This window comes from Pseudomonas sp. TS_SC_3 (genome assembly GCF_056156225.1).
The window spans coordinates 2,188,916-2,301,543 of the sequence record NZ_CM149586.1 but is presented as its reverse complement, the minus strand read 5'-3'; the positions used below and the strand labels follow the sequence as shown (position 1 = coordinate 2,301,543).

At 59.1% G+C, this 112,628-nt stretch carries 106 protein-coding genes and 6 tRNA genes (2 of these 112 running past the window's edge); 79 read left to right on the top strand and 33 right to left on the bottom strand.

The genetic code is table 11. The annotated features are described in order from the left end of the window. From astE to AC0J6G_RS11100, 9 genes are all read left to right on the top strand, one after another. Positions 1-582 carry the 3' portion of a succinylglutamate desuccinylase gene (gene astE / locus AC0J6G_RS11140; protein WP_475247717.1) on the top strand. The gene continues 429 nt to the left of window position 1, outside the view, so only the last 582 of its 1,011 coding nucleotides appear in the window; the start codon falls outside the window, past its left edge; the stop codon is at positions 580-582. Positions 583-711: 129 nt separating this feature from the next. Then, the gene (ltaE, locus tag AC0J6G_RS11135; protein ID WP_475247715.1) at positions 712-1,719 is read left to right on the top strand and encodes a low-specificity L-threonine aldolase; all 1,008 of its coding nucleotides are present in this window, start codon (positions 712-714) and stop codon (positions 1,717-1,719) included. A 117-nt stretch (positions 1,720-1,836) separates the two neighbouring features. Next, positions 1,837-4,461, top strand: coding sequence for an alanine--tRNA ligase (gene alaS, locus AC0J6G_RS11130; RefSeq protein WP_475247713.1), 2,625 nt, complete (start codon positions 1,837-1,839; stop codon positions 4,459-4,461). Between the two features lie 106 nt (positions 4,462-4,567). Next, the gene (locus AC0J6G_RS11125; protein ID WP_475247711.1) at positions 4,568-5,806 is read left to right on the top strand and encodes an aspartate kinase; all 1,239 of its coding nucleotides are present in this window, start codon (positions 4,568-4,570) and stop codon (positions 5,804-5,806) included. 186 nt (positions 5,807-5,992) lie between these two features. Beyond that, the gene (gene csrA, locus AC0J6G_RS11120; RefSeq protein WP_025165378.1) at positions 5,993-6,178 is read left to right on the top strand and encodes a carbon storage regulator CsrA; all 186 of its coding nucleotides are present in this window, start codon (positions 5,993-5,995) and stop codon (positions 6,176-6,178) included. Positions 6,179-6,239: 61 nt separating this feature from the next. After that, positions 6,240-6,330, top strand: a tRNA-Ser gene (locus tag AC0J6G_RS11115). A 55-nt stretch (positions 6,331-6,385) separates the two neighbouring features. Beyond that, positions 6,386-6,462, top strand: a tRNA-Arg gene (locus AC0J6G_RS11110). A gap of 71 nt (positions 6,463-6,533) precedes the next feature. Beyond that, positions 6,534-6,610, top strand: a tRNA-Arg gene (locus tag AC0J6G_RS11105). Between the two features lie 72 nt (positions 6,611-6,682). Further along, positions 6,683-6,759: transfer RNA gene (locus AC0J6G_RS11100), tRNA-Arg, on the top strand. Between the two features lie 50 nt (positions 6,760-6,809). Here AC0J6G_RS11100 and AC0J6G_RS11095 read toward each other — a convergent pair. Then, positions 6,810-7,307, bottom strand: coding sequence for a DUF4124 domain-containing protein (locus AC0J6G_RS11095; protein ID WP_475247708.1), 498 nt, complete (start codon positions 7,305-7,307; stop codon positions 6,810-6,812). Between the two features lie 313 nt (positions 7,308-7,620). Between AC0J6G_RS11095 and mgtE the strand changes: the two genes are divergently transcribed. From mgtE to AC0J6G_RS11075, 4 genes are all read left to right on the top strand, one after another. Then, positions 7,621-9,063 carry a magnesium transporter gene (gene mgtE, locus AC0J6G_RS11090; protein WP_475247706.1) on the top strand — a complete coding sequence of 481 codons (1,443 nt, stop codon included), beginning with the start codon at positions 7,621-7,623 and terminating at the stop codon, positions 9,061-9,063. 248 nt (positions 9,064-9,311) lie between these two features. After that, complete coding sequence (locus AC0J6G_RS11085) at positions 9,312-9,563, top strand: OadG family protein (RefSeq protein WP_475247704.1); 252 nt, start codon at positions 9,312-9,314, stop codon at positions 9,561-9,563. Between the two features lie 25 nt (positions 9,564-9,588). Beyond that, the gene (gene oadA / locus AC0J6G_RS11080) at positions 9,589-11,361 is read left to right on the top strand and encodes a sodium-extruding oxaloacetate decarboxylase subunit alpha (RefSeq protein ID WP_475247702.1); all 1,773 of its coding nucleotides are present in this window, start codon (positions 9,589-9,591) and stop codon (positions 11,359-11,361) included. 11 nt (positions 11,362-11,372) lie between these two features. Then, entirely contained in the window at positions 11,373-12,509 is a 1,137-nt protein-coding gene (locus AC0J6G_RS11075; RefSeq protein ID WP_475247700.1) for a sodium ion-translocating decarboxylase subunit beta, read from the top strand. An 89-nt stretch (positions 12,510-12,598) separates the two neighbouring features. Here the strand turns inward: AC0J6G_RS11075 and AC0J6G_RS11070 are convergent, their stop codons facing one another. Beyond that, positions 12,599-12,910, bottom strand: coding sequence for an Arc family DNA-binding protein (locus tag AC0J6G_RS11070; RefSeq protein ID WP_475247698.1), 312 nt, complete (start codon positions 12,908-12,910; stop codon positions 12,599-12,601). 393 nt (positions 12,911-13,303) lie between these two features. Between AC0J6G_RS11070 and phnC the strand changes: the two genes are divergently transcribed. From phnC to AC0J6G_RS11000, 14 genes are all read left to right on the top strand, one after another. Beyond that, a complete protein-coding gene (gene phnC, locus AC0J6G_RS11065; RefSeq protein ID WP_475247696.1) occupies positions 13,304-14,140 on the top strand; it encodes a phosphonate ABC transporter ATP-binding protein in 837 nt (278 codons plus the stop codon). Between the two features lie 53 nt (positions 14,141-14,193). Continuing rightward, on the top strand, positions 14,194-15,198 hold the full coding sequence (gene phnD / locus AC0J6G_RS11060; RefSeq protein ID WP_475247694.1) for a phosphonate ABC transporter substrate-binding protein: 1,005 nt from the start codon (positions 14,194-14,196) through the stop codon (positions 15,196-15,198). A gap of 66 nt (positions 15,199-15,264) precedes the next feature. After that, on the top strand, positions 15,265-16,059 hold the full coding sequence (gene phnE, locus AC0J6G_RS11055) for a phosphonate ABC transporter, permease protein PhnE (protein ID WP_269381934.1): 795 nt from the start codon (positions 15,265-15,267) through the stop codon (positions 16,057-16,059). A gap of 35 nt (positions 16,060-16,094) precedes the next feature. Further along, positions 16,095-16,799, top strand: coding sequence for a phosphonate metabolism transcriptional regulator PhnF (phnF, locus tag AC0J6G_RS11050; protein ID WP_475247692.1), 705 nt, complete (start codon positions 16,095-16,097; stop codon positions 16,797-16,799). Positions 16,800-16,812: 13 nt separating this feature from the next. After that, positions 16,813-17,289 carry a phosphonate C-P lyase system protein PhnG gene (gene phnG / locus AC0J6G_RS11045; RefSeq protein ID WP_090251837.1) on the top strand — a complete coding sequence of 159 codons (477 nt, stop codon included), beginning with the start codon at positions 16,813-16,815 and terminating at the stop codon, positions 17,287-17,289. After that, positions 17,289-17,900, top strand: coding sequence for a phosphonate C-P lyase system protein PhnH (phnH, locus tag AC0J6G_RS11040; protein ID WP_475247689.1), 612 nt, complete (start codon positions 17,289-17,291; stop codon positions 17,898-17,900). The genes phnG and phnH overlap by 1 nt, the downstream gene beginning before the upstream one ends. After that, positions 17,900-18,991: a carbon-phosphorus lyase complex subunit gene (locus tag AC0J6G_RS11035; protein ID WP_475247687.1), complete on the top strand. Its 1,092-nt coding sequence runs from the start codon at positions 17,900-17,902 to the stop codon at positions 18,989-18,991. Before phnH ends, AC0J6G_RS11035 begins: the two co-directional genes overlap by 1 nt. Next, positions 18,988-19,866, top strand: a complete 879-nt coding sequence (locus AC0J6G_RS11030) for an alpha-D-ribose 1-methylphosphonate 5-phosphate C-P-lyase PhnJ (RefSeq protein WP_475247685.1) — start codon at positions 18,988-18,990, stop codon at positions 19,864-19,866. The genes AC0J6G_RS11035 and AC0J6G_RS11030 overlap by 4 nt, the downstream gene beginning before the upstream one ends. Further along, entirely contained in the window at positions 19,863-20,672 is an 810-nt protein-coding gene (gene phnK / locus AC0J6G_RS11025) for a phosphonate C-P lyase system protein PhnK (RefSeq protein ID WP_475247683.1), read from the top strand. The genes AC0J6G_RS11030 and phnK overlap by 4 nt, the downstream gene beginning before the upstream one ends. 52 nt (positions 20,673-20,724) lie before the next feature. After that, positions 20,725-21,438, top strand: a complete 714-nt coding sequence (gene phnL, locus AC0J6G_RS11020; protein WP_475247681.1) for a phosphonate C-P lyase system protein PhnL — start codon at positions 20,725-20,727, stop codon at positions 21,436-21,438. Beyond that, the gene (locus AC0J6G_RS11015) at positions 21,428-22,573 is read left to right on the top strand and encodes an alpha-D-ribose 1-methylphosphonate 5-triphosphate diphosphatase (RefSeq protein WP_475247679.1); all 1,146 of its coding nucleotides are present in this window, start codon (positions 21,428-21,430) and stop codon (positions 22,571-22,573) included. The genes phnL and AC0J6G_RS11015 overlap by 11 nt, the downstream gene beginning before the upstream one ends. After that, positions 22,573-23,157, top strand: coding sequence for a phosphonate metabolism protein/1,5-bisphosphokinase (PRPP-forming) PhnN (gene phnN / locus AC0J6G_RS11010; RefSeq protein ID WP_475247677.1), 585 nt, complete (start codon positions 22,573-22,575; stop codon positions 23,155-23,157). Before AC0J6G_RS11015 ends, phnN begins: the two co-directional genes overlap by 1 nt. Continuing rightward, the gene (gene phnP / locus AC0J6G_RS11005) at positions 23,148-23,912 is read left to right on the top strand and encodes a phosphonate metabolism protein PhnP (protein WP_475247675.1); all 765 of its coding nucleotides are present in this window, start codon (positions 23,148-23,150) and stop codon (positions 23,910-23,912) included. Before phnN ends, phnP begins: the two co-directional genes overlap by 10 nt. Continuing rightward, positions 23,909-25,132 (top strand): MFS transporter, encoded by a 1,224-nt coding sequence (locus AC0J6G_RS11000; RefSeq protein WP_475247673.1) that lies wholly within the window; start codon positions 23,909-23,911, stop codon positions 25,130-25,132. The genes phnP and AC0J6G_RS11000 overlap by 4 nt, the downstream gene beginning before the upstream one ends. An 18-nt stretch (positions 25,133-25,150) precedes the next feature. On the opposite strand, the gene AC0J6G_RS10995 is transcribed toward AC0J6G_RS11000, so the two are convergent. Beyond that, on the bottom strand, positions 25,151-25,618 hold the full coding sequence (locus tag AC0J6G_RS10995; protein WP_269381915.1) for an Lrp/AsnC family transcriptional regulator: 468 nt from the start codon (positions 25,616-25,618) through the stop codon (positions 25,151-25,153). 199 nt (positions 25,619-25,817) lie between these two features. Here AC0J6G_RS10995 and AC0J6G_RS10990 point away from each other — a divergent pair, with 199 nt between their 5' ends. Then, the gene (locus tag AC0J6G_RS10990; RefSeq protein WP_475247670.1) at positions 25,818-29,285 is read left to right on the top strand and encodes an indolepyruvate ferredoxin oxidoreductase family protein; all 3,468 of its coding nucleotides are present in this window, start codon (positions 25,818-25,820) and stop codon (positions 29,283-29,285) included. 81 nt (positions 29,286-29,366) lie between these two features. Further along, on the top strand, positions 29,367-30,419 hold the full coding sequence (locus AC0J6G_RS10985; RefSeq protein ID WP_475247668.1) for a Glu/Leu/Phe/Val dehydrogenase dimerization domain-containing protein: 1,053 nt from the start codon (positions 29,367-29,369) through the stop codon (positions 30,417-30,419). Positions 30,420-30,542: 123 nt separating this feature from the next. Here AC0J6G_RS10985 and AC0J6G_RS10980 read toward each other — a convergent pair whose 3' ends face one another. Beyond that, on the bottom strand, positions 30,543-31,040 hold the full coding sequence (locus AC0J6G_RS10980) for a GNAT family N-acetyltransferase (RefSeq protein ID WP_475253695.1): 498 nt from the start codon (positions 31,038-31,040) through the stop codon (positions 30,543-30,545). A 98-nt stretch (positions 31,041-31,138) separates the two neighbouring features. Between AC0J6G_RS10980 and AC0J6G_RS10975 the strand changes: the two genes are divergently transcribed. Together AC0J6G_RS10975 and gdhA are read left to right on the top strand one after the other, a co-directional pair. Continuing rightward, positions 31,139-31,213, top strand: a tRNA-Arg gene (locus AC0J6G_RS10975). Positions 31,214-31,553: 340 nt separating this feature from the next. Next, positions 31,554-32,891, top strand: coding sequence for an NADP-specific glutamate dehydrogenase (gene gdhA / locus AC0J6G_RS10970; protein WP_475247666.1), 1,338 nt, complete (start codon positions 31,554-31,556; stop codon positions 32,889-32,891). Positions 32,892-33,014: 123 nt separating this feature from the next. On the opposite strand, the gene uraH is transcribed toward gdhA, so the two are convergent. Together uraH and AC0J6G_RS10960 are read right to left on the bottom strand one after the other, a co-directional pair. Next, positions 33,015-33,425 carry a hydroxyisourate hydrolase gene (gene uraH / locus AC0J6G_RS10965; RefSeq protein WP_475247664.1) on the bottom strand — a complete coding sequence of 137 codons (411 nt, stop codon included), beginning with the start codon at positions 33,423-33,425 and terminating at the stop codon, positions 33,015-33,017. 14 nt (positions 33,426-33,439) lie between these two features. Continuing rightward, the gene (locus AC0J6G_RS10960; protein ID WP_475247662.1) at positions 33,440-33,940 is read right to left on the bottom strand and encodes a GlcG/HbpS family heme-binding protein; all 501 of its coding nucleotides are present in this window, start codon (positions 33,938-33,940) and stop codon (positions 33,440-33,442) included. A 147-nt stretch (positions 33,941-34,087) separates the two neighbouring features. Here AC0J6G_RS10960 and AC0J6G_RS10955 point away from each other — a divergent pair, with 147 nt between their 5' ends. After that, the gene (locus tag AC0J6G_RS10955; protein WP_475247660.1) at positions 34,088-34,759 is read left to right on the top strand and encodes a heavy metal response regulator transcription factor; all 672 of its coding nucleotides are present in this window, start codon (positions 34,088-34,090) and stop codon (positions 34,757-34,759) included. Beyond that, on the top strand, positions 34,756-36,126 hold the full coding sequence (locus tag AC0J6G_RS10950; RefSeq protein WP_475247658.1) for a heavy metal sensor histidine kinase: 1,371 nt from the start codon (positions 34,756-34,758) through the stop codon (positions 36,124-36,126). Before AC0J6G_RS10955 ends, AC0J6G_RS10950 begins: the two co-directional genes overlap by 4 nt. Before the next feature lie 731 nt (positions 36,127-36,857). Here the strand turns inward: AC0J6G_RS10950 and AC0J6G_RS10945 are convergent. The 5 genes from AC0J6G_RS10945 to AC0J6G_RS10925 all read right to left on the bottom strand — a co-directional run bounded on the left by AC0J6G_RS10945 (position 36,858) and on the right by AC0J6G_RS10925 (position 40,668). Next, positions 36,858-36,931, bottom strand: a tRNA-Gly gene (locus tag AC0J6G_RS10945). 96 nt (positions 36,932-37,027) lie between these two features. Next, positions 37,028-37,912, bottom strand: a complete 885-nt coding sequence (locus tag AC0J6G_RS10940) for an alpha/beta fold hydrolase (protein WP_475247656.1) — start codon at positions 37,910-37,912, stop codon at positions 37,028-37,030. A gap of 385 nt (positions 37,913-38,297) precedes the next feature. After that, the gene (locus tag AC0J6G_RS10935; protein WP_475247654.1) at positions 38,298-38,990 is read right to left on the bottom strand and encodes a pseudouridine synthase; all 693 of its coding nucleotides are present in this window, start codon (positions 38,988-38,990) and stop codon (positions 38,298-38,300) included. Positions 38,991-38,992: 2 nt separating this feature from the next. Continuing rightward, positions 38,993-39,199, bottom strand: a complete 207-nt coding sequence (locus AC0J6G_RS10930; RefSeq protein ID WP_475247652.1) for a cysteine-rich CWC family protein — start codon at positions 39,197-39,199, stop codon at positions 38,993-38,995. Continuing rightward, the gene (locus AC0J6G_RS10925) at positions 39,196-40,668 is read right to left on the bottom strand and encodes a sensor domain-containing diguanylate cyclase (RefSeq protein WP_475247650.1); all 1,473 of its coding nucleotides are present in this window, start codon (positions 40,666-40,668) and stop codon (positions 39,196-39,198) included. Before AC0J6G_RS10925 ends, AC0J6G_RS10930 begins: the two co-directional genes overlap by 4 nt. Positions 40,669-41,205: 537 nt before the next feature. On the opposite strand from AC0J6G_RS10925, the gene AC0J6G_RS10920 reads away from it, so the two are divergent. Further along, entirely contained in the window at positions 41,206-41,502 is a 297-nt protein-coding gene (locus AC0J6G_RS10920; RefSeq protein ID WP_475247648.1) for a hypothetical protein, read from the top strand. A gap of 203 nt (positions 41,503-41,705) precedes the next feature. On the opposite strand, the gene AC0J6G_RS10915 is transcribed toward AC0J6G_RS10920, so the two are convergent. Further along, positions 41,706-42,044 carry a tryptophan synthase subunit beta gene (locus AC0J6G_RS10915; RefSeq protein WP_475247646.1) on the bottom strand — a complete coding sequence of 113 codons (339 nt, stop codon included), beginning with the start codon at positions 42,042-42,044 and terminating at the stop codon, positions 41,706-41,708. A 252-nt stretch (positions 42,045-42,296) separates the two neighbouring features. On the opposite strand from AC0J6G_RS10915, the gene AC0J6G_RS10910 reads away from it, so the two are divergent. The 18 genes from AC0J6G_RS10910 to AC0J6G_RS10825 all read left to right on the top strand — a co-directional run bounded on the left by AC0J6G_RS10910 (position 42,297) and on the right by AC0J6G_RS10825 (position 62,011). Continuing rightward, on the top strand, positions 42,297-42,554 hold the full coding sequence (locus AC0J6G_RS10910; RefSeq protein ID WP_475247644.1) for a hypothetical protein: 258 nt from the start codon (positions 42,297-42,299) through the stop codon (positions 42,552-42,554). Between the two features lie 138 nt (positions 42,555-42,692). After that, complete coding sequence (gene rfbF / locus AC0J6G_RS10905) at positions 42,693-43,466, top strand: glucose-1-phosphate cytidylyltransferase (protein ID WP_475247642.1); 774 nt, start codon at positions 42,693-42,695, stop codon at positions 43,464-43,466. Beyond that, positions 43,457-44,533 (top strand): CDP-glucose 4,6-dehydratase, encoded by a 1,077-nt coding sequence (gene rfbG, locus AC0J6G_RS10900; RefSeq protein ID WP_475253693.1) that lies wholly within the window; start codon positions 43,457-43,459, stop codon positions 44,531-44,533. The genes rfbF and rfbG overlap by 10 nt, the downstream gene beginning before the upstream one ends. Beyond that, the gene (locus tag AC0J6G_RS10895) at positions 44,526-45,086 is read left to right on the top strand and encodes a dTDP-4-dehydrorhamnose 3,5-epimerase family protein (RefSeq protein WP_475247640.1); all 561 of its coding nucleotides are present in this window, start codon (positions 44,526-44,528) and stop codon (positions 45,084-45,086) included. The genes rfbG and AC0J6G_RS10895 overlap by 8 nt, the downstream gene beginning before the upstream one ends. Continuing rightward, the gene (locus tag AC0J6G_RS10890; protein ID WP_475247638.1) at positions 45,083-46,306 is read left to right on the top strand and encodes a methyltransferase domain-containing protein; all 1,224 of its coding nucleotides are present in this window, start codon (positions 45,083-45,085) and stop codon (positions 46,304-46,306) included. The genes AC0J6G_RS10895 and AC0J6G_RS10890 overlap by 4 nt, the downstream gene beginning before the upstream one ends. A gap of 5 nt (positions 46,307-46,311) precedes the next feature. Next, positions 46,312-47,169, top strand: a complete 858-nt coding sequence (locus AC0J6G_RS10885) for an NAD-dependent epimerase/dehydratase family protein (protein WP_475253691.1) — start codon at positions 46,312-46,314, stop codon at positions 47,167-47,169. After that, positions 47,159-48,229, top strand: coding sequence for a class I SAM-dependent methyltransferase (locus AC0J6G_RS10880; RefSeq protein ID WP_475247636.1), 1,071 nt, complete (start codon positions 47,159-47,161; stop codon positions 48,227-48,229). Before AC0J6G_RS10885 ends, AC0J6G_RS10880 begins: the two co-directional genes overlap by 11 nt. Before the next feature lie 19 nt (positions 48,230-48,248). Next, the gene (locus AC0J6G_RS10875) at positions 48,249-48,986 is read left to right on the top strand and encodes a cephalosporin hydroxylase family protein (RefSeq protein WP_475247634.1); all 738 of its coding nucleotides are present in this window, start codon (positions 48,249-48,251) and stop codon (positions 48,984-48,986) included. Positions 48,987-49,082: 96 nt separating this feature from the next. Next, positions 49,083-53,036, top strand: a complete 3,954-nt coding sequence (locus AC0J6G_RS10870; protein ID WP_475247632.1) for a TIGR00180 family glycosyltransferase — start codon at positions 49,083-49,085, stop codon at positions 53,034-53,036. Positions 53,037-53,241: 205 nt separating this feature from the next. Then, positions 53,242-54,426 (top strand): flagellin, encoded by a 1,185-nt coding sequence (locus AC0J6G_RS10865; RefSeq protein WP_475247630.1) that lies wholly within the window; start codon positions 53,242-53,244, stop codon positions 54,424-54,426. 69 nt (positions 54,427-54,495) lie between these two features. After that, positions 54,496-54,882, top strand: a complete 387-nt coding sequence (locus AC0J6G_RS10860) for a flagellar protein FlaG (protein WP_475247629.1) — start codon at positions 54,496-54,498, stop codon at positions 54,880-54,882. Positions 54,883-54,898: 16 nt separating this feature from the next. Then, the gene (gene fliD, locus AC0J6G_RS10855) at positions 54,899-56,326 is read left to right on the top strand and encodes a flagellar filament capping protein FliD (protein WP_475247627.1); all 1,428 of its coding nucleotides are present in this window, start codon (positions 54,899-54,901) and stop codon (positions 56,324-56,326) included. Between the two features lie 6 nt (positions 56,327-56,332). Beyond that, entirely contained in the window at positions 56,333-56,719 is a 387-nt protein-coding gene (gene fliS, locus AC0J6G_RS10850; RefSeq protein ID WP_475247625.1) for a flagellar export chaperone FliS, read from the top strand. Between the two features lie 72 nt (positions 56,720-56,791). Beyond that, positions 56,792-57,172 (top strand): flagellar export chaperone FliS, encoded by a 381-nt coding sequence (gene fliS, locus AC0J6G_RS10845; protein WP_475247623.1) that lies wholly within the window; start codon positions 56,792-56,794, stop codon positions 57,170-57,172. Between the two features lie 28 nt (positions 57,173-57,200). Next, a complete protein-coding gene (gene fliT, locus AC0J6G_RS10840) occupies positions 57,201-57,497 on the top strand; it encodes a flagellar protein FliT (protein WP_475247621.1) in 297 nt (98 codons plus the stop codon). Between the two features lie 233 nt (positions 57,498-57,730). Continuing rightward, positions 57,731-59,203 carry a sigma-54 dependent transcriptional regulator gene (locus AC0J6G_RS10835; protein WP_475247619.1) on the top strand — a complete coding sequence of 491 codons (1,473 nt, stop codon included), beginning with the start codon at positions 57,731-57,733 and terminating at the stop codon, positions 59,201-59,203. Positions 59,204-59,386: 183 nt separating this feature from the next. After that, entirely contained in the window at positions 59,387-60,598 is a 1,212-nt protein-coding gene (locus AC0J6G_RS10830; protein WP_475247617.1) for a sensor histidine kinase, read from the top strand. A gap of 6 nt (positions 60,599-60,604) precedes the next feature. Then, positions 60,605-62,011, top strand: coding sequence for a sigma-54-dependent transcriptional regulator (locus AC0J6G_RS10825; protein WP_475247615.1), 1,407 nt, complete (start codon positions 60,605-60,607; stop codon positions 62,009-62,011). Between the two features lie 156 nt (positions 62,012-62,167). Here the strand turns inward: AC0J6G_RS10825 and lapD are convergent, their stop codons facing one another. The 4 genes from lapD to AC0J6G_RS10805 all read right to left on the bottom strand — a co-directional run bounded on the left by lapD (position 62,168) and on the right by AC0J6G_RS10805 (position 65,908). Next, positions 62,168-64,114 (bottom strand): cyclic di-GMP receptor LapD, encoded by a 1,947-nt coding sequence (gene lapD / locus AC0J6G_RS10820; RefSeq protein WP_475247613.1) that lies wholly within the window; start codon positions 64,112-64,114, stop codon positions 62,168-62,170. 9 nt (positions 64,115-64,123) lie between these two features. Then, positions 64,124-64,816: a cysteine protease LapG gene (gene lapG / locus AC0J6G_RS10815; protein ID WP_475247611.1), complete on the bottom strand. Its 693-nt coding sequence runs from the start codon at positions 64,814-64,816 to the stop codon at positions 64,124-64,126. 96 nt (positions 64,817-64,912) lie between these two features. Continuing rightward, positions 64,913-65,311, bottom strand: a complete 399-nt coding sequence (locus tag AC0J6G_RS10810; protein ID WP_475247609.1) for a YbaN family protein — start codon at positions 65,309-65,311, stop codon at positions 64,913-64,915. A gap of 9 nt (positions 65,312-65,320) precedes the next feature. Further along, positions 65,321-65,908, bottom strand: coding sequence for a UPF0149 family protein (locus AC0J6G_RS10805; RefSeq protein WP_475247607.1), 588 nt, complete (start codon positions 65,906-65,908; stop codon positions 65,321-65,323). 166 nt (positions 65,909-66,074) lie between these two features. Between AC0J6G_RS10805 and recQ the strand changes: the two genes are divergently transcribed. From recQ to AC0J6G_RS10775, 6 genes are all read left to right on the top strand, one after another. After that, on the top strand, positions 66,075-68,201 hold the full coding sequence (gene recQ / locus AC0J6G_RS10800; protein WP_475247605.1) for a DNA helicase RecQ: 2,127 nt from the start codon (positions 66,075-66,077) through the stop codon (positions 68,199-68,201). A 133-nt stretch (positions 68,202-68,334) separates the two neighbouring features. After that, the gene (locus AC0J6G_RS10795) at positions 68,335-69,351 is read left to right on the top strand and encodes a DUF2804 domain-containing protein (protein WP_475247603.1); all 1,017 of its coding nucleotides are present in this window, start codon (positions 68,335-68,337) and stop codon (positions 69,349-69,351) included. Positions 69,352-69,428: 77 nt separating this feature from the next. Further along, the gene (locus AC0J6G_RS10790) at positions 69,429-69,863 is read left to right on the top strand and encodes a MarR family transcriptional regulator (protein ID WP_475247601.1); all 435 of its coding nucleotides are present in this window, start codon (positions 69,429-69,431) and stop codon (positions 69,861-69,863) included. Further along, complete coding sequence (locus tag AC0J6G_RS10785) at positions 69,863-71,266, top strand: DHA2 family efflux MFS transporter permease subunit (RefSeq protein ID WP_475247599.1); 1,404 nt, start codon at positions 69,863-69,865, stop codon at positions 71,264-71,266. The genes AC0J6G_RS10790 and AC0J6G_RS10785 overlap by 1 nt, the downstream gene beginning before the upstream one ends. Before the next feature lie 221 nt (positions 71,267-71,487). Next, positions 71,488-73,551, top strand: a complete 2,064-nt coding sequence (locus tag AC0J6G_RS10780; protein ID WP_475247597.1) for a motility hub landmark protein FimV — start codon at positions 71,488-71,490, stop codon at positions 73,549-73,551. Between the two features lie 113 nt (positions 73,552-73,664). After that, complete coding sequence (locus tag AC0J6G_RS10775) at positions 73,665-73,958, top strand: Rdx family protein (protein WP_475247595.1); 294 nt, start codon at positions 73,665-73,667, stop codon at positions 73,956-73,958. 21 nt (positions 73,959-73,979) lie between these two features. On the opposite strand, the gene AC0J6G_RS10770 is transcribed toward AC0J6G_RS10775, so the two are convergent. From AC0J6G_RS10770 to AC0J6G_RS10760, 3 genes are all read right to left on the bottom strand, one after another. Next, a complete protein-coding gene (locus AC0J6G_RS10770; RefSeq protein ID WP_475247593.1) occupies positions 73,980-74,831 on the bottom strand; it encodes a DMT family transporter in 852 nt (283 codons plus the stop codon). Further along, positions 74,828-75,163 (bottom strand): tRNA-binding protein, encoded by a 336-nt coding sequence (locus AC0J6G_RS10765; RefSeq protein ID WP_475247591.1) that lies wholly within the window; start codon positions 75,161-75,163, stop codon positions 74,828-74,830. The genes AC0J6G_RS10770 and AC0J6G_RS10765 overlap by 4 nt, the downstream gene beginning before the upstream one ends. 82 nt (positions 75,164-75,245) lie before the next feature. Next, positions 75,246-75,998 (bottom strand): AraC family transcriptional regulator, encoded by a 753-nt coding sequence (locus tag AC0J6G_RS10760; RefSeq protein ID WP_475247589.1) that lies wholly within the window; start codon positions 75,996-75,998, stop codon positions 75,246-75,248. Positions 75,999-76,132: 134 nt separating this feature from the next. On the opposite strand from AC0J6G_RS10760, the gene AC0J6G_RS10755 reads away from it, so the two are divergent. Together AC0J6G_RS10755 and AC0J6G_RS10750 are read left to right on the top strand one after the other, a co-directional pair. Then, positions 76,133-76,951: a UDP-2,3-diacylglucosamine diphosphatase gene (locus tag AC0J6G_RS10755; RefSeq protein WP_475247587.1), complete on the top strand. Its 819-nt coding sequence runs from the start codon at positions 76,133-76,135 to the stop codon at positions 76,949-76,951. Continuing rightward, positions 76,948-77,976, top strand: a complete 1,029-nt coding sequence (locus AC0J6G_RS10750; RefSeq protein ID WP_475247585.1) for a glycosyltransferase family 4 protein — start codon at positions 76,948-76,950, stop codon at positions 77,974-77,976. Before AC0J6G_RS10755 ends, AC0J6G_RS10750 begins: the two co-directional genes overlap by 4 nt. Here AC0J6G_RS10750 and AC0J6G_RS10745 read toward each other — a convergent pair. Further along, entirely contained in the window at positions 77,969-79,357 is a 1,389-nt protein-coding gene (locus AC0J6G_RS10745; protein WP_475247583.1) for an adenylate/guanylate cyclase domain-containing protein, read from the bottom strand. The genes AC0J6G_RS10750 and AC0J6G_RS10745 overlap by 8 nt on opposite strands. A 220-nt stretch (positions 79,358-79,577) precedes the next feature. Further along, positions 79,578-79,895: an Mpo1-like protein gene (locus AC0J6G_RS10740; protein WP_475247581.1), complete on the bottom strand. Its 318-nt coding sequence runs from the start codon at positions 79,893-79,895 to the stop codon at positions 79,578-79,580. 141 nt (positions 79,896-80,036) lie between these two features. Between AC0J6G_RS10740 and AC0J6G_RS10735 the strand changes: the two genes are divergently transcribed. Beyond that, positions 80,037-81,038 carry an AraC family transcriptional regulator gene (locus AC0J6G_RS10735; protein WP_475247579.1) on the top strand — a complete coding sequence of 334 codons (1,002 nt, stop codon included), beginning with the start codon at positions 80,037-80,039 and terminating at the stop codon, positions 81,036-81,038. A 172-nt stretch (positions 81,039-81,210) separates the two neighbouring features. Here the strand turns inward: AC0J6G_RS10735 and AC0J6G_RS10730 are convergent, their stop codons facing one another. Together AC0J6G_RS10730 and AC0J6G_RS10725 are read right to left on the bottom strand one after the other, a co-directional pair. After that, the gene (locus AC0J6G_RS10730; protein ID WP_475247578.1) at positions 81,211-82,665 is read right to left on the bottom strand and encodes a TrkH family potassium uptake protein; all 1,455 of its coding nucleotides are present in this window, start codon (positions 82,663-82,665) and stop codon (positions 81,211-81,213) included. 76 nt (positions 82,666-82,741) lie between these two features. Next, positions 82,742-84,196, bottom strand: coding sequence for a TrkH family potassium uptake protein (locus AC0J6G_RS10725; RefSeq protein WP_475247577.1), 1,455 nt, complete (start codon positions 84,194-84,196; stop codon positions 82,742-82,744). Between the two features lie 153 nt (positions 84,197-84,349). Here AC0J6G_RS10725 and AC0J6G_RS10720 point away from each other — a divergent pair, with 153 nt between their 5' ends. Together AC0J6G_RS10720 and AC0J6G_RS10715 are read left to right on the top strand one after the other, a co-directional pair. Then, positions 84,350-84,721 (top strand): YkgJ family cysteine cluster protein, encoded by a 372-nt coding sequence (locus AC0J6G_RS10720; RefSeq protein WP_475247576.1) that lies wholly within the window; start codon positions 84,350-84,352, stop codon positions 84,719-84,721. A 75-nt stretch (positions 84,722-84,796) separates the two neighbouring features. Continuing rightward, positions 84,797-85,363, top strand: a complete 567-nt coding sequence (locus tag AC0J6G_RS10715; protein ID WP_475247575.1) for a nitroreductase family protein — start codon at positions 84,797-84,799, stop codon at positions 85,361-85,363. Here AC0J6G_RS10715 and AC0J6G_RS10710 read toward each other — a convergent pair. The 5 genes from AC0J6G_RS10710 to AC0J6G_RS10690 form a co-directional block, all read right to left on the bottom strand. Next, a complete protein-coding gene (locus AC0J6G_RS10710; protein WP_475247574.1) occupies positions 85,329-86,672 on the bottom strand; it encodes a sensor histidine kinase in 1,344 nt (447 codons plus the stop codon). The two genes, AC0J6G_RS10715 and AC0J6G_RS10710, sit on opposite strands and share 35 nt — an antisense overlap. Positions 86,673-86,776: 104 nt before the next feature. Beyond that, entirely contained in the window at positions 86,777-87,193 is a 417-nt protein-coding gene (locus AC0J6G_RS10705) for an LTXXQ domain protein (protein ID WP_475247572.1), read from the bottom strand. 130 nt (positions 87,194-87,323) lie between these two features. Beyond that, positions 87,324-88,001, bottom strand: coding sequence for a response regulator transcription factor (locus AC0J6G_RS10700; RefSeq protein WP_475247570.1), 678 nt, complete (start codon positions 87,999-88,001; stop codon positions 87,324-87,326). 3 nt (positions 88,002-88,004) lie between these two features. After that, positions 88,005-88,406, bottom strand: coding sequence for an SH3 domain-containing protein (locus AC0J6G_RS10695; RefSeq protein WP_475247568.1), 402 nt, complete (start codon positions 88,404-88,406; stop codon positions 88,005-88,007). A 54-nt stretch (positions 88,407-88,460) separates the two neighbouring features. Beyond that, complete coding sequence (locus AC0J6G_RS10690; RefSeq protein WP_475247566.1) at positions 88,461-88,760, bottom strand: YciI family protein; 300 nt, start codon at positions 88,758-88,760, stop codon at positions 88,461-88,463. Between the two features lie 151 nt (positions 88,761-88,911). On the opposite strand from AC0J6G_RS10690, the gene AC0J6G_RS10685 reads away from it, so the two are divergent. From AC0J6G_RS10685 to rluB, 7 genes are all read left to right on the top strand, one after another. Next, positions 88,912-89,775: a PHP domain-containing protein gene (locus tag AC0J6G_RS10685; RefSeq protein ID WP_475247564.1), complete on the top strand. Its 864-nt coding sequence runs from the start codon at positions 88,912-88,914 to the stop codon at positions 89,773-89,775. Positions 89,776-89,788: 13 nt separating this feature from the next. After that, positions 89,789-90,418: an L-threonylcarbamoyladenylate synthase gene (locus AC0J6G_RS10680; protein WP_475247562.1), complete on the top strand. Its 630-nt coding sequence runs from the start codon at positions 89,789-89,791 to the stop codon at positions 90,416-90,418. 48 nt (positions 90,419-90,466) lie between these two features. Then, positions 90,467-91,681 (top strand): tryptophan--tRNA ligase, encoded by a 1,215-nt coding sequence (locus AC0J6G_RS10675; protein ID WP_475247560.1) that lies wholly within the window; start codon positions 90,467-90,469, stop codon positions 91,679-91,681. 147 nt (positions 91,682-91,828) lie between these two features. Further along, on the top strand, positions 91,829-92,527 hold the full coding sequence (locus AC0J6G_RS10670; protein WP_475253689.1) for a segregation and condensation protein A: 699 nt from the start codon (positions 91,829-91,831) through the stop codon (positions 92,525-92,527). A 2-nt stretch (positions 92,528-92,529) separates the two neighbouring features. Next, complete coding sequence (gene scpB, locus AC0J6G_RS10665; RefSeq protein WP_475247558.1) at positions 92,530-93,321, top strand: SMC-Scp complex subunit ScpB; 792 nt, start codon at positions 92,530-92,532, stop codon at positions 93,319-93,321. A 6-nt stretch (positions 93,322-93,327) separates the two neighbouring features. Further along, entirely contained in the window at positions 93,328-93,534 is a 207-nt protein-coding gene (locus AC0J6G_RS10660) for a DUF1289 domain-containing protein (protein WP_475247556.1), read from the top strand. A 132-nt stretch (positions 93,535-93,666) separates the two neighbouring features. Continuing rightward, positions 93,667-94,863 (top strand): 23S rRNA pseudouridine(2605) synthase RluB, encoded by a 1,197-nt coding sequence (gene rluB, locus AC0J6G_RS10655; protein WP_475247554.1) that lies wholly within the window; start codon positions 93,667-93,669, stop codon positions 94,861-94,863. 131 nt (positions 94,864-94,994) lie between these two features. On the opposite strand, the gene AC0J6G_RS10650 is transcribed toward rluB, so the two are convergent. The 5 genes from AC0J6G_RS10650 to AC0J6G_RS10630 form a co-directional block, all read right to left on the bottom strand. Then, a complete protein-coding gene (locus AC0J6G_RS10650) occupies positions 94,995-95,921 on the bottom strand; it encodes a GGDEF domain-containing protein (protein WP_475247552.1) in 927 nt (308 codons plus the stop codon). A gap of 339 nt (positions 95,922-96,260) precedes the next feature. Further along, complete coding sequence (locus AC0J6G_RS10645; protein ID WP_475247550.1) at positions 96,261-97,001, bottom strand: YciK family oxidoreductase; 741 nt, start codon at positions 96,999-97,001, stop codon at positions 96,261-96,263. A 58-nt stretch (positions 97,002-97,059) separates the two neighbouring features. Further along, a complete protein-coding gene (gene mupP, locus AC0J6G_RS10640; protein ID WP_475247548.1) occupies positions 97,060-97,731 on the bottom strand; it encodes an N-acetylmuramic acid 6-phosphate phosphatase MupP in 672 nt (223 codons plus the stop codon). Between the two features lie 4 nt (positions 97,732-97,735). Then, positions 97,736-98,434 (bottom strand): bifunctional 2-polyprenyl-6-hydroxyphenol methylase/3-demethylubiquinol 3-O-methyltransferase UbiG, encoded by a 699-nt coding sequence (gene ubiG / locus AC0J6G_RS10635; protein ID WP_475247546.1) that lies wholly within the window; start codon positions 98,432-98,434, stop codon positions 97,736-97,738. Positions 98,435-98,656: 222 nt separating this feature from the next. Then, positions 98,657-99,976 carry a TRZ/ATZ family hydrolase gene (locus tag AC0J6G_RS10630; protein WP_475247544.1) on the bottom strand — a complete coding sequence of 440 codons (1,320 nt, stop codon included), beginning with the start codon at positions 99,974-99,976 and terminating at the stop codon, positions 98,657-98,659. A 137-nt stretch (positions 99,977-100,113) separates the two neighbouring features. Between AC0J6G_RS10630 and mtnA the strand changes: the two genes are divergently transcribed. The 9 genes from mtnA to ihfB form a co-directional block, all read left to right on the top strand. Continuing rightward, positions 100,114-101,190, top strand: a complete 1,077-nt coding sequence (mtnA, locus tag AC0J6G_RS10625; protein ID WP_475247542.1) for an S-methyl-5-thioribose-1-phosphate isomerase — start codon at positions 100,114-100,116, stop codon at positions 101,188-101,190. Positions 101,191-101,433: 243 nt separating this feature from the next. After that, positions 101,434-104,202, top strand: coding sequence for a DNA gyrase subunit A (gene gyrA / locus AC0J6G_RS10620; protein ID WP_475247540.1), 2,769 nt, complete (start codon positions 101,434-101,436; stop codon positions 104,200-104,202). Positions 104,203-104,294: 92 nt separating this feature from the next. Further along, positions 104,295-105,380 carry a 3-phosphoserine/phosphohydroxythreonine transaminase gene (serC, locus tag AC0J6G_RS10615; RefSeq protein ID WP_475247538.1) on the top strand — a complete coding sequence of 362 codons (1,086 nt, stop codon included), beginning with the start codon at positions 104,295-104,297 and terminating at the stop codon, positions 105,378-105,380. Then, the gene (pheA, locus tag AC0J6G_RS10610) at positions 105,380-106,486 is read left to right on the top strand and encodes a prephenate dehydratase (protein ID WP_475247536.1); all 1,107 of its coding nucleotides are present in this window, start codon (positions 105,380-105,382) and stop codon (positions 106,484-106,486) included. The genes serC and pheA overlap by 1 nt, the downstream gene beginning before the upstream one ends. A 91-nt stretch (positions 106,487-106,577) precedes the next feature. After that, on the top strand, positions 106,578-107,684 hold the full coding sequence (gene hisC, locus AC0J6G_RS10605) for a histidinol-phosphate transaminase (protein ID WP_475247534.1): 1,107 nt from the start codon (positions 106,578-106,580) through the stop codon (positions 107,682-107,684). Then, the gene (locus AC0J6G_RS10600) at positions 107,681-109,936 is read left to right on the top strand and encodes a bifunctional prephenate dehydrogenase/3-phosphoshikimate 1-carboxyvinyltransferase (protein WP_475247532.1); all 2,256 of its coding nucleotides are present in this window, start codon (positions 107,681-107,683) and stop codon (positions 109,934-109,936) included. The genes hisC and AC0J6G_RS10600 overlap by 4 nt, the downstream gene beginning before the upstream one ends. Further along, positions 109,933-110,619 (top strand): (d)CMP kinase, encoded by a 687-nt coding sequence (gene cmk / locus AC0J6G_RS10595; RefSeq protein WP_475247530.1) that lies wholly within the window; start codon positions 109,933-109,935, stop codon positions 110,617-110,619. Before AC0J6G_RS10600 ends, cmk begins: the two co-directional genes overlap by 4 nt. A gap of 152 nt (positions 110,620-110,771) precedes the next feature. Then, entirely contained in the window at positions 110,772-112,457 is a 1,686-nt protein-coding gene (gene rpsA / locus AC0J6G_RS10590; protein WP_160015557.1) for a 30S ribosomal protein S1, read from the top strand. 154 nt (positions 112,458-112,611) lie between these two features. Next, a protein-coding gene (gene ihfB, locus AC0J6G_RS10585) for an integration host factor subunit beta (RefSeq protein WP_475247527.1) crosses the window boundary here: on the top strand, positions 112,612-112,628 show its start. It continues 268 nt past the right edge of the window; the window shows 17 of its 285 coding nt (coding positions 1-17); the start codon lies at positions 112,612-112,614; the stop codon falls past the right edge of the window.

The window sequence follows — 112,628 nt, the reverse complement described above, 5'->3', positions numbered from 1 at the left end:
AAGCGCCTGCATTACGACCTGCACACCGCCATTCGTGCTTCCAAGATTGAGCAGTTTGCCCTCTACCCGTTTCAGCAAGGTCGCCCGCGCAGCCGGCGCGAGCTGGCGCGCCTGAGCGCGGCCGGGATTGAGGCCGTGCTGCTGCATAACAAGAGTTCAGTGACCTTTAGCGCCTACACCTACACACAGTTGGCGGCAGAGGCGTTCACCCTGGAGTTAGGCAAGGCGCGGCCATTCGGGCACAACGACGGGGTCAACCTCAGTCGCCTTGAAATGCAGTTGCAGGCACTGATTGAAGGGCGTGAACCTGCGGGTGTGGCGGATGATCTGGGTGAACTGAAGTTATTTACTGTGGCGCGCGAGGTCATCAAACACAGCGATGCCTTCAAGCTGCACTTGCCCGCCGATATCGAAAACTTCAGCGAATTGCCGCTTGGCTACCTGCTGGCCGAAGACCTCAGTGACACCCGCTGGGTAGTGGATGAGCCGGGCGCGCGAATCATCTTCCCCAATCCCAACGTTCACAACGGCCTGCGCGCCGGCATCCTTATCGTTCCCGCCGAAGACGTGCAGCTGGCTTGAGCCAGTCGGGTGGATGGATAAAGCGTCAGTCACCACAGCTGTACTGCGCCTTCTCGCCCGATCTGTCCCTTGTTTGCCCAAAAGGTGCGCTTTAGCATCGGGCCTTACCTTGCCTAAGGATTGCCCGTTATGCCTGTTATCGACCTGCGCAGCGACACCGTCACCCAGCCAACCCTCGGCATGCGTAATGCCATGCAACGCGCTGAGCTGGGCGATGACGTGTATGGCGAGGATCCAACAGTCAATCAGCTAGAGCAGTACCTCGCAGCTGATCTGGGCTTCGAGGCGGCGTTATTTGTACCCACCGGCACCATGAGCAACTTGCTCGGGCTGATGGCCCATTGCGGCCGTGGTGACGAATATATCGTCGGCCAGCAGGCGCACACCTATAAATACGAAGGTGGCGGCGCGGCGGTGCTCGGCTCGATCCAGCCGCAACCGATTGACGGCGAAGCGGATGGCTCCTTGGATCTGGCTAAGGTCGAGGCAGCTATCAAGCAGGATGACTTTCACTTCGCCCGCACCCGCCTGCTGGCGCTGGAAAACACCATGCAGGGCAAGGTGCTGCCACAGGCGTACCTGCAGGCCGCGCGTGAACTGTGCACGCGCCACGGCTTGGCGCTGCATCTGGACGGCGCGCGTTTGTACAACGCAGCTGTCAAGCTGGGCGTGCCGGCGCGGGAAATCACTCAATACTTCGATTCGGTGTCGGTGTGCCTGTCCAAAGGGCTCGGTGCGCCGATTGGTTCGGTGTTGTGTGGCTCAGTCGAGTTGATCGGCAGGGCGCGGCGGCTGCGCAAAATGGTCGGCGGCGGTATGCGTCAGGCAGGCATGCTCGCCGCGGCGGGTTTATACGCCCTGCAGCATCAGGTGGCGCGGTTGGCGGATGATCACGCCAATGCCGAGCGCCTTGCCGCTGGCCTACGCACGCTGGGTTATGCGGTCGAGCCGGTGCAAACCAATATGGTCTACGTGCAGGTAGGCGGGCAGGCCCCGGCGTTACAAGCATTCTGTGCCCGGCGGGGAATCAAGCTTACCGCCGCGCCGCGTTTACGCATGGTCACGCATCTGGATATTGCCGCTGCAGGCATCGATCAGGTGATAGCCGCCTTTGCAGAATTCGCACACAGCGAATAAAACCGCGCTGTTAATAGCGCCTATCTATCAATAAAGGCACTAGCCCCTCAGCTCAGGCCCGATATAATGCGGCCCTTTGCCGGCTTTATCGTGGCCGCTGGTTTTTGGAAGATTCCTATGAAAAGCGCAGAAATCCGTGAAGCCTTCCTCAGCTTCTTTGAACAAAAGGGACACACCCGTGTCGCTTCAAGCTCCCTGATTCCGGGCAACGACCCGACCCTGCTGTTCACCAACGCAGGCATGAACCAGTTCAAGGATTGCTTCCTCGGCCTGGAAAAGCGCGCCTACACCCGCGCCGCCACCAGCCAGAAGTGCGTACGCGCCGGCGGCAAACACAACGACTTGGAAAACGTCGGTTATACCGCACGTCACCACACATTCTTCGAAATGCTGGGTAACTTCAGCTTTGGCGACTATTTCAAGCGCGATGCCATTCACTTCGCCTGGGAGTTCCTCACCGGTGAAAACTGGCTGAACCTACCCAAAGAAAAGCTCTGGGTGACCGTCTACGCCACAGACGATGAAGCCTACGATATTTGGAACAAGGAAGTCGGCGTACCGGCTGAGCGCATGATCCGTATCGGCGACAACAAAGGTGCGCCGTATGCCTCCGACAACTTCTGGACCATGGGCGACACCGGGCCGTGCGGCCCGTGCACCGAAATTTTCTTCGACCACGGCGAGCACATCTGGGGCGGCCCACCTGGCAGCCCAGAAGAAGACGGTGATCGCTACATCGAAATCTGGAACAACGTGTTTATGCAGTTCAACCGCACCGCAGACGGCGTATTGCACCCACTGCCGGCGCCAAGCGTAGACACCGGCATGGGCTTGGAGCGCGTCAGCGCCGTGCTGCAACACGTCAACTCGAATTACGAGATTGACCTGTTTCAGAGCCTGCTGAATGCAGCGGCCAAGGCCATCGGTTGCGCCAACGAAGCCCAGGCATCGCTGAAAGTGGTGGCTGACCATATTCGCTCGTGCGGCTTCCTGATCGCCGACGGTGTGACGCCGTCTAACGAAGGCCGTGGCTACGTGCTGCGCCGCATCATCCGCCGCGCCTGCCGTCACGGTAACAAGTTGGGTGCCAAGGGCAGCTTCTTCTACCAGATCGTTGCCGCGCTGGTGGCCGAGATGGGCGATGCCTTCCCTGAGCTGAAACAACAGCAGGCGCACATCGAGCGCGTGCTGAAAACTGAAGAAGAGCAGTTCGCCAAGACCCTGGAGCAGGGCCTGAAGATTCTTGAGCAGGACTTGGCTGAGCTCAAAGGCACCGTGATTCCGGGTGAAGTGATCTTCAAGCTGTACGACACCTTCGGTTTCCCGATGGACCTTACCGGCGACATCGCCCGTGAGCGCGAGCTGACCCTGGACGAAGAAGGTTTCGAGCGCGAAATGCAGGCGCAGCGTGAACGCGCGCGTTCCGCCAGCTCCTTCGGCATGGACTACAACAGCCTGGTCAAGGTCGACTGCGATACCGCGTTCCTCGGTTATCAGGGCACTAGCGGCAGCGGCAAGATCATTGCGCTGTTCCAGGCCGGTCAGGCTGTCGACAGCTTGAGTGAAGGCGAGGAGGGCGTTGTCGTTCTCGATCAGACGCCGTTCTATGCCGAATCCGGTGGTCAGGTGGGTGACTGCGGCTTCCTTGAAGGCGCCGGCGTGCGTTTCGATGTGCGTGATACCACGAAGGCTGGCGGTGCATTTCTGCACCACGGCGTTGCGGTCAAAGGCGGCTTGAGTGTCGGCACCTCGGTCAAGGCCGAAGTAGACGCCAGTGTGCGTCAGGCCACGGCGCTCAATCACTCGGCCACTCACTTGCTGCATGCGGCGCTGCGTCAGGTGCTGGGTGAGCACGTCACCCAGAAGGGCTCGCTGGTCGACAGTCAGCGCCTGCGTTTTGACTTCAGTCATTTCGAGGCGATCACGCCTGCACAACTGAAAGAGCTGGAAGCCATCGTTAACCGTGAAGTGCGCGGTAATAGCGAAGTTGAAACCCTGGAAACCGACATCGAAACCGCCAAGGCCAAAGGGGCTATGGCGCTGTTTGGTGAAAAGTACGGCGACCAGGTGCGCGTGCTGAGCATGGGCGGCGATTTCTCTGTTGAGCTGTGTGGCGGTACTCACGCCAAACGCACAGGTGATATCGGCCTGTTCAAAATCATCAGCGAAAGCGGTGTGGCGGCGGGTGTGCGCCGTATTGAAGCGGTCACCGGTGCAGCAGCCTTTGCTTACCTGAATGGCGCGGAAGAACAGCTGAAAGAGGCTGCCGCGCTGGTCAAAGGCAGCCGCGACAACCTGCTGGACAAGCTCGCCGGTGTGCTGGAGCGCAACCGTCAGCTGGAAAAAGAGCTGGAGCAGCTCAAGGCCAAGGCCGCCAGCGCGGCGGGCAATGACCTGGCGGGTTCCGCTGTCGACGTCAAAGGCATCAAAGTGCTGACGGCGCGTCTCGACGGTTTGGACGGCAAGGCGCTGTTGGCCATGGCTGATCAGCTGAAAAACAAGCTGGGCAGTGCCGTGATTCTGCTCGGCGGTGTGCAGGACGACAAGGTCGTGCTGGTTGCTGGGGTGACGCAGGATTTGACCGCCAAACTCAAAGCCGGTGAGCTGATGAAGCAAGCTGCCGCTGCCGTGGGAGGTAAAGGCGGTGGTCGCCCGGACATGGCGCAAGGTGGCGGTACCGATGCGGCGGCCTTGGATGCTGCGCTGGCGCTGGCCGTCGGTTTTGTTGAGCAAGCGCTTTAACGCAGGTTTTGATGTTCCGCCAGGGGCTGTATATGCCCTGCGTCCCCTGGCGGTAGTGATGTTGAATGTTTAATGGGTGCCCTTCACGGGCTGAGGCGGCTTTGAAATGGCTTTGATCGTACAGAAATTTGGCGGTACTTCCGTCGGCACTGTTGAGCGCATTCAGCAAGTGGCCGAGAAGGTGAAGAAATTCCGCGAAAATGGCGATGACATCGTGGTTGTGGTTTCCGCTATGAGCGGTGAGACCAATCGCCTGATCGATCTGGCCAAACAGGTCAGTGATGGTCAGCCGGTACCGCGTGAACTCGACGTGATGGTCTCAACCGGTGAGCAGGTGACCATTGCCCTGTTGGCCATGGCACTGATTAAAATCGGTGTGCCTGCGGTGTCCTACACCGGTAATCAGGTGCGCATCCTTACGGATAGCGCACACAACAAAGCGCGCATCCTGCAGATTGATGACCAGAAGCTGCGTACCGATCTGAAAGCCGGGCGCGTGGTGGTGGTGGCGGGTTTCCAAGGTGTGGATGAGCACGGCAATATCACCACCCTCGGGCGTGGCGGCTCTGACACGACTGGGGTGGCGCTGGCTGCGGCGTTAAAGGCCGATGAATGCCAGATCTATACCGATGTTGATGGCGTTTACACCACCGATCCGCGCGTTGTGCCCAAGGCTCAGCGCCTGAGCAAGATTACCTTCGAAGAAATGCTGGAAATGGCCAGTCTAGGCTCCAAGGTGCTGCAGATTCGCGCGGTGGAGTTCGCTGGTAAATACAACGTCCCGCTGCGCGTGTTGCACAGCTTCCAAGAGGGGCCGGGCACCCTTATTACTATTGATGAAGAGGAATCCATGGAACAGCCGATCATCTCTGGCATCGCTTTTAACCGCGATGAGGCCAAGCTGACTATCCGTGGCGTACCGGATATTCCGGGCGTAGCGTTCAAGATTTTAGGGCCGATCAGCGCCGCCAATGTTGAAGTGGACATGATCGTGCAGAACGTCGCGCACGATAACACCACTGACTTCACCTTCACTGTGCATCGCAATGACTACAACAATGCCATGCAGGTGCTGGAAAAGACCGCGCAGGAATTGGGCGCCCGTGAGGTGGTTGGCAATACCGATATCACCAAGGTTTCCATCGTTGGTGTGGGTATGCGCTCCCATGCAGGCGTCGCCAGCCGCATGTTTGAGGCGCTGGCCAAAGAAAATATCAACATCCAGATGATTTCCACCTCGGAAATCAAAGTCTCCGTGGTGATTGAGGAGAAATATCTGGAGTTGGCGGTGCGCGCCCTGCACACTGCTTTTGAACTGGATGCCCCGGCCCGACAGGGCGACTGAGGCATTATCCAAAAGGCGCGGTTTATCCCGCGCCTTTTGTCTTTTTGGTTGATGTGAGCAGGCGCTTTCTTTCTGCTCGCACTGGTCAATACTTGGGTCAAGGCTCCGCTTGAGATGTTCGGGGCTGCCACCATTTTACTTTGCAGACTGTTGTTGTCCTGAACTGATATCCGTAAGGAGAAAGGAATGCTGATTCTGACTCGTCGGGTCGGAGAGACCCTGATGGTGGGTGATGAAGTCACCGTCACCGTGCTGGGCGTTAAAGGTAATCAGGTGCGTATAGGCGTTAACGCGCCTAAAGAAGTCGCCGTGCACCGTGAGGAAATTTACCAGCGCATCCAGAAAGAGAAGGGTGAGGAACCAAGCCACTAATTTAATTGAAATTTTGGCTTTGCAAACGGGGAAAACATGGTTATCATGCGCCCCGTGTTGCGGAGAGGTGGCCGAGTGGCCGAAGGCGCTCCCCTGCTAAGGGAGTACATCTCAAAAGGGTGTCGGGGGTTCGAATCCCCCCTTCTCCGCCATTATTTAGTGTTGTAGATGTAGCAAGTTTGAGCATCTACAGTGCGAGCGTTACATGCACTCATAGCTCAGCTGGATAGAGTACTCGGCTACGAACCGAGCGGTCGGAGGTTCGAATCCTCCTGAGTGCACCAAATAGAAATGGCTTGCAGCAATGCAAGCCATTTTGTTTCAACCAGCGGTGATCTGGTTTAAAGCGCCACATGCACTCATAGCTCAGCTGGATAGAGTACTCGGCTACGAACCGAGCGGTCGGAGGTTCGAATCCTCCTGAGTGCACCAAATAGAGATTGTTTGCAGTGATGTAAGCCATCTTGTTTCAGCCAGCGGTGATCTGGTTAAAAAGCGCCACATGCACTCATAGCTCAGCTGGATAGAGTACTCGGCTACGAACCGAGCGGTCGGAGGTTCGAATCCTCCTGAGTGCACCAAATAAGAAGGGCCTGCAGCGATGCAGGCCCTTTTTTATTTCCTGTCATATCTAGCGTTTACGTTTACCTTTCACGCAGCCGGCTTCATCGAAGTTGACGGTGCGTCTACTGCCTTTCTTGCCCTGATACACGTAGCGCGTTTGGCCATTGAGCTCGGTCAGTGTGTCAGGCTTGCCAAGGCTGCTCTCGACATCGGCGCGGCTCATGCCGGGCTGAATCTGTTGTTTGATGATGGCGGCGCGACGTTCGCTATTGTTCAGGTGGTTGCCGCAGTCATGTTGCTTAACGCCGATTACAGTCGGTGTTCGTTCAGTGTCTTGTTTGCGCTCTCGAGAGGCTTGGCGCGGTTTGGCCAGTGGCACTGGCTTGCCGCTGCCTGGCGTGGGGTTGTTGGCCTGTTGTATGCGCTGGTTATGATCGTCAGGGCAGCCCTGGCGGGTGAAGGTGACGTGGCCGTTGGCGTCTTCACAGCGAAATACGCTGGAGGCAAGTGTGGTGGGCGGGCAAAGCAAAATAGTGCAGACGATTGCGCAGCGCAGTCCTTGCATGGTGCATCCTCCTTGATGGTCTGCCTGCAAGCCTAGCCGATGTGGTTGTCTGTGCCAGGCGTGTCTTTGTCAGTGCTAGGCACGTCGCAGTTAGCCATGTGCGAGTGCGCCTGAGGTTGGTTTGTTCGAGGTGTGGTTTTGTCGCATGCAAGGCGCTTGGGCGGTGGTATCATTTGCCGCGTCAGCCCCGCCGGGGCTTGTGGGATACCACCATGGACTTACCCAGTAGTTACTCTGAACCTCGATTGTGCAATCACGTGTTTGACTGATTGACCCTCTTTGGCGCGCGCTGCTGCTGGGGGTGGAGCGCGCTATGACTGAAGTAGAAGTAAAAAAACCGCAAGAAAGCCTGCAGGATCGCCTGGCTCAGGTGGTCGAGCTGTTGCATCGGCATAAGCTGGTCGAAGACCTGACCCACCGTCAGGAAGGCCAGCACCATGGCCGGGTGGAAAACCTGGTGCACCGGCAGAATCTCGTCGAATTACAACGCAAGCTCGATGAGCTGCACTCCGCTGACGTGGCTCACATCCTCGAAGCCTTGCCGCTGGGTGATCGTCAGACTGTATGGCAACTGGTTAAAGCCGAGCGTGACGGCGATATTCTCCTTGAAGTGTCCGATGCAGTGCGTGAAACCCTGCTCGCGGACATGGACGACCACGAGATTCTCGCGGCGGCCAAGGAAATGGATGCCGACGAGTTGGCCGACCTGGCCTCCGAGTTGCCGCGCGATGTTGTCCATGAACTCATGGAAACCCTCGATGCGCAGCAACGTGAGCGCGTACGCTCGGCGTTGTCTTACGAGGAGAATCAGGTTGGTGCACTGATGGACTTCGAGATGGTCACCATCCGCGAAGACGTCAGCCTGGAAGTGGTGTTGCGTTACCTGCGCCGCCTCAAGGAGCTGCCAGGGCACACCGACAAACTGTTTGTGGTTGATTACGACGGTGTGCTCAAGGGTGTGCTGCCGGTAAAGCGTTTGCTGGTCAATGACCCGGACAAACTGGTCAGTGAGGTCATGGCCACTGACCCGGTGAGCTTCCACCCGGATGAGGATGCCTACGACGCCGCGCAAGCGTTCGAGCGCTATGACTTGATCTCAACCCCGGTGGTGGACAAAAACGGCAAGCTGATCGGCCGTCTGACCATTGACGAAATGGTCGACCTGATTCGCGAAGAGAGTGAAAACGAAGTCCTCAATATGGCCGGTCTGCGCGAGGAAGAAGACATCTTCGCCTCGGTGTGGAAGTCCCTGCGTAACCGCTGGGCCTGGCTGGCGATAAACCTGGTCACCGCCTTTATGGCGTCGCGGGTGATCGGTTTGTTTGAGGACTCCATCGAGAAGCTGGTGGCGCTCGCGGCGCTGATGCCGATTGTTGCTGGTATTGGTGGTAACTCGGGCAACCAGACCATCACCATGATCGTGCGCGCCATGGCCCTGGATCAGGTCAGTACCGGTAATACCTCACGCCTGATTCGCAAGGAGTTGGGCGTTGGTCTGGTCAACGGCATCGTTTGGGGCGGGGTGATTGGCGTGGTGGCCTACCTGCTCTACGACAGCTGGTCGCTGGGCGTGGTGATGACGGCGGCGATGACTTTGAACTTGCTCTTGGCCGCTTTGATGGGGGTGTTGATTCCCATGACGCTGGTGCGCATGGGGCGTGATCCCGCCCTGGGTGCCAGTGTGATGATCACTGCGGTGACTGACAGCGGTGGCTTCTTTATCTTCCTGGGTTTGGCCAGTCTGTTTCTGCTCTGACAAATTCTCGGCAAGCATCCTAAATTGTCGTGCCGCTTGAAAAGCGGTTCGGCAGTCTCTTTTAAGCACTCGGTAACTGACTTGGTGAGATGACGCTTTCTTGAATGTAAGTGTCTCATTAGTCCGTATGAGGTTTGCTTCAAACGCTCGTTTCACGCTAAGGTTCGCCAGCTTTGCCCGGGACCGGCTCCTGGGCGCTCCTGTCTAATAATTAACGCAGCTCATACGTAGCTAGTAATGGAGCCAAGATGACCCCTAGTGAACTCCTGCTCGAGGGTGTCGAGCTCATGCTGTTCGGCCTGGGCACCGTATTTCTCTTTCTGATGCTATTGGTGCTGATGATCCGCGTGATGTCGTGGGTTATCGAGCGTTTTAGCGCCAAAGCCCCCATTCCTGTATCTGTGCCATCGGCAGTCAAGCCGGGCTCCAACGAGCCGAGTGCTGACGTGCTGATCGCCATCCAATCCGCTATCCACCAGCACCGCGCTCGTCGCGGCTGAGTCAGGTTCGACAGGGAGTATCTGCATGACTGCCGTAAAACAAGCGCTCGGGATTACCGATGTGGTGCTGCGCGACGCTCACCAATCCATCCTGGCCACCCGTGTGCGCCTGGAAGATATGCTGCCCATCGCGCCCAAGCTTGATCAGGTTGGTTTCTGGTCGGTGGAGTCCTGGGGTGGCGCGACCTTCGATGCGTGCATTCGCTACCTGGGCGAAGACCCATGGCACCGCATCCGCGAGCTGAAAAAAGCCATGCCAAATACCCGCCAGCAAATGCTGCTGCGCGGGCAGAACCTGTTGGGCTACCGCCATTACGCCGATGACGTGGTGGAAAAATTCGTCGAGCGCGCCGCCTTTAATGGCGTTGATGTGTTCCGCGTGTTCGACGCGATGAACGATCCGCGTAACCTGCAGACTGCGCTCAAAGCCGTCAAACAGCTTGGTAAGCATGCCCAGGGCACCATCTCATACACCACCAGCCCGGTGCATACCCTGCAAATGTGGGTCGACCTGGCCAAGCAGATTGAAGACATGGGCGCCGATTCGGTGGCTATCAAAGACATGGCGGGGATTCTTACCCCCTATACCGCCTTCGAGCTGGTCTCGCGCCTCAAGGCCAGTCTGAGTATCCCTATTCATATGCAGTGCCACGCCACGGCGGGGTTGTCATCCGTCGCCATTCTCAAGGCGGTGGAAGCCGGTATCGATAACGTCGACACCGCGATTTCCTCGTTGTCGATGACTTATGGCCATTCGCCGACTGAGTCTGTAGTGGCGATGTTCCAGGGCACTGAGCGCGATACCGGGCTTAACCTGGAGCTGCTCGAAGAAATTGCCGCCTACTTCCGTGAAGTGCGGAAGAAATACGCCAAGTTCGAGGGCAACCTCAAGGGTGTCGACTCGCGGATTCTGGTCGCCCAGGTGCCCGGCGGCATGTTGACCAATATGGAAGGCCAGCTGAAAGAGCAGGGCGCCCAGGACAAGTTTGACGAAGTGCTCGCTGAAATCCCGCGCGTGCGTGAAGACCTCGGCTTTATCCCGCTGGTGACGCCAACCTCGCAGATCGTTGGCACCCAGGCGGTAATCAACGTGCTGACTGGTGAGCGTTACAAATCAATCACCAAGGAAACCGCCGGTATCTTGAAGGGTGAGTACGGCGCAGCGCCGGCGCCGTTCAACAAAGCGCTGCAGGCGCGGGTGCTGGATGGTGCTGAAGCCATTACCTGCCGTCCTGCTGATCTGCTCGACGCCGAGATGGACAAGCTGACGGCTGAACTCAAGGGCATTGCCCAAGAGAAAGGCATCAAGCTGGCCGCTGATGAAATCGATGATGTGCTGACCTACGCCCTGTTCCCACAGATCGGGCTGAAATTTCTGCAAAACCGTGACAACCCGGCGGCCTTCGAGCCGGCACCGACGGGCAAGGAAACCCTGGCTCGTGAAGCCGGCAAGCCTGAGGTCTACACCGTTGAAGTGGGCGGCAAGTCCTACGTGGTGCAAGTCAACGAAGGCGGCGACATCGAGGGGCTCAAGGCTGTCGGCGGTGGCGCTACTTCTGTAGCAGTCGCTGCGCCAGTGGGCGCTGGCGAGCCGCAGAATGCTCCGCTGGCCGGCAATATTTTCAAGGTGCTGGTGCAGCCAGGCCATGCCGTGGAAGAGGGGCAGCTGGTGATCATCCTCGAAGCCATGAAGATGGAAACCGAGATCCGTGCGTTCAAGGCCGGCACCGTGGGTGCGGTCAACGTCAAGGTGGGCGATGCGGTGTCGGTGGGCGATAGCCTGCTGACCATCGGTTAAGGGGCGCGGTCATGGATAAGCTCCTCAAACTGTGGCAAAGCACCGGCCTCTATCATGTCGAGCCGGGTCAGCTGTTTATGATCGCGGTGTGCATCCTGCTGATCTATCTGGCGATCAAGAAGGGCTTCGAGCCGCTGCTGCTGTTGCCGATTGGGTTTGGCGGTCTGCTGGCCAACATCCCGGTGGCCAATATGGCCGAGGGGGCGGGCTTTCTGCACATGATCTACGAGGTGGGCCTGCCCACCAGTATCTTCCCGTTACTGATCTTCCTCGGCGTCGGCGCCATGACCGACTTCGGGCCGATGCTGGCCAACCCCAAAACCTTGCTCTTGGGGGCGGCGGCACAGTTCGGAATCTTCGGCACCCTGATGGGCGCGCTGGCGCTGACGGCGTTGGGTATTCCAGGGCTGGAGTTCACCCTCAAGGAAGCTGCTTCCATCGCCATCATTGGCGGTGCAGACGGCCCGACCTCGATTTTCGTGACCTCCAAGCTGGCTCCGCATCTGCTCGGCCCGATTGCGGTGGCGGCCTATGCCTATATGGCATTGGTACCCTTGATTCAGCCGCCGATCATGCGCGCCCTGACCACCAAGGAAGAGCGCGCCATTGTGATGCAGCAGCTGCGCCCTGTGGGCCAGGCCGAGAAGATCATCTTCCCGATCGTATTGTGCCTGCTGATCGGCATGCTGCTGCCGGATGCGGCGCCGCTGATTGGCATGTTCGCCCTGGGTAACTTACTGCGTGAGGCCGGTGTGGTCGAACGTCTGGCCGATACCTCGCGCAACGCGCTGATCAACATTGTCACCATCTTCCTCGGTCTGACTGTCGGTTCGAAGCTTTCGGCAGAGTCCTTCCTGCAGCTGAAAACCCTGGGCATCCTTAGCCTAGGTATGGTCGCGTTCTGCGCCGGTACGGCGGCCGGGGTGTTGATGGCCAAGTTTATGAACCTGTTCAGCAGCAACAAGATCAACCCGCTGATTGGCTCGGCCGGCGTCTCGGCGGTGCCGATGGCAGCGCGGGTGTCGAACAAGGTTGGGCTGGAAGCCAACCCGCAGAACTTCCTACTGATGCACGCCATGGGGCCGAACGTGGCTGGGGTGATTGGCTCGGCAGTGGCAGCGGGTGTGCTACTGAGCTTTGTTGGCTGATTAACACGAGCAATAAAAAACCGCCTAGGGGCGGTTTTTTATTGCTCGCAAAAACCGGTTTAGGACGGTTTCTGCATTATCTGGGCGATTTATTCGTTGGCCATTTCGACGTCGTGAGCAATCAGCGCCACAAGGGCATTCTGCTGGCGACGCGACAGCTGGCGGAAGCGTTGCAGCAGTTCACGCTCATGCAACGAAAGCTCGGGGCTGTCCACGCGCGTGTTCAGTTCATCGCCGAGCGCGCCTTCCTGGAGCATGCTTTGTTCAAGACGAGCGATGATCTCCGAGTTCATGCTGCGGTGATGGTTGCGGGCTACATCCGCGATACGCTCGCGCATACCGTCAGGCAGGCGAACAACGAATTTGTCAGCGGTACGGCTGGAATAGAGTGCTTGTTTCATAGGGCGCGTACATTAAACCGGTTAGTTTAGGAAAGCGATGCTGGCAATGGGCTATAGGATAGTCACTAGTCTGACAGCCGCCAGCCTTTGCCGTTCACTTGCAAAGCCAGTCGAGGCCTTATGAGTACTGATCGTGAGTTGATCATTATTTTGACGTCAAACTGATGTCGTATTTTGGGCGGGATGGAGGCTTTTGGCCAGTAGCGTTTGTCGGAAATGCGTCTGCTTCTACAAAAACCGAGCATAACGTCAGCGCTGTCGAAAAAACGTAAAGCAATAGTCATCTACGTGTCACGGTTCATTAATCGAGTTGACACAGGATTTGCCTACCTTGGTCTACACCAGCAAGCGGTCTCAAGCCGCGGTGTAACCGCTAATAAAAGGAGGCATTCCATGAGCGCAGTGATCCGGGTTGAGAGCCTGAACAAAACGTTCGGCCGCAAGCAGGCGCTGTTTGATCTGGCCCTGTCTGTCGAACCCGGTGAAATGGTGGCGCTGATCGGCGCTTCGGGTTCCGGTAAGTCAACCTTGCTGCGTCATGTGGCGGGCCTCGCCTGCTGCGATCGCAACGGCGGCGGCAGCATCCAAGTATTAGGCCGTGAAGTCCAGTCCGCCGGTCGCCTGAATGGCGAAGTTCGCCGTCTGCGTGCCGACATTGGCTACATCTTTCAGCAGTTCAACTTGGTTGGCCGCCTTAGCGTGCAGCAGAACGTGCTGCTCGGTTGCCTGGGGCGCATGCCGCGCTGGCGTGGCACCCTCGGCCTGTTCAATGCCGAAGAAAAGCAGCGTGCGCTGCAGGCCCTGGCTCGCGTGGGTCTGGCTGATCTGGCGCAGCAGCGAGCCTCGACCCTATCCGGCGGCCAGCAACAGCGCGTGGCGATTGCTCGTGCCTTGTGTCAGCGCGCCAAGGTGATTCTGGCCGATGAGCCGATTGCCTCGCTGGACCCCGAGTCCGCGCGCAAGGTCATGCAGATTCTTGCCGACATCAACCGCGAAGACGGCACCACCGTGGTGGTCACCTTGCATCAAGTCGACTACGCCATGCGCTATTGCCAGCGCGCCGTGGCGTTGAAAGCGGGGCGTATTCATTACGACGGCGCCGCCGCCGAGCTGCACCCCAACTTCCTTAACGATCTTTACGGCGCCGAGCTGATAGTCGAGCCGCAAGCCACCGAAAAATTGCGCCGTGCGCGCAAGGCAAAAGCCCCGCTTGCCCTGGCCAAGGCCTGAGCCCTTCCTGTTATGCCAACCCTGTATGTCCATCTGCACTAGGAGTGCTTTGCATGTTCAAACGTATCAGTCGCGTTCTCGCCGCGTCCACGCTGCTGGCCGGTTCGGTTCTGGGCGCCGCCCAGGCCACTGAGCAGGAAATCAATTTCGGCATCATCTCCACCGAGTCCTCGCAAAACCTGAAAAGCATGTGGGACCCCTTCCTGGCAGACATGAGTCAGCAGACCGGCCTGAAGATCAAAGCCTTCTTCGCCCCTGACTACGCCGGGATTATCCAAGGCATGCGTTTCGACAAGGTCGACATGGCCTGGTACGGCAACAAGGCTGCAATGGAAGCAGTGGACCGTGCCAATGGGCAGATCTTCGCCCAAACCGTCGCGGCCAACGGCACTCAGGGCTATTACAGCCTGATGGTGGCGCACAAGGACAGCCCGATCAATTCGATCGAAGACATGCTGAAAAATGCCAAGACCCTGACCTTCGCCAACGGCGACCCGAACTCCACCTCGGGCTATCTGGTACCGGGCTACTACGTGTTCGCGCAGAACAATGCCGACGCCAACAAGATCTTCAAGCGCGCGCTCAACGGCAGCCATGAAGTCAACGCCCTGTCGGTGGCCAACAAGCAGGTTGATGTCGGCACCTTCAACAGCGAAGGCATGGAGCGTCTGCAAGTGACTGCGCCGGACAAGGCCGCTCAGCTGAAAGTGATCTGGACCTCGCCGCTGATCCCGTCTGACCCGATGGTCTGGCGCAAGAACCTGGACGACGCCACCAAGAACAAGCTGCGTGAGTTCTTTATGACCTACGGCGACGAGCCGACCGAGCAGAAAGTCCTGGCCGGTCTGCAGTGGGCCAAGTTCAAGGCTTCCGATGACGATCAGCTGCTGCCGATCCGCCAGCTGGAACTGTTCAAGAAGCGCACCGAAGTGGCCAACAGCGACAAGCTCAACGTTGATGACAAGCAGGCGCAGCTCAAGGAGCTGGATGCCGAGCTGGCCAAGCTGGAAAAGCGCATGGCTGAAATCGCCAAGCAAAGCCCTGCCAGCGCTGGTTAATCGCAGTGCTCGACCCGCCGTCCACGGCGGGTCGTTTTCTTCTGCCGCTTGATTCGAGATGTTGTTATGACCACTTTGACCACCGCACCTACGCCCGACCTGATTGCCAAGCGTTCCTGGCTGCAGCTGATCGGCTGGGGGCTGTTCTTCGTTGTGTTGGCCTGGTCCTGGCAAGGCGCGGAGATGAATCCGCTGGCGCTGATCCGTGACTCCAGCAACATGGCGACCTTTGCCGCGGACTTCTTTCCGCCCGATTTCAGTAATTGGGAGCTGTACCTTAAGGAGATGATCGTCACCGTGCAGATCGCCCTGTGGGGCACGGTGCTGGCGATTGTTCTGGCTATCCCGCTGGGCATTCTCTGCTCGGAAAACATCGTGCCGTGGTGGGTCTACCAGCCGATCCGCCGGGTGATGGACGCCTGCCGTTCAATCAATGAAATGGTCTTCGCCATGCTCTTTGTGGTGGCGGTTGGCCTGGGCCCGTTCGCCGGGGTGCTGGCGCTGTTTATCGGCACCACCGGGGTGCTCGCCAAACTCTTTGCCGAAGCGGTCGAGGCCATCGATCCGGGCCCGGTTGAAGGCGTACGCGCCACTGGCGCCAGCGCGCTGCAGGAAGTCATCTACGGGGTGATTCCGCAGGTTCTGCCGCTGTGGATTTCCTACTCGCTGTACCGCTTCGAATCCAACGTGCGCTCGGCAACCGTGGTCGGCATGGTCGGCGCCGGTGGCATTGGGGTGATTCTCTGGGAAGCGATTCGCGGCTTCCAGTTCGCCCAGACCTGCGCCCTGCTGATCGTGATCATCCTGGTGGTCAGCTTGCTGGACATCATTTCGCAGCGCCTGCGCAAACAATTTATCTGACGGAGCCGGGTGCCTGCGGGCGCCCGTTTTTAAGCATGCACTTGTCTAGACAACCTGAGCCGCTGTACCGCGAACTGGCTGCCGTGCTGCGTGATGAGCTGCAGCGCATGAACCCCGGCGATTACCTGCCAGGCGAGGTGCAATTGGCCGCGCGTTTTGCCGTCAACCGCCACACCCTGCGCCGCGCAGTGGATGAGCTGGTGCTCGAAGGCCGCCTGCTGCGCCAGCAGGGCAAGGGCACGCGGGTGTTGGCCAAGCCGCTGATCTACCCGATGCAGGCTGGCAGCGCTTACAGCGCCTCGCTCTCGGCGCTTGGTCACAAGGTTGAAGCGCAGCTGCTGGAAAGCCGCCTGCGTCCGGCCGGTTGCGAGGAGCGTGAGTACCTGCAACTGCCTAGCGGTGCGCAACTGCTGGAGCTGAGCACCTTACGCCTAATTGAAGGCCAACCCGTCAGCTTGATTCGTCACGCCTTCAGCAGCGAACACGCCGAATTGCTCGCCGACTACCAGGGCGGCTCGCTTCGCCAGTACCTCAGCCAGCGCGGCCTGCCATTGACCCGCACCTTCAGCCTGATCGGCGCACGTCTGCCCAGCCGTGACGAGGCCGCGCGGCTGTTGATGCCCAAGCATGCGCCGCTGCTTAGCGTGCAAACCCTTTCCCGTGATCTGGCCGGACGGCCGGTGGAGCTGTCGTTATCGACCAGCCGCGCCGACCGCTTCCAATACCAGCTCGCCCTTTGATGGAGGCTTGTTGATGAACCGCGCACGACCGCAAAGCAACCTGCTGCACAGCGACCCGCAGATCGCCATTCGACAGCGCTGGATGGGCGTACTCGCCCGCGCCGGTGGCCAACTGGCGACCTATGAGTCGGCGTTGAAGGAAGCCGACTATCGCCTGATTCGCGCCCCGGAAATTGGCATGACCCTGGTACGCGGGCGTATGGGCGGCACCGGCAGCCCGTTCAACCTTGGCGAGATGAGCGTGACCCGCTGCGTGGTGCGCCTGGCTGATGGCCGCACCGGTTACAGCTACGTGGCCGGGCGCGACAAGCAGCATGCCGAACTGGCGGCTCTGGCCGACGCGCATTTGCAGGGCAGTGAACAGCCGCACTGGCTGAGCCGACTGATCGAGCCCCTGGCAGCTGCACAGCACGCCCAACAGGCGGCCAAGGCTGCCGAAACCGCCACCACTCAGGTGGAATTTTTCACCCTGGTCAGAGGAGAAGACTGATGAACGCGGCGAATAGCTCGCAATGGCTGCAACCGGCTTTCAACGACCCGGTGCTGGACGCGCAAACCAGCTTTCGCAGCGCCCTCAAGGCGCTGGCCGAGCCAGGCCTGATACAACCGCTTAACCGCGCCCTGGCCCTGGAAAACCTGCAACCGGCTACTTATGCCCTGTGCCTGGCGTTTCTCGATGGCGACACGCCGCTGTGGCTGGCGCCGTGTTTCGACACCCCGGCGATCCGCGCCAACTTGGCCTTTCACTGCGGCTGCCCGATTGTTGCCGAGCGCGAGTTGGCGCTGTTTGCCCTGCTCGATGAGCGCGAACTGAGCGACCTGTCGGCGTTCGACAATGGCAGCGAGCGCTACCCCGATCAGTCCTGCACCTTGCTGATCCAGCTCGACGCCCTCAGCAATGGTGACGCGCTGCGCTGGCGTGGGCCGGGCATCAAGGACGTGCGTTGTGTCGAGCTGCCGCTGCCGCCGGTGTTCTGGCAGCAGCGTCAGGCGCGCAGTGCGTTTCCCCGTGGCCTCGATGCCTTCTTCGCCGCTGGCGAGCAGGTCATCGGCCTGCCGCGCAGCACCCATGTGCTGCTCAATGCAGAGGAGGCGGCCTGATGTACGTCGCGGTCAAAGGTGGCGAACGCGCCATCGACAATGCCCACTTGCTGCTGGCAAAAAAACGCCGTGGTGATACCGCCATTCCCGAGCTGAGCGTTGCGCAAGTACGCGAGCAAATGCCGCTGGCGGTGGCGCGGGTCATGAGCGAAGGCTCGCTGTACGACCCGCAGTTGGCCGCTCTGGCGATCAAGCAGGCGGCCGGTGACCTGATGGAGGCGATCTTCCTGCTGCGCGCCTACCGCACCACGTTGCCGCGCTTCGGTGTCAGCGCCGCGCTGGACACCACGCAGATGCAGCTGACTCGGCGCATCTCGGCAACCTTTAAGGACCTGCCCGGCGGCCAATTGCTCGGCCCGACCTTCGACTACAGCCACCGTCTGCTGGATTTCGCTCTGCTGGCCGAGGGCGAGCAGCCAGGGCCGCAGGTCGATCCGCAAGCTGAGCTGTCGCCATGCCCACGGGTGCTGGATTTTCTCGCCGACGAAGGCCTGATGGCCCGCGAGGCGGATGACGGCGCCGCCGTGCCGGATATCACCCGCGAGCCGCTGGATTTTCCCGCCAGTCGCGCCCAGCGCCTGCAGGCCCTGGCCCGAGGTGATGAAGGCTTTCTGCTGGCGCTGGGCTATTCCACCCAGCGCGGCTACGGCCGCAATCACCCCTTTGCCGGGGAGATCCGCATTGGCGAGGTCGAGGTCTGGCTGGAGCCGGAAGAACTCGGCTTCGCCGTGCCGCTGGGCGATATCGAGGTGACCGAGTGCGAGATGGTTAACCAGTTCGTCGGCGGCAAGGGCATCGATGCGCAGTTCACCCGTGGCTACGGCCTGGCCTTCGGCTATGCCGAGCGCAAGGCCATGGGCATGGCCCTGGTCGACCGCTCGCTGCGCGCGGCCGAGTACGCCGAGGAAGTGGACGGCCCGGCGCAGCAGGAAGAATTCGTGCTGATGCACTGCGACAACGTCGAGGCCGCGGGCTTCGTCTCGCACCTGAAATTGCCGCACTACGTCGACTTCCAATCTGAGCTGGAGCTGATCCGCAAACTGCGCAAGCAGACCCGCGAGCAGCCATCCGCCGAGGAGCAACGCGCATGAATGCCCAAAGCCAGATCACCCGTGCCCCGGAAGCCGGGTACAACTTTGCTTATCTCGATGAGCAGACGAAAAGAATGATCCGCCGTGGCCTGCTCAAGGCCGTGGCGATTCCCGGTTATCAGGTGCCGTTCGGTGGACGCGAGATGCCGCTGCCCTATGGCTGGGGCACCGGCGGTATGCAACTGACCGCAGCGATTCTCGGTGCTGACGATGTGCTTAAGGTGATCGACCAGGGCGCGGATGACACCACCAACGCGGTGTCGATCCGCCGCTTCTTCGCCCGCACTGCCGGAATCAAAACCACCACCCGCACGCCCGAGGCGACGGTGATTCAGACCCGTCACCGGATTCCGGAAACGCCGCTCAATGGTGACCAGATCATGGTCTATCAGGTGCCGATCCCTGAGCCGCTGCGCTTTATCGAGCCCTCGGAAACCGAGACCCGCACCATGCATGCGCTGGAAGACTACGGCGTGATGCACGTGAAGCTGTACGAGGACATCGCCACCTTCGGCCATATCGCCACCAGCTACGCCTACCCGGTGACGGTGGATGAGCGCTACGTGATGGACCCCTCGCCGATCCCCAAATTCGACAACCCCAAGCTGCACATGAGCCCGGCGCTGATGCTGTTCGGCGCCGGCCGCGAGAAGCGTTTGTATGCCGTGCCGCCGTTTACTCGGGTGGTAAGCCTGGATTTTGCCGATCACCCGTTCGAGATCCAGCGTTGGGACGAATGCTGCGCCTTCTGTGGCAGCCAGGATTCCTACCTCGACGAGCTGATTGTCGACGACGCCGGGACCAAGCGCTTCGTCTGCTCTGACACCGATTACTGCATGCAACGCCGTGACCTTGAAGAGGAGGGCGAGCAATGAGTGCTGCCGAGAAAATGCACCTGCACACCGACACGGCGCAGCCGCTGTTCAGCGTGCGCGACCTGACTCGCCTGTACGGCCTGGAGAAGGGCTGCCAGGGCGTGTCGTTTGATCTGTATCCGGGCGAAGTGCTGGGCATTGTCGGCGAGTCCGGCTCGGGCAAGTCGACCCTGCTTAGCCTGCTTTCCGGGCGCTGCCCGCCGGATCGCGGTTCAGTCAGTTATCGCGATACGGCCGGCAACTGGATCGATCTATACAGCGCTAGCGAGGCACAGCGGCGCACGCTGCTGCGCACCGAGTGGGGTTTTGTTGAGCAGAACCCGCGTGACGGTCTGCGCATGGGCGTGTCTGCCGGGGCCAATATCGGCGAGCGGCTGATGGCTCAGGGCGTGCGCCATTACGGCGAGTTGCGCGCGGCCGGCATCGACTGGCTGCAACAGGTGGAGATTGACCCTCTGCGCATCGACGACCTGCCGCGCACCTTCTCCGGCGGTATGCAGCAGCGCTTGCAGATCGCCCGCAATCTGGTGTCTAGCCCACGGCTGATCTTTATGGACGAACCCACCGGCGGCCTTGATGTGTCGGTGCAGGCGCGCCTGCTCGACCTGTTGCGCGGCCTGGTGCGCGAGCTGGACCTGGCGGTGGTGATCGTCACCCACGACCTAGCGGTGGCGCGCTTGCTGGCCGACCGGCTGATGGTGATGCGCCGCTCCCATGTGGTCGAGGCCGGTCTGACCGATCAGATTCTCGATGACCCGCAGCATCCCTATTCGCAGTTGCTGGTGTCGTCTGTCCTGCAGCCCTGACGTGTGTGCAGCCCGGATTGCATGCGGGCTGCCGGTCAATATGAGGTCAATCATGAATACGCTTATCGAGGTCTCCGGCCTCAGCAAGACCTTCACCCTGCATCAGCAGCACGGCGTGGTGCTGAATGTATTAAGCGGACTGCATTTCAGCGTGCGCGCCGGCGAGTGCCTGGTGCTGCACGGCCAATCCGGCGCCGGCAAATCGACCTTGCTGCGCACCCTGTACGGCAACTACCTGGCCGCCGGCGGCAGCATTCGCGTGTTGCACAACGGCGCATGGGTTGAGCTAGTCGGTGCCGAACCGCGTCAGGTGCTGGCGGTGCGTCGGCAGACCCTGGGCTATGTCAGCCAGTTTCTGCGGGTGATTCCTCGGGTCGCCACTCTGGATGTGGTGATGGAACCGGCCCTGGCCCGTGGCTGGAGCAAGGCGGATGCTGAAGCGCGGGCGAAAGGCCTGCTCAGTCGCCTGAACATTCCGCAGGCCTTGTGGCAGTTGGCCCCCGGCACCTTCTCGGGCGGCGAGCAGCAGCGGGTGAATATCGCCCGCGGCTTTATGGTCGCCTGGCCCCTGATGCTGCTGGATGAACCCACTGCCTCCCTGGACGACGCCAACCGTCAGGTGGTGTTGGAGCTGATTGCTGAAGCCAAGGCCGACGGTAGCGCGCTGATCGGCATCTTCCACGACCGCGCCGCCCGTGAGGCGGTGGCCGATCGTTATCTGGACATGAGCGCTGCGGCGCAGCAGGAGTATGTATATGCCGGTTGAACAGATTCTTACCAACGCGCGGATCGTAACCGCCGAGCAGGAGTTTGTCGGCACCCTGGTGCTGCGCGACGGCCTGATTGCCCAGGTAGAAGAGGGCGTTAGCGGCTTGCCCCAGGCGCAGAACTTGAACGGTGATTACCTGCTGCCCGGCCTGGTCGAGCTGCACACGGATAACCTGGAAAAATACATGAGCCCACGGCCGGGGGTGGATTGGCCATCGGCCTCGGCGGTGCTGACCCACGATGCGCAGATCGCTTCGGCGGGCATCACCACGGTGTTCGATGCCCTGGCGATTGGCGACGTCAATCCGCGCGGCAAGCGTATGCAGCAACTGCCGGCGATGCTCGAAGCGATTGCTGAGGCGGCAGCGGCCGGCTATATGCGCGCCGATCACCGCCTGCACCTGCGCTGCGAGGTCTGCCACCCTGAGACCCTGGCGGTCTTTCGCGATCTGGTTGAGCACCCGCTGGTGCAGCTGGTGTCGGTGATGGACCACGCGCCGGGCCAGCGCCAGTTCGCCAAGGAAGACAAATACCGCGAGTACTACATGGGCAAGTACCACCTCAGCGAAGCGGAGATGGAGGCCTTTATCATCGAGCAGGTGGGTAACTCGCGGCAGTACAGTGACCGTCAGCGCCGCAGCATTGTTGCCGATTGCCAGGCCCGTGGTATTTCCGTGGCCAGCCATGACGACGCGACCCTGGCCCATGTGCAGGAGTCGGCGAGCTTTGGCATGTCCATCGCCGAATTTCCCACCACCCTGGAGGCGGCCAAGGCCAGCCACGAGCTGGGCCTGAAGGTACTGATGGGCGCGCCGAATATCGTGCGCGGTGGTTCGCACTCGGGCAATATCGCCGCCGCTGAACTGGCTCAGCGGGGTGTGCTGGATATCCTCTCCAGCGACTACTACCCGGCCAGCCTGTTGCAGGCCGCTTTGCTGCTGGCAGGGCAGGACAACGCGTATGATCTGCCGCGCGCCATCGCCACCGTCAGCCAAGTGCCGGCACAGGCAGCGGGGCTGCATGATCGTGGCGAAATCCGCGTCGGCCTGCGTGCCGACCTGGTGCAGGCGCAGGTGCACGCGGGCCAGGCGGTGATCCAGCAAGTCTGGCGACAAGCGAAAAGGGTGTTCTGATGAGTGGCCGGTTGATCTATCTGATGGGGCCTTCGGGCTCGGGCAAGGACAGCCTTCTGAATGCCGCGCGTGAGCGCTTGGCCGAGCAGGGTTGTGTGATCGCCCGGCGGATCATCACCCGCTCGGCGGAAGCGGTGGGCGAGGACGCCATCGGTGTGTCGCCGGCCGAGTTCGACCAGCAGGAAGCCGCCGGCGCCTTTGCTATGAGTTGGCGCGCCAACGGCCTGGCCTATGGCATCCCACGGCAGATCGATGACTGGCTGGCGGCGGGGCAGGACGTGCTGGTGAATGGTTCGCGCGGCTATCTGCCTAAGGCACGCGAACGTTATCCCGAACTGCTGGCGATTCTGCTGCAGGTGGATGAAGCAGCCCTACGCCAGCGCCTGCAGGCGCGTGGCCGGGAAAGCGCCGAGCAGATCGAGGCCCGCCTGGCGCGCAGCCGCGAACTGCAACTTCCTTCTGCCACGGTGGCGGTGGATAGCGACGAAGGCGAATCGCAATGGTTGTTGAATAACTCCGGCCCGCTCGACCAGACCGTCACCCAGTTGCTGCAACTGCTTAGCGATGCGCGCGCATGCGCCTGACCCTGCTCGGCACCGGCGATGCCCGTCAGGTGCCGGTGTACAACTGCAGCTGCGCAGCCTGCGACAGCGCACGGGTTTACCCAGCGCGGCGCCGTGGCCCCTGTTGCGCGCTGATCGAATGTGGCGCGCAGCGCTGGCTGATCGACTCGGGGCTGACCGATTTGTGCGAGCGCTTTCCGCCCCATAGCCTGAGTGGCGTTCTGCAAACCCATTACCACGCCGATCACGCTCAGGGCTTGCTGCACCTGCGCTGGGGGCAGGGGCTGATTATTCCGGTGCATGGCCCTGATGATCCAGAAGGCTTGGCCGACTTGCACAAGCACCCCGGCATTCTCGATTTCAGCCAGCCGTTTGCCGCCTTCGAGCGGCGGCAACTGGGTGAGTTAAGCGTCACGGCGCTGCCGCTTAATCACTCCAAACCGACCTTTGGTTATCTACTGCAAGGCTTAACGGCGAGTGGCGAACAGCGGCGTATCGCCTATCTGACCGACACCCTCGGTGTGCCGGACGCCAGCGCCGAGGTGCTGCGCCAGCAGCCGCTAGATCTGCTGGTGCTGGATTGCTCCACCGCGCCGCAACCCATCGCCCCGCGCAACCACAACGACCTGACCCGCGCCCTGGAAGTGGTTGAGCAGCTGCGGCTTAGAGAAACCGTGCTGACCCATATCGGCCACAGCTTTGACGCCTGGCTGTTAGATAACCCCGACGCCTTACCGGCTGGCGTAAGCCTGGCTTTTGACGGGCGGGTGTTATGAATAACACCCGCCGCATCACCCTGCTGCTGTGCGGCGCGGAAACCCTGGGCATGGCTGGCTTTGCTTTGTTTGCCGCCTTGCTGCCGGACTTTCAGGCGCTCTGGGGGCTCTCCAATACTCAAGCTGGCTGGATCGGTGGCGGGTTCTTTCTCGGCTATATGGTCGCGGTACCGATCCTTACCGGGCTGACCGACAAATACGATGCGCGGCTGATCTACCTCGCCGCGATGCTGCTGACGGCGGCGGCCAATGCCGGCTTTATCTTCGCCGATGGCTTCTGGTCGGCTCTGGCCTGGCGCGTGCTGGCGGGCGTTGGCCTGGCCGGCACTTACATGCCTGGGCTTAAGGCGCTGTCCGAACGTATCGAAGGGCCGGCGCAGTCGCGCGCGGTGGCGTTCTATACGGCGAGCTTCGGCTTGGGCACTGCGCTGTCGTTTATCCTCGCCGGCGAGCTGGCCAAGTTCGGCGGCTGGCAGTTGCCGACTCTGCTCAGCGGTGTTTGCGCCTTGCTGGCCTGGGCCATGGTCTATTGGGGCTTGCAGCCCAAGGCGGTGCTGCAGCATGCGCCGCGCAAATTGCTGGACCTGGCGCCGCTGAAAAACCGCGCGGTTGCCGCCTACTGCTTGGCTTATGCGGTGCATAACCTTGAGCTGTTCGCCATGCGCGCCTGGGTGGTGGCTTTTGTGGTGTTCTCCGGGCAATTGCAGGGCAGCGATCCCTGGCTGTCCGGCACCTGGGTGGCGATGCTGGTGACCCTGATTGGCATGCCGGCGAGCATCTTCGGCAACGAGCTGGCGCTGCGTTTCGGTCGGCAGCGTTGGCTGATCGCGGTGATGCTCAGCTCGACGGTGCTGGCGCTGTTTATCGGCCTGAGTGCGGCCTTGCCGTTCTGGCTGATGCTGGTGCTGGTGTTGCTCTACAGCATCACTGTCACCGCCGACTCGTCATCCTTGACGGCTGGTCTGATCGCCGTAGCCCCAGCCAGCCACCGCGGCACGGCCATGGCACTGTATTCCTGCACCGGCTTTAGTGGCGCCTTTCTCGGGCCGCTGCTGTTTGGCATCAGCCTGGATGTGCTGGGCGACAAGAGCCTGCTCGGCTGGTGGGCGGCCTTTACCCTGATGGGCCTGCTATTGCTGCTCGGCCCGCTGGCATTGTGGTGGGCGGGCAAAGCGCAGTCGGAACGCACCCTGCGGCAGCCGCGTGCGGAGGCGGCATAGGCAAGGCGATCTCACGCCTTAATCCAGCGGCAACTCGGTGGTGCGTTTGACCTCGCTCATGGCGATATGCGAGTGCGCTTCGTGCACATGCGGGCGTTGCAGCAGGTGGTCGCGCAGAAAACGTTCGTAGCTGGCGATGTCCTTGGCCACCACCTTGAGCAGGTAATCCGAGCCGCCGGCCATGGTGAAACACTCCAGTACCTCGGGGTAACCGACCACGGCGCGCTCGAATTCTTCCAGGTTGCTGCGCCCGTGCGCCGACAGCTTGATATCGACAAATACGGTGATGCTGAAGCCCAGCTGCTTGTGGCTGAGCAGGGCCACCTTGCGCTCGATAATGCCGTCTTCCTGCATGCGATGAATCCGCCGCCAGCAGGGTGATTGTGACAACTCCACCTTCTCGGCGATCTCGGCGGCGGAGAGGTCGGCGTTGTGTTGCAGCAGGCGGAGAATCTTGCGGTCGATGGGGCTGAGTTTTTCTTGCATGACGGTTCCGCATTTTTTGTTTTTGTTGGATTAATCATGCGCAGTATCTGCAAAAGAGCCAGCAAATAGGAAAAATTTCTCAGCACTGCTCGGTCATATTTTTAGCCAGTCGTTGCGCGCGGCGATCCCGCACGCAACAGAACAGGGTGGCACCCACCGTTGCCGCCCAGCTCGCCAAAATAATAAAAGGAGCGCCCCAATGTCTCTGGCCGAGATCCGCCTGGATGACAAGTACCGCCTTGCGACCGGTCACCTCTACCTGACCGGCACCCAGGCGCTGACCCGTCTGCCCATGCTGCAAAAACAGCGTGATGCCGCCCATGGCCTGAATACCGCGTGCTTTATCTCCGGCTACCGGGGCTCGCCGTTGGGCAACCTCGACAAGAGCCTGTGGGACGCCAAGCAGTACCTCAAAGAGAATCACATCCACTTCCAGCCGGGCGTCAACGAAGAGTTGGCCGCCACCTCGGTGTGGGGCAGCCAGCAGACCAGCCTGTTCCCCGGCGCGCGCTACGACGGTGTATTTGCCATGTGGTACGGCAAGGGCCCGGGTGTGGACCGCTGCGGTGATGTGTTCAAGCACGGCAACTCGGCCGGCGTTTCCGAGCATGGCGGCGTGCTGCTGCTGGCCGGCGACGACCATGGCTGCAAGTCTTCGAGCATCGCCAACCAGAGCGAGCATGCGTTTATCGCCGCTTCGATCCCGGTACTCAACCCGGCCAACGTTCAGGAAATTCTCGATTACGGCATCATCGGCTGGGAGCTTTCGCGCTACAGCGGTTGCTGGGTGGCGTTGAAAACCATCGCCGAGAACGTCGACTCTTCCGCCGTGGTGGATGTTGATCCGCTGCGCATGCAGGTGAAGATTCCCGAGGACTTCCAGCTGCCGGAAGACGGCGTGTATATCCGCTGGCCGGACCCACCCCTGGCTCAGGAAGCGCGCCTTAACACCTACAAGATCTACGCCGCCCGCGCCTTTGCGCTGGCCAACAACCTCAACCAGATCAAGCTTGATTCGCTCAACCCGCGCCTGGGGATTATCACCACCGGCAAGTCTTACCTCGACGTGCGCCAGGCTCTGGATGACCTCGGCCTGGATGAAGCGCTGTGCGCCCAGGTGGGCCTGCGCGTGCTCAAGGTCGGCATGAGCTGGCCGCTGGAACCGGTGTCGGTGCATGAATTCGCCGAGGGCCTGGACGAGATTCTGGTGGTCGAGGAAAAACGCAGCATTATCGAAGACCAGCTCACCGGCCAGCTGTACAACTGGCCCGTTGGCAAGCGCCCTGTAGTGGTGGGTGAGTTCGACGAAGCCGGCCATTCGCTGCTGCCGAACCTGTCCGAACTGACCCCGGCGATGATCGCCCGCGCCATCGCCAAACGCCTCGCGCCGATCTACAGCAGCCCGCAGATCGAAGAGCGCCTGGCGTTTCTCGCTGCCAAGGAAGCCTCGCTGGCCGCGCCCAAGCACACCACCGTGCGCACCCCGCATTTCTGCTCCGGCTGCCCGCACAACACCTCGACCAAACTGCCGGAAGGCAGCCGCGCTCAGGGCGGTATCGGTTGCCACTACATGACCCAGTGGATGGACCGTAACACCGACACCTTTACCCAGATGGGCGGCGAGGGCGCGACCTGGATCGGCCAGGCGCCGTTTACCGACACCCCGCATATCTTCCAGAACCTCGGCGACGGCACCTACTTCCATTCAGGGCAACTTGCGTTGCGGGCTGCGGTGGCCGCCGGGGTGAATATCACCTACAAGATTCTCTACAACGATGCGGTGGCCATGACTGGCGGCCAGCCAATCGACGGTGAACTGCGCGTCGATCAACTGAGCCAGCAGGTGTACGCCGAAGGGGTGAAACGCATCGCCCTGGTTACCGACGAGCCGGACAAGTACCCGACGCGCAACACCTTCGCGCCCATCGTCACCTTCCACCATCGCCGCGACCTGGATGCCGTGCAGCGTGAGCTGCGCGAGTTCCAGGGCTGCTCAGTGATCATCTATGACCAGACCTGCGCCACCGAGAAACGCCGTCGGCGTAAGCGCGGCAAGCTGGTCGATCCGCAGAAGCGTGCCTTTATCAACCCGGCAGTGTGCGAAGGCTGTGGTGATTGCAGCGTGAAATCCAACTGCCTGTCAGTGCTGCCGCTGGAAACCGAACTGGGGCGCAAGCGCGAGATCGACCAGAACTCCTGTAACAAGGATTTCAGCTGCGTCGAAGGCTTCTGCCCAAGCTTTGTCACCGTGCACGGCGGCAGCCTGCGCAAACCCACGGCCGTCGGCCTGGGCGCGCTATTTATCGCCCTGCCGGAGCCGCGCCAACCCGCGCTGGATCGCCCCTGGAATATCCTCCTGCCGGGTGTCGGCGGCAGCGGTGTAACCACCGTCGGCGCATTGCTCGGCATGGCCGCGCATATCGAAGGCAAGGGCTGCAGTGTGCTCGATCAGGCTGGCCTGGCGCAGAAGTTCGGCCCGGTGATCACCCATATCCGTGTCGCCGCCAAGCAGGACGATATCTTCGCGGTGCGTATCGCCGCCGGTGAAACCGACCTGCTGCTGGGCTGCGATCTGGTGGTGTCGGCCAGCGAAGAAGCCCTGGCCAAACTGAATGACAAGATCGCCCATGCGGTGGTCAACAGCCATGAAGCCGCCACCGCCGAATTCACCCGCAACCCCGATGCTCAGGTGCCGGGCGCAGCCATGCGCGAAGCGCTGATCGAAGCGGTGGGCGCGAGCAAAACCCATTTTGTTGATGCCAGCCGTCTGGCCACGCGCCTGCTCGGCGACAGCATCGCCACCAACCTGTTTATGCTCGGCTTCGCTTACCAGAAAGGCCTGGTGCCGGTTTCCGCCGAAGCCATCAACAAGGCCATCGAGCTTAACGGCGTGGCCGTGCAGCTCAATCAGCAGGCATTCCTCTGGGGCCGTCGTGCGGCCCATGATGCGGTCGCCGTGGAGCGTCTGGCCAAGCCAGAAGTGATCGAAGCGCCGCATTGCCAGACCCTGGAAGACATCATCGCTGACCGCGTTAGGCGCCTGACTGCCTACCAGAACGCCGCCTACGCCGAGCGCTACCGCGAGCAGGTGGCGCGGGTGCAGCAGGTCGACAAGAGCGCTGACCAGGCGCTGAGCAAGGCCGTGGCGCGTTACTACTTCAAACTGCTGGCCTACAAGGACGAGTACGAAGTGGCGCGGCTGTACAGCGATGGCAGTTTTATCCGCCAGCTGGAGGCGCAGTTCAGTGGTGATTACCGCCTGGAGTTCCACCTGGCACCGTCCTGGCTGAGCAAGCCGGATGCCAGCACCGGCGAGCCGCGCAAGCGTCAGTTCGGCGCCTGGATGCTCAAAGCGTTCGGCGTGCTGGCCAAGTTCAAGTTTCTGCGTGGCACCCCGCTGGACCTGTTCGGCTACAGCGCCGAGCGCAAGCTGGAGCTGGACCTGATCGACGACTACGAGCAGAACCTGGAATACCTGCTCAAGGAACTCAACGCCGACAACTACCGCACCGCACTGGCCCTGGCCGAGCTGCCGGAGCAGATCCGCGGCTATGGCCACGTCAAGGAACGCAGCCTGGCCAAAGTGCGCGAGCAGAGCAGCCAGCTCAAGGCGCGCATGCTGGTCAGCGAGATTCAGGCGGTGCAGTTGTTCGAGCCGGCCGCATAACAAACCCATGACGCTTATAACCTTCACCCTCTCCCTTAACCGGGAGAGGGCGACCTCTTACAACAAAAAAACGAGGCTCCTATGTCCGTGTTTTCCCATATCGATTTCGACCACCACGAACAGGTGGTCTACGGCCACGACAAGGCCAGCGGCCTGCGGGCGATTATCGCCATTCACAACAGCAACCTCGGCCCGGCCCTCGGCGGTTGCCGCATGTGGCCCTACGCCAATGACGATGAAGCGCTGCGCGATGTGTTGCGCCTGTCACGCGGCATGACCTACAAATCGGCCCTGGCCAACCTGCCGCTGGGTGGCGGCAAAGCAGTGATCATCGGCGACCCGCATACCGGCAAAAGCGCGGCGCTGTTCCAGGCCATGGGTGATTTTGTCGACAGCCTCGGCGGGCGCTATATCACCGCCGCCGACTCCGGCACCGGCGTTGCGGAAATGCAGATCATGGCCGAGCGCACGCGCCACGTATCCGGCGCCGAACTGCGTGAGGCCTTCGCCGGCGGCACGCGCAATGGCGACCCGTCACCGTCCACCGCTTACGGGGTGTTTATCGGTATCCAGACCGCAGTCAAACACCGCCTGGGCCGTGATGACCTGCACGGTCTGAAAGTCGCGATCCAAGGGGTAGGGCAGGTGGGCTTCGATCTGGCGCGTCAGCTGAAAGCCGCCGGGGCTGAGCTGTGGGTAACCGATATAGTCCCGGCCAATGTGCGTCGCGCGGTCGAGCAGCTGGGCGCAACCGCCGTCAGCCAGCAGGTGATTTTCGGCCTCGATGTCGATGTATTCGCGCCCTGCGCCATGGGCGGAATCATCAACCAGCAAACCCTGGAAGCCCTGCGCGCGCCGATTATCGCCGGGGCCGCCAACAACCAACTGGCCGATGCCAGCCTGGCGGAAACCCTGCGTCGCAACGAATGCCTGTACGCGCCGGATTACGCGATCAACGCCGGCGGCATTATCGATGTCTGCTACGAACGCACCGGCGGCAGCGCTGCACAGCTGAAGGCGCATATCGAAGGCATCGGCGCGACCCTGGAACAGATCTTCCAGCGCGCCGATGCGGCGAGCAAAACCACCGTAGAAATTGCCGATCAGCTGGCCGAAGAGCGGTTCGGCCGTTAAAAACAGCGCACTACTGGCAGTTTTTGCAAAACCCGTAGGAGCGGGCCATGCCCGCGATGCTTTCAGGTCAACATCGATTCGCGGGCATGGGACTAGGCGTCCCCCCCGCGCTCCTACAACGTCTTAATCCAGCGTCAGCGCCAGGCTGATCCCATGCGGCTTAAATCCCAGGTTGGCATAAAACGCATGGGCGGCCTCCCGGCTCTGGCTGCTGGACAGCGCCACCTTGTAACACCCCCAGGCGCGGGCGCGTTCGATGGCTTTACCCATCAGTGCCTGGCCAATCCCCAGGCCGCGCGCCTCAGTATCCACCACCACATCTTCCAGAATCGCCGAGCGTGCGAAGTTATGCGCCAGGTGCTCAATCAGGTTGACCGTGCAGGTGCCGAGCAACTTGCCGTCACGCTCGGCTACCAGCACCACCCGGCTTACCGGTAGCTCGCTCAGGCGCAAAGCCAATAGCTTGGCATCGGCACGCGGCTCATCGGGCGCGAGTTGCTGCAGCAAGGTAGCCAGGGCAGCAGCATCGTTAACGCTGACCGCACGCAGGTGAAAATCAGCAAAGGGTGAGTCCGGCAGATGAGGCGAAGCGGCGGGGCGCATGGCGATCTCCTGTGACATTTTGTTGGCAGTATGGCGCCCCGATGATGGCAGCGGCATGACAAACGCCTGCGGTCTCGCTAAGATGCCGCCCGCTGGTGGCCCGTCTTCCAGCCTTGGTTCCCATAGTTCAATGGATAGAATAAGCCCCTCCTAAGGGCTAGATACTGGTTCGAATCCAGTTGGGAACGCCATCTTTACCCGCCCCTGTTGTTAAACGTTTGCGTTGATGTTCGATGCCCTGCCATCAGGCCGCTAGCGTCGGCTCGTCAGTGGCCGCGCAGTCAGTCATTTCGCTATCCCCGTCGCGCGTGTGAAATCACTAATGCCTTAAAACTGTGCGATAGCGCGCCATAACTGAGCGGCTTATTGATGGGGTAAACGCCCTTAATAGGCGGGTCGATTTATATCAATGCACTGAAAAGATTCATTAAGGCGACATTTTGCGCTGTTTAAGTGCTTTATTGGCTGATAGAGTGCCGGCCACTTTTCAGTTGATCTGCCCTCTTTACGGGGCATTTTTGGGATATTCACATGAGCGAATCCGTAGAGCTTTTCCTCTCCCGCCTGAAGCAGCGCGACCCCCACCAGCCAGAGTTTCATCAGGCCGTGGAAGAGGTTCTGCGTTCACTTTGGCCGTTTTTAGAGGCCAACCCGCGTTATCTGCAGGCGGGCATTGTTGAACGCCTTGTTGAGCCCGAGCGGGTTGTCATGTTTCGCGTGTCCTGGGTTGATGATGCCGGGCGCGTGCAGGTCAACCGTGGCTACCGGGTACAGATGAACAGCGCCATTGGCCCTTACAAGGGTGGTCTGCGCTTCCATCCGTCGGTCAACCTTGGCGTGCTCAAGTTCCTGGCCTTTGAACAGGTGTTCAAGAATTCGCTGACCTCGCTGCCCATGGGCGGCGGCAAAGGCGGCTCGGACTTTGACCCTAAAGGCAAAAGCGACAATGAAGTGATGCGCTTCTGCCAAGCCTTTATGAGCGAGCTGTACCGCCATATTGGTGCCGATATAGACGTCCCCGCCGGTGACATCGGCGTGGGCGGCCGTGAAATCGGTTACATGTTTGGCCAGTACAAGCGCCTGGCTAACCAGTTCACCTCGGTGCTGACCGGCAAGGGCATCACCTACGGCGGCAGCTTGGTTCGCCCAGAAGCCACCGGCTACGGCTGCGTGTACTTCGCCCAGGAAATGCTCAAGCGCATTCATCGCGGCGTTGACGGTCAGCGCGTGGCGATTTCCGGCTCCGGCAACGTGGCGCAGTATGCGGCGCAGAAAGTGATGGAGCTGGGCGGCATCGTGGTGTCTCTGTCGGACTCCGAAGGCACGCTGCACACCCCTGATGGTTTGACCGAGGAGCAGTGGCAGCACCTGATGGAGCTGAAAAACGTGCGCCGCGGTCGTCTCAGCGAAATGGCTGCGCACTTTAAGCTGAACTTCTTGGCTGGCCAGCGGCCTTGGCACTTGCCGTGCGACATCGCGCTGCCATGCGCCACGCAAAACGAGCTGGATATTGATGACGCCCGTGCCTTGCTGAAAAACGGCTGCTTCTGCGTGGCCGAAGGCGCCAACATGCCGTCGACGTTGGATGCGGTGGATCTGTTTATCGAAGCCGGTATTTGCTTCGCCCCAGGCAAAGCGTCGAACGCCGGCGGTGTGGCCACCAGTGGCCTAGAGATGAGCCAGAACGCCATGCGTTTGAACTGGACGGCGGGCGAGGTGGATGAGCGTCTGCACAGCATCATGCAGAATATCCACAGTGCCTGCGTGCGTTACGGCGAAGAGAACGGCCGGATCAACTACGTCAAAGGGGCCAATATCGCCGGCTTCGTTAAAGTGGCCGATGCCATGTTGGCGCAGGGCGTGGTTTAACCCTCAGGGGTTGAAGCGTGCTAAGCCACAACAAAAAATGCCCGCGCAATGCGGGCATTTTTTATGGGCTGCCGGGTCATCGCTGCGTATAACGCCTTGATTGAGCCGGCTTGCCTGGTCGGCTTAGTTGCCGCGGTAGGTAGAGAAACCGTAAGGGCTGAGCAGCAGCGGGATGTGGTAGTGCGGCACGGTGCCGTCTACTTCAAAAATCACCGGTACTTCTGGGAAGAAGCTAGCAGTCGCGTGCTTCTTGAACCACTCGCCAGTCTTGAAGGTTACACGGTAGGTGCCTTTCTCCAGGGCTTTATCTTGTGGATACAGCGCCGTGATACGGCCTTGCTCGTTGGTTACGCCGCTGTTAAGCATGTCCCAGTTTTTACCGTCCTGCTTTTCCAGGGTCACGCTGACTTCAGGCGACGGCAGGCCATCTTGCAGGTTCAGCACATGCACGCTCAGCGGGTTACCAGCGGCCAGGGCCAGGGAGGAGAGGCCGCTCAGTACAGCGCCGGCAAACAGGGTTTTCAGCATGTTCATGGTGTAGCTCCTAATTAATGAGTGGTGGGCAAAACTTGAGCAATGGCTTTCAGGGCGCAGCCTTCATCAATCTCAGCGCCGCCGGCACCGGCTACGCCGATTGCGCCGATAACTTGATCGCCAACTTTTAACGGTACCCCACCGCCGAGCAGCAGCAGCTCGTCAAGGGTGTTGAGGTTCTTAGCTTCCGGGTTGTTACGGGCACGTTCAGACAAAACGCGTGTCGAGGTTTTGGTCGACAGCGCTGTAAACGCCTTACGCTGCGCCGCCACCGTGTTGTGCGGGCCGACATTGTCATCACGCTGCACAGCAACCAGGTTGCCGCCACGGTCGACTACCGCGGCAACACCAGTGCGGCCGTCGGCATGGCAAGCGGCCAGCGTGGCGTTGAGCAGGTCGTTGGCCAGGGCAAGGGTGACGTCCTGGCGCTGAGCGACGTTTTCGTTGGCGGCCCATGCGGCAGAAGAGCCCATGGCCAGTGCGAGTAATGACAAGGTGGCGGTGCGAAGTAACATGCCGTTCTCCAGGGTTGGGCTCAGCTGAGCGATTGGTGGCCATACTGCCTAAGCATCACCGTCAAACGGATTGCGCCTGGATTACCAATTTGTAATGGGAGCGCCGCGCATATCGGCCTAGGCTATGCGGCTGTGCTGGAGGAAAAGATGCGTATTCTGGTTGTTGAAGACGAAGTAAAAACCGCGGATTACTTGTGCAAAGGCTTGAGTGAGTCGGGCTATCACGTGGACGTTGCCCTGAACGGCCTTGATGGCTTGCACCTGGCGCAAGAGCACGAGTTCGACCTGATCATTCTTGATGTCATGTTGCCCGGCCTGGATGGCTGGCAGCTGCTGCAGATCATTCGGCGCAAGCTGCAAACGCCGGTGCTGTTTCTGACGGCGCGTGATGCGATTGAAGACCGGGTCAAAGGCCTGGAGCTGGGCGCCGATGATTACTTGGTCAAGCCTTTCTCCTACGCCGAATTACTCGCACGGGTACGCACCCTGCTACGCCGTGGGCCGCCGCGTGAGGTCGAGCAGTTTCAGGTTGCCGACCTGCACATGGACGTCTTGCGGCGCAAGGTCACCCGTAATGGCGAACGCCTGACGCTGACCAACAAAGAGTTTGCCCTGCTGCACCTGCTGCTTAGCCGCGAAGGCGAAGTGTTGTCGCGCACGCTGATTGCCTCGCATGTGTGGCAGATGAACTTCGACAGCGACACCAATGTGGTGGATGTGGCCATCCGCCGCCTGCGCGCCAAGGTCGATGACCCGTACCCGGTCAAACTGATCCATACCGTGCGCGGCATGGGCTACATGCTTGAGGCCCAGTCGTGAGGCTGTGGCCGCGCGCCCTGAGCGTGCGCCTGGCACTGATGTTCGCCTTGGTCAGTGCGCTGCTATTGGGCTCGATTGGCTTTTACCTGTACCAATCGCTGCAGCGCGAAATCGCCTGGCGTGATGACCAGGCCTTGCTGGGCCGGCTAGAGCGCATGCAAGCCTTGCTCGACGACAGCGAGAGTATCGATGCTCTGCGCAGCAGGCCGCAGCTCTATGAAAACATGTTGGGTAACCGCGATAGCCTGCTGTGGATCGTCGATGCTGCCGGGCAGCGGCTGATCGAGATCAACCCGGCCTTGCTGCCGCTGCCCGTATTGCCAGCCGCCGCGCAGGCCACCCTTGGCGATAGTCAAACCCGTGAACCGCTGCGCCTGGCTTGGCTGGATGTCACTCGTGGTGATCGCCGCCTGACGCTAATTGCCGGTAAATTGCTTAGTGAGCGCGAGCAGATGCTGGCGGCCTATCGCCTCAAGCTCTGGTTGGCATTGGCTGTGGGCGCCTTGCTGGCGTTCTGCCTCGGCTGGTTGGTCAGCCAGCGTGGCTTACGCCCGGTGCGGCAGCTGGCGATGCGCGCCGCCGCCATTGATGTGCAACACCTGTACCTTCGCCTGGATGAGTTTAAAGACGTGAGTGAGTTGCAGGCCCTGAGCCAGGCGCTCAACCAGATGCTCGCGCGCTTGGAAGACGGCTTTGCCCAGCTTTCGCGGTTTTCCGAGGACCTCGCTCACGAGATGCGCACCCCGCTGAGTAATCTTATGGGGCACGCGCAGCAAACCCTGGCGCGCAGCCGTCCGGTTGATGAATACCAAAACCTGCTGGTATCCAACCTTGAGGAATACGAACGCTTGGCGCGGATGATCGACAGCATGCTGTTTCTGGCCCGCACCGAGCAGGCTAATGCCTCGATCAATCGTCAAACGGTCGACCTGCATGAACTGGTCGAGCAGCTATGTGAGTACTTCGAAGGCACTGCTCAGGAGAGCGCCATGGCGCTGGTCAACCAGGCCAGTGGCACGTTAGTCGCCGATCCACAGTTGCTCCGCCGCGCCCTGGCGAACTTGTTGGCCAATGCCCTGCGCTACGGCATGGCGGACAGCGCTGTGACCATTAGCAGCCGTATGCGCGATGGCGCCTGTGAAATCAGCGTGCATAACCACGGCCCGGCGATTGCAGCCGAGCACCTGCCGCGCTTGTTTGAGCGCTTCTACCGCTGCGACCCCTCACGTAACGAGCCGGACGACTCCGGCGGCCTAGGTTTGGCAATTGTGCGCTCGATTATGCTGGCCCATGGCGGTCAGGTCAGCGTGGAAAGCAACGAGGCGGGTACGCGCTTTAGCTTGCTGTTTCCTCCAGCCAAGGCTTGAGCCCGAAAATAAGAAGCCCCGATAACGATGTGCTGTCGGAGCTTCTTGCTACGGGGCGGCTAAATGTCCTTGGCGCGCCTGCTCGGCCATTGCTCTACCCCTCAGTCATCACCGTTGCAATCGAGATTCCTGGCCAACGCCTTCGGCTAAGTGAACCGAGCCACGAATTTTAGGCAAAAAAAGACCAACAAGATGTTGGTCTGAACAGAAGGGATGAGCAGCACCTGATGAACGTCAGATGCAACAAGTTTGCCCCCGAAATATTGCATAAACATGACAGACCCAGGGCTGCTCAGCCATTCGTCAAACAAGTCTGCACTGCAACCAATCCGAAATATTTGTCCACTATCGTGCCGTCACCATACAGAGGGCATTACCTTGAATCGCACTACTCGCAAAGCGCTTAACACCATCGCCGATCACAATGAAGACGCAGCCATTGCGCTTATGCGTGCTGCTGAGCGCACCGGCGATGAAGTGTTGAGGCAACAAATGTTGAGGGTTATTCATCGCTTAAATCAGGATGCAACCGACCTCAGAGCCCTGCGCGATGATGCAGAACCAGGGTCGCGCAAACGCGCTTGATTACATCGCTTCTCTCCCTGTTGCTGGTCAGCTGCAGTTCGCGTTATGCCGCAACATCACTTCGACACTTTCACGACAACGCCCCAGGCCAGAAAGCAAAAAGCCCTGAAATCTTTCTAGAAATCAGGGCTTTAGGAACTGCGATTTGGAGCGGACGGTGGGAATCGAACCCACGGCTCTAGCTTGGGAAGCTAGGGTATTGCCATTATACGACGCCCGCAGCGGGTGACTTTATACCGGAACTCTTGACCGAAATGAAGCCTGCCGCGCGGTTATCTGTATCTGTGCGCGGCAGGCCTGGGTTTACGGCGCTGTTTCATACCGCGATTGCGTGGTGCTGATTGAGCTCTGGACGATAGCTGGAGCTGCTGCGCGCCGGGGCTTGCAGGAATTTCAGCAGGGCAGTTTGGCTTTGCAGCCATGCACCTTTGTGTTCCATATCAAGAAAGTGTCCGGCGTTGTTGATGGTGACGAACTGGCAGTCGCTCAGGTACTCGGCAAACACGCGTACGTCCGTCGGCGAGGTGTACTCGTCGTGTTCGCCGTTGATAAACAGCAACGGGATGTCGATGGCCGCCAGGCATTCCATCTGGCAGTGGTTATCCATGTGCACCACCTGGTTGATGTGCGCGTGCATCTGCAGGTACTCGTGACTGTCGAGGCTGCTGATATGACGCTGGTTGTAGCGTTTGAACAGCGAGGGCAGGTATTTGCCAATGGTACTGTTGACCAACTGGCCGACGCGCTCGCCGTCGATGGCCTGCAAGTGGGTCATGCCTTTTTCCAGATAATCGAGCATTGGCTCGTTGAGCAGTGGCGAGAAGGAGGTGATTACGGCCTTTTCGATACGTGCCGGGCGTTGCGCCAGGGCCAGCATGGCGGCGACGCCCCCCCAGGAAAATGACAGCAGGTAGTCGACCTGAAAGTGTTCAATCAACTCCAGCAGGATGGCGGCTTCATCTTCCTTGCTGATCGGCCGGCTGTGGTGGTTATGCGGTTTGGACTGACCAGCATAGGGCTGGTCGTAGAGAATCACATTGAATTGCGGGCGCAGGTATTTGAGGGTTTGCGCGAAAGCGGCGGTGGTGGCCAGCGAGCCGTTGATCAGGATGATGGTCTTGCGCGCGCTGGGGTTGGCGTAAAACTTCGTGTGTACCTTGAACGTCCTGTGTATATCGACGACAGCGGTGGCTGGCTTCATGTCGTTTCCTCCTGGCGCATAAATGTGACCGTGGCAAACGGCTATGCCGTTTAACCGGGCTAAGTAAGGCAGTCAGCAAAGCGCCTGGACGTGACAGCAAGATGTCAGGCTAGAGGATTTTATAAGTTATTTATTTTCAATCAGTTAGGGCTGAAACAGAGCATCCGTCCACGGCCTTTTACAAGTGTGGAGTGGTGTCTTTGACCAGGCAGGAACCCATTTCGCGCAGTGCGCAAGTAACCGATAGAACGCTTAGATGGCTCTTGTGACTAATCAGTCACGTTAAGACCTTGTGCTTGGATTTAAGCAGTCGCGTGTTGCACTAACAAGTCTTAATTTGCTTTTTCTCTTCCCATTTGTCGCGCTGAAGGTGATAGCGCATGGCTCAGCAGCTGGCGACTTCGGCTGTGCTAAGTGTGCGGTACTGGCCGGGGGCGAGCTGTGGGTCGAGTTCGATGGCGCCCATGCTCAGGCGATGCAGGCCGATGACCTTGTTTTGGAAGTGGCCAAACATGCGCTTGACCTGATGGTAACGGCCTTCGTGTAGTGTCAGCAGGGCGCTGTGGCTGCTGAGGATGATCAGTTCGGCGGGGAGGGTGGTGAGATCTTCATAGGCGAAGTACAGGCCGCCGGCGAATACCTCGATGTACTCATGCGTTATCGGTTGTTCGGTTTCGACGCGGTAGACCTTGCCCAACCGGCTGCGTGGCTCGGTGAGGCGGCGGGACCATTGGCCATCGTTGGTGATCAGCAGCAGACCGCTGGTGTTCAGGTCCAATCGGCCGGCCAGGTGCAGGTCGGTTTTGTCCGGCTCGTCGAGCAGGTCAAGCACGGTGCGATGGTCATCGTGCGCGGTGGCGCTGACCACGCCGATGGGTTTGTGCAGCATAAAGTAGCGTGCGGCTTTGCCGGCTTGCAGCAGCTCGTTATCGACCTCGATACGGCTGAACTGGCTGACTTCACGCAAGCCATCACGGATCACCGTGCCGTCCACGTGCACGCGACCGCTGGCCAGCAATTGGCGGGCGGTTTGGCGGTTGAGTTGGGGCAAATTGCTGAGAAAACGGTCGAGGCGCATAGCTAGTCGGCAGAGGGTTTAGGTAAGCCCTGAGCGCAGCGTCGGCATAAGCAGCTAAGGTTGCTCTGCTCTGGCGGCAGCTTGGCCAGTTGGTGCCCATCAACCGTTACAGTAAAACACCAGCACTGCGTCACTGGGATGTCGGCTACGGCCTGGGCGCATTGATTGGGCTGCCCGCAGCAGGGGCAGTGGGTGGTTGTCTTACTCATACACTTTCTTCACAAAGGCGGTTACGGCCGCTCTGCTTGGCGCGATACAGCGCGCGGTCGGCACGGTTAATCAGCTGGTCCAGCGATTCATCGGCGTGCAGTTGTGCCAGGCCAATGCTGGTGGTGATCTGCAAGTGTGTGCCATCGAAGGGGATGCTGCTTTGCTCGGCTTTCTTGCGGATTTTCTCACCCAGTTCGCGGGCTTTTTCGAGGCTGGTGTCCTTGAGCAGCAGGATAAATTCCTCACCGCCCCAGCGACAGATAATGTCGGACTGACGAAGGCTATTGCGCAGGTAGCTGGCAAAGTGGCGCAACACTTCATCACCAGCCATATGGCCCCGGCTGTCATTGAGTTGTTTGAAGTTATCCAGATCGAGCATCAGTGCACACAGCGGGCTGGGGTTGCGCCGGGCTTCTTGCACCGCCTGGTTGGCAAGCAGGTCAAAACCCCGGCGATTGGGCAGCCCGGTCAGCAGGTCAGTGGTGGCCAGCGCGCTGATACGGCGCTGATAACGACGTACCACTAGGCTGACCAAGGAAATAACGATGCAGGTAATCACCAGCCAGATCAGTAAACTCAGATAAAGCGATTGGCGGATGCCGGCCACCGCGCCGGTTTCGTGTTTTTCAACGAACAAGAACCAGTCTAGTTCAGGGATAAAGCGCACATTAAGGAAGTGCTCGTGGCCGTGATCCTGATACTCAAAGTCGCCGCTGTGCGGCTGTGGCAGCTGGGCCAATAATGCTTCCAGGCCGGCGATGGTATTGAGCGATTGGCCGACGCGTGCGCCCTTTGGGCCACCGCTAGCGCCGGTGAGCACCAGGCGCCCCTCGGTGTCGACAAAGTATACGCTGCGGTTGTAGCGCTGCTGGTAGGTGTCGATCAGTTTAATCACGGTGTCCACGGTCAGACCGACACCGGTTACACCGATGAACCGCTGCTGGTAGTCGAACACCTTGTAGTTGATAAATACGGTCAGGCGGTCGTCGTTGGCCATGTCGACATCGACATTGATCTCGTAGGGCTCCTGCATATCGCGTATGCGGAAATACCAGTCATCGCGTGGGTTATCTTTACTGACCTGTTTGAGCACGCCCTGTGCTTGGTAGTAGGTATGGGTTTTTGCCGAGACGAAGAAACTGGTGACCGTGGCGTAATGCTCCTGCACTTCACGCAGGTAGCGGGTGATCTGCTCCGTATCTTGCTCGCCGCCGATAGCCCAGTCGCGCATGAAGGTATCGCGGGACATCATCGAGGAAATCAGGATGGGGCGAACCAGATCCTTCTGGATTTCTGAGTAGACATTATCCGAGGTCAGTGGCAGCTCGGTGTTGATGATCCCGGAGCGGATTTGGTCGAGTGCCGTGTAATAACTGACCAGGGAGGTAGCGAAGAAACCACTGCCAAGCAGAACCAGCAGCAGTGCTATCAAAGGCCATTGTCGGCTCAGTGGGGATCGATGAGGCATGGGGGACTCTGCTGGTTAAAAACAGCTTTATTGTAGCCCTGAGCCTGCTGTGGTGCTGCTTATACATAAACAGTTAGCCGACTGGCGTCCGGTGTCACGTTTAATGGCGTTGTCGATTATTGGGCTGCCAGTTGCGTCTGTGAAGCGGTACATGGAGCTGTGTCAGTTATCCGTAGTGAGCACCTATGAACACTTGAGTCGACGTTGAAATGATTTGTCATCAAATCTGCCACCCCTCATCAGCGCACTGAAGTGCTTGCACCACTGTCTGACATGTTGGGAGTCATCCCTGGTAGCGACATTGGTCGCTGTCGTACCTGCGGTCGAAGGAGGCCGCCATGTCATATAAATCCGTACTCTTGGCGTTGTTATTAGTTTCTTTAAGCGGCTGTGCAGTTTACGGCGGCGGGAGTGGTTATGGTCATCGCGGCTATGACCGAGGGCACGCAAATACCTATTATCACGTGCAGCGTTATCCGGTTTATGTGATGCCGCATCCGCGCTACAAGGCCTACCACCATGATAGGCGGCGTTACGATGACCACCGTCACCCACCGCGTTACTACGTACCGGCGCCGCAGCCGCGCCATTACCAAACGCACAAATATCAGAAGCGCCATGATTACCCTGCGGTGCAACCGCATGCTGGCTGGGATGACCGCCGTGATCGCGACTATTCACGCGGCCACCAACAGTCACGTCAACACCGCCACGATGCGCCGCGCAGGGATGATCGGCGTGGCTGGGAGCGCCAACGAAACTGATCGCGATGTGCTTGCCTATGGCATCAGTTCGTTTGATCAATCAGGCAAACGACAAGCGTTTGTAGGGTGAAACCCTACCGCGTGCTTTTAATCGCATCGTTCTGGCGTTGGTCGTCGAGGGTGCGCAGGCTTAAGAAGAGAGGCGTTTACTGCGCGTCATGGCTATCAATGAGCGCAGTGACGGCTATTTTATGAGGTGAAGCCTTAGCGCAGAAAGTATGCCTTTGCAGCAACTGACTTACCTGCGAGCTTTTTAGCTCGACGCACTGTGGGTCAGATCAGCTTCGATTCGTCGTCATTTATCAGTCGATGCAAGCCACCCAGAGCATCCCGCGCCTTGCTACGGCCGACCAACTTGCCCTGCGCCGCTTCCGGCAGATCCGTGATACGCACCACTCCCTTGCGAATCAGCACGGTGATCAAATCTTCCAGCACCCTGATCATGTCCAGGTCGCTCTGCTTGAGCTGCAGTAGGCTGCTCTCTACGCTCTGGTTGGCATACCAAGCTTCAGCTTCCTCGCTGTCAGCCAGTAGCTCGCCATCCATGCCTTCGAAAGGTGCTGCTTCGACCTGCTGCAAATTGCCCCAAGCATCGCGCTTTATATACAACATCGACCGCTCCTTGCCTTAGTTGCCGGAATGAATAAATAACCCCGCGTCTTTATGGTAGCGGGGTTATGGTCATCAGCTATTGCTGACGCTGATCTGGCCAGTCCTTGTTTATGGAAAAAAGCAGCATCAAGTGCCAATCCATGCCGCCAGCAGCCAGCCGTAATGGCTGTCTGATAGGGCGTTGATGCAAGGCAATGAGCTGTTTGGTGGTGGCTATATGCTGGCTCTATAGGTCGTCGAGGAGCCCTGGGAATGCCATACATCATTAATGACCACCAGCAATTGTTCGACTACCCGCAGCAGCGTACAGAAGCCCCGCGCCGGCATCGGCGCCTACGTGAGCTGTTGGTCAGTCAGGGGCATATCAGTGCGGCACAGCTGCAAGGTGCGTTGAACCATCAGGAGCAGGACAGTCATACCGGGTGCCTGGGGCAGATATTGCTCAAACAAGAGTTGGTCGATCGATACAGCCTTGCCTGTGCGCTGGTTGAGCAATTGGATATTGCCTAGGTCAGTGTGGCGTGTTTATTGCTGTAACCTGCTTATGGAAGAAATAATGTCGGTTGATTGACAGATGCGCACGCTCGGAGCCAAGTGATCCTGATGAGTGTGTGGAGTAGAAAGTGCGGAACCAGGAAGGAATTAGCGATGAAAGCAGTCATTCTTGCCGGTGGTCTCGGAACTCGCATCAGCGAAGAGTCTCATCTTAGGCCCAAACCGATGATCGAAATCGGCGGTAAGCCCATCCTCTGGCACATCATGAAGCAATATTCGGTCCATGGTATCCATGATTTTGTTATCTGCCTGGGCTATAAGGGCTATGCGATCAAGGATTTCTTCGCCAACTACTTTTTGCATACCTCCGATGTCACCTTCGACATGCGCATCAACGAGATGGAGGTGCACCAGAACTACAGCGAGCCGTGGCGCGTGACCCTTGTGGATACCGGTGAAGACACTATGACCGGTGGCCGTCTAAAGAGCGCCGAGCGCTATTTGGATGCCGATGAAGAATTTTGCTTTACTTATGGCGACGGGGTTTCCGACTTGGATATTAGTGCTCTGGTGGCCTTCCATAAGACCCACGGCAAATACGCCACAGTCACTGCAGTGCAACCGCCAGGTCGTTATGGTGCGCTGGAGCGGATCGGTAATCAGGTCAGTGGTTTTATCGAGAAACCACGCGGCGATGGTGGCTGGATTAATGGTGGGTTCTTCGTTCTCTCGCCTAAGGTGTTGACTTATATCGCTAGCGCAGAAACTTCATGGGAAGCTGGCCCCCTTACTCAGTTGGCTGATGATGGCCAATTGATGGCGTTTCAACACCAAGGGTTCTGGCACCCCATGGATACCCTCCGCGACAAGAATTACTTGGAACAGTTGTGGCTAAGTGGGGAGGCCCCTTGGAAACAGTGGAACTGACTCCGACGTTCTGGCGCGGCAAGCGTGTATTGCTCACTGGGCATACAGGCTTCAAGGGTGGTTGGTTGTCACTCTGGCTACAAAGCTGGGGCGCGCAGGTCAGCGGTTTCTCCCTTGAGCCTTTCAACTCGCCCAACTTGTTCGAACTGGCGCGGGTGGATGAAGGCATCGATAGCTATATCGGTGATTTACGCGACTTGGCTACCTTGCAGCGAGTGATGAATACGGTAAAGCCGGAAATCGTCCTGCACCTGGCCGCCCAGCCGCTGGTTCGTGAGGGTTATCGGGATCCATTGGGAACCTATGCCAGTAATGTCATGGGTACGCTTCATCTGCTTGAGGCCATGCGCCAGGCGGGCGGCATAAAGGCGTGCGTGGTGGTCACCACTGACAAGGTCTACGCCAACAATGAATGGGCGTGGCCTTATCGCGAGAATGAAGCGCTCGGTGGTCATGACCCCTATAGCAGCAGCAAGGCCTGCTGTGAGCTAGTTGTGCAGTCATTCGCTTCCTCTTATTTTCCTGCTGCGCGTTATGCCGAGCACGGGTTGGCCATTGCCACCGCCCGCGCTGGCAATGTGCTGGGCGGCGGCGACTTTGCTCCCGACCGTCTGGTGCCCGATATTCTGGCGGCGTGGACGCGTGGTGAGCCGGTGACCCTGCGTTACCCGCAGGCCGTGCGCCCCTGGCAGCATGCCTTGGAGCCGCTGGCGGGTTACCTGCAGTTGTCCCAGGGCTTATACGAGCAGGGCTGTGCTTTTGCCGGGGCTTGGAATTTCGGCCCTAGCGATAGCGATATGTGTACGGTCGGCGGGGTGGTTGAGCGCCTGGCGCAGCGTTGGCCGCGAGCACCTGGTCTGCTGATCGAACCCAGCGAATTGCATGAGGCGGGCCTGTTGCGGCTGGACAGCAGTCGCGCTAGTCAACTGCTTGGTTGGACGCCACGTTGGTCGCTGGATAGCTGCCTGCAACAGACCTTGGAGTGGCATCAGGCCTGGCAGCGTGGTGAGGATATGCGCGCGCTGACCCTGGTGCAGTTAGCCGCCTACAGGGGGCCGTATGAGTGAGTTGAGCCTTCTGGAACTGCCGCTCGCGGGTCTATTCAGCCTGCAGCACAAGGTGCATGAGGATGAGCGCGGTCGTTTTGCTCGGCTGTTCTGTCAGGGCAGTCTGGCCGCATTCGGACAGTTATTACAGATTCGTCAGATCAACCATTCACGTACCGTCCAGCGTGGCAGCGTGCGTGGCCTGCATTTTCAGTATCCACCGCATGCCGAGACCAAGCTGATTACCTGCCTGCGTGGCGCAGTGTGGGATATCGCGGTGGATTTACGGTGTGGCTCCGCGACCTTTATGCACTGGCACGCTGAACGCCTGGAAGCCGGAGATGGCCGCAGTTTGTTACTGCCACCCGGCTTTGCCCATGGCTTTCAGGCGCTGAGTGACGATGCCGAGTTGCTCTACCTGCACAGCGCAGATTACAGCCACGAATATGAGGGAGGTTTGTCGCCCAGTGATGCGCGCTTGGCGATCGCTTGGCCATTGCCTGTCAGTAATCTCTCCGCACGGGACGTCGCGCATCCTCCGTTGGCCAATAATTTTCAGGGAGTAGAGTTATGAACTGCCGAGGCTGTGGTGCCGATCTGCATGTGCTTCTGATTGATCTGGGTACTGCACCGCCTTCCAATGCCTACCTGCGCGCCGATCAGCTTGATCAGGCTGAGCAATGGGTGCCGCTGCGGGTGCAGGTGTGCGAAAGCTGCTGGCTGGTACAAACCGAGGATTACCGTGCGGCCGATAGCCTCTTCGATGCCGACTATGCGTACTTCAGCTCCTACTCCAGCAGCTGGCTGGAGCACTCTCAGCGCTATGTCGCACAAATGGTCGAGCGCTTTGGCTTGAATGCACAGAGCCTGGTGGTGGAAATCGCCGCCAATGACGGTTACCTGCTGCAGTATGTGGCGCAGCGCGGTATTCCATGTCTGGGTGTCGAGCCCACAGCTAGCACCGCGCGTGCAGCTCGGGAAAAGGGTTTGCAGATTCGCGAGCTGTTTTTTGGCGAGGATACGGCTGCTGTCCTAGCTGCTGAGGGCTGGAGTGCGGATCTGATGGTAGCCAACAACGTACTGGCCCATGTGCCGGACATCAATGATTTCCTCAAGGGTTTCGCCACGCTGTTAAAACCGACTGGTGTGGTCACCTTCGAGTTCCCTCATCTGATCCAGCTGATGGCTGAGCAGCAGTTCGACACCCTGTACCACGAACATTATTCCTACCTGTCACTGACGGCTGTGCAGAGTCTGTGCGCGCACAATGGCCTGCATATCTTCGATGTAGAAGAGCTGCCGACCCATGGCGGTTCGCTGCGGGTGTTCGTGCAGCTGGCTTCGGGCGAGCGTCCTGTGGCTGCGGCGGTCGGTGCACTGCTGGCGGGCGAAGAGGCTAGCGGGGTGAGGACTATCGGCTTCTACGCCAGCCTGGCCCCGGCGGCCGAGCGCATCAAACATGAGCTGTTGCGGTTTCTACTGCAAGCCAAGGCGGAGGGCAAGCGTGTGGTCGGTTATGGTGCCGCTGCGAAAGGCAATACCTTGCTCAACTATGCAGGGGTCAAACCGGATCTGCTGACCTGGGTGGCTGATGCTAATCCGCACAAACAAGGTAGGTACCTGCCGGGCAGTCGTATTCCGGTGGTCAAGCCCGAACAGATCATGGCGGAGAAACCGGACTATGTGTTGGTGTTGCCGTGGAATCTTTTGCAGGAAGTTAGCGAGCAGCAGGCGCAGGTTCCTCAGTGGGGCGGGCGTTTCGTTATCGTTGTGCCTGAGTTGGTGATGCTGTGAAAGGCTTGAAGGTCCTGGTCAGCGGAGCGACTGGCTTTGTCGGCCGTCACCTAGTCACTGTTTTACTGACGCGTGGCTGCCAAGTACGCGCAGTGGCGCGCAATGCCGAAGTCGCTCGCAGCATGCCCTGGATTAATGCCGTGGAGTTCGTCGCAACGGATATTTACGCCGCTGAACTGGACGTCGGTGCTCTCACCGATGGCATTGATGTATTGGCCCATCTGGCCTGGCCGGGCTTGCCAAATTATCAGGCACTGTTTCACTTCGAGAACAATCTGTTTGCCGATTACGCGTTCATCAGCCGCGTGGTGCAGGCGGGAGTGCGGCAGGTGTTGGTAACAGGCACCTGTTTTGAATATGGCATGCAGAGCGGGCCTCTTAGTGAAGACACATTGCCGCTGCCCAGCTGCCCCTACGGCCTGGCGAAGAACACCTTGCGCCTGTTTCTAGAGGCGTTGCAGCACGAGCGGCCGTTCACATTGCAATGGGCTCGCCTCTTCTATCTATATGGAGTCGGGCAGAACCCCAACAGCTTGCTGGCCAGTTTGGATCGAGCCATCGAAGCGGGTGAAGAGCAGTTCAATATGTCGGCGGGTGAGCAGCTGCGCGACTATTTGGCTGTCGAAACGGCGGCCGCTTATCTCGCCGACGTGCTTCAGCGCCGCAATTTTTCCGGGGTGGTCAATTGTTCCAGTGGTCGGCCCATATCGGTCAGGGCGCTGGTCGAGCAGCGGCTGCGTGAGCGCGGCTCGTCGATCCGCCTGAATTTGGGTCATTACGCCTATCCTGCCTATGAATCGATGGCGTTCTGGGGCGTGGCTAAGCGTCTGCAGCAACTGGTGGGTGGTGACTATGGTGCGTGAGTTGTATCGGGTTTCCAATCTTCCTATTTTGCAGAATCGCACCTTCGCCGATGCTGCTACAGCTAGAGCATCGGCCTGCGCTGATATGGTTTTGGTGCAGGATGAGGTAAGTGGGCTGATCTTCAATCAGGCCTTCGATGCTGACAAATTGAATTACGATAGTGATTATCAGAACGAGCAGGCACATTCGGCCGAGTTCAAGAAGCATCTAGATGATGTAGAAAGGATCATGGCCCGGCACTTCAAGGGGCAGAGTCTGGTTGAAGTTGGCTGTGGTAAAGGCTACTTCCTAGAAATGCTGCGCGGCTTGGGTTATGCGATCACCGGTATCGACCCCGCTTACGAAGGTGACAACGCAGACGTGATACAGGCACCGTTCACCCGTGGCTTAGGTCTGGTGGCTGATGCGGTTGTGCTGCGCCATGTATTGGAGCACGTAGCGGACCCCGTTGTGTTTCTGTCCGAAATCGCGGCAGCCAATCAGGGAGGACAGATTTATATAGAGGTTCCATGTTTCGACTGGATTCTCGAGCACAGGGCTTGGTTCGATGTGTTCTATGAGCATGTGAATTACTTTCGCCTCGACGATTTACGTCGGCTGTTCGCCACGGTGCATGAGGTTGGGCATTTGTTCGGCGATCAATATCTGTACATAGTCGCCGACCTCGCCAGTTTACAGTTGGCACCGTCCAGTCCGGTGCTGCGTCTGGAGATGCCAGCGAATTTCATGGGCAGCATCGAACATGTCGTGCAGATCATTCAAGCATCCCCCGAGCAGGGTTCCGGAATATGGGGGGCGTCTTCCAAAGGGGTGATCTATTCGTTGTTCCTGCAGCGCGCGGGGGTGGCGGTCGATCAGATTGTCGATATCAACCCGGCCAAGCAGGGGCGTTATCTACCACTGAGCGGGTTGCGCGTGTCGTCCCCACAAGAGGCCCTCGATGCCTTGCCCGAAGGTGCCAATCTGTTTGTGATGAATTCCAATTACCTTGAAGAAATCAAGCGGATGACTGGTGGGCGCTATGTATATCACTCCATAGACAGTGCATCTTTCCAATAATTTTCAGTGAGACTGGATTATGACTGATAAGAACATACATCAAGCGTTCGAAGCCGAATGTCGGATAGAAGTCGCCACTCAGGGGCAGGACGAAAAACTCAAGGGGCTGGCCCGCGACTTTTTCAATGAGTCAGCCAAGCACAGGTACAGTTACCACTTCTCATGGATGGGTCGGCCGATTATTCAGCTGCCTCAGGACATGATAGCAATGCAGGAAATCATCTGGCAGGTCAAACCCGACTTGGTGATTGAGTGCGGTATTGCCCATGGCGGTTCAATCATCTATTACGCCTCGTTACTGGAACTGCAAGGCCATGGAGAAGTGCTGGGTATTGACCGTGATATCCGCCCGCACAACCGTGAAGCCATCGAAGGTCACCCGATGAGTAAACGCATCAGCATGATTGAAGGGTCCAGTATTGATTTGCCTGTGGTCGAGCAGGTTCGCGTGGCGGCCGCCGGCAAGAAGGTTCTCTTGGTGCTTGATTCCAACCACACTCATGAGCATGTACTCGAAGAGTTGCGCCTATATGCACCGCTGGTCTCGGTCGACAGCTACTGCATAGTAATGGATACCGTGGTTGAAGATATGCCGGCGTCTTTCTTTCCGGATCGTCCCTGGGGGGTCGGTAATAATCCAAAGACTGCGGTAAATGCCTACCTTAAAGAAAGCGATAGCTTTGTAATTGATTACACGGTGCATGATAAAATTATGATTACTGTTGCTCCTGGTGGTTATCTGAAAAGAGTAAAGTGATCAATTTTTATCTGGGAGTTGGAGTGGTTTGGCTTAATTCTTGGCTGGCTCCATGATCCATAATTTATTATTTTTATACTGTTTTTGGGGTGTTGCGTGAGAAATAATCTTACTCTTGTAGTATTGACTCATGAGCGCTTGGATTTTCTAGTTAGAGCGCTTTCCTACTATGATTCGTTCGGGTGTAGCGTTCTGGTGCTTGACTCTTCAAAAGAATCATCTTTCGATGTTGGAAGTGGCTATGCGAGTGTCGATTACAGGCATTTTCCGGATGTTTCATTTTTAGATAAAATCAAAAAAGGAGTGTTGCTTGTTGATACGCCTTTGATGGTTTTTCTGAGCGATGATGATTTCGTTATACTTTCAGGGTTGGAAGCTTCAGTCAGGTTCTTGATCGAATCGCCAGGCTATGTTCTGTGCTGTGGTTATAGTTTGATGTACTTGCCAGATGCTGAGCGCGTACATTATTTCTACAGAGATAAGAAAGTGCGTGAGGATTACTCGTCCCTTAACCCCCGCGAGCGCTTAGCCGCGTATATGGATGAGTATATTCCACCCTTTTATGCGGTGACGCGTACCGAGGCCGTCAAAGCGTGGTACTCCTTGATTCCCGATGGCATGGGGTATGAGTATCAGGAGGTCGGTCATGCCTGTTATATGCTCTATGCAGGCAAGGTTCGGATACTTCCGGTGCCTTATGTAATTAGAGAAAGCAATTATATAGAGTCTGACCACGGTACGGATATGTACCGCGCCCTTGTCAGCAGCGAACAAAAATTTGTCAGTATGCGCATGGATTTTATAAGATTTGCTGCTGAATTTATGGTGAGCATTGACGGTGAGACCGTTTTATCGACACGGCGATTTGTCGAAGACTGTTTGCGAATCTCAGCCAATTGCTTGGCGACTGGGCGCTCATTGACTCTGCAAGAAATTTTTTCCTCCGACTGGCCGGCTCTGGCAGAGCAGCCTGTTTGGACATTCAAGCCTACTCAGTATGTAGAGATGCCTTTTTATAATCGTGAGTTTTTTACAGCACTGGAAGGTATCGATTTCCTGATCAGAGCCACTCCGATAGGAAAGTTGCAAAAGCAGCAGTTGCTGCCGGTTCTCTCCGAAGTGAATGCTGCCTTGGCCGAGATTGATGCCAGTGCTGGGGCTGTACCTTGGCGGGAGCATCTCAGTAAACTTGATTCAATATTTCGCAAGTATCCATTTCATGCAGGTGTTGCAGCTAGGTTGAGAGATATTCTAGCTACAGAGGAGAGCGATCACCCGCAACTGAGTGTTTACGAACGCTGGGTTTCTCGTATAGAACATGCGGGTCGATTGGCCACGTGGCCAGAACCGGTTGTCACAAAGTATGTTCCGCCTTTGCAGCGAATAAGTACCAGTGCATCTGCAAATATGATGGATTGGTTGAGCACTCGTGTGCCGTCTCGTATACAGCGGGAGTATATCGATGTTCATTTGAAAAATAACCGGGGTGGTCAAGAGTTTATTATTCTACTGCGCAATCTTGATGGGGATGCTGAGAAGCTGAGGGTCACCCTTGAAAGCCTTGTGCGTGATGATGGTCTATTGATCAATATAAAAGTATTTGTTTTTGTGCCGCTGGCTAGCAAGAGTGGTTGCCGTGCCCTGAGCGATGAGCGTGTAAGCTTTCTTGAGGTTGATGAGCGTCAATTAGTAGCTGTTCTGAATGATGTGGTTTTGCAAAGCTCCGGCGATTGGCTAATGCTGGTTGAGGCCGGTGAAGAGTTTACCCGTAATGGCTTATTAATGCTTGCGCTGGAATTGTTAAGTGCCGGTGACTGTCGGGCCATATCGGGAGACGAATTGCTGCGATTGCCTGGTGGTGAGTTGGGCGGTGCATTCCGCCCGAGCTTTAATCTTGACTATTTACTTAGCTTTCCCGCTGGAGCTGCGCGCCACTGGTTGTATCGTCGGGATGTATTTAATGCGCTGGGCGGCTTCAATTCAGGGTTTATTGATGCGTTGGAGTTAGATTTGCTACTGCGCTTGATCGAACAAGGAGGCTTGAATGGCCTGGCTCATGTCAGTGAAGCATTACTGATTACTGACGCCCCGGCTCTGGAGAATATTGCGGATGAGCAAAAAGCCATTTTGTCCAGTGTGCAGCGCCGCGGTTACCCGCACGCCAGTATTAGCGCAGAGAGACCAGGCCGTTACCATGTCAAGTATGGTCATGTTGATCAGCCTTTGGTTTCGATTTTGGTTGCTACTGGGGGCAATTTGCCAAAGTTGCAGCGTTGCGTGGAAAGTCTGCTGGAAACTACGGATTACCAGCACTACGAACTATTGCTGATTGAAAACCAGCCCGACGTTGAGCCTGTACGCGAGTGGCTTGCTGCACTTGACGGACTGAGTGAAGCGCGGATTCGCGTTGTTCGGCCAACTGCCATTTTGACCTTGCCCGGATTATTCAACCATGCTTCTGTTCAGGCGCAGGGAGACTACCTACTGTTACTTGCGGCGGATACTGCAATTATCAGCAGAGTATGGCTGGATGAGCTGCTCAATCATGCTTTGCGACCTGAGGTGGGAGTAGTTGGGGGCAAACTATTATCCCCTGACGGAAAGATAGCTCAGGCAGGGTTGGTATTAGGGCTAGAGGGGCCAGTAGGTAGTCCGTTCCTGGGGGATGTCTTGGATGCCTCAGGCTATATGCAGCGACTACAAGTGGATCAGAATTACAGCGCTGTCAGTCTGGATTGTTTGATGATTTCCCGTCAATTGCTTACAGAGGTGGGCGGGCTGGATGAGGGCAATCTTTCGGAGCGTTATGCGGGGGCAGACCTTTGTCTTAAAGCTCGAGGGGTGGGCTACCTGACTGTATGGTCGCCTGAGGTGCAGTTGATGCTTGACCGGGGAGGGCCGCCAGCAGCGACTGTGCAGGAGCAGGACGCGATGTATGCCAAATGGCTGCCTCAATTAGCTAGAGACCCGGCCTATAACTCTAATTTCTCTCTGGCCCTGCCCGGTGGATTCAAGTTGGCGGATAGTCAGATTTCCTGGCGACCGCTGGACTCCTGGCGGCCTTTGCCTGTGGTATTGGCGCACCCGGCCGACCTTACCGGATGTGGCCAGTACCGAGTCATTCAGCCATTCAGCGCTTTGCGTGACGCGGGGATTGTCGATGGTGCGTTGTCTGTGGGGTTGATGCATGTGACCGATCTGGAGCGTTTCGATCCGGATGTTGTGTTGTTACAGCGCCAGATAGGCGATGATCGACTGGATGCCATGCGCCGCATGCAGGCTTTCTCGCGGGCGTTCAAAGTCTATGAGCTGGATGACTACTTGCCCAATCTGCCGATGAAGAGCGTGCACCGGCAACACATGCCCAAGGACATTCTCAAATCGTTACGTCGTGGGCTTTCATATGTGGATCGCTTCGTGGTGTCCACCGAAGGGATGGCGGAGGCATTCAAGGATTTGCATCCCGATATCCGGGTAATGAAAAACCGTCTTGATCCTCGTTGGTGGGGCAATTTGCCTAGAAGCCAGCGACGGTTGGCGAGCAAGCCTCGAGTCGGCTGGGCCGGAGGGGCGAGCCATACCGGTGACCTGGAAATGATCACTGATGTGGTCAAGGAGCTGGCTAACGAAGTGGAGTGGGTATTCTTTGGCATGTGCCCGGACAAGCTGAGGCCCTATGTCCATGAGTTTCATGGCGGTGTTCCCATTGAGCAGTACCCGGCCGCATTGGCCAGACTGAACCTAGATCTCGCCTTGGCTCCCGTTGAGCAGAACCTGTTCAACGAATGTAAGAGCAATCTGCGTTTGCTTGAATATGGAGTTTGCGGTTTTCCGGTAATCTGCAGCGATATTCGTTGCTATGAGGGTTACTTGCCGGCAACGCGAGTCAAGAACCGCTTCAAGGATTGGGTGGAGGCGATTCGCATGCACCTGTCCGATCTCGATGCAGCCGCGAGAATGGGCGATGAACTGCAGGCGGTAGTTCGGCGAGACTGGATGCTGGAGGGCGATAGCCTGGAGGCCTGGCGCAAGGCCTGGTTGCCTGACTGATGCAATTTGTATCGACTGGACTATGCCGTACGGTGGTGTGATTAAGCTTGCGCCGCGCTTGTAAAAAAAAAGATGTGCTCGCTAAAGCTTCCAGCGGTAGCGCCGATACAAGGATCGAATGCGAACTTTATGGGTGCCTGGGTAATGCCTCTCCCAAAGTCGCACACTCAGGCAAGCAAGCTAAGTCCGATGGAGGACAAACATCATGGCTTTGACAGTCAACACCAACATTGCGTCTCTTAACACTCAGCGTAATCTGACCAACTCGTCCAAAGCGCTAGATGTTTCCCTGCAGCGCCTGTCCACAGGTTCGCGGATAAACAGCGCCAAGGACGATGCCGCCGGCTTGCAAATTGCAAACCGTCTGACCAGCCAGATCAATGGTCTGAACGTCGCAGTGAAGAACTCCAATGATGGCATCTCTATGGCGCAGACCGCGGAAGGTGCTCTGCAGCAGTCCACTAATATCCTGCAACGGATGCGCGATCTGTCATTGCAATCAGCCAATGGTTCCAACAGCACCGAGGAGCGTAAAGCCCTTAATTCTGAAGTGAGCGAACTGAAAAAAGAGCTGAACCGTATTTCCAATACCACTAGCTTTGGTGGTAAAAAACTGTTGGATGGCAGTTTCGAAACTACTACCTTTCAGGTAGGTAGTGCTGCCAACGAGACCATAAGCGTTAAGATTGAGGAAATGAGCACTAAGGGCTTGCAGGGGGAAGTGTTCTCCGGCTCCATGGCATCTGCAACAGCATCTGCAACAGCATCAGGCACATTAACAGTATCAGGCAGCATCAAAAATGCTGATGGCGTAACCTCTACTTACTCGATCACCACCGATGTCAAAGGCGATGAGAGTGCTAAAGAGTTGACTGAAAAACTGGCAACGGCTATCAATGATGCAAATATTGGTGTTGGTGCCTTTATTGCCTCAGGCGGTAATATCGAACTGTTTAGTGCTCTGGGATCTGGTGCCAGCGGCAGTGCTGGGCAGTTGGTTTCCCTAAATGTAACCGGGACTGCTGCCGGAGGGTTGCCTGCCAGCGGTGCCTTGAGCGCTGTGGCGTCGGGTGACTCCACTGTCGCTAAAGTTGATATCAGCGACGTGCCTGGTTCGCAAAAAGCTGTGATTGTTATCGATCAGGCGATCCAGGCCATCGACGCACAGCGTGCCGACCTGGGTGCGGTTCAGAACCGCTTCGAAAACACCATTTCTAACCTGCAAAATATCGGTGAGAACGTATCGGCTGCCCGAGGTCGTATCCAGGATACTGACTTCGCCGCAGAAACGGCTAACCTTACTAAGAACCAGATCCTGCAACAGGCGGGTACTGCGATTCTGGCACAGGCCAACCAGTTGCCGCAGGCAGTGCTTAGCCTGCTGGGCTAAGTTAGGGGCAGCGCTAATGGGGGGATGGGGTGGCCCATCCTCCCATTACCTCATTGTGAGGAATAAAGTATGGACATTGTTTCGATACGCGATTCGTCAAGAGCAGGCTTTTCCTCTGCAGACACGGCCAGGGCCAAACCGGCCGAAGTCGCTCCGGCGGATAAAGAGTCCTCTAGCGTGCTTGCAGCAGCCAAGCAGGCCAGCGAGGGCAAGGTTGCAGAGAAACCTGCGACCCGTGCCGAACTGGAAAAGGCTATGAACAATATCCAGGAGTTTGTGCAGTCCGTGCGCCGCGACATTAACTTTTCGCTGGATGATGGTAACGGTCGTGTGGTGGTCAAGGTGACCGACGCAAACTCCGGCGACGTCATTCGTCAGATTCCCTCCGAGGAAGCACTCAAGCTCGCCGAGAACCTGTCCGAAGTTCGCAGTCTGCTGTTCCAGGCGGAAGCGTAAACTGCTGGCATGAAACTTGTTTACCACTTTGGTAACAGGAATAGGGTGTCAACCCTTTGGCGAGGCTAAGAATATGGCAGGTATTACAGGTATTGGTTCCGGCATCGACATCGATGCCATCGTCAAAGCCAGTGTTGCAGCTGAGCGGGCACCCAAGGATGCTCAGTTAAGTCGTCTGGAAAAAACCACCACCACCAGACTGACCGCGCTGGGAACTTTGCGCGGTGCCTTGAGTGAGTTTCAGACCGCACTCAAGACACTCCAGGCCCCAAGCCTGTTCGATGAGCGCAAGGCGACATCGTCCGATACTGCCCGGCTTAGCGCGACTGCATCGAACACCGCCCTGGCCGGCACCTACTCCGTCGAAGTCATGCAGTTGGCAAGCGCCAGCAAGATTGCCTCGGGCTCTGTACCCGGCGATTCTACTTCCACCTTTGCCAGTGGCGGCAAGCTAACTATTTCCCTAGGCAGTGAGGATTTCGATGTAGATGTCGCGGAAGGCGCAAGCCTTAAGGATGTGCGCGATGCGATCAATACCAAGCTCAAGGAGCAGGGTATCAGTGCCAATATTGTCACTGACCCCGCGGGCAATACCTCGCGTCTGGTGCTTTCCTCGGACAAAAGCGGCGCTGGCAACGATCTGGCTCTGGGTGCCACCGGTGCCGATCTGCAGGCGTTAGTGACGGGCATGCCCGCGGCGCTTAGCGAGGCGAAAAACGCACAATTCAAGATCGACGGCCTGACGCTGGAAAGTGCAAGCAACTCGGTGACCGAGGTTATCGAGGGCGTCTCTTTCAATCTGCTCAAAGCCGAGGAGGAGAAAAGCTTTACCCTGACAGTCGGTGAAAACACCACGGCCGTAAAAGATAGCCTCAAGAAATTCGTCGACGCTTACAACAAGTTGATTTCGACTACATCCAGCTTGACCAGTGTGGTCAAGGTCGGTGAGAGCAGTGAGTTGCTCACCGGCGGGTTGGTAGGTGATGCGACCATTCGTAACCTGCTTAGCGGGGTACGTACGGAGCTGACATCCAGTACTTCCGGCGGCCAGATAGGCTCGTTAGCTGAGCTGGGCATCACCACACAGAAAGACGGTAAGCTGACAATCGACGACAGCAAGCTCAATACCGCCCTGACGGAAAACTACGACGCTGTCGGGGCCTTAATTACCGGTGAAAATGGTCTGATGAGCCGTCTCAATGCTCGTGCCGATGGTTATAACAAGACCGGCGGCGTTCTGGAGCAGCGTATCAGCGGCTTGCAAAGAACCAGTGAAGGCATCAAGGAGCAGAAACTGGATCTGGAGGCACGTGTAGCCTCCATTCAGGCCCGTCTGTACTCCCAATACAATGCAATGGACAGCCTCGTGGGTCAGCTGAGTCGCACCAGTGACTGGTTGGCTGGTGCGTTGTCCAGCCTGCCCGGCGTAACTAGTAAGGATTAATAATTTATGGCCAAACCAATCGATACCTACAAGAAAGTCAAAACCAGCCAAGAGGTTTCTCAATACAGCGCGGTATCCCTGTTGCTGGATGGCGCAATCGAGCGCGTATTACTTGCGCGTAAGGCGCAAATTGAAGGGAATGTTGAAGTTCGCGGCTTGGCCGTTGGTGGCACCCTCACCATTCTGGGCGTTCTGCAGGCGAGCCTGGATAAGCAACTCGGTGGTGAAATCGCTGAGAATCTGGATGCGCTGTACGACTATATGACGCGTCGCCTGGCCGGTGTTGCCATTGAACCGGAGGCGAAAAACCTAGCTGAGGTCGAGTCGCTGCTACTGCAAATCAGGGATGCCTGGCTCGCCATTGGCCAGGAAGTAGAGCCTTCCGTCGGTTAAAGTCGCTAAAGTTCTCGCACGGTTCGCCGATACAAGAAGTATCCGCACTATAAAGAAAAGCGAGAGTTAACGATGAATGCGATGGCCGCCCTCAAGCAATACCAAGCTGTTAATACCCATGTTCAGGCCGTGGATGCCAGCCCCCATCGTCTGATCCAGATGCTGATGGAAGGCGGTCTTACTCGCATCGCTGAGGCTCGTGGTGCCATGGAGCGTCAGCAGACGGCTATGAAGGGCGAGTTGATCGGCAAGGCCATCGGCATTATCGGTGGCCTGCGTGCGGGGCTGAATCTCGATGAGGGTGGCGAGTTGGCTGCCAACCTGAATAGTTTGTATGAATACATGGTCAATCGCTTGCTCGAAGCCAATGTGCGGAATGATATGGTGCCGCTGGACGAAGTGGCGAGCCTGTTGCGTAATGTGAAATCCGGCTGGGATGTCATTGGCCAATAATGATGTTTCAGGTCTGAGGAGTAGGTTCATGAGTTCATCCGTCCAGCGACTGCAAGAGACCGGCCGTGCCCTGCGTACGGCACTCGCTACACAGGACTGGGCCGCCATCGGTGAACTGGATTTGCAGTGCCGTCAGGCTGTTGACGAAGCGATGGTTGAGTCCGCCAGTGACGAAGCTACCCTGCGAGCCCGCATGCAGGAGTTGCTTGACCTGTACCGTGAGTTGGTCAGCGTGTGCCAAGCTGAACAACAGCGCTTGGCGCATGAGCTGGTTCACTTGAATCAGTCGCAGCAAGGCGCCAAGGTTTACCAGTTGTTTGGCTAGCCCTTCCCCCGAGCGCGCAAAAGCGCGCTTTCGTATAACCTCCTGCTTTATTCAATTTGATGCGTATGTTCCTTGATCTGGCTTCCTGCGCCGATTCAAGAAACCTGTTACACCACGCCATAAAATTGACATTGAACAAGAAATTGACTTAACTACTGGCCAGTTGCCGGCGCTGGGGCGAGTTGTATGTGGGCGGCGGGCGCGTTTTTCACTCCAGGATCAGAAAATTAATTATGTGGCGTGAAACCAAAATTCTCCTGATTGACGATAACAGTGAACGCCGCCGTGACTTGGCGGTGATCCTGAACTTTCTCGGTGAAGAGCATCTGGCCTGTGACAGCCTAAGCTGGCGCGACACAGTTGCGCAGTTGGAATCCAGCCGTGAGGTGCTCAGCGTGCTGTTGGGTAACGTTACGGCTAAAGGCGGCGTGCTGGGCATGCTTAAGCAATTGGCGGAGTGGGATGAATTCTTGCCGACCTTGCTCATTGACGAGCCTGTAGCCGCCGATTGGCCGGAAGAGCAGCGCCGCAGTGTGCTGGCCAGCCTGGAAATGCCCCTTAGCTACAACAAGTTGCTCGACTCGCTGCATCGCGCCCAGGTGTACCGCGAGATGTATGACCAAGCCCGTGAGCGTGGTCGTCAGCGCGAGACCAATCTATTCCGTAGCCTGGTTGGTACCAGCCGGGCCATTCAGCATGTGCGGCAGATGATGCAGCAGGTGGCTGACACTGAGGCCAGCGTGCTTATTCTGGGGGAGTCGGGCACGGGTAAGGAGGTGGTCGCGCGCAACCTGCACTACCACTCAAAGCGCCGTGAAGGTCCTTTTGTGCCAGTCAACTGTGGGGCAATCCCTGCTGAGTTGCTGGAGAGCGAGTTGTTTGGTCACGAGAAGGGCGCGTTTACCGGCGCAATTACCACCCGTGCAGGCCGTTTCGAGCTGGCCAGTGGCGGCACGCTGTTTCTTGATGAAATCGGCGATATGCCGTTACCCATGCAGGTGAAGCTGCTGCGCGTATTGCAGGAACGTACCTTTGAGCGGGTGGGCAGTAACAAAACCCAGAATGCCGATGTACGGATTATTGCCGCTACCCACAAGAACCTCGAGCAAATGATTGAGGGCGGCAGTTTCCGCGAAGACCTTTACTATCGCCTCAACGTATTCCCGATTGAGATGGCGCCGCTGCGTGAGCGCATTGAAGACATTCCGTTGCTGATGAATGAGCTCATCTCACGAATGGAGTTTGAGAAGCGCGGTTCTATCCGCTTTAACTCGGCCGCCATAATGTCGCTGTGTCAGCACGACTGGGCAGGTAACGTGCGTGAGTTGGCTAACCTGGTTGAGCGTATGGCGATCATGCATCCCTATGGTGTGGTCGGGGTTGGTGAGTTGCCGAAGAAGTTTCGCCATGTTGATGATGACGACGAGAACATGCTCGCCAGCTTGCGCGATGACATCGATGAGCGCGCCACGCTCATCGCAGGCTTGCCGGGTGTGGACTCGACGGCAATGCTGCCGCCGGAAGGCTTGGACCTTAAAGACTACTTGAGCAACCTCGAGCAGGGTCTGATTCAACAGGCCTTGGATGATGCCAATGGCGTGGTGGCGCGCGCTGCAGAGCGCTTGCGTATTCGCCGAACCACCCTCGTTGAGAAGATGCGTAAGTACGGCATGAGTCGACGTGATGATGAGGGTCAGGACGACTGAGGCCTTTCGCCTGCACTCGTCAGTGACTTGGCGTTTGCTCACCCAATAAAGCCGAAGGTTTGACACAATCTTCGGCTTTATTATTTATGCCATTGATTTTAAAGACTATTTTTTACGGCACGGGTATTGCTAACTCTCTTGCAACTGACTGTCTTATGACGGCTCGCCGCGCGAGAGAAAAGCATGAACCTGAACGCCCAACGCCCTGAATCGTCCGAAGCGCCTACCGTACCAGCGGAGCAAACCAATCGCGCCGGGCTCGAGCAGACGTTTGCTTTGTTTAACCAGATGTCGACCCAGCTCAGTGCTTCTTACAGCATGTTGGAGGCACGGGTTTCCGAGCTTAAAGGCCAACTGGCGTTGGTTAGTGCTCAACGCATGCAGGAGTTGGCCGAGAAAGAGCGTCTGGCCAATCGCCTGCAGAGTCTGCTGGATCTACTGCCAGGCGGTGTGATTGTGATCGATGGCCAGGGCGTGGTGCGCGAGGCCAATCCGGTGGCGCGCAATCTGCTGGATCGACCGTTGGTGGGTATGTTGTGGCGCGAAGTCATCGCCCGTAACTTTGCCCCGCGAGAAGACGACGGCCACGAAATTTCCCTCAAAGACGGTAGGCGGCTGTCGATTGCCACGCGCTCATTGCACGCTGAGCCGGGCCAGTTGGTATTGCTAACCGACCTGACAGAAACCCGACGTTTGCAGGATCAACTGTCTCGGCACGAGCGCTTGTCTGCCCTAGGGCGCATGGTGGCCTCGCTGGCGCATCAGATCCGTACGCCGCTTTCTGCTGCATTGCTCTATGCCAGTCACCTCACTGAACACGTGCTGCCAGTTGAGCAGCAGCAACGCTTTGCCGGGCGTCTCAAGGAGCGCTTGCACGAACTTGAGCATCAGGTGCGTGACATGCTGATCTTCGCCCGTGGCGAGCTACCGTTGCCGGATCGTCTTAGCCCGTCAGCGTTATTTGACGCCCTGCGCTCCGCTGCGGAGCCGCACGTGTTGGGCATGCAGGTGCGTTGGCAGTGCGACAGCCGTATAGGCGAGTTGCTATGTAATCGCGACACCTTGGTCGGCACGCTGCTCAACCTGATCGAAAACTCGATTCAGGCCGGCGGGCGCGAGGCACATTTGAAAATTCATCTGTACTCGCGTGGCGAAACCCTGCGGTTGTGCATCAGCGACAACGGCCCAGGCATCGACAGCGCGACGTTAGCGCGGCTGGGCGAACCCTTCTTTACCACCAAGACCACCGGTACCGGGCTTGGCCTGGCTGTGGTCAAGGCCGTGGCGCGTGCTCATCAAGGTGATGTGCAGTTGCGTTCGCGGCCGGGGCGCGGCACCTGCGCGATTATTACCTTGCCGCTACTGGGTGCTGGGCACCCTTTGATTCAGGAGTAAGCACCCATGGCGAGCAAAATTCTGTTGGTTGAGGACGACCGCGCCCTGCGCGAGGCACTGGCCGACACGTTAACGCTAGGTGGGCATGATTACCGCGCGGTTGATTGCGCCGAAAAAGCGCTGCTGGCTATTGCCGAGGAATCCTTTGGCTTGGTGGTTAGCGATGTGAACATGCCCGGCATGGATGGCCACCAGTTGCTGGCGCAGATTCGCCAGCGCCAGCCGCAACTGCCGGTGCTGTTGATGACGGCGTTCGGCGCGGTGGAGCGGGCCGTGGACGCCATGCGCCAAGGAGCTGTGGATTACCTGGTTAAACCTTTTGAACCCAAAGCTCTGCTGAGCGTGGTTGATCAGCATGCCTTGGGCCGCGTTAGCCCTGCTGAGCTCGATGGGCCGGTGGCCGTAGAGCCTGCCAGTGTGCAATTGTTGGCGCTGGCCACGCGGGTGGCGCAGAGTGATTCGACAGTGCTTATCACGGGCGAATCTGGAACCGGTAAAGAGGTGTTGGCGCGTTTTCTTCATCAGCAATCACCACGTGCCAGCCGGCCGTTTATCGCGATTAACTGCGCGGCGATACCCGACAATATGCTCGAAGCCACGCTATTTGGTCATGAAAAGGGCGCGTTCACCGGGGCGATTGCCAGTGCGCCGGGTAAGTTCGAGCTGGCCGAGGGCGGCACCATCCTGCTCGATGAAATCTCCGAAATGCCTCTGGGCTTGCAGGCCAAGTTATTGCGCGTGCTACAGGAGCGTGAGGTGGAGCGAGTGGGGGCGCGTAAGCCGATAACCCTGGATATTCGCGTACTGGCGACCAGTAACCGCGATTTAGCTGCAGAGGTCGCGGCGGGGCGCTTTCGTGAAGACTTGTTTTATCGTTTGTCGGTATTCCCACTGGCCTGGCGACCGCTGCGTGAGCGTCCGGCGGACATCGTACCGCTGGCCGAGCGTTTACTCGCCAAGTACGTGAAAAAAATGAATCACGCACCGATTCGTCTTTCCCCTCAAGCGCAGGCAAGTCTGACTGGCTACAGCTGGCCGGGTAACGTGCGTGAACTGGACAACGCCATTCAGCGTGCGCTGATCCTGCAGCAGGGCGGTTTGATCCAACCGCAGGACCTGTGTCTATCTGCGCCGATTGGCGCAGAACCGATGCCTGTTATGGCGCCGCAGTTACCAGTGGTCGCCAATGGTGCCGGGATGCCGCAGGGCGGGGCGATGGCAGACGCTGGTGCGTTGGGCGATGACCTGCGCCGGCATGAGTTTCAGATGATCATCGACACCCTGCGTGCCGAGCGTGGTCGGCGTAAAGAGGCGGCTGAACGCTTAGGCATCAGCCCGCGTACCCTGCGTTACAAGCTGGCGCAGATGCGTGACGCGGGCATGGATGTGGAAGGCTATCTGTTTGCCAGTTGAGGCTGGCTGCGCCTGGCGTGTCGCCTATCCCGCTCAAGGATCGCGCGGTGCTGAGCATCTAGAGCGGCAGGGTGGATGGCGTTTTTTCATCCACCGTAAAGTCGCTGTCGGTGGATGGGTAAAGCATCATCCCTCCGACGCCTGATCGAGCCTGGATTACTTCCAGGGCTCTGGTGCACCCAAAAACCGCCCCATAGCGCCGTAAAGTCCAAGCTCTTTGAGCACGGCCAACTCGCCTTCGGTTTCCACCATCTCCGCAATCAGTGGCAAGTCGATGCTGTTGGTGGCGCGAAAGAGCGCCTCGATAAACATGCGTTTGTCGCTTTCTTGGTCGATGCTGCGGATGTAGATGCCGTCGAGCTTTAGGTAGGCCAAGCCCAAGTGGGTGAGGTTACCGATCAGGCTGAAGCGCCCACCGAAGTGTTGCAGGCCCAGACTGAAGCCGGTTTCACGGATGGCCTGGCTCAGCGCTTCCAGTTCGCCCGCGGGCGGCAAGTGGCGCTCATCCACTTCAAGGGTCAGCAGGCTTGCTTGTTGTGGATGCTGTTTGAGCACATCCAGCATGCGTTTGAGGGCTGCGCGGTCATGCAGGGTGGCGGCAGACAGGCTCAGGGCCAGTGGTGCGGCATGCTGGCTGAGGTGCGCCAGGCTATGCTCAAGCATGGCCAAGTCAAAGCGGGCGGTCCAGCCGAGGCGCTCAATCCAGGGCAGAAAACGCCCAGCGGCAATCGCGTTACCTTGTGGGTCAAGCAGGCGCGCCAGCACCTTGTGATGCAGGAGCTGGCTGTGATCCGCACATTGCATGACCGGTTGAAAATACAGCTGCAGCTTGCGCATGTTGAGCGCGTCGTCAATCCACACTCGCCAGTCATGTAAACCCTGGTTTGGTTGGGCTTGGTAGTCGTCGAGGCGCACCCAGAAGTGGCTTGGGTCATTCTGCGCTTGCGCCAGCGCCTGATCGGCGCGGCCGATCACTTGGTTGGGCTCTTCGCCCGGGCGGAAGGCGGCAATGCCCATATGGGCGACGGGCGTGCAATCGCTGGCGCCCGTCTGGCGCAGGTTTTCCAGGCCGCTGTGCAGTTCGCTGGCGAGCATGTCAGCTTCTTCACTGGCAATGCCGGGCGCAAGCAGGCTGAACTCGCCACCCCGGCTGCGTGAGGCCAGCCATTCGGAGTGGTTGTTCTGCTTGAGCAGACGTTTGAGCAACTCGCCGACCGCGACAATCAGGGCATCGGTGTGCTGGCCGCCGAGGCGTTGGTTAAGTCCGCCCAAGTCATTGATCCGTAGCAGGATCAAATAGCCTTCAGCATTTTGCTCATGAACGACCAGCTGGTTGGCCAGGCGGATGTCGAATAAACGGCGATTAGCCAGGCCCGTGATGCTGTCTTGATAGGCTTCTTCACGCAGTTTTTCGCTGCGCGCGGCTTCTTCGGCGAACAAGGTTTTCAGCTTTTCCACCATCTGGTTCATGGCGCGCACCACACGTTTGAGTTCCGGAGTGCGTGGCACGGTGGGCAGGGTGATGAATTCGCGGCGGGTAATGGCCTGAGCTTGTTGCACCATGTTATCCAGCGGGCGCAGCTGAGTGCGCAGCAGCCAGCCACCCAGCACGGCACTGACCAGGCCACAAAGCAGCAGCCATACCAAGCTGCCGATGGCGCTGTCCCACAGTTTGGCCAGGGCAAACTGTGGGTTGCTCATGACTTCAACCCGTGCTGCCTGCTCCCAGCCGCGCATGATCAGCGCATCGCCGCCTTGTGGCTGCAGGTCAACCAGTTCACTGAACCAAGCGGGCACACTTTCGACGCTGGTAGCGTCGCTACTGCGTTCGACAATCACCGCATTGTCGGTAATGCGCACGACGCGGATGCTGTTGAAATAACCGCTGTCGAAGATCGAGCTGACCATCAACTCGATCATCGCGGGATCGTCCACGTGGGGCGTCATCGACAGCCCCAGTGCGGTTGCGGCGTCTTGGGCGTGCGAGCGCAGCTGGCTGAGCTGCTGCTCGCGTGAGCTTTCCACACTGGCGATAAAACTGCCCGTAAAGGCCACCACCAGAAACAGGCAGATGGCGAGAAATAGCTGCTTGAGTAGAGACATAGGTTCCTCCTAGCCTTCGCCGACGGCGAAGCCCTCCGTGCGCATTTTTTTCAATAGGTCTTGCCAGCGCGAGAGTTTTTTCGAGTCGCTCTTCTTGCTGTTCGAGCCTGGGAGATAGAGCCCTTCGGCGTTAAAGGCATAAACCGGTAATAGGTCCCTGCGCTGCGAGGCGGGCTTTATTTGGTTGATCAGATTGTCCAATACCAGTGGCTCGGCACCGGGGCTGGCGTAGTAGGTCAGCACCATATGCGCTTGGTTGTAGTTGAGCGCTTTGACGTAGGTGATGCGCAGCTTGTCGCTGGGGATGCCGAGGCGGCGTAGGGTGAAGTACTTGGCGATTGAGTAATCCTCACAATCGCCCGCGCCCTTGACCAGCATCTCGATGGGGGTGGCCCAATAGTCGTTCTGCTTCCAGATGGTGATGTCATCGGTAAAGCGAATCTTTCGATTGAAGAAACGATTGATCTCGTTGAGCTTGTTCAGTTCGCTGCTGGTGCTGCTGGCTTTGATTTGCGCCTCCCAGGCTTCGATGCGCGACTTGGCAGGGCCCAGGCTGCCGTAACGGCTTTCGGCCTGTTGCAGGATCAGCCCAAAGTCCCAGTTGGCCAACGCGCTGGCCACGCCAATCAGCAGGATGCAGCTCGCCAGCAACGCGCGGTTGAAGGTTTTGGGCCATCCATAGGTGAGCTGACGGGCTTGCATGGACCGCGCCTCGGCCGGGAGGTTGGGGAAGTCTAGGTGGCGCACGTGCTACTTGCCGCACTGAATATACCGAATGTCGGCTGGCTTGCGCGCTTGCTAGGGTTTAACCAGGGTTTTCTGTTTGAGAATGTACAGACTGACCAGTACGGCACTGGTCAGCATAAATGCCCTGGCCCAGAACAACGGCACCACGTAGCACGACACGCCAATGCTTAGCCACATCAAGCTGATCGCATAGACCTTGCCCTTCAGTGGAATACCCTGGCCTTCAAGGTAGTCAACAATCCACGGGCCGAGCTGGCGGTGGTTGACCAGCCACAGGTAGAAGCGTTTTGAGCTGCGCATAAAGCACGCCGCTGCCAGTAGCAAAAAAGGCGTGGTGGGCAGTACCGGGAGGAAAATACCCATCACCCCCAGCGCCACGCTCAACCAGCCGATGGCCAGTAGTGCGTAGCGAATGGCAGGGTTGCGCTGTAGCTGGATGTCGCGCGCCATGGCGCGTGCTTAGTGCTGGCGAGGCTTTAGCAGCGCGGGCTTTTCTTCCGGCGCATTGCACAGCAAGAACAGCGCGGTGAGGATTTCCGGGATCTGATCAATCATGCTGTCGACCAAATCGCGGTCGTGAGCAATGTCGGCGAACTCGGGCTGCTCATCGAACAAGCCGGAGCCGACCATGATCGGTAGCAACAATTCGCTGACTTCATCTTCGGCGTCGTCGAACCAAACGGCTTCACGCAGGAACACCCCTTCCATAAAGCCAATGCACCAGCCGCGCAGATCGGAGTCGTCCGGCTCGTCGCCCAGGTCGAGTTCACAAGGGACTTCTGGTTCGTCATCACTGGCCAATTGGCGGGCGATGTGGCTTTGCAGTTGGATCAAGGTGGCTTCGATCTCTTCGCGCTCGGCGTCGCTGCGGTAATGCGGCGGCTCGGAGAACAGCGCGTCAATCCACTCGCGCTCGGGCACTTTCTCAGGGCAAATCGACAGGGCGGTCAGGTAGCCGTGGGCGGCGATGTAGTCCAGGGCCTCATCATGCAGCTCATCGGCATCGAGGAAGGCTTGCAGGCGGGAGAGTTGCTCGGCGAAGGACATCGGGGGCTACCTTGAAAGAGTAAACGAGGCTGGATTCTAGTCTAGAGCGGCCATAGCGGCCATAGCCGCAGGCCGCGGGCGGTGAAAATCAGATCAAACTCCGCCATGGCTGCGCGTGCGCATCCGGCACTTGCGTATAATGCTCGGCTTGTTTTGGAGACCTGTCATGCTCGAGCGCGCACAACGCATCCTTAAAGACGTATTCGGCTACGACAGCTTCCGTGGCCGTCAGGGTGCGATTATCGAGCGCGTGGCCAGTGGCGGCGATGCCTTGGTGCTGATGCCTACCGGCGGCGGCAAATCATTGTGCTTTCAAGTGCCGGGTCTGCTTCGTGATGGCTTGGCGGTGGTGGTATCGCCGCTGATCGCCCTGATGGATGACCAGGTCGCCACACTGGATGAGTTGGGCGTGGCCGCTGTGGCGCTGAACTCCACCTTGAGCAGCGATGAGCAGCGTGAAATTGCCGAGCGGATCAAGCGCGGCGAAATCAAAATGCTTTACCTCGCCCCCGAGCGGCTGGTGCAGCCGCGCATGCTGAGCTTTTTACAGAACCTCGACATCGCCCTGTTCGCCATTGACGAGGCGCATTGCGTGTCGCAGTGGGGGCATGATTTCCGCCCGGAATACCTGCAGCTGGGCCAGCTTGCCGAGCTGTTCCCTAACGTGCCGCGCATTGCCCTGACCGCCACGGCGGACATGCGCACCCGTGAGGAAATCGTCCAGCGTTTGCATCTGCAGGATGCTGAGCGGTTTCTATCAAGCTTCGACCGACCGAATATCTTCTACCGCATCGTGCCCAAAGAGCAGCCGCGCAAGCAGTTGTTGAACTTCCTCGCCGCGCGTAAGGGCGATGCTGGCATCGTTTATTGTCTGTCGCGTAAAAAGGTTGAGGAAGTTGCTGCCTTTCTTTCCGAGCAGGGCTTTCCGGCGTTGCCGTACCACGCTGGTTTGGCCAATGAGTTGCGCGCCCATCATCAGAAGCGCTTTCTTAATGAAGAAGGCCTGATCATGGTGGCGACCATCGCTTTCGGCATGGGCATCGACAAACCCAACGTGCGGTTTGTCGCCCACCTCGATTTGCCGAAATCCTTGGAAGCCTATTACCAGGAAACCGGTCGCGCCGGCCGTGACGGTTTGCCGGCGGATGCCTGGATGGCCTATGGCCTGCAGGATGTGATCTTCCTCAAGCAGATGCTCAACAACTCCGAAGGCGATGAGCGGCATAAACGCGTTGAGCAGCACAAGCTCGATGCCATGTTGGCGCTGTGTGAAGAAACTCGCTGCCGGCGACAGGCGTTGTTGGCTTATTTCGATGAAGAGATGCCACAACCGTGCGGACACTGCGACAACTGCATGGACGGGGTGCAAACCTGGGATGCCACCGAGCCGGCGCGTCAGGCGTTATCAGCCATTTATCGCACAGGGCAGCGCTATGGCGTGGGGCATTTGATTGATGTGTTGCTTGGCCGGGATAACGACAAAATTCGTACTGTCGGCCATCAGCACCTGGCGGTATATGGTATCGGTAAAGCGCTGGCCGAAGGCGAGTGGCGTTCGCTGTTCCGCCAGCTGGTCGCGCGCGGGTTGGCTGATGTGGACCTCGAAGGCTTCGGCGGCCTGCGTCTGGCTGACAGTTGCCGGCCGTTGCTCAAGGGCGAAGTCGGCCTGCAGCTGCGCCGCGACCTGAAACCACAACAGAGCGCCAAGGCCTCCAGCAGCGCCGCCAGCCAACTGGTGCGGGGCGAAGAGCGTGGTCAATGGGAAGCCCTGCGCACCTTGCGCCGCAAGCTGGCAGAAGAGCATGGCGTGCCGCCGTATGTGATTTTTCCGGATGCCACGTTGCTGGAAATGCTGCGCAGCAAACCCAGCACCTTGGCCGAAATGGCGCAGGTCAGTGGGGTCGGCGCACGCAAGCTGGATCGCTACGGCGACGCTTTTCTTGCCGTACTCGGCACCGACGATGACGCGCCGCGCGCAGTGGTTGACCTGCGCCATGAGTTGGTCAGCCTGGCCCGCGCCGGCATGACTCCAGTGCAGATCGCCAACCAGCTCAGCTGCAGTGAGAAAAATGTTTACGGCCTGCTGGCCGAAGCGATTAGTCGCCAGCAGCTGTCGTTGGAGCAGGCGCTGGATGTGCCCGAAGCCTTACTCAGCGAGATTCAAGACGCCTTTCTCGACGGCGAGGGTGAGTTGCCGCCCGTCGCGGCCATCAGCGCGCAGTTTGCCGGCCGCGTTGAACTGGGCATTTTGCACTGCGTGCGAGCGGCGCTGCAGGCGGAGTTTGAGGCCTAAGCGGCGTAGCCCCATAAGGCGTCGCACTCTGCTCAGTGGCCGATTTTGCCGCTGTGCGTGGCGCGCGGTGTGAATGCCTGAGCGCAGGTCCCGGTGTTAGCATCCTCAAGTATGTTCTTGAGTACATTGCCCCATGGACCGACTGATTCAGGCCAATGGCCAGCCCCACTACGGCATCTTTCCCGCCGCGCCAGGACTGGTGAATTACCGCGATTTTGACTTTCGCTCGCCCATGGGGCGCAAGCTGGGCACCCTGGCCAAATGGCGGCGCTTTCACCAATTCCAATATTTCGGCCTGATCAGTGATGAGCTGATCGGTGGCTGTGCGTTGGCTAATCTCAGTCTCTTGGGTGTGGGCTTTGTTTATCTGTTTCACCCCGCCAGCGGGCGGATGATTGAGCGCCAGTTCAAGTTGCCGCTGAGGTTCGGAACGCACTTCTCTCAGCAACCGAATGACGGCGTGTGCGAGTTGCGCAGTGGACGCAACCGATTGCGCCTAGAGAACTGCGCCATGTCGCAAGAAAAGCGCCTGCTGGTGGAGCTGGATGATGGCACGCGCATCGATGCACAGTTTTCCGAGGCCGTACCCGCGTTTCAGCCGATGTGTCTGAATACGCCCACGGCGGTCAATGGCTGGGTCTACGCACAAAAGGTTGCTGGGCTGCGCTGTACAGGGCAGGTGCGCAGCGCGCTGGGGGATTTTGACCTGACGCAGATTGCTGCATTCGCCCACCACGATTGGTCTGCCGGTTATATGCGCCCGGAGACGCACTGGAACTGGGCCTGTTTATCGGGCCAGGCAGACGGGCTGCGGGTAGGGTTAAACCTGTCCTGCGGGGTCAATGAAACCAGCTTCAGCGAGAATTGCTTCTGGCTCGATGGTGAGTTGTTCAAGGTGGATACGGTGCGTTTTGCCTTTGATCGCGATCAGCCGCTGCAGCCTTGGCTGATCAGCTCCCATGATGGTCAGGTGGAGCTGCGCTTCGAGGGCCGTGGCCTGCACAAGGAGCGGCTCAATCTGGGCGTACTGGCGAGTAACTTCAAACAGATATTCGGCCAGTTCACCGGGGTGTTGCGGCCGCTCGGCAGGCCTGAATTGCGCATCCATAACCTGTGGGGCTTTGTAGAAGATCAGTATGTAAAGTGGTGACGAGCAGGCTTGCCTCGTTAAAAGGGTTATGGTTAGCTGACTAATAATTAGTTTTTTATAGTTAAGAGTCGTTGTCCATGTCACTTACAGATCAACATCGTTTTGCCATGCAAGTTGCACAACTCTCTCGCTCCTGGCGCGCTGAACTGGACCGCCGTCTGGTTGATCTTGGGCTTTCTCAGGCCCGTTGGCTGGTGCTGCTGCATTTGGGGCGCTTTGCGGAACTACCCACCCAGCGCGAGTTAGCGCAAAGCGTCGGCGTTGAAGGGCCGACCCTGGCGCGGTTGCTCGACAGCCTGGAAGCGCAGGGGTTGGTCAGCCGTCAGGCCGTGCCAGAAGACCGTCGGGCGAAGAAAATTGCTCTCAGCCCTGAGGCTCGCCCACTGATTGAAAAAATCGAAGCCATCTCCGCGCAACTGCGCCAAGAAGTGTTCGCCGGCATCGATGAAGACGAGCTGCGTCGCTGCCAGAAGGTTCATGCCCAGGTGTTGAGTAACCTGGAAAAACGCTGATGCGTGATGACCTGCAAGCCTTGCAGCAGCGCTTCGGGCCGCGTTACCCACAGTGGCTGCTGACAGTGTTGATGGTCGGCAGCATGGCTATGGTGTTGGCCTCGACCAGCATCAACGTCGCCTTGCCGGCAATCATGGCGGACTTCGCCATCGGCCGGCCGTTGGCGCAGTGGTTGTCCACCGGCTTTCTTGCCGCCATGACGGCGGGCTTGCTGTTAGCCGCATGGGCTCAGGCGCGGTTTGGTGCCAGGCGCACGGCGCAATCCGGCCTGCTGCTGTTTATCCTCAGTTCATTGTTGGCGCTGGTTGCAGACGCGGCCTGGCAGCTGATTGCCCTGCGCATCGTGCAGGGGTTGTGCGCAGGGATTGTGCAGCCGTTGGCCATGGTGCTGATTTTTCGCGTGTTCGCCGATGGCGGCCGGGGGATGGCGCTGGGCATCTATGGCCTGGGGGTGATGCTGGCGCCGTCGCTCGGGCCGGGCATCGGTGGTTATCTGGTTGATCATTTTGGCTGGGCATCGATCTTCTGGATGCCGCTGCCCATGTGCCTGTTGGTGATGCTGGCCGGGCAATGGTTGTTGCCCAATGAGCGGCAGCAAGATGCGCCGTCATTGGATATCTGGGCCTTCACCTGGTTATGTGTGGCGATATTCGCTGCGTTGGGGGCTCTGGCTGAAGCGCAGCGCTTCAGTTGGACGCTGCCAAGGGTCTGGTTGCCGGGCTGTTTGGCGCTGGTGGCGGGGGGGGCATTTATTCTGCGTTGCCGGCGCGCCGTTAAGCCGCTGCTGCCGTTGGCGCTGTGGCGACATGCTGGATTTCGCAGTGCCAGTTGGGTCGCGTTGACGCTCGGAGTCGGCCTGTACGGCTCGACCTACCTGATCCCGTTGTACCTGCAAACCGTTGAAGGGTTCAGCGCCGGGCGTGCGGGCATGCTGCTGTTGCCTGCGGGCCTGTTGATGGGCATGGCGTCGTTTGTTGGCGGCTGGCTGAGTGACCGGCTTTCGGCGGCGGTGCTGCTAAGTGCCGGCCTGCTGATCTTTACCTTATCGTCGGCAGGGCTGGCCTGGGTTGAGCAAGGGGCCTCATTTCTAGTGTTGTGTTTTTGGGCCAGTGTCGGTCGCATCGGCCTGGGCATTCTGTTGCCGGCCTTGAGCACTGGCTCGCTGGATATCCTCAGCCCCGAAGAGCTCGCTCAAGGGGCTGGCGCCATCACCTTTGTTCGGCAGTTGGGTGGCGCCTTTGGGGTCAATCTGTTGACCTTCTTTCTGGAGTGGCGCCATGGCGCAGAAGGCGGCGATCACTGGGCTGAAATGCTCGCCTTTAAACAGAGCTTCTGGCTAGTGGCGGCGGTCTTTGCGGTCACGGTATTGGCGGCCTGGGGCGTTAAGTCGACAAGGCATTGAAGGTTAAATGGTCGTGTGACGAAGTTGTCATTTTCTTGACTGCAAGCCTATGCTTGCACCTGTGCTGGCTTTTTGCCAATCGCCATGTACCCGCCGGGTTAAGCACGGAGCGCCCTTCCCACGGCATTTTTGCCGACTTCTATACTTGCGTGGCGCACACAGCGTCTGTGATGAGTGTTAAGTGGCGAGCGTGCAGGGGCGGATTCACCGGGAGCATTTTTATGGCAAAAGTTCGTCAATTACTGATTGGTCTGGCATCGAGTTCTGCCCTGTATTCGGGGCTGGTTCCTGCACTTGGTTTGGGTGAAATAACCCTGCATTCGGCGCTTAGTCAGCCGCTGGATGCCGAAATCGAATTGTTTGATGTGGGCGACCTGAGCGACGCCGACATGCGCGTGCGCCTGGCGCCCGCTGATGTATTTAGCCGCTCTGGTGTTGAGCGGCTGTACTTCTTTAATGACCTGCGCTTCATCCCCTTACTGCGGGGCGGCAAAAGTGTGATTCGCGTGGTCTCGACTCAGGCCGTGCGTGAGCCTTATCTGAACTTCATCGTTGAGGTGGCCCGTCCTAGCGGCACGTTGTACCGCGAGTACACCGTGCTGCTCGATCCACCCAGCTCAACTGCTTATCGCCCCGAGGCTGCCCAAGCTGTAGCCGCGCCGGCTAAACCGAGCGCCCCGACTGCCGAGCCGACTCGCCCGGTCGTATTACCGGCGGCGCAACAAGGCAAGAGTTACAGCGTGGTCAGTGGCGACAGCTTGTGGACGATTGCTAAACGTCTAACGGCCGATAGCGGGCAGGCGCCTCAGGCGCTGATAAACGACATCCACGCACTCAATCCGCAGGCCTTTATCAATGGCGATATCAATCGCCTGCGTGCTGGCGCGCAATTGTTATTGCCTGACCGCATCGCCAGCGTGCCGTCGACAGCTAGCGCCCCTAGCTCCGCGTCTAATGCCACGCCTGTTAGTGCGCCGGCTGTGGCGGAAGGATTTTTGCAGATAGTCGATGACTCAGAGGCCACGCCCGAAGCTAATGCAGACGTGCCGGTTGAGGTGTTGATTGAGGAGCAGGCCCGTGTCGAGCAGGAGCTGGCCATGCAAACAGCTGAGAGCTTGCAGCTGCAGCAAAACCTGGCGCAACTGAGCCTGCAGGTACAGCAGTTGCAAGAGCAAATGAGCACCCGTGATCAGCAGATTGCCGATCTACAAGCTGAGCTGGCGGCCGGTCGTGCGAGGGCTGAGGCTACAGTGGCCCCTGCAGCGGTGGCGGTTAATCCGCCGGTAGAGGCGCAGTCAGGTAACAGTTGGTTGGCGATTCTCAGCGGCTTGCTGGTGCTGCTGCTCGCAGCGGTGGCCGGTTTGATCTGGCGCGGCAAAAAGCCGGCTGCGGCAACGCCTGCAGCGCCGGCGCGTGAGCCCGAGGCGCGCAGCGTTGTCTTGGCTGAACCTGCGGTTACCGTTGCCCGCCGTGCGCCTGATGCAGTTAGTGCCGGCCCGGTATGGCCAGCAGCGGGTGAAGATGCTCTGCAAAGCGCCAACGTTTACATTGCCTACGGGCGCTTGAGCGAGGCGGCCAGTACTTTACGTGAGGCCTGGCAAGCCCAGCCCCAGCGCAGTGATATTGGTTTTAGGCTGCTTGAAGTATTGGCTTTGTTGGGTGATGCCCAGGGCTTTAGCACCTACGAGCCGCAAGTGCGTGCAGCGGGTTTTGCCCCAGCGCGTATTGATGGGCTGAAGGCGCGGCATGCCGAGCTGTTCAATGTGCCAGCCGTTAACTCGGTTGATGAGAGCCAGCTGCTGGATGACGCCGTGCTGCAGCTCGACGAGGTTGAACTGCAGGCGTTTGAGCCAGCCGTCCCTGAGGGCCAGCTCAATCTGGATGAAATGTCTCTGGATGCCGACTGGGATCTGGTCAGCCCCTTTGCCCCCGCGGCTAAAAGCAAGCCTGAGAGCGCTGCCGCAGGTAAGCAGCATGGCTCGGATGTGTTCGAGTTGTCAGCGGGGCGTGATGCGCGCAGTCCATTTGCCGAGTCAATGTTGGTGGAGGAGGCGCATGACGATTGGGGCAATACAGAACTAAACGTAGAGTTTCTCGATGACCTCGATGATGACCTTGATCAACTGGCCGGCAGCCGCGACAACCTCACCAAGTTGAACATGGCCCTGACCTACATTGAGCAGGGGAGCCTGGACAGTGCTTGCCTGATTCTTAATGAGGTGATCAACGAAGGTGATGAGCAGCAGAAGCAACAGGCGCGTCAGCTACTGGCCCAAATCGCCTGATTGAAACACCGCAGATCAGCGCCCGCATGCCTCCGGTATGCGGGCGTTTTTGTGATGCCGAGCCAAGGTGCTGGCGCGTTATCATCGCGGTTTAATTTGCCGCGAGCCTGCCAATGCCCAACCCCAACCCCAACCCCAAAGCCGAAGTGGTCATCACCTACTGCACCCAATGCCTGTGGTTACTGCGTGCTGCCTGGTTGGCTCAGGAGTTGCTGTCGAGCTTTAGCGATGATCTGTCTAGGGTCAGCCTGGAGCCGGGCACTGGCGGTGTGTTCCGTATTACTTGCGACGGCGTGCAGCTCTGGGAGCGCAAGGCCGATGGCGGCTTTCCCGAGGCGAAGATACTCAAACAGCGGCTACGTGACCAGATCGACCCGGCCAGGGACCTGGGCCACAACGACCGCTAAGCGTTTTAAGAAGCGCTGGGATCACTTGGCCAGGCGCGCCGAAAGAAAGATCGCGCTCACAATCAGCAGGCCGCCGGCCAGCATGCGCAGCGTTGGCACCTCACTGAACAGCATCCAGGCGAAGGCAATCCCGTAAATCGGTTCGAGGGCGAAAATCACTGCTGTTGTGCGCGCCTTGAGCACCCGTAGGCTCGCTACGAACAAGCTGTGCGCCAGGCCGGTACAGAAAATTCCCAGCATCGCCATCCACAGCCAATCCTGTGCCTGCACGCTGGGCAGGGCCGGCCAGGCCAGCGGGGTAAACACCAGCAATACGGCCAGGTTTTGGTACAGCGCCGCTTGCACCGGCTCTATGCCGCGCGTGCTGGCGCGATTGAGCAACGACAACAAGGCAAACAACAAACCCGACAGCACCGCCCACAGCAGACCGGCGGTGGCTTGGCTGGCGAGGTCGAAGTCCGGTGTGACCAACACCAAGCCCAGGCACACCAGCACCACCATGGCGTACTCCAGCGGCCGGGTGCGCTCACGGAACAGCACGCCTTCGAGCAGTACAGTAAAGGCAGGGAAGCTGGCAAAACCGAGGGTGGCGATGGCCACGCCGGAAATCTGCACGGCCTCGAAAAAGCTCCACCAGTGACCGCCGAGCAGCAGGCCGCCTAAAGCCAGCAAGCTACTTTGGCGCAGGCTGAGCTGCACTAAGCGAACTTTGCTGAGCAGTGTGGCGAACATCAGCAACGCGATGACAGCGAACAGGGCGCGACCCGCCGAAATCATCTGAGGCGTGGTGTTGGCCAGCTTGCCGAAGATCCCCGACAGGCCAAACAGCAGGGCCCCAAGATGGATAGCCCAGAGTGCATTGCGCTGATTCATGCCAGGCGCGCGCCGTTGGGCAGCGGTCTCTCGAAGCCGGCCAGTACCACCTTGTTCTCGGCGTCATACACCCCGGTTACCAGTACTTCGGAGCGCACACCCGCAATGCGCTTGGCAGCAAAGTTGCACACGCAGAGCACCTGGCGACCCAGGAGTTGCGCGCCGCCGGAGTGGTCGATGAGCTGGGCGCTGGAGTATTTGATGCCCAGCTCGCCCAGATCAACCTGCAGGGCATAGGCCGGTTTCTTGGCTTTTTCGTTGAGTCCGGCGGACAGCACCGTACTTACCCGCAGCTCAACGCGCTGAACGTCTTCCCATTCGATTTGTGGCATGCCACGGCTCCTCACACTGATGCCTGCAGTCTAGGGCGCGGTCGAGCAGAAGTCTGTCGCAGGGCTTGCGGCAGTTGTCGCGTTACTCGCGGCGCAGGCGCAGGGCGCGCGCGGACAGGCCAAACTGGCGAGTGAGCGCGGCCGTAAAGGCGCTCTGTGAGCTGTAGCCAACCCGTGCCGCGATCTCACCAATTGCCAGGGTGCTGCTCTGCAAAAGCTGACGTGCCAACTGCAGGCGACGCTGGCGCACATAGTCCATGGGCGTTTGCCCGGTTTCGCTGAGAAAGCGCACGTGAAAGCGAGCCACTGACAGCCCGGCCAAGCGTGCTAAATCCGCCACCTGCAGCGGATGCGCGGCGTGCAGGTCAATATGCGTATCCAGCGCTGCCAGCGGTAGGGCAGTACCCTCATGTGCGGGTGTATCGGCACAGGCCAGGCTGACCAGCAGCAATGCGGCACCCTGCTGGGCAAGCACCGGGTCGTTGATCGGGCTGGCCGCCAACCAGTTGACCAGCTGGCTTTGCGCAAGGTTAAGGCTGAGCGCAGCAGGTTTTTCCAGCAGGCGGCGGGTGGCATCCAGGTGCCGACCCAGCTGCTGTTGCAGCCAATGCTCTGAGGGCACATCCAGCACCAAGCACTGGCTGCCGCGCCTGCTGCCACAGGCGTGTTGCGCGGCGCTGGGGACCACGGCCAAGGTCTGCCGCGTGACTTGGCTGCCATGTCCGGCAATCTCGAAATCCAGCTGCCCACTGAGGCCAAAAACCAGTTGTGCATGGTCGTGGCTGTGGGTGATCAGTTCATGGCTGTAATGACGCAGCGACAACAGCGAGGGCATGGTGAATTCCTTGTTCAGGCCGGCAAGTTTACCTGCAGTGTGTGGCGGCGGTCTGTCATTGAACTGCCACGTGCCGGTCATGGGCAATTCACCGCGGCTGCGCAGACTCGAGCAAACCCAGCCGGAGGTCGTCTATGACCAGCGCTCAGCTCGCCAAGCCCAGCCGCAAGCAACGTGTCCGTACTCTGTGGATTTCTGATGTGCACTTGGGCACGCGCGATTGTCAGGCCGAACACCTGGCGGCGTTTCTCAAACGTTATCAGACTGACAAAATTTATCTGGTCGGCGACATCATCGACGGTTGGAAGCTGCGCAGCGGGGTGTATTGGCCGCAGGCGCACAGCAACGTGATCCGCCGCCTGCTGACCATGAGCAAGCGCGGCACCGAGGTGATCTACGTCACCGGTAACCATGACGAATTTCTGCGCCGTTACTCCAGCCTGATGCTCGGCAACCTGCAGTTGGTTGACGAGGCGGAGCACATCACCGCCGATGGCCGTCGCCTGCTGGTGATTCACGGTGACCAGTTTGACGTGATCACCCGTTACCACCGCTGGTTGGCCTTCCTTGGCGACTCGGCCTATGGCTTCACCCTCATTCTGAACCGCTGGTTGAATTACTGGCGCCGCCGCTATGGCTACGGTTATTGGTCGCTGTCGGCGTACCTCAAGCACAAGGTCAAAAGCGCGGTGAGTTTCATCAGTGACTTTGAAGAGGCCATCGTTCATGAATGTGCCAAGCGCGGCTTCAATGGCGTGATCTGTGGGCATATTCACCATGCTGAAATCCGCCCGATGGGTGATGTCGAGTACATGAATTGCGGTGACTGGGTGGAGTCCTGCACGGCGTTGATTGAACACCTGGATGGCACGATTGAGCTGTATCGCCTGGCCGATGATCAGGCGCGTCAGCGGCAAACAGCGTCGCTGGCCGCCGTCGAGACTGCCCTGTGAGGATTTTGATTGTTTCTGACGCCTGGTCGCCGCAGGTCAATGGTGTGGTGACCAGCCTGCAAGCGTTGATCAGCGAGCTGCGCGGTTTGGGGCATCAGGTCAAATTGCTCTCACCCGCAGATTTTCGGGCGCTGCCGTGCCCAAGCTACCCGGAAATCCCGCTGGCGTGGAACCTGTGGCGCGTTGGTCCGGCCATCCGTGCCTTTCAGCCGGACTGCGTGCATCTGGCCACCGAAGGCCCGCTGGGTTGGGCGGCCAGACGCTGGCTGAGCAAGCGCGGCCTGGCATTTTCCAGTGCCATCCACACGCGCTTTCCCGAATACGTGCACACCCGCTGGCCCTGGGTGCCACTGCGTTGGGGCTATGTCTTTTTGCGAGTGTTTCACCGGCCGAGTCAGGCGGTGCTGGTGACCACCGAGCGCATGCGCGACGAGTTTGCCGGCTGGGGCTTTAAGCGCCTGGTGCTCTGGCGCAAGGGCGTTAATACCCAGCTGTTTCGCCCAGCCGTGACGCCGCCGAGCGTGGGTGAGCCGGTATTTTTGTATGTCGGGCGCATTGCCCCCGAAAAGAACGTTGAGGCGTTTCTCGCGCTTGATCTGCCGGGGGAGAAGCGTGTGGTCGGTGACGGCCCGCAGCGTGAAGCGTTGCAGGCGGCCTACCCGCAGGTGCGCTTTCTCGGCTACCAACATGGTCAGGCCTTGGCTGAGGCATTTCAGCGCGCCAGCGTGCTGGTATTCCCCTCGCGCACCGATACCTACGGTTTGGTGATGCTTGAAGCCCTGGCCTGCGGCACGCCGGTGGCGGCGTTCCCGGTGGCCGGCCCGCTGGATGTGCTGCAGGCGGGGGTAAGTGGGGCGTTGGATGATGACTTGCGCATGGCTTGCCTGGCGGCGTTGACGCTGGATCGTACGCAATGCGCGCAGTGGGCGGCGCGGCAATCCTGGCGCGCATCAGCGCTGGAGTTTCTCGGCCAACAGCCGCTGCTCGACGGTGAGCGCTGTATGCCGGCTCAGGTTGTTACATGATCACCTTGTCACGCAGCTTATCGGCCGCCTGACTGAGGGCCTGGATAACCTTTTCCTTGTCGAAGTTCTGGATGCCGTTGGTGTCCAGGTACATGGAAAAACCCGGCAGCTCATGCTCGACATAGCTGGAGGTAGCGCCCAGGTCGCGGCGGAAATCCACCACCTGGTAAATCTGCACCGGGCGGGTAAAGCCCTTGACGGTGATCTGGCCCTTGTCGCGGCACATGATCACATCCTTGACCAGCGAATAGGTCTCGTGGGAAATCAGAATCTCACCGGATTCAGCGGCGCTTTCCAGGCGGCTGGCGAGGTTTACGTCGCGGCCGATGATGGTGTAATCCATGCGCGTATCGGCGCCGAAGTTGCCCACCGTGCAGTAACCGGTGTTGAGCCCCATACGGATTTCCAGCGGCTTGGTAATGCCCTGGGCGCGCCACTGTTGGCGCAGCACTTTCATGTGCTTGCGCATGGCGATGGCCATGGACACGGCATTCACCGCATCCTTCTTCGCGCCTTTGCTAGCGGGGTCACCGAAGAACACCATCACACAGTCACCGACAAACTTGTCGATGGTGCCGCCGTATTTCAGGCAGATTTTCGACATCTCGTTAAGGTAGGTGTTGAGCAGGTCAGTCAGGGCCTCCGCCTCCAGCTCTTCAGACAGCTCGGTAAACCCCTTGATGTCGGAGAAAAACACCGTGAGTTTCTTGCGCTGGGTCTCCAGGCGCACGCTCTTCTTGCCGGTGAAAATCGATTCCCATACTTGCGGCGACAGGTATTTGGCCAGGTTGCGTGCCAGGCGTGCGGCTTTTTCCTGCTCGCGGCTGATATCGCTGCGCACTTGTGCCAGGCGCAGGCCCTGCTGGTGAACAAGGTAGGCGGTAATACCGATATAAAGCGTGGTAAAGGCGATGCTGGTCAGCGCAACCAGCGCGGGTGAGTGGATGTTTGGCGTAATGTCAGCCAGGGCGAAGGTAAACACGGCACTGCTAAAGGCGATTAAGAGCGCCAGCCCGAGGTAGCGCAGGCCGCCGATGACCAAGGCGCTGAAAATCATGATCAGCAGCGCCATCAAACAGGGCACCACGGAAAATCCGAGCAATGTAACGACGGCGCCACAGTGCACGGCATCCAGAAATAGCAGGCTCAGGTTGGTGCGCTGCGGGTGGTCACGCTTAAAACGCAGACTCAGGTGGTGCGCCAAATGCGGGTAGAGCAGGGCGTAGGGCACCATCCAGAGAATGTCATAACCAAAATGCTGAGTGTAGGTGCCGGCGGCAATGCTGGCGGCGACGGCGATGTAGGCCAGAACACGTGAGTAATACTCACGCAGTGGCGGTGCCGGCAATGCGGGAAGTTGCTGAGAGCTTTTCACATTCATGCGTTGGAACAATCCCTACTGCTCGTCTGGCACCTCTGCAGGGTGCCTGGCTGGCGCAGCAAGTCGGCTGCGCAAAATAACGTGGGATCATAACCAAGCCCGCCGCTACCGCCAAGCGCACACGGGCAAAGGCTGCGCCAGCCGAGTCAGCGGTTGCGCAGGGGCTGGCGCTAGAGGACTTCGCGCGATCACGGATGGCTATCGGCTACCTAACCCGGTGCTAGAACTTGATGCGCCCGGTAAAGGCATCCTTGAGCATCACCCAGTCGCCCATCAGCGAGTAAAAGGGGTAATCGAAAGTGGCGGGGCGGTTTTTCTCGAATACGAAGTGGCCGACCCAAGCAAAGCCATAACCAACCACGGGGATTGCCAGCAGCCATAGCCACTGCTGCGTCAGCACGGCATAGGCAATTATCGCCAGTACCAGCAGGCTGCCGACATAGTGCAGGCGCCGGCAGGTGGCGTTGCTGTGTTCCTGCAGGTAATAGGGGTAGAACTCGGCGAAGCTGCTGAAGCGCTTGTTGGTTTCGGTGGTCATGAGTGCCTCCTGTTATTGTTGTGCGTGCCGCGCGGGCGGCTTGACCACAGTCTAGGCCGGCTGAGGTTCAGGCTCACTGACATTCAGCGCCAGTTTAGTATCCTTGCGCCGCCCCTTAGCCCTTACTAATAAGAACAAGTGATGAGCGAACGTACCACTTCATCCAGCTGGGCTTCGGCTATTGTCGCGGCCCTTGAGCTTGGCGAGGTAGATTGCCGCAGCCTGTTTACTCAGCTGGGGCTCGACTATGCCGCCTTGAGCGACGCCGATGCGCGCTTTGCCCAGGATGACATGACCCGTCTCTGGCACCTGGCGGTTGAGGCCTCTGGCAACCCGGCAATTGGCTTGAATATGGCAAAAATCCAGCGGCCGTCAGCGTTCAATGTGGTGGGCTACGCGGTGATGAGCAGCCGCAATCTGCAGGAAGGTTTTACCCGCCTGGTGCGCTATCAGCGAATTATCGCTGAGGGGGCTGATTTGGCTTTTCATCCAACGCCTGACGGCTATGAAATGGTTCTGGCGATTCATGGCGACCGCCTGCCCTCGGCGCGTCAAAGCGCTGAAGCGTCGTTGGCGCATTCATTGGCATTTTGCCGCTGGCTGACGGGTAAGCCGTTGCGTCCACGCCTGGTCAGCTTGATGGGGCAGGCACCGGAGAATCTGCAGCCCTACCAAGAGGTATTCCAATGCCCGCTGCAGTTCCATGCAGAGCAGCATGCGCTGTTGTTCGAGCGGGCGGATTTGGATGCGCCATTACCATCGGCCAACGAGGCGCTGGCGCAACTGCATGACCGTTTTGCCGGTGAATACCTGGCACGGTTTTCCGGCTCGCGGGTGACCCATCAGGTGCGTCAGGTGTTGTGTCGGCTGCTGCCGCAGGGGGAGCCTAAACGCGAAGCGATGGCGCAGGCGCTGTTGTTGTCTGAGCGCACCTTGCAGCGGCGTTTGCAGGATGAAGGCACCCGCTATCAGCACCTACTTGACGACACGCGCCGTGAGCTGGCGGGCCAGTACCTGGGGCAGGCTAACCTGACCTTGCTGGAAATCTCTTACCTGCTGGGTTTCTCCGACCCGAGCAACTTCTTTCGCGCCTTTCGCCGTTGGTTTGATACCACGCCGGGTGAGTACCGCGCGCGTCTTTAACTATGCATTGTGGTTTTCAGAATCTGTTTACGATCTTGCGAGCTAGAGCCGTGCAAGGCGAAAACAGGTGAGGAAGCGGAGTGTACTTTTGTACATGAGCATTCCGAGACGCCGCGTCCCGGCCTGTTTTTAACGCAGCAGGGCCGACGCGCAGCAGATCGTATATAGATTCTTAGTGTCGCCAGAAGGCAGGCAGCATAAGCACCAGCACGGTGAGAATCTCCAGGCGACCCAGCAGCATGCCAAAGGTCAGCAGCCATTTGGCGGTATCCGGCAAGCTGGAGAAATTGCCGGCTGGGCCGATGATCGGGCCCATGCCAGGGCCTACACCGGAGACGGTACTCGCCGCGCCGCTGAGTGCGGTGATCCAGTCAAGGCCGCACAGCGTCAGGCCCAGCGCCAAGACGGCGATGGTGATGGTGAAGAAGAATGAGAAGGTCAGAATCGAGCGGACAATATCTTCATCCAGGTTGTGGTGGTTGTATTGCTGCTTGATCACCGCACGCGGGTGGATCAGTTGCATCAAGTTGGCCCTCAGCAGCACATAAGCCACCTGAAAGCGGAAGATCTTCAAGCCGCCAGCGGTCGAGCCCGAGCAGCCGCCGATAAACCCCAGGTAGAAGAACAGCATGCCGGCAAAGCCGCCCCACAGGGTGTAATCACCGAGGGCAAAGCCGGTGGTGGTCATGATCGAGGTGGTGTTGAACGCCACATGGCGAATGGCTTCGAGCCAGTGCAGCTCGGTGCTCAGGTAATACCAGGTGCCAAGCAGCAGCCAGGTGCTGAGCAAAATCCCCAGGAAGCCGCGTACCTGCTGGTCCCTGATTAACGCTTTGTAGTTGCCGCGCAGCGTCGAGGCAAACAGCACAAAGGGCAAACTGCCAAGGATCATCAGCACGACGATGACCCAGTGCACCGCCGGCTCGGTCCACTTGCCAACCGATTGATCGGAGGTGGAAAACCCACCGGTGGCGATGGCCGACATGGTGTGGTTGATCGCGTCGAACACGCCCATGCCGGCAAACCACAGCGACAGGCAGCCAAGCAGGCTGATGCCTACATAAGCGGCGACCATGTATTTGGCGACCATGTGCGAGCGCGGCATGATCTTTTCGGAGCGATCCGATGATTCGGTCTGGAACAGGCGCATCCCGCCGATCCGCAGCATCGGCAAAATGGCCACGGCCATGGCGATAAAGCCGATACCGCCGAGCCAGTGCAGCAGCGAACGCCAGATCAGAATCCCCGGCGACATGCTGTCCAGCCCGGTCAGCACCGTAGCGCCGGTGGCGGTGATACCGGACATGCTTTCAAACACCGCATCAGTCATGCCCAGGTGCTGGGAGAACATAAAGGGCAGGGCGGCGAACAGCCCCACCAGTATCCAACTGGACACCGTCAGCAGGTACATGTCGCGTGGGCGCAGCTGCACATCCTTGGGCCGGCCTTGGGCAATCATGGCGATGCCGGCGATAAAGGTGATCAGGCTGGACCAGAGAAAGGCGTTGAGTTCGTCGGGCCGGTCAAACAACACCAGCGTCAGCATGGGCACGGCCATGCTGAGCGCCAGGGTCAGAAGAAAGATGCCATTGATAAAAGCGATGATCCGTAAGGTTGGCCAAGCCATCTAAGCGGGTTCCGTTGCAGTAAGAGCATGAGTCTAGGTTATCGGGCTTACTCGCTTGTCGCACCGCCGATTTCACTCAGTGGCGCCAGAACGCTCGGGTAAATAGCACCAGTACCGTAAGAATTTCCAAGCGCCCCAGTAACATGCCGATGGTCAGCAGCCATTTGGCGGCGTCCGGCAGGCTGGAGAAATTACCGGCAGGGCCGATGATCGGGCCCAAACCGGGGCCCACGTTACACACCGCCGTCGCCGCGCCGGTCAACGCCGTTACCCAGTCCAGGCCAAGCAAGGTCAGGCCAAGCGCGATGATGCCAATGGTGATGGTGAAGAAAAATGAAAAGGTGATCAGTGAGCGAACAATCTCTTCATCCAGGTTGTGGTTGTTGTACTGCTGCTTGATGACTGCGCGCGGGTGCACCAGTTGCTGCAGGTTGGCCCGCAGCAGCACATAGGCCACCTGAAAGCGAAAGATCTTCAGGCCGCCCGAGGTGGAGCCGGAGCAACCGCCGACAAAGGTCAGGTAAAAGAACAGCAGCACGGCGAAACTGCCCCAGGTGGTGTAGTCACCCAGGGCAAAGCCTGTGGTGGTGACCACCGAGGTGACGTTCACCGCAACGATGCGAAACGCATCCAGCCAGTTGTTATCCGAGTGCAGCCACAGCCAGGTGCCGAACACCAACCAAGTGGCCAACAGAAAGCCGAGAAAGCCGCGTACTTGATGGTCGCTGAACAGCGCTTTACGGTTGCCGCGCAGGGTGGCGACATACAGGGTAAAGGGCAGGCCACCGCAGATCATCAGCACCACGGCCACCCAATGCACAGCCGGCTGGCTCCAGTTGGCCAGCGATGAATCCGAGGTCGAGTAGCCGCCGGTCGAGATTGAGGTCATTGCATGGTTGATCGCATCGAAAGGCGTCATACCGGCCAGCCAAAAGCCGAGAAAGCCGATCAGGGTCAAGCTCAGGTAAATAAACAGAATGTACTTGGCCGCCATGTGTGAGCGCGGCATAACCTTTTCGCCCCAGTCAGAGGATTCGGTCTGGAACAGGCGCATGCCGCCGACCCGCAGCAGCGGCAGAATCGCCACTGCCATGCCGATAAAGCCGATACCACCCAGCCACTGCAGCATCGAGCGCCAGATCAGCAGCCCCGGCGAGGCCTTATCCAGCCCAACCAGAATGGTTGAGCCTGTAGTGGTCACGCCGGACATGGTTTCGAAGAAGGCATCGGTGTAGCTGATGTGCTGAATCAGCACCATCGGCAGGGCGGCGAAGATGCACACCACCAGCCAGCTGCCTGTGGTCAGCAGGTACATGTCGCGCGGGCGCAGCTGCGCTTCTTTTGGCCGCCCCGGAATCACCATGGCAATGCCTACGGCGGCGGTTACCAGGCTGGACCAGAGAAAGGCGTCGAGGTCGTCGGTGCGTGAATACAGCAGCAGCGTCAGCATGGGGATCAGCATGCTGACAGCCAGAGTGATGAGGAAGATGCCGAGAATAAAAGCAATGATGCGCAGTGTCGGCAATGACATGAAGTCGGCTCGGGCTTAGGTGGGCAAAGGGGCGTCATTCTACGCGCGCTGCAGCCGCTGTACAGTCGCCAAATGCGTGCTTTACAAGCGCTTGGCGCTGCATAAAATAGCCGCCCGGTGCCGGCCCTTGCCGGTCTCTGAGCGCGCCAAATCATGTCTGATAGCAATCCCTGTTTAAGTTGTGGCGCCTGCTGCGCGCATTTTCGTGTGTCATTTTTCTGGGGTGAGTGCCAATCGGCGGGTGGTGTGGTGCCCGACGATCAGGTGGTGCTGATCACCCCGCATCGCGTCGCCATGCGCGGCACTGAGACTAAACCCGTGCGCTGTACGGCCTTATTGGGGGACGTTGGCCAGGGTGTGCGCTGCACTTTGTATGAGCAGCGCTCCAGTACCTGCCGTGAATTCGAAGCCTCTTGGGTCAATGGTGAGCACAATCCGCAGTGCGATGCCGCGCGTAGCGCATACGGTTTGCCGCCGTTGATGCCACCCCTGTCGCCGAGTGTTTCTCCTGACCGGGTGGCCTGAGCTCTTACTCACGGTTGTCCGCACCTGGCATGCAGGCACTAGAATGGCCGCCTGATTTAATTGCCGAGGTGGCTAATGGACGCTCTTGATGCCCTGCTAAACCGTGTTTCCGCTCCGCGCCTGACTGCGCCGGCTCCCGATGCGGCGCAGCGCGAGCTGTTGTTTCGCGCCGCTCTGCGCGCACCGGATCATGGCCAACTACGGCCCTGGCGTTTTCTCACCGTTGAGGGTGAAGCGCTTACGCAGCTGGGCGAGCTGTTTGCCAGCGCATTACCTGCTGATGCCAGCCCTGAGGCTGTAACCAAAGCCCGCGCCATGCCGCTGCGTGCACCGTTGCTGGTGCTGGTGATTGCCCGCGTGCAGGCCAGCCTGAAAGTGCCGGCGCAAGAGCAAGTGCTGGCTGCGGGCTGCGCGGCCCATGGCATTCTGCTGGCGGCCCATGCCCAGGGTATTGGTGCGGTTTGGCGCACTGGGGAGATGGCCTACAACCCGCAGGTCGCTGCAGGTTTGGGCCTGAGCGCGGAGGAGCAGGTTATTGCTTACCTCTACCTGGGCACCCCGGAGCGCGAATTGCGCGCGGTGCCGCAGGTGCAGGTGAGTGATTTCGTCAGGGCTTGGTCGGCGTCTGATTCGGCACAGTGACTGGCAGGCGCAGGGTGGCAACAAAACCGCCCTGCGCATGGTTACTCAGCTCCAGCTGGCCGCCATGCCGTTCGGCGGCGCGGCGGGCGATGGCCAGGCCAAGGCCGTGGCCGCTGCTGGTCTGGCCAGGGGCGCGGTAGAACGGTTCGCCAAGCCGCGCGAGCAGCTCAGGCGCCACGCCGGGGCCGTGGTCACGCACGCTCAGGCAGAGCTGCTCGGCATTTTTGCTGGCGGTCAATTCGATGGGCTGCCCCGCTGGATTGAAGCGCAGTGCGTTGCGCAGCAGGTTGTCCAGCGCGCGCTGCAGCATGTCCGGCCAGCCATTCAGCTGCAGGCCGCTGTCCAACTGAATCTCGATGGTTTGCTCTGGAGCGTCCAAGCGCGCGTCATCCTGCAATTTGTGCAGTAGCTCCTCCAGATTGATCGGCTGCGCTGCGCCGGGGTCGGCGTCGAGGCGGGCGAGGGCGAGAATTTCACTGATCAGCGCTTCCAGGCGGTCGCATTCCTGGCTTAGGCGTGGCCAGTATTTCTCTCGTTCTTCGGCCTCTGCCCGCTCAGTCAGCGCCAGGGCGATACGCAGGCGCGCCAGCGGTGAGCGCAGTTCGTGGGAAACATCACGCAATAGCTGACGTTGACTGCTGATCAAGCCTTGCACGCGCTCGCCCATGCGGTTGAAGTCAGCGGCCAGGACGCCCAGTTCATCACGCCGTTCGGCCAGCCGCGCCAGGCTGTTCTGTTGATACGCGGTTTGCCCCAGGTCATGCACGGCGCCGCGCAGGCGATTGAGCGGGCGGGTGATAGACAGCGTCAGCCAGAGGCTGAACAGGGTCAGCACCAGCATGGCGATACCCAGTGCGCTCAGCGGCCAGAGCAGGCTGTCGCGCTGCCAGGCGACAACTTCGGGGTTTGGGATGCGGTAGATAAACAGGTAGGTTTCGCCGCTGTGCGGGCTGGTGTAATCGATACTCAGGCGGCGCCAGGGCAGGCGCTTCTCGTTGCGGTGGCGGGCCTCAAAGGCTGCCGCGCGGGGTGGGAAGGTGCCTTTGACCAGGGCTTGGCCGCTGTCGTCAAGCACCTGCACGTCAATGCGGAATTTGCGTTTACGTTGCTCGAGCAGGCTTTGGGCGGCACTGGGGCCTTTCTTTTCGTAGCGCTCCGTCCACTTTTCGGCGAGGTCATCCATGCCAGGGTGCTGGCTGAGCAACCAGGCGTCCTGATTGAGCATGCGCCCAAGCAGCATGGACAGCCCGGCAACCAGGGCGATGGCCAGCCAGAAGCTGGCAAAGATGCGCCAGAACAATGACCGCACGGTGGCTCCTTAGTGGTAATGGCTGCAGTCGTGATGGCTGTAGCTGAAATGCTTGCGCCCATCCGGCTAAAAGCCAGATGGGCGCAAAGGCAACAGTGCCTGGGTTAGTTCGTTTTCGCCTGCTCGGCCTGCCAGGCTTTAAAGGCTTGACGCTCGGCGCGGCGCTCTTCCATTTTCTTCTGGTGCTCATCAAAGGCTTTCTGCTGCTCGGGCTTGAGCAGGGCGCGGATGGCGCTGTGCTGTTTGTCCTTGGCGGCTTTCAGTTCATCCTGCATGGCTTTTTGTTCAGCGGCCGGTAGCTTGTCCAGGTAGCGCTTGGTGATCTCATGGCGGCCTTGCATCTGCTCGCCCATCAGTTTGCGGATTTCGCGGTGTTGCTCTTTGCTCAGGTCGAGTTCTTTGAACATGCGGGAGCCATGTTCACCATGATGGCCGCCGTGGCGCGAGCCGCCTTCTGGCATGGCCATGGCGAGGGTCGGCAGGGTCAGGGCGAGCAGTACGGCGGTAAGTGTTTTGCGCATGGTGTGTTTCCTTGTCTGAAACCGGTAAACACCGGATGAGCCCAGTCTAGGGCGGTCAAGGTCAAGGGCCGTCAGGGCAAGGTAAAGCTTAGGTAAAGAGCGCGGCGCGGCTGGTTTACAGTGCTGGTTCTCAAACGCTGTAGTAGTAGCCGCGACTACGCAGGGCCAAAATGCGCTGGCGGCCGTCGGCGTGCGGGCCGAGCTTTTTGCGCAGGTTACTGACGTGCATATCCAGGCTGCGGTCATACAGGGTCAGTTTGCGGCCGAGGGCCAGCTGCGCCAGTTCCTGTTTGTCCACCGGCTCGCCTGGGTGTTGCAACAGGGCTTCGAGGATACGGCTCTCTGAGAGCGTTAGCGGGACTTCCTGCTCGCCCAGGGTCACGGTGCCGCGGGCCTGGCTGTAATGCAGGTCGCCGAGATCGAGCAGGTTGCTGGGTGTGGCGGGCAGGCTGCGGCGCAATACGGCGCGTAAGCGCGCGGTCAGCTCGCGGGGGTCGCAGGGTTTGGCCAGGTAATCGTCGGCGCCCAGTTCCAGGCCGAGAATCCGGTCCAGCGGTTCGCCACGGGCGGACAGCATCAGCACGGGCAGTTCCGGGTGGTCGCTGCGCAACTGTTTGAGCAATTCCAAGCCGCTGCCGTCAGGCAGCATGACGTCCAGCACCACAGCGTCCGGGCTATGTCTGGCGAGGGTTTGGCGTGCGCTGTTGCCGTCATGGCAGGCGCTAACCTGGAAGCCCTCCTGAGTCAGCCAGCTGGTCAGCAGTTCGCAGAGTTCGACATCGTCGTCGATTAACAGCAGATCGCTCATGGGTTAATTGAGCCACTCGCGGCGTGAGTTGCGACCCTTGCGCAGCAAGGCGCCGATAATCACGCCCAGCAGGCCTGCTCCTGCGCCTGTGGCGAACCACATTTGCTGTTCGCTGATCAGCGGCTGTGGGGCGCTGGCCTGGGCTTTTTTCAGTTGCAGCTTGAGGCGCTGATTTTCTTGGCGCATGCGCTGCAGTTGCACGGTTTCACGCTCGCTGCTGGTGTTCTGCAGCTCAGCGCTGAGGGCTGCGCGCTGTTCTTCGCTGAGTGCCAGGCGCTGTTCCAGTTCATCGATCTGTGCCTGCACCGAGGTGGCTTCTGCCAGTGGCTGCGGCGGGCGCTCTTCGGCCTGGGTGACGGCCGGTAAGCACAGGGTCAAGACTAGAAACAGCGGGCCTGAACGCATCGGAACTCCTATTTTTGTAATTGTTGTGATGGGTTATTCAGCGAAGGGGTGGCTTTAAGGCAAGACCAGCTTGAAGGGTTTTACCAGCACCGAGGCGTAAACCCCGGCTGCGCGGTAAGGGTCGGCGTCAGCCCATTGTTGGGCGGCGCCCAGCGATTCGAATTCTGCGACCACCAAGCTGCCGGAAAAGCCGGCTGGGCCCGGATCATTGCTGTCGATGGCGGGGTGCGGGCCGGCGAGGATCAGGCGGCCCTCGGTTTTCAGCTGCTCCAGGCGTGCGAGGTGAGCCGGGCGCGCATTCAGGCGGTTTTCCAGGGAGTTTTCTACATCGGTAGCAATGATTGCGTAGAGCATCTCAGTCCTTAATTACGTAATGGGCGAGGGGCGCCGCTTGCAGAGAAAAGCAGCCCGCCCAGGCAAAGTCGAGGAAATAGTGGCGCAGGCCAGCAAGAATCCACATCTGCCGGCATAATAACAAACATAAATGACTCGGAAAGCGCGCCTTATGGATGTTGATTTGCATTGCCACAGCACCGCCTCAGACGGCGCCCTTGCGCCGGCTGTGGTGGTGGCGCGGGCGTTTGAGCGCGGTGTGCGTGTGCTGGCGCTGACCGATCACGATACTCTTGATGGCCTTGATGAAGCCGGTGCTGCCGCGCAAGCGTTGGGCATGCAGCTGGTCAATGGCATTGAATTGTCCTGCCTGTGGGGCGGCGCGACGATTCATGTGCTCGGGTATGCCTTCAACCGTGATGCGCCTGCCTTATTGCAGGCCATCGCTGAGTTGCATGAGGGGCGCTGGTTGCGCGCTGCCGAAATCAGTAAGCGCCTGGATGCCAAGGGCATGCCGGGCGCGCTGGATGGCGCGCGGGCGATTCAACAGGAATTAGGTGATAGCGGTAACGCGCCAGCGCGCCCGCATTTTGCCGACTTTCTGGTGCGCGGTGGGTATGTCAAAGACCGCGCTGAAGCGTTTCGCAAGTGGTTGGGCTCGGGTAAGTTGGGCGATGTTAAACAGCATTGGCCCGAGCTGGCCCAGACTGTTGACACCCTGCGCCGCGCTGGCGCCTGGGTAAGCCTGGCGCATCCCTGGCAGTACGACTTTACTCGCAGTAAGCGGCGCAAATTGATCGCCGATTTTGTCGCGGCCGGCGGCCATTCGCTGGAGGTGGTCAACGGTATGCAGCCCGCCGATCAAGTTGGTAGTCTGGCGATTCTGGCGCGGGAGTTCGGCATGTTTGTAACTGCGGGCAGTGATTTTCATGCGCCAGGCCAGTGGTCTGAGCTGGGGGTTTACCGCCCGGTTCCCGAGGATCTACCGCCCTTGTGGGCACGGTTTCATCATGTCCAACAACCCAGCGCAACCTGATCAGGAACCCAGCGTGAGCCAATTCTTCCAGATTCATCCGGAAAACCCGCAAGCGCGCCTGGTCAAGCAGGCTGCGGAGATTATCCGCAACGGCGGGGTTGTGGTTTACCCAACCGACTCTTCCTATGCAGTCGGTTGTCATATCGGCGACAAAAGCGCGATAGAGCGCATCCGCCGCCTGCGCCAGCTGGATGACAAGCACAACTTCACCCTGGTGTGCCGCGACCTGTCGCAGCTCAGCACCTTTGCCAAGGTCGATACTGCGGCTTTCCGTCTGCTCAAAAGCCATACGCCCGGGCCTTACACCTTTATCCTCAACGCCACCCGTGAAGTGCCGCGCATGCTGCTGCATGCCAAGCGCCGCACCATTGGTCTGCGGGTGCCCAGTCATCCGATTGCCATGGCTTTGCTGGCCGAATTGGACGAGCCGCTGATGAGCGTCAGCCTGATTATGCCGGGCGAAACGCTGCCCATGAGCGACCCTTACGAGATGCGCCAAGTCCTTGAGCGTCAGGTTGATTTGATCATCGATGGCGGTTTTGGCGGCCTTGAGGCCTCCACGGTGGTCAGCCTGCTTGATGATGAACCTGAGGTGTTTCGGGTGGGCTGTGGTGATCCGTCACCTTTTACGGATGATCTTTGAGCCTGGCTCGATATAATCGGGTTCCTTCGATTATTCAGGTAATCCGTTTTGAGTCTTGTTGACGCCGAACGCCGCGTGCTGTCAGGCATGCGCCCCAGTGGGCTGTTACACCTGGGGCATTACCAGGGCGTATTAAAGAACTGGGTGAAGCTGCAGCACACCTATGAATGCTTCTTCTGCATCGTTGACCTGCACGCGCTGACCACTGAATACGACGATGTCGGTTCACTGTCTCAGCGGGTGATGGACATGGCTGTGGACTGGTTGGCGGCTGGCGTCAGCCCCAGTTCGGCGACTTTATTCATTCAATCGCAAGTTCCTGAGCACGCCGAGCTGCACCTGCTGTTGTCGATGATTTGCCCGCTCAGCTGGCTGGAGCGTGTGCCGTCCTACAAAGAACAACAGGAACAGCTGCACGGTAAAGACCTCAGCACCTTCGGCTTTCTCGGTTACCCCTTACTGCAGGCCGCAGATATTTTGCTGTACCGCGCCGGTGTGGTGCCGGTCGGCAGCGATCAGCTGGCGCATATTGAATTTGCCCGTGATGTGGCGCGGCGCTTCAACCATTTGTATGGCCGTGAGCCGGGCTTTGAGGAAAAAGCCGAGGCGGCAATCATCAAACTCGGCAAGAAGACCGCCAAGCTCTACAACAACCTGCGCAAGGCTTACCAAGAGCAGGGCGATGGCGAGGCGCTAGAAACCGCGCGTGCGCTACTCAAAGACCAACAAACCATCACCCTCGGTGATAAAGAGCGCCTCTACGGTTATCTGGAAGGCGGCGGCAAGATTCTGCTGATCGAACCGCAGGCCCTGCTGGGTGAGTCGCCCAAGTTGCTGGGGCTTGATGGCAGCAAGATGTCTAAATCCAATAACAATGCGATTTTCCTGCGTGACAGCGGCCCGGCGATTGAAGAAAAAATCCGTCGTATGCCCACCGACCCTGCGCGGGTGCACCGCGATGACCCCGGCAATCCAGCTAACTGCCCGGTGTGGTCGCTGCATCAGCTGTATTCCAACGAGCGGACCTGCGAGTGGGTGCAGCAAGGCTGCCGCAGTGCGGGTATCGGTTGCCTGGAGTGTAAGGGCCCACTGATTGAGGCGGTTCAACTCGAATTACAGCCGCTACAGGCGCGCGCCGCGGACTATCAGGACAGTCCCGACCTCGTTCGGCAAATTCTGGCCGATGGTGCTGAAAAGGCGCGTTCCGAAGCGCGGGAAACCCTCAGCGAAGTGCGTCTGGCCCTTGGCTTGAATTACCGCTGACCCCATTCGAGAACAGCCATGTCCAGCGTGTCGCCCGACGAACACCCCGATAGCCAGGCCAATGCCCAGCAAGAGCTGCCATTTGCCCTGGTCTATGGCCAGGCGGTCACCGAAATGCCGCTGGACTTGTACATCCCGCCGGATGCCCTGGAGGTGTTTCTCGAAGCCTTTGAAGGCCCGCTGGACCTGCTGCTGTATTTGATCCGCAAACAAAACATCGACGTGTTGGACATCCCGGTGGCGGAAATCACCCGCCAGTACATGGGCTACGTCGAGTTGATGCAGTCGGTGCGCCTGGAATTGGCGGCCGAGTACTTGGTAATGGCAGCCATGCTTGCCGAGATCAAGTCGCGCATGCTGCTGCCGCGTTCCAGTGAGATAGAAGCGGAGGAAGACGACCCGCGCGCCGAGTTGATCCGCCGCTTGCAGGAATACGAGCGCTATAAGGCCGCCGCTGAAGGCATTGATGGCCTAAGCCGGGTAGGACGTGACCTTACGGTGCCGCGCCTGGATGCCCCCGAAGCGCGTGCGCGCAAGCTGCTGCCCGATGTCAGCCTGGAAGAAGTGCTGCTGTCGATGGCCGAAGTGCTGCGCCGCGCCGATATGTTTGAGAGCCACCAGGTTACCCGCGAGGCGCTGTCGACTCGCGAGCGCATGAGTGAGGTGCTCGAGCGACTCAAAGGTGGTGAATTTGTGCCGTTCGTCAGCCTGTTTAGCGCCGATGAAGGCAAGTTGGGTGTGGTGGTGACTTTTATGGCCGTGCTGGAATTGATCAAGGAGTCATTGGTCGAGCTGGTGCAGAACGAGGCTTTCGGGCCCATCCATGTGCGTGCGCGGGCTGAATAAGCATGAATCTTAACGAACCGCGTGAGCTGGCCAGCCTGCTTGAAGCCTTTCTGCTGGCCTCCGGTAAGCCGCAATCACTGGAGCGTCTGTACGAACTCTTCGAAGAGGCCGAGCGGCCCGGGCCGACAGTGTTCAAGAAAGCTCTGGTACACCTGGCTAAGTCCTGCGAGGGGCGGGCTTTTGAGTTGGTTGAGGTCGCTTCCGGCTACCGTTTGCAAGTGCGTGAAAAATACGCGCCGTGGGTCGGTCGGTTGTGGGAGGAGCGCCCGCAGCGTTACTCGCGCGCCATGCTGGAAACCCTGGCGCTGATTGCCTACCGTCAGCCGATTACCCGTGGCGAGATCGAGGATGTGCGTGGTGTGGCGGTCAACAGTCACATCGTCAAAACCCTGTTGGAGCGCGAGTGGATTCGCGTGGTGGGTCACCGCGATGTACCGGGTAAACCGGCCATGTTCGCCACCACCAAGGCGTTTCTCGACCATTTCAACCTTAAAAGTCTTGACCAATTACCGCCTCTGGCAGCCCTGCGCGAGCTTGAGCCGGAGCCTGTGCTGGCCTTTGAAGATGATCTAGAGGCGCCGCAAAGCTTGCAGGCCCGTGCTGACCTGGCCCTGGCTGACGAGCCAGCGGCGGAAGCGGGCGAAGAAACCAGCTTCAGCAGCCTGCTGGCTGAGCTCGACTCGATGGAGCAGGGGCTTAAGACTGACTTCGATGATTTACCCGAACAGGATGATGAGCTTGATGATGCCGATGACGCTCACCAAATCCTGGATAAAGAGCGGCTGCCTGACTAATGCGCAGTGTGCGCCTACGAGGGGGTTAGCGCGGTGAAAGATCCCTGCATCAAACTGTGCAAGTTCGAGCGCGACGTTTGTCTTGGCTGTGGGCGCAGTAAAGCGGAGATTAAGGGCTGGAAGAAGCTCAGTAAGGCTTCCCGGCGCCTCGTTTTGGCCGAAGCAGACATGCGCTTGCTGAGTTTGGCGACCATCGGTCAGCGCAAACGCTGACCGCCGCCGATCAGGCTGCTTGCCTCAGCCCGTGCGTCCGCGCCGCGTTTCGCGTATGCTCCGCGGCCCTTCGACGAATAGGCTTCGCCTTGATCGTCCTAATCACCAGAGAAAACACCGGGAGGTGCCCAGATGAGTGAAACCGAAGAATACACCCCAGCAGGCGAAAAACTGCAGAAAGTCATGGCGCGTATGGGCCTGGCTTCACGCCGTGAAATCGAATCGTGGATCAGTGCCGGTCGCGTCAAGGTCAATGGTGCAGTCGCCAGCCTAGGCGTGCGTGTTGACCTGCACGACGCAATTGCCGTCGATGGCAAGGTGATCCGCCGCGAAGAAGCCGCCGAAAGCGTGCGCCGCGTGATTATCTATAACAAGCCCGAAGGTGAGATCTGCACCCGCGACGACCCGGAAGGCCGTCCAACCGTGTTTGACCGTCTGCCACGCCCGAAAGATGGCCGCTGGATCAACATCGGTCGTCTCGACATCAACACCACCGGTTTGCTGATGTTCACCACTGACGGTGAGCTGGCCAACCGTCTGATGCACCCGTCCTTCCAGATGGACCGCGAGTACGCCGTGCGCGTGCGGGGCGAAGTTGACGAAGAGATGATCGAACGCCTGAAAGCCGGCGTGATGCTCGAAGACGGCCCGGCCAAGTTTACAGACATTAAGGAAGCGCCCGGCGGCGAAGGCTTCAACCACTGGTACCACTGCGTGGTGATGGAAGGCCGTAACCGCGAAGTGCGTCGTTTGTGGGAATCTCAGGGGTTGGTGGTGAGCCGTCTGAAGCGCGTGCGTTTCGGTCCGGTATTTATCACCTCGGACCTGACCATGGGCCGCTGGCGCGAAATGAGCCAGCGCGAAGTGGATATCCTCAGCGAGGAAGTCGGCCTTAAGTCGGTGGCCTTGCCGGATATGAAGGAAAAAGCCCGCGACAAGATTGACCGCCTGCAGCGCAAGTCGGCCAAGCCGGTGGGTCGCGCCGCACGTCCCGAGCGGACGTTGCGTCCCGCTCACGGTGGCGGCCCGGCAGCGGGTAGCGATCAGGGGCGTTCGCGTCCGGCCCGTGGCGAAGGTGCTGAGCGTGGCGAGCGTCCTGTGCGCACCCCGCGTGCACCGCGCGATGACCAAAGCAAAGGTACACCGGTTGCTGAGCGTCCACGTGATGTCAACAACAAGCGTCCGGCCAAGCCGGGTGCACAACGCCCAGGCGTTGGTTTGACGGATCGTCCGGCGCGCAAGCCCGCCGGTGCGCCGGCCAAGCGTCGCAGCCAGCCGAGTCGCGAAGGTCAGCGCCCAGGCTTTGGTCGTGGCCCTAAGCCGGAGTAATCCATTGCGGTGGGTATAAAAAAAGGCGACCCTCGGGTCGCCTTTTTTGGTCCTGCCTTCCATGGCGGCTACCTTGTAGGTCGTCGCTGCGCGACGTTAACAATTTCGCTCGGCGATTTTTTCTGGGTGTTTTACCCGGCCATCGACAGACGATTGCGCCCGTCGCGCTTGGAGACGTACAGCGCGTTGTCGGCGCGGCGCAGCAGGCTTTCCATCGACTCACCCGGCAGCAGGCTGGCGCAACCGAGGCTCACCGACAGTTCGATGGCGCGGTTCTCGACCAGGTACTGAATCCCCAGAACCGCCATGCGCAGGCGTTCGCCAATCATCGATGCGGCTTCACGGCTGGTGCCGGAGAGCAGCACCATGAATTCTTCGCCGCCATAGCGGAACACCATATCGACATTGCGCAGGCTGTCTTTTAATGCGCTGGCGACGGCTTTGAGTGCTTCATCGCCCGTGATGTGACCGTGGTTGTCGTTAACACGTTTGAAGTGATCGATATCCACCATCAGTATCGATAAGGGCTGCAGGGTCCGTCGCGCAATGTCTATCTCGCGCTTGAGCGCCTGCTCCATGGCAATGCGGTTGCCGGTATCGGTCAGGGGGTCGCGCAAGGCTGTTTGCAACGCAGCGCGGTACAGCAGTGCGTTACGCAGCGGAAACAGCAGGCTGGCGAGCAACGATTCAAGTTGGCCAAGCTCTTCCTCGCTAAAACGCTGGTTGCGGCGGAAGGTCAGCTCGCCGAGGTACTCGCCTTCATGATTCAGGCGGTAGCCAGCCGAGTGATTGCCGCGCTCGCCTAAATCCAGGCGCAGGTCGCAGGAGGCCAGCTGATAGCTCAGTGCGCCGAGTGGAACCAGGCGCTGCACTTCGCTGAAAAACAATTCCAGGATGCGTTCTGCTTCCAGTGAGGTTTGCAGGCGCAGGCTTAATTGCTGGCGCAGTTGCGCCAGGCTGACCGGCTTCAGGGTTTTCTGAATGCGGCTGGCATAGCCAAGACGCTGCAACTTGGCAGCGTCAAAATCAATGGTGTTGGACTGGTTGTGCGGGGCCATGAAGCTCTACCTCTAGCGCTATTCGCGACGACTAGTGGGGATAGAGCGAATTTCGTGCCAATTTTATTTTTTAATAAAAAGTGCTTTATTTTCATGGGCTTGCTGGCCAGTTAAGCGGCGTAGCGGCAAGCTTTTGCCGGTTAACTGGCGGGCCTGCTGGCAATTGGCTGCCAGTCAAATCCGCTGCCGCCGGGAAACCGGCGCAACCCTTTAAGGGCTGCTGAAGGCCTTGCAAGCCAGAGGCCTGTAAGGCGCTACGTGAGTCGCAGCCAGCGGCTGGTCAAACGGTGTGGAAGCGGATTTTTAACCCCGCAGCATCGATGTGCAGCAGGCCGTGATTCACTGCGCGTCAAATGCCTGGCCGTTAACGCCCGTGCTGTCTGGCCCCATTAAGTACAGGTAAACCGGCATGATGGCCTCTGGCAGCGGGTTGTTCTGCGGGTTTTCCCCTGGGTAGGCCTGGGCGCGCATATCAGTGCGGGTGGCACCTGGGTTGACGCTGTTGGCGCGTACGCTGGCAATGCCGTCGGTCTCGTCGGCGAGCACCTGCATCAGGCCTTCAGTGGCGAATTTGGACACCGCATAGGCGCCCCAGTAGGCGCGGCCTTTGCGGCCGACGCTGCTGGAGGTGAACACCACCGAGGCATCCGCCGAAAGCTTGAGCAGCGGCAGTAGGGTGCTGGTGAGCATAAACATGGCGTTGACGTTGACCTGCATCACGCGCATGAAATTGTCGCCGGACAGCTGCTCCAGTGGCGTGCGCGGGCCGATGATCGAGGCGTTGTGCAGCAGGCCGTCGAGTTTGCCGAACTCGGCTTCGATCATTGCCGCCAGTTCGTCGTACTGATGCGGCAGAGCGGTTTCCAGGTTGAAGGGAATAACTGCGGCCTGCGGGTGGCCAGCGGCTTCGATGGCGTCATACACGCGGCTGAGGTTCTCTTCGGTTTTACCCAGCAGCAATACGGTTGCGCCGTGGGCGGCAAAAGTTTTGGCAGCGGTTGCGCCGATGCCACGGCCGGCACCGGTCACCAGAATCACGCGGCCTTTGAGTAAGTCGGGGCGAGCGGAATAGTCAAACATGGGTAAGCCTCATCTCTTTAAAAGCGGGCGGCGTCTGTGCGCGCCCGACGGGCAGTCTTCAGCAGCCGCACAGTGCCCGTTCGAGCACCGTGCGCAGCTCCGATGGATGGTCCACCACCACATCGGCGCCCCAGTTGCGTGGGTTGTCCTGTGGGTGAATATAGCCGTACGTGACGGCGGCCGTTTTGCAGCCGGCGGCGCGACCGGCTTCGATATCGCGCTCGTCATCACCAATAAACAGCGTGGCGGCAGGGGGTACACCGATTTTTTCGCAGGCCAGCAGGATCATTTCCGGATCCGGCTTGCTGCGGCTGACATGATCCGGGCAAACCAGTACCGCTGACCGTTGCGCCAGGCCGAGTTGCTGCATGATCGGCTCGGCGTAACGCACCGGCTTGTTGGTGGCTACGCCCCAGATCAGCTTGGCCTGCTCGATATCGCGGAGCAGTTCATGCATGCCGTCAAATGGCCGTGTGAGCACCGCGCAGTGGTGTTGATAGCGCTCAAGAAATTCCAGGCGCAGGGCTTCAAATTCGGCGGCCTCGGGGTCCATGGCAAAGTTGGCGGCGACCATGGCGCGCGCACCGCCGGACACCTGATCACGGATCAGCTTGTCGCTAATCGGCGGCAGACCGCGCTCACTGCGCATGGCTTGGCAGATGGCGATAAAGTCCGGCGCGCTGTCGAGCAGGGTGCCGTCCATGTCAAATAGAACTGCTCGTAAACGCATGCGCTTACTCCTCGCGCAGGGTTTGGATCATGTAGTTGACGTCGACATCGGCTTCCAGCTTGTAGCGTTTGCTTAGCGGGTTGTAGGTCAGGCCGATGATGTCCTTGACCTCAAAGCCTGCCTCGCGGCTCCAGGCGCCCAGTTCGGACGGGCGGATAAATTTCTTGAAGTCATGGGTGCCGCGCGGCAGCAGGCGCAGTAGGTATTCCGCGCCAATAATGGCGAACAGGTACGCCTTAGGATTGCGGTTGATGGTGGAGAAGAACACCTGACCGCCAGGCTTAACCATGCGGTAGCAAGCGCTGATCACCGACGCGGGGTCGGGCACGTGCTCAAGCATTTCCAAGCAGGTGACTACATCGAACTGCTCGGGCATCTCGATGGCCAGCGCTTCTGCGGTGATCTGCCGGTATTCGACGTTTACCCCCGACTCCAGCTGGTGCAGCTGAGCCACGGCTAGTGGCGCTTCACCCATGTCGATGCCGGTGACGCTTGCGCCGCGTTGCGCCATGGACTCACTGAGGATGCCGCCCCCGCAGCCGACGTCGAGTACCTTTTTACCGGCCAAGCCGACGCGTTCGTCGATCCAGTTAACGCGTAGCGGATTGATGTCATGCAGTGGCTTGAATTCGCTTTCGCGGTCCCACCAGCGGTGGGCGAGCGCTTCGAATTTGGCGATTTCGGCGTGGTCTACGTTGCTCATATTAATCCCTACGAATCAGGCTGCGACGAGAGTGGGAGCGCAAGATGCTCATGGTGCCAGTTTCGCCGGGTGGAGTGGACGCCCGTTGGACGACCAATGTATGTCAGTTTGTCGCACTGGTGGGTGTTGCTCTGTGTTGCTGGGGGGAGCTTTAGTCGCGAGGGCAAATAAGGTCCCACATTTTCGCGGCTAAAGCCCCTCCTACAAGCCCTCAGGGTGATGCTAGCGCTGGGCGATTTTCGCCCCCCAGGCGCGGGCATTGGCGATGATCCGTTGTTCGTCCAGACGCGTCAGTTGTCCGTCGTCGAGCAGGTGCTTACCGCCAACCCAGAGGTGTTCGACGCAGGCACGCCCTCCGGCATAAAGCAGCTGCGAAACCGGGTCATAGACCGGCTGCTGGGCCAGGCCGGAAAGGTTGAATGCGACGATATCCGCCGCCTTGCCCGGTTCTAGCGAGCCGATTTGCTCATCCAGGCCGAGGGCGCGGGCGCCGTTCAGCGTAGCCATGCGCAGTGCGCGGTGGGCATCCAGGGCGGTGGCTGAACCTGCAACCGCTTTAGCCAGCAAGGCAGCGGTGCGGGTTTCGCCGAGCAGGTCGAGATCGTTGTTGCTCGCCGCGCCATCGGTGCCGATGGCGACGTTGACGCCGGCCTGCCAGAGTTTTTCCACCGGGCAGAAGCCGCTGGCCAGTTTCAGGTTGGATTCCGGGCAGTGAATCACGCTGCTGTTGCTCTCCACCAGCAGGGCCAGGTCGTCATCATTAATCTGGGTCATGTGCACGGCCTGAAAGCGCGGGCCAAGCAGGCCCAGGCGCGCCAACCGGGCCATTGGTCGCTCGCCGCGCTGCTCCAGGCTTTGCTGCACTTCGAAGGCCGTTTCGTGCACATGCATATGAATGCCGGCGTCCAGCTCTTCGGACAGCATGCGGATATTTTCCAGCTTGTCGTCGCTCACCGTATAAGGTGCGTGGGGGCCAAAGGCGACGCTCAAGCGCGGGTGGTGCTTGAGGTCGTCGAACAGATTCAGGCCTTTGCGCAGGGACTCGTCAGCGTCGCGCGCGCCGGGGATGGGGAAATCCAGCACGGGAATAGTGATTTGCGCACGGATGCCGCTGCTGTGCACCAGTTGGCTGGCGGTTTCCGGGAAGAAATACATGTCGGAGAAGCAGGTGATGCCGCCTTTGAGCTGTTCGGCGATGGCCAGTTCAGTGCCGTCCTGGACAAACTGCTCGTTGACCCACTTCGCCTCGGCCGGCCAGATGTGCTGCTCCAGCCAAGTCATTAGCGGTAAGTCATCCGCCAAGCCGCGAAATAAAGTCATGGCGGCATGCCCGTGAGCATTCACCAGGCCTGGCGTGAGCAGTCGGCCTGGCAGTTCACGCACCTCTAAAGCAGCATGCTTGAGCGCCTCAGTGCGTGGCGCGATTAGCGCGATACGGCCGTCACGGATGCCCAGGCCGTGCTCTTTTAACACCACGCCAGCAGGTTCGACCGGGACCAGCCAGGTGGGCAGGAGCAATAGGTCGAGTGGGGCTTGGGGCATGGGGGCGCTTCCGACAGTCATTGAGGCGGCAAGTTTATAGGGGAAAGCCCTAAGCTTGAAGCTGCACGCGGCTGATCTGGCGCGATAGACGGGGTGCTGTGCGTATAATGGTCGGCTTTTTGCGGCGGAGGTGTGAGATGCGCGAGCAATTGCTAGCGGCAGAGAAAGTCAGGGCCATTGAGTGGCGTGACGGCGCTCTGCACCTGCTGGATCAGCGCGCGTTGCCCTTTAAGGAGACTTGGTTGCGCTATGACGCTGCGGCGGATGTGGCGCAGGCAATTCGTACGATGGTCGTGCGGGGTGCGCCCGCGATCGGCATCACCGCAGCCTATGCGATTGTTCTGGCTGCGCGTGCGCGCTTGCTGGCAGGTGAGGCGTGGCGCGTGGCCATTAGTGCGGATTTTGACCTGCTGGCCGCCTCGCGGCCGACGGCAGTCAATCTGTTCTGGGCGCTCCAGTGCATGCGTGAGCGTCTGGATCGGCTTAAGGATGACGAGGATGTGCTGGCGCAGCTTGAGCGTGTGGCCATCGGCATTCATCAGAGCGACCGCGAAGCCAACCTGACCATGGCTCAGCTGGGTGTTGACCTGATTCGTCGGCATCAGGGTCATCAGCAAAACCTGCTGACCCACTGCAACGCTGGCGTCCTGGCCACTGGCGGTTTCGGTACAGCGCTGGGCGTTATTCGCGCGGCCTTTCACGACGGCTTGCTGGAGCGGGTGTATGCCGATGAGACCCGGCCTTGGCTGCAGGGCTCACGCCTGACTGCCTGGGAGTTGGCGCAAGACGGCATTCCGGTCACGGTCAATGTCGACTCGGCGGCCGCGCACGTGATGAAAACCCGTGGCATCACCTGGGTCATCGTTGGGGCGGATCGCATCGCCGCCAATGGCGATGTGGCCAACAAAATCGGCACCTACCAGCTGGCGGTGAATGCCATGCACCATGGCGTGCGCTTTATGGTGGTCGCGCCCAGTTCGACCATTGATATGGCCACCGAGCATGGTGACGACATCGTGCTGGAAGAGCGCGACGCCGCTGAGCTGTTGGAATTAGGCGGTCAGCGCATTGCCGATGGCATTGAGGCGCTCAATCCGGTGTTCGATGTGACCCCAGCCGACCTGATTGACTTTATCGTCACCGAGAAGGGGGTCGTGGATCGCCCCGATGCGGAAAAAATCGCGCAACTGATGTGCCGTAAGCGCCTGCACTGAGTTTTCTGCGGGTGCGCGCACCTAGTCGGTCGGCAGGCGCTGGGGATAGGTGCGCTGCGGTGATTGTGGTAAGCTCCGGCGGTTTTCGAGGGTGCTCGTTATGGCCCTCTTACCTGCGCAGATACATGGCATAACTTATTGATTTGTCGTGAGTCGTTATGAGCCGCAAGGCACAGCGACAGACTCTGCCTCGTTCAGGACGAACGGCGCGGAGTTTCACCAGAAAAAGGAACAAGGCTACTCATGGGCGAACTGGCCAAAGAAATCCTCCCGGTCAATATTGAAGACGAACTCAAGCAGTCTTACCTCGACTACGCGATGAGCGTAATTGTCGGGCGCGCACTGCCGGATGCACGCGATGGCTTGAAGCCCGTGCACCGCCGTGTACTGTTTGCCATGAGTGAGTTGGGCAACGACTGGAACAAGGCATACAAGAAGTCCGCCCGTGTGGTCGGTGACGTCATCGGTAAGTACCATCCGCACGGTGATACCGCGGTGTACGACACCATCGTACGGATGGCGCAGCCATTCTCGCTGCGTTACCTGCTGGTGGACGGTCAGGGCAACTTTGGTTCGGTGGACGGCGATAACGCAGCCGCCATGCGTTACACCGAAGTGCGCATGACCAAGCTGGCCCATGAGTTGCTGGCTGACCTGCACAAAGAAACCGTGGACTGGGTGCCGAACTACGACGGCACTGAAATGATCCCGGCGGTTATGCCGACTAAAGTGCCTAACCTGCTGGTCAATGGTTCCAGCGGTATCGCCGTGGGCATGGCCACTAATATCCCGCCGCACAACCTCACGGAAGTGATCAACGGCTGCCTGGCCTTGATCGACAACGGCGAGCTGACCGTTGATGAGTTGATGCAGTACATCCCCGGTCCGGACTTCCCGACGGCGGCGATCATCAACGGTCGCGCCGGCATCATCGAGGCTTACCGCACTGGCCGTGGCCGCATCTACATGCGTGCCCGCGCCATCATTGAAGACATCGACAAGGTCGGCGGTCGCCAGCAGATCATCGTCAGCGAGCTGCCGTATCAGCTGAACAAGGCGCGCTTGATCGAGAAGATCGCCGAGCTGGTTAAAGAGAAGAAACTCGAAGGCATCACCGAGCTGCGCGATGAGTCCGACAAAGACGGCATGCGCATCGTCATCGAACTGCGCCGCGGTGAAGTGCCGGAAGTGGTGCTTAACAACCTCTACGCTCAGACCCAGATGCAGTGCGTGTTTGGTATCAACGTGGTGGCCCTGATTGATGGCCAGCCGAAGATCCTTAACCTCAAGGACATGCTCGAAGCCTTTATCCTGCACCGCCGTGAAGTGGTCACTCGCCGCACGGTGTTTGAGCTGCGCAAGGCCCGTGAGCGTGGCCATATCCTTGAAGGCCAGGCGGTTGCGCTGTCCAACATTGACCCGGTTATCGCGTTGATCAAGGCCTCGCCAACCCCGGCTGAAGCCAAGCTGGCGCTGATTGCCACGCCGTGGGAATCCAGTGCAGTGGAAACCATGGTCGAACGCGCCGGTGCTGATACCTGTCGCCCGGATGACCTCGACCCGCAGTACGGTCTGCGCGACGGTAAGTACTTCCTCTCGCCAGAGCAGGCTCAGGCCATCCTCGAGCTGCGTCTGCACCGTCTGACCGGCCTTGAGCATGAAAAGCTGCTGGCTGAATACCAGGAAATCCTCACCCAGATCGGTGAGCTGATCCGCATCCTCACCAGCTCTGTGCGCTTGATGGAAGTGATTCGTGAAGAACTCGAAGCGATCAAAGCTGAGTTCGGTGATGCGCGTCGTACCGAAATTCTCGATAACCGCCTCGACCTGAGCCTGGCCGATCTGATCACTGAAGAAGAGCGTGTGGTCACCATCTCTCACAGTGGTTATGCCAAGAGCCAGCCGCTGCATGCCTACCAGGCGCAGCGTCGCGGCGGCAAAGGTAAGTCGGCCACTGGCGTGAAGGATGAGGACTACATCGAGCATCTGCTGGTTGCCAACAGTCACGCCACGCTGTTGTTGTTCTCCAGCAAGGGCAAGGTGTACTGGCTGAAAACCTACGAAATTCCAGAAGCCTCGCGCGCTGCCCGTGGTCGTCCGCTGGTCAACCTGTTGCCGCTGGGCGAAGGCGAGCGTATTACCGCCATGCTGCAGGTCGATCTGGAAGCACTGCGTCGGCAGGCGCCAGAAGGCGACGAGCAAGACGATATCGAAGGCGTCGTGGTTGAGGCCGAAGAAGTCGAAGAACTGGCCGAAGGCGATGACGCCGACGACGACACCCCGGATGAGCCGACCGGTGCCTACATCTTTATGGCCACGGCCAAAGGCACCGTGAAGAAAACGCCGCTGGTGCAGTTCAGCCGTCCGCGCAGCTCGGGTTTGATCGCCCTCAAGCTGGACGAAGATGACACCCTGATCTCCGCCGCCGTGACTGACGGCGCCCGTGAAGTGATGATGTTCTCGGACGGCGGCAAGGTGATTCGCTTCAAAGAAAGCAAGGTGCGCACCATGGGTCGTACCGCTCGCGGTGTGCGTGGCATGCGTCTGCCGGAAGGGCAGGAGGTTATCTCCATGCTGATTCCTGAGGCCGATGCGCAGATTCTCACCGCCTCCGAGCGTGGCTACGGCAAGCGCACGGCGATGGCCGAGTTCCCACGTCGCGGCCGTGGCGGTCAGGGCGTAATTGCCATGGTCAGCAACGAGCGTAACGGCAAGCTGGTGGGCGCTGTGCAGGTGCTGGAAAGTGAGGAAATCATGCTGATTTCCGACCAAGGCACCCTGGTACGTACCCGCGTCAGCGAAATTTCCAGCCTTGGCCGTAACACCCAGGGCGTGACCTTGATCAAGCTGGCCAAGGATGAAACCTTGGTGGGGCTTGAGCGTGTGCAGGAGCCTTCGGCTGAAGATGACGACGAGCTACTGGAAGGTGAAGAGGCTGTTGACGTGATTGTCGATGAAACCCTCGAATCCGCCGACGGCGTTGCCGAAGAAGGTTCGGCTGTCGAGGAGTGATCTGTCGGGGCGAGTGCGCTCGCCCCTAACAGCGTGAGATTTGGCGGCTGCTGGCAAGCCCAGCCCGCCCACTAACTTGAGCGAGAGTGGATGTGAGCAAGCGAGCCTTTAACTTCTGCGCCGGCCCGGCCGCGCTTCCTGAGGCTGTTCTGCAGCGCGCCCAGGCGGAACTCCTCGACTGGCAGGGCAAAGGCCTGTCGGTGATGGAGATGAGCCATCGCAGCGACGAGTACACCGCCATTGCGGAAAAGGCCGAGCAGGATCTGCGTGATCTGATGGAGATTCCATCCGACTACAAGGTGCTGTTCTTACAGGGCGGTGCTAGCCAGCAGTTCGCTGAGATTCCACTCAACCTGTTGCCCGAAAACGGCGTCGCCGATTACATCGACACCGGTATTTGGTCGAAGAAAAGCATCGAAGAAGCCAGCCGCTTCGGCAATGTTAATGTCGGCGCCAGCGCTAAGGCCTATGACTACTTCGCCATTCCTGGGCAGAACGAGTGGCAGCTGTCGAAAGACGCCGCCTACCTGCACTACGCCAGCAACGAAACCATCGGTGGCCTGCAGTTCGACTGGATTCCTGAGGTGGGTGACGTGCCGTTGGTGGCGGACATGTCTTCCGACATCCTTTCGCGGCCGATCGATGTATCGAAGTTCGGCCTGATCTACGCCGGCGCGCAGAAGAACATTGGCCCCAGTGGCCTGGTCGTGACCATCGTCCGTGAAGACCTGCTCGGCCGCGCCCGTAACGTCTGCCCGACCATGCTCAATTACAAAGTCGCTGCTGATAACGGCTCGATGTACAACACCCCGGCGACCTTCTCCTGGTACTTATCCGGTTTGGTGTTCGAGTGGCTGAAAGAGCAGGGCGGGGTGGCCGCCATGGAGCGGATCAACCGCGCCAAGAAAGACCTGCTGTACAAGGCCATCGATACCAGCGATTTCTACAGCAACCCGATTGCCGTAAACGCCCGCTCCTGGATGAACGTGCCGTTCCGCCTGGCCGACGAGAAGCTGGATAAGCCGTTCCTCGCCGGCGCCGATGCGCGCGGCCTGCTCAATCTCAAAGGCCACCGTTCGGTTGGCGGCATGCGTGCCTCGATCTATAACGCCGTGGGCCTGGATGCTGTTGCAGCGTTGGTCGCTTACATGGCTGAGTTCGAGAAGGAGCACGGCTAATGACGGATTCAGTTTCCGAGCAGGAACTGCAGGCGCTGCGTCTGCGTATCGATAGCCTCGATGAAAAAATCCTTGAGCTGATCAGTGATCGCGCCAGCTGCGCCGAAGAAGTCGCGCGGGTGAAGATGAAGGCCCTGCCGGAAGGCGAGAAGCCGGTGTTTTACCGTCCGGAGCGCGAAGCCCAGGTGCTTAAACGCATCATGGAGCGCAATCAGGGGCCGCTGGGTAACGAGGAAATGGCGCGGCTGTTCCGCGAAATCATGTCCTCCTGTCTGGCCCTGGAAAATCCGCTCAAGGTCGCTTACCTCGGCCCGGAAGGCACCTTCAGCCAGGCGGCGGCGATGAAGCACTTCGGCCACGCGGTGATCAGCGTGCCTATGGCGGCTATCGATGAAGTGTTCCGTGAAGTGGCTGCCGGCGCGGTTAACTTCGGCGTGGTGCCGGTGGAGAACTCCACCGAAGGCGCGATCAACCACACCCTCGACAGCTTCCTCGAACACGACATGGTCATTTGTGGCGAAGTCGAGCTGCGCATTCACCACCACCTACTGGTCGGTGAAACCACCAAAACCGACAAGATCACCCGCATCTATTCCCACGCGCAGTCCCTGGCGCAGTGCCGCAAGTGGCTGGATGCGCATTACCCGAATGTTGAGCGCGTTGCAGTGTCAAGCAATGCTGACGCAGCCAAGCGGGTGAAAAGCGAGTGGAACAGCGCGGCGATTGCCGGTGATATGGCGGCCAGCCTGTACGGCCTGACCAAGCTGGCGGAGAAGATTGAAGACCGTCCGGACAACTCCACGCGCTTCTTGATCATCGGCAGCCAGGAAGTGCCGCCGACCGGCGACGACAAGACCTCAGTGATCATTTCCATGCGCAACAAACCGGGTGCGTTGCACGAGCTGTTGGTGCCGTTCCACAATAGTGGCATCGACCTGACCCGCATCGAAACTCGCCCGTCGCGCAGCGGCAAGTGGACCTACGTGTTCTTTATCGACTTCGTCGGCCACCATCGAGACCCGTTGGTTAAGGGCGTGCTGGAAAAGATCAATCAGGAAGCCGTGGCGCTCAAGGTGCTGGGCTCCTACCCCAAAGCGGTACTCTAAAACTGCTGCGGCATGCCTCAGGTCTCAAGCTACACGCGCATCGACGCCGGGCTGTACTTGGGGCTTGCGGCTTTAAGCGTGAGGCTTTGCTATGACTGATTTCCTCGCCCTGGCTCAGCCAGGTGTACAGCAGCTGTCGCCCTATGTGCCGGGCAAGCCGGTGGATGAGCTGGCGCGTGAGCTGGATCTGGACCCGGCCAGCATTGTCAAGCTGGCCAGCAACGAAAATCCGCTGGGTCCTAGCCCTAAAGTACTGGAAGCGATTCGTGGCGAGCTGAATGATCTGACCCGTTACCCCGATGGCAATGGCTTCGAGCTGAAAAGCCGCTTGGCTTCGCGTTGTGGCGTGGACATCAGCCAGGTCTCGCTGGGTAATGGTTCCAACGACATTCTTGATCTGGTTGCCCGTGCTTATCTAGCGCCGGGCCTGAATGCGGTGTTTAGCCAGTACGCCTTTGCCGTTTACCCGATCGCCACCCAGGCGGTTGGTGCCCAAGGCAAGGTGGTGCCGGCGCAGGATTACGGTCACGACCTTGAAGCCATGCTCGCGGCCATTGATGCCAATACCCGTGTGGTGTTTATCGCCAACCCGAATAACCCGACTGGTACCTGGTTCGGCCGTGACGCGCTGGAGCGTTTTCTCGCTCGCGTGCCCAGCAATGTGCTGGTGGTGCTGGATGAGGCTTATATCGAGTACGCCGAAGGCGATGAGCTGCCGGACGGCCTCACGTACTTGGCGCGCTATGACAACCTGCTGGTCTCGCGCACCTTCTCCAAGGCCTATGGCTTAGCGGCGTTGCGCGTTGGCTATGCGCTCAGCTCGGCACAGATCGCCGACGTGCTCAATCGCGTGCGTCAGCCATTCAACGTCAACAGTCTCGCCTTGGCGGCGGCGTGTGCCGCATTCGATGATGCCGATTACCTGGCGCAAAGCCGCCAGCTCAATGACGCTGGGATGGCGCAGCTGGAAGCTGGCCTGCGCGAGTTGGGCCTGAGCTGGATACCGTCCATGGGCAACTTTATTGCCGTGGACTTTGGCCGCGATACAGCTGCGATCAACCAGGCGCTGTTGCGTGCAGGCGTTATCGTGCGTCCGGTCGCCGGTTACGGCATGCCGAACTTCCTGCGGGTGTCGATTGGTTTGCCGGCTGAGAACGCACGCTTCCTTGAGGCCCTGGCCAAGGTGCTGGGCGCGTGAGTGAAGCCAAACCTGTTGTCACTGCGGTGCAACCTGCCTGCCCTAAGCTCGGGCGCCTGGTGGTTATCGGTCTGGGGCTCATCGGTGGCTCCTTTGCCAAAGGGGCGCGTGAGCGCGGCCTGTTTCGCGAGGTGATTGGGGTCGATCTGGACCACGAGTCGCGTCGCCTGGCGGTTGAGTTGGGGGTGGTTGATCGATGCGAATCTGACCTGGCAGTTGCGTGCCAGGGGGCTGATGTAATCCAGTTGGCGGTGCCTATTCTGGCCATGGAAAAGCTTCTGGCTGAACTGGCTAAGCTTGACCTGGCGCAAGCGGTGCTCACGGATGTCGGCAGCGCCAAAGGCAATGTGGTGCGCGCTGCGCGCCTGGCCTTTAGCGGTAAAGCGGTGCGCTTTGTGCCGGGCCACCCGATTGCCGGCTCCGAGCAGAGCGGGGTGGAGGCCGCCAATGCGCAGCTGTTCCGCCGCCATAAGGTCATCCTCACGCCCTGTGAGCAGAGTGATGACGCAGCCCTGGCGCTGGTTGACGCTCTGTGGCGCGAGCTGGGGGCGGATGTTGAGCATATGGAGGTCGAGCATCACGATCAGGTGCTGGCTGCGACCAGTCATCTGCCGCATTTGCTGGCTTTTACCCTTGTGGATTCATTGGCCAAGCGCAGTGAAAACCTGGAGATCTTTCGTTACGCCGCCGGCGGCTTTCGCGATTTCACGCGCATCGCCGGCAGTGATCCGGTGATGTGGCATGACATCTTTCTCGCTAATCGCGAGGCGGTGCTGCGCACGCTGGACGTATTTCGCGACGACCTCGACGCCCTGCGCGACGCGGTCGACGCTGGGGATGGGCATCAATTGTTGGGCGTTTTCACCCGCGCCCGCGTGGCCCGTGAGCATTTCGGCAAAATTTTGGCCCGTAGGGCTTATGTGGACGCTATGCATTCGAATGATCTGATTTTTTTGGCTAACCCTGGCGGCAAACTCTCTGGGCGTATTCGCGTGCCGGGTGACAAATCCATTTCCCATCGCTCGATCATGCTCGGTTCGCTGGCTAAAGGCACCACGCAGGTTGAGGGCTTTCTAGAGGGCGAGGATGCGCTGGCGACCATCCAGGCATTTCGCGACATGGGCGTGGTCATCGAAGGCCCGCATCATGGTCGTGTCACCGTGCACGGCGTCGGCCTGCATGGCCTGAAGGCGCCGGCTGGCCCGCTTTACATGGGTAATTCCGGCACTTCGATGCGTTTGTTGTCCGGCTTGTTGGCTGCGCAACCCTTCGACACCACCCTGACGGGCGATGCCTCACTGACCAAGCGTCCGATGAATCGTGTGGCCAGACCGCTACGTGAGATGGGCGCAGTGATTGACACCGCTCCGGAAGGTCGTCCGCCGCTGACTATTCGCGGCGGCCAGCGTTTGACTGGTATGGACTACGAGATGCCCATGGCCAGCGCTCAGGTTAAATCCTGTTTGTTGTTGGCTGGGCTTTACGCCGCTGGAACCACCTCGGTGACCGAGCCGGCGCCGACCCGTGATCATACCGAGCGCATGCTGCGCGGTTTTGGTTACCCGGTAAGCGTGGAGGGCAGCACTGCCAGCGTCACCTCGGGCCACAAACTGACCGCGACCCATATCGAGGTGCCCGCGGATATTTCCTCGGCCGCATTCTTCCTGGTGGCCGGCAGCATTGCTGAAGACTCGGAACTGGTGCTTGAGCACGTAGGTATCAACCCGACCCGTACCGGCGTTATCGACATCCTCAAACTGATGGGCGGCGACATCACCCTGGAAAATCAGCGTGAAGTCGGTGGCGAACCGGTCGCTGATATTCGCGTGCGCAGCGCCAAACTCAAGGGCATTGATATCCCCGAAGACTTGGTGCCGTTGGCCATCGACGAGTTTCCGGTGCTATTCGTGGCCGCATCGGTGGCTGAAGGCCGCACGGTGTTGCGTGGCGCCGAAGAGCTGCGGGTCAAAGAGTCGGATCGCATTCAAGTGATGGTCGATGGTTTGATTGCCCTCGGTGTCAATGCCGAGCCAACACCAGACGGCATTATTATCGAAGGCGGCAGCATCGGTGGTGGCGAAGTCTGGGCTCACGGTGATCACCGTATCGCCATGTCGTTCAGCGTGGCCTCGCTGCGTGCCACGGCGCCGATCCGCATCCACGATTGCGCCAACGTCGCCACCTCGTTTCCCAACTTCCTCGCGCTGTCGGCTCAGGTGGGTATTCGTGTAGCCGAGGAGGGCAAAGCATGATTGCCGCCCCGGTTATCACCATCGATGGGCCAAGCGGCTCCGGCAAAGGCACCATTGCCGGCCTATTGGCTAAGCAGTTGGGTTGGAATTTGCTGGATTCGGGGGCGCTGTATCGGCTGCTGGCGTTTGCAGCGGGTAACCATGGCGTTGACCTGACTAATGAAGAAGCCATGAAGCTGCTTGCCGCTCATCTGGATGTGCAGTTCATCGCGGCCGGTGATGGCCATAGTCAGCGTATTATTTTGGAAGGTGAAGAGGTTACGGATCTGATTCGTAACGAGCAGATCGGCGCCGGTGCTTCGCAGGTCGCGTCGCTGTCCGCCGTGCGTGAGGCCCTGCTGCAGCGCCAGCAAGCTTTTCAGGAAATGCCCGGTCTAGTTGCCGATGGTCGCGACATGGGTACGGTGGTATTTCCTCATGCACCCTTGAAGATTTTTCTCACCGCCAGCGCCGAGGAGCGTGCCCGTCGCCGCTACTTGCAGTTGAAGGCCAAGGGCGATGATGTTAACCTCGCGAGTCTTCTCGACGAGATTCAGGTGCGCGATGAGCGCGATACCCAGCGTGCAGTGGCCCCACTCAAGCCGGCGGCCGATGCAATCCAACTGGATTCCACTGAACTTTCGATTGAACAAGTGCTTGAACGAATTCTCAGTGAGGTTGCCAATCGCGACCTTGCTGGATGACCAGAGCCACAGCTGCTTAAGCTGACCGGCTCGCCAAGGAAGCTTACGGGAACCCAGTCATAGACCCGTGTGCCTCTTTTTATATGAACGTACCCACATTGTCTGGAGTGTGGTTTGGGCGGATTCCCTGCCCTGAATCAACAGGAATTAAAATGAGCGAAAGCTTTGCTGAACTGTTTGAAGAAAGCCTAAAAACCCTGAATCTTCAGGCTGGCTCGATCATCACCGCAATCATCGTCGATATCGATTACCAAGCGGGTTGGGTAACCGTTCACGCTGGTTTGAAGTCTGAAGGCCTCATCCCGCTAGAACAGTTCCACAACGACGCTGGCGAGCTGACCATCAAGGTCGGTGACGAAGTTCACGTTGCTCTGGACGCGGTTGAAGATGGCTTTGGTGAAACCAAGCTGTCCCGCGAAAAAGCCAAGCGTGCCGAGTGCTGGATCGTTCTGGAAGCAGCTTTCGCCGCTGAGGAAGTGGTTACGGGCGTTATCAACGGTAAGGTTAAGGGCGGCTTCACTGTCGACGTTAACGGCATCCGTGCGTTCCTGCCAGGTTCCTTGGTCGATGTCCGTCCGGTGCGTGATACCACTCACCTGGAAGGCAAAGAGCTCGAATTCAAAGTCATCAAGCTGGACCAGAAGCGCAACAACGTTGTTGTTTCTCGCCGCAGCGTGCTGGAAGCCGAGAACAGCGCTGAGCGCGAAGCTCTGCTGGAATCCCTGCAGGAAGGTCAGCAAGTCAAAGGTATCGTCAAGAACCTCACCGACTACGGCGCGTTCGTGGACCTGGGTGGCGTCGATGGTCTGCTGCACATCACCGACATGGCGTGGAAGCGCATCAAGCATCCGTCGGAAATCGTCAACGTTGGCGATGAAATCGACGTCAAGATCCTCAAGTACGATCGCGAGCGCAACCGTGTATCCCTCGGCCTCAAGCAGCTGGGCGAAGATCCATGGGTTGCCATCAAGGCGCGTTACCCGCAGGACACTCGTGTTACTGCGCGCGTAACCAACCTGACCGACTACGGCTGCTTCGCAGAGCTGGAAGAAGGCGTGGAAGGCCTGGTGCACGTATCCGAAATGGATTGGACCAACAAAAACATCCATCCTTCGAAAGTCGTTAACGTCGGCGACGAAGTGGAAGTTATGGTTCTGGATATCGACGAAGAGCGTCGTCGTATCTCCCTCGGTATCAAGCAGTGCAAAACTAACCCGTGGGAAGATTTCTCCGGTCAGTTCAACAAGGGCGACAAAATCTCCGGCACCATCAAGTCGATCACCGATTTCGGTATCTTCATTGGTCTGGATGGCGGCATCGACGGCCTCGTTCACCTGTCCGACATCTCCTGGAACGAAGTAGGCGAAGAAGCTGTACGCCGCTTCAAGAAAGGCGACGAGCTGGAAACCGTTATCCTCTCCGTTGATCCGGAGCGTGAGCGCATTTCCCTCGGCATCAAGCAACTGGAAGAAGATCCGTTCTCCGACTACGTGGCTGTTAACGATAAAGGCACCATCGTGCGCGGTATCGTTAAAGAAGTTGACGCCAAAGGCGCCATCATCACCCTGGCCGATGGCATCGAAGCCACTCTGAAAGCCTCCGAAATCAGCCGTGACCGCGTTGAAGACGCGCGCAACGTTCTGAAAGAAGGCGAAGAAGTCGAAGCCAAAATCATCAGCGTTGACCGTAAGAGCCGCGTAATCAGCTTGTCGGTCAAGTCGAAAGACGTTGAAGACGAAAAAGAAGCCATCAAAGAAATGCGCAAGCAGGAAGTAGAAACTGCTGGTCCGACCACCCTTGGTGATCTGCTCCGCGCGCAAATGGAAAAACAGAACTAAGTTCGGTTAATCCAGAGAAAAAGGGCGACTTCGGTCGCCTTTTTTTGTGCCTGAAAATCGCTAAGGCGTTGTTTTATAGGCTGTTCAAATCTGATCAGGCGTGCTAAAACCTTTCTATCTAGTGGTCTAGCTGCTTGAAAATGAAGGGAAAACCATGACCAAGTCGGAGTT

What these genes read in the sequence shown, in the direction of transcription:
- AC0J6G_RS10860 (WP_475247629.1), top strand. Translation starts at nt 54,496, where the DNA reads ATGGACATTGTTTCGATACGCGATTCGTCAAGAGCAGGCTTTTCCTCT.
- mtnA (WP_475247542.1), top strand. Translation starts at nt 100,114, where the DNA reads ATGCGCGAGCAATTGCTAGCGGCAGAGAAAGTCAGGGCCATTGAGTGG.
- AC0J6G_RS10790 (WP_475247601.1), top strand. Translation starts at nt 69,429, where the DNA reads ATGTCACTTACAGATCAACATCGTTTTGCCATGCAAGTTGCACAACTC.
- AC0J6G_RS11030 (WP_475247685.1), top strand. Translation starts at nt 18,988, where the DNA reads ATGAATGCCCAAAGCCAGATCACCCGTGCCCCGGAAGCCGGGTACAAC.
- phnP (WP_475247675.1), top strand. Translation starts at nt 23,148, where the DNA reads ATGCGCCTGACCCTGCTCGGCACCGGCGATGCCCGTCAGGTGCCGGTG.
- AC0J6G_RS10875 (WP_475247634.1), top strand. Translation starts at nt 48,249, where the DNA reads ATGACTGATAAGAACATACATCAAGCGTTCGAAGCCGAATGTCGGATA.
- hisC (WP_475247534.1), top strand. Translation starts at nt 106,578, where the DNA reads ATGACTGATTTCCTCGCCCTGGCTCAGCCAGGTGTACAGCAGCTGTCG.
- phnL (WP_475247681.1), top strand. Translation starts at nt 20,725, where the DNA reads ATGAATACGCTTATCGAGGTCTCCGGCCTCAGCAAGACCTTCACCCTG.
- AC0J6G_RS10700 (WP_475247570.1), bottom strand. Translation starts at nt 88,001, where the DNA reads ATGAGCGATCTGCTGTTAATCGACGACGATGTCGAACTCTGCGAACTG.
- AC0J6G_RS10780 (WP_475247597.1), top strand. Translation starts at nt 71,488, where the DNA reads ATGGCAAAAGTTCGTCAATTACTGATTGGTCTGGCATCGAGTTCTGCC.
- phnE (WP_269381934.1), top strand. Translation starts at nt 15,265, where the DNA reads ATGACCACTTTGACCACCGCACCTACGCCCGACCTGATTGCCAAGCGT.
- AC0J6G_RS10705 (WP_475247572.1), bottom strand. Translation starts at nt 87,193, where the DNA reads ATGCGCAAAACACTTACCGCCGTACTGCTCGCCCTGACCCTGCCGACC.
- AC0J6G_RS10980 (WP_475253695.1), bottom strand. Translation starts at nt 31,040, where the DNA reads ATGTCACAGGAGATCGCCATGCGCCCCGCCGCTTCGCCTCATCTGCCG.
- pheA (WP_475247536.1), top strand. Translation starts at nt 105,380, where the DNA reads ATGACGGATTCAGTTTCCGAGCAGGAACTGCAGGCGCTGCGTCTGCGT.
- AC0J6G_RS10770 (WP_475247593.1), bottom strand. Translation starts at nt 74,831, where the DNA reads ATGAATCAGCGCAATGCACTCTGGGCTATCCATCTTGGGGCCCTGCTG.
- AC0J6G_RS10915 (WP_475247646.1), bottom strand. Translation starts at nt 42,044, where the DNA reads ATGTTGTATATAAAGCGCGATGCTTGGGGCAATTTGCAGCAGGTCGAA.
- phnK (WP_475247683.1), top strand. Translation starts at nt 19,863, where the DNA reads ATGAGTGCTGCCGAGAAAATGCACCTGCACACCGACACGGCGCAGCCG.
- lapG (WP_475247611.1), bottom strand. Translation starts at nt 64,816, where the DNA reads ATGCAAGCCCGTCAGCTCACCTATGGATGGCCCAAAACCTTCAACCGC.
- AC0J6G_RS10930 (WP_475247652.1), bottom strand. Translation starts at nt 39,199, where the DNA reads ATGAGTAAGACAACCACCCACTGCCCCTGCTGCGGGCAGCCCAATCAA.
- AC0J6G_RS10805 (WP_475247607.1), bottom strand. Translation starts at nt 65,908, where the DNA reads ATGTCCTTCGCCGAGCAACTCTCCCGCCTGCAAGCCTTCCTCGATGCC.
- AC0J6G_RS10775 (WP_475247595.1), top strand. Translation starts at nt 73,665, where the DNA reads ATGCCCAACCCCAACCCCAACCCCAAAGCCGAAGTGGTCATCACCTAC.
- AC0J6G_RS10940 (WP_475247656.1), bottom strand. Translation starts at nt 37,912, where the DNA reads ATGAAGCCAGCCACCGCTGTCGTCGATATACACAGGACGTTCAAGGTA.
- AC0J6G_RS10795 (WP_475247603.1), top strand. Translation starts at nt 68,335, where the DNA reads ATGGACCGACTGATTCAGGCCAATGGCCAGCCCCACTACGGCATCTTT.
- AC0J6G_RS10985 (WP_475247668.1), top strand. Translation starts at nt 29,367, where the DNA reads ATGTCCGTGTTTTCCCATATCGATTTCGACCACCACGAACAGGTGGTC.
- AC0J6G_RS10720 (WP_475247576.1), top strand. Translation starts at nt 84,350, where the DNA reads ATGTCTGATAGCAATCCCTGTTTAAGTTGTGGCGCCTGCTGCGCGCAT.
- lapD (WP_475247613.1), bottom strand. Translation starts at nt 64,114, where the DNA reads ATGTCTCTACTCAAGCAGCTATTTCTCGCCATCTGCCTGTTTCTGGTG.
- uraH (WP_475247664.1), bottom strand. Translation starts at nt 33,425, where the DNA reads ATGAACATGCTGAAAACCCTGTTTGCCGGCGCTGTACTGAGCGGCCTC.
- phnF (WP_475247692.1), top strand. Translation starts at nt 16,095, where the DNA reads ATGCACTTGTCTAGACAACCTGAGCCGCTGTACCGCGAACTGGCTGCC.
- AC0J6G_RS10830 (WP_475247617.1), top strand. Translation starts at nt 59,387, where the DNA reads ATGAACCTGAACGCCCAACGCCCTGAATCGTCCGAAGCGCCTACCGTA.
- AC0J6G_RS10630 (WP_475247544.1), bottom strand. Translation starts at nt 99,976, where the DNA reads ATGCCCCAAGCCCCACTCGACCTATTGCTCCTGCCCACCTGGCTGGTC.
- AC0J6G_RS10745 (WP_475247583.1), bottom strand. Translation starts at nt 79,357, where the DNA reads ATGAATGTGAAAAGCTCTCAGCAACTTCCCGCATTGCCGGCACCGCCA.
- AC0J6G_RS10960 (WP_475247662.1), bottom strand. Translation starts at nt 33,940, where the DNA reads ATGTTACTTCGCACCGCCACCTTGTCATTACTCGCACTGGCCATGGGC.
- AC0J6G_RS10910 (WP_475247644.1), top strand. Translation starts at nt 42,297, where the DNA reads ATGCCATACATCATTAATGACCACCAGCAATTGTTCGACTACCCGCAG.
- AC0J6G_RS10990 (WP_475247670.1), top strand. Translation starts at nt 25,818, where the DNA reads ATGTCTCTGGCCGAGATCCGCCTGGATGACAAGTACCGCCTTGCGACC.
- AC0J6G_RS10865 (WP_475247630.1), top strand. Translation starts at nt 53,242, where the DNA reads ATGGCTTTGACAGTCAACACCAACATTGCGTCTCTTAACACTCAGCGT.
- AC0J6G_RS11085 (WP_475247704.1), top strand. Translation starts at nt 9,312, where the DNA reads ATGACCCCTAGTGAACTCCTGCTCGAGGGTGTCGAGCTCATGCTGTTC.
- AC0J6G_RS10740 (WP_475247581.1), bottom strand. Translation starts at nt 79,895, where the DNA reads ATGACCACCGAAACCAACAAGCGCTTCAGCAGCTTCGCCGAGTTCTAC.
- AC0J6G_RS10935 (WP_475247654.1), bottom strand. Translation starts at nt 38,990, where the DNA reads ATGCGCCTCGACCGTTTTCTCAGCAATTTGCCCCAACTCAACCGCCAA.
- AC0J6G_RS10645 (WP_475247550.1), bottom strand. Translation starts at nt 97,001, where the DNA reads ATGTTTGACTATTCCGCTCGCCCCGACTTACTCAAAGGCCGCGTGATT.
- mgtE (WP_475247706.1), top strand. Translation starts at nt 7,621, where the DNA reads ATGACTGAAGTAGAAGTAAAAAAACCGCAAGAAAGCCTGCAGGATCGC.
- scpB (WP_475247558.1), top strand. Translation starts at nt 92,530, where the DNA reads ATGAATCTTAACGAACCGCGTGAGCTGGCCAGCCTGCTTGAAGCCTTT.
- AC0J6G_RS11075 (WP_475247700.1), top strand. Translation starts at nt 11,373, where the DNA reads ATGGATAAGCTCCTCAAACTGTGGCAAAGCACCGGCCTCTATCATGTC.
- fliS (WP_475247623.1), top strand. Translation starts at nt 56,792, where the DNA reads ATGAATGCGATGGCCGCCCTCAAGCAATACCAAGCTGTTAATACCCAT.
- AC0J6G_RS10695 (WP_475247568.1), bottom strand. Translation starts at nt 88,406, where the DNA reads ATGCGTTCAGGCCCGCTGTTTCTAGTCTTGACCCTGTGCTTACCGGCC.
- ubiG (WP_475247546.1), bottom strand. Translation starts at nt 98,434, where the DNA reads ATGAGCAACGTAGACCACGCCGAAATCGCCAAATTCGAAGCGCTCGCC.
- AC0J6G_RS11000 (WP_475247673.1), top strand. Translation starts at nt 23,909, where the DNA reads ATGAATAACACCCGCCGCATCACCCTGCTGCTGTGCGGCGCGGAAACC.
- AC0J6G_RS10735 (WP_475247579.1), top strand. Translation starts at nt 80,037, where the DNA reads ATGAGCGAACGTACCACTTCATCCAGCTGGGCTTCGGCTATTGTCGCG.
- mupP (WP_475247548.1), bottom strand. Translation starts at nt 97,731, where the DNA reads ATGCGTTTACGAGCAGTTCTATTTGACATGGACGGCACCCTGCTCGAC.
- AC0J6G_RS10715 (WP_475247575.1), top strand. Translation starts at nt 84,797, where the DNA reads ATGGACGCTCTTGATGCCCTGCTAAACCGTGTTTCCGCTCCGCGCCTG.
- phnH (WP_475247689.1), top strand. Translation starts at nt 17,289, where the DNA reads ATGAACGCGGCGAATAGCTCGCAATGGCTGCAACCGGCTTTCAACGAC.
- fliS (WP_475247625.1), top strand. Translation starts at nt 56,333, where the DNA reads ATGGCCAAACCAATCGATACCTACAAGAAAGTCAAAACCAGCCAAGAG.
- phnD (WP_475247694.1), top strand. Translation starts at nt 14,194, where the DNA reads ATGTTCAAACGTATCAGTCGCGTTCTCGCCGCGTCCACGCTGCTGGCC.
- AC0J6G_RS10725 (WP_475247577.1), bottom strand. Translation starts at nt 84,196, where the DNA reads ATGTCATTGCCGACACTGCGCATCATTGCTTTTATTCTCGGCATCTTC.
- AC0J6G_RS10765 (WP_475247591.1), bottom strand. Translation starts at nt 75,163, where the DNA reads ATGCCACAAATCGAATGGGAAGACGTTCAGCGCGTTGAGCTGCGGGTA.
- phnG (WP_090251837.1), top strand. Translation starts at nt 16,813, where the DNA reads ATGAACCGCGCACGACCGCAAAGCAACCTGCTGCACAGCGACCCGCAG.
- AC0J6G_RS10755 (WP_475247587.1), top strand. Translation starts at nt 76,133, where the DNA reads ATGACCAGCGCTCAGCTCGCCAAGCCCAGCCGCAAGCAACGTGTCCGT.
- csrA (WP_025165378.1), top strand. Translation starts at nt 5,993, where the DNA reads ATGCTGATTCTGACTCGTCGGGTCGGAGAGACCCTGATGGTGGGTGAT.
- AC0J6G_RS10685 (WP_475247564.1), top strand. Translation starts at nt 88,912, where the DNA reads ATGGATGTTGATTTGCATTGCCACAGCACCGCCTCAGACGGCGCCCTT.
- oadA (WP_475247702.1), top strand. Translation starts at nt 9,589, where the DNA reads ATGACTGCCGTAAAACAAGCGCTCGGGATTACCGATGTGGTGCTGCGC.
- AC0J6G_RS10920 (WP_475247648.1), top strand. Translation starts at nt 41,206, where the DNA reads ATGACCACCGTCACCCACCGCGTTACTACGTACCGGCGCCGCAGCCGC.
- rluB (WP_475247554.1), top strand. Translation starts at nt 93,667, where the DNA reads ATGAGTGAAACCGAAGAATACACCCCAGCAGGCGAAAAACTGCAGAAA.
- AC0J6G_RS11070 (WP_475247698.1), bottom strand. Translation starts at nt 12,910, where the DNA reads ATGAAACAAGCACTCTATTCCAGCCGTACCGCTGACAAATTCGTTGTT.
- AC0J6G_RS11035 (WP_475247687.1), top strand. Translation starts at nt 17,900, where the DNA reads ATGTACGTCGCGGTCAAAGGTGGCGAACGCGCCATCGACAATGCCCAC.
- gyrA (WP_475247540.1), top strand. Translation starts at nt 101,434, where the DNA reads ATGGGCGAACTGGCCAAAGAAATCCTCCCGGTCAATATTGAAGACGAA.
- rpsA (WP_160015557.1), top strand. Translation starts at nt 110,772, where the DNA reads ATGAGCGAAAGCTTTGCTGAACTGTTTGAAGAAAGCCTAAAAACCCTG.
- cmk (WP_475247530.1), top strand. Translation starts at nt 109,933, where the DNA reads ATGATTGCCGCCCCGGTTATCACCATCGATGGGCCAAGCGGCTCCGGC.
- fliT (WP_475247621.1), top strand. Translation starts at nt 57,201, where the DNA reads ATGAGTTCATCCGTCCAGCGACTGCAAGAGACCGGCCGTGCCCTGCGT.
- AC0J6G_RS10785 (WP_475247599.1), top strand. Translation starts at nt 69,863, where the DNA reads ATGCGTGATGACCTGCAAGCCTTGCAGCAGCGCTTCGGGCCGCGTTAC.
- AC0J6G_RS11095 (WP_475247708.1), bottom strand. Translation starts at nt 7,307, where the DNA reads ATGCAAGGACTGCGCTGCGCAATCGTCTGCACTATTTTGCTTTGCCCG.
- AC0J6G_RS10690 (WP_475247566.1), bottom strand. Translation starts at nt 88,760, where the DNA reads ATGCTCTACGCAATCATTGCTACCGATGTAGAAAACTCCCTGGAAAAC.
- AC0J6G_RS10995 (WP_269381915.1), bottom strand. Translation starts at nt 25,618, where the DNA reads ATGCAAGAAAAACTCAGCCCCATCGACCGCAAGATTCTCCGCCTGCTG.
- AC0J6G_RS10810 (WP_475247609.1), bottom strand. Translation starts at nt 65,311, where the DNA reads ATGGCGCGCGACATCCAGCTACAGCGCAACCCTGCCATTCGCTACGCA.
- AC0J6G_RS11015 (WP_475247679.1), top strand. Translation starts at nt 21,428, where the DNA reads ATGCCGGTTGAACAGATTCTTACCAACGCGCGGATCGTAACCGCCGAG.
- AC0J6G_RS10895 (WP_475247640.1), top strand. Translation starts at nt 44,526, where the DNA reads ATGAGTGAGTTGAGCCTTCTGGAACTGCCGCTCGCGGGTCTATTCAGC.
- AC0J6G_RS10925 (WP_475247650.1), bottom strand. Translation starts at nt 40,668, where the DNA reads ATGCCTCATCGATCCCCACTGAGCCGACAATGGCCTTTGATAGCACTG.
- gdhA (WP_475247666.1), top strand. Translation starts at nt 31,554, where the DNA reads ATGAGCGAATCCGTAGAGCTTTTCCTCTCCCGCCTGAAGCAGCGCGAC.
- AC0J6G_RS10730 (WP_475247578.1), bottom strand. Translation starts at nt 82,665, where the DNA reads ATGGCTTGGCCAACCTTACGGATCATCGCTTTTATCAATGGCATCTTT.
- recQ (WP_475247605.1), top strand. Translation starts at nt 66,075, where the DNA reads ATGCTCGAGCGCGCACAACGCATCCTTAAAGACGTATTCGGCTACGAC.
- phnC (WP_475247696.1), top strand. Translation starts at nt 13,304, where the DNA reads ATGAGCGCAGTGATCCGGGTTGAGAGCCTGAACAAAACGTTCGGCCGC.
- rfbF (WP_475247642.1), top strand. Translation starts at nt 42,693, where the DNA reads ATGAAAGCAGTCATTCTTGCCGGTGGTCTCGGAACTCGCATCAGCGAA.
- AC0J6G_RS10825 (WP_475247615.1), top strand. Translation starts at nt 60,605, where the DNA reads ATGGCGAGCAAAATTCTGTTGGTTGAGGACGACCGCGCCCTGCGCGAG.
- AC0J6G_RS10955 (WP_475247660.1), top strand. Translation starts at nt 34,088, where the DNA reads ATGCGTATTCTGGTTGTTGAAGACGAAGTAAAAACCGCGGATTACTTG.
- AC0J6G_RS10760 (WP_475247589.1), bottom strand. Translation starts at nt 75,998, where the DNA reads ATGCCCTCGCTGTTGTCGCTGCGTCATTACAGCCATGAACTGATCACC.
- AC0J6G_RS10890 (WP_475247638.1), top strand. Translation starts at nt 45,083, where the DNA reads ATGAACTGCCGAGGCTGTGGTGCCGATCTGCATGTGCTTCTGATTGAT.
- AC0J6G_RS10835 (WP_475247619.1), top strand. Translation starts at nt 57,731, where the DNA reads ATGTGGCGTGAAACCAAAATTCTCCTGATTGACGATAACAGTGAACGC.
- alaS (WP_475247713.1), top strand. Translation starts at nt 1,837, where the DNA reads ATGAAAAGCGCAGAAATCCGTGAAGCCTTCCTCAGCTTCTTTGAACAA.
- AC0J6G_RS11125 (WP_475247711.1), top strand. Translation starts at nt 4,568, where the DNA reads ATGGCTTTGATCGTACAGAAATTTGGCGGTACTTCCGTCGGCACTGTT.
- ltaE (WP_475247715.1), top strand. Translation starts at nt 712, where the DNA reads ATGCCTGTTATCGACCTGCGCAGCGACACCGTCACCCAGCCAACCCTC.
- phnN (WP_475247677.1), top strand. Translation starts at nt 22,573, where the DNA reads ATGAGTGGCCGGTTGATCTATCTGATGGGGCCTTCGGGCTCGGGCAAG.
- AC0J6G_RS10650 (WP_475247552.1), bottom strand. Translation starts at nt 95,921, where the DNA reads ATGGCCCCGCACAACCAGTCCAACACCATTGATTTTGACGCTGCCAAG.
- AC0J6G_RS10880 (WP_475247636.1), top strand. Translation starts at nt 47,159, where the DNA reads ATGGTGCGTGAGTTGTATCGGGTTTCCAATCTTCCTATTTTGCAGAAT.